The following is a 107,957-nucleotide window of genomic DNA, read 5'->3' as shown; positions in this document are numbered from 1 at the left end:
AAGCCCGGTAACGGGTGGAGGTGACTGGTACTAATAGGCCGAGGGCTTGTCCTCAGTTGCTCGCGTCCACTGTGTTGGTTCTGAAACCACGAACAGTTGTGTCGGCTGAACAGCGTCACTACTTAATTGAAGAGTGTGCTTGTTCGCTGCCCTGTTTGAGATCCGGCGATTTCGTTGGATATTTCATAGGGTTTCGGTGGTCATAGCGTGAGGGAAACGCCCGGTTACATTCCGAACCCGGAAGCTAAGCCTCAAAGCGCCGATGGTACTGCAGGGGGGACCCTGTGGGAGAGTAGGACGCCGCCGAACAATCTTTGGAGGACCCCTGGTCCCAGCGTCCACGCTGGGACCAGGGGTCCTTTTTGTTTTTGTCGAAGCGCGCCGGCCTCCCGGCTGCGCGAGAATGACTGCGGTACCGAAGACTAGGAGTCACCGATGTCCACCAACTCTCCCGACGAGCGACCGGAGCGCGAGCAGCGCCGCCGGGACGGTGGCGACCGGGGCGGATACCGCGGTGGGGCGCCCCGTCGGGACAACGACCGTGGCGACCGCAGCGGAGGGCGTCCCCCGTTCCGCCGCGACGACCGTCCCACCTCCGGCGGACCGCGCCGCGATGACCGTGACAACCGTGGCGGACCGCGTCGCGACAACGATCGCGGTGGTGACCGTGGTGGCCTCCGTCGTGACGACAGCCGTGGTGGCGACCGTCCCGGGTTCCGTCGCGATGACCGCCGTGACGACCGGCGTGATGACCGCGGTGGTGACCGTGGCGGCTTCCGTCGCGACGACAACCGTGGCGGTGGCGGCGGCTACCGCGGGCGGGACGACCGTGATGGCGCAGGACGTCCCCCGTTCCGTCGCGATGACCGCTCGACCTCTGGTTTCCCGCGTCGTGACGACCGCCGTGACGGGGATCGCCCCGCCTTCCGTCGTGACGACCGCTCGACCTCCGGCTCCCCCCGTCGTGACGACAGCCGTGGTGGCGACCGTCCCGGGTTCCGTCGCGATGACCGCCGTGACGACCGGCGTGATGACCGCGGTGGTGACCGTGGCGGCTTCCGTCGCGACGACAGCCGCGGCGGTGACCGTCCTGGCTTCCGCCGTGATGGGGATCGCCCCGCCTTCCGTCGTGATGACCGCAGGGATGACCGGCGTGACGATCGCGGTGGCGACCGTCCGGGCTTCCGCCGCGACGACCGGCGGGATGATCGGCGTGATGACCGCGGTGGTGACCGTGGCGGCTTCCGTCGTGATGACCGGCGTGACGACCGACGCGATGACCGGCCCCGTGGTGGCGGCGACCGTCCGGGCTTCCGCCGTGACGACCGGCGTGATGACCGCGGTGGCGATCGTGGTGGCTTCCGTCGTGATGACAGCCGTGGTGGCGACCGTCCCGGGTTCCGTCGTGATGACCGCAGGGATGACCGGCGTGACGATCGCGGTGGTGACCGTGGCGGCTTCCGGCGCGACGATCGTCGGGATGACCGGCGTGATGACCGCGGTGGTGACCGTGGCGGCTTCCGTCGTGATGACAGCCGTGGCGGTGGCGGTGGCTACCGTGGCCGGGACGACCGTGGGCCGCGTCGTGACGACAGCCGTGGCGGACGGCCCGGCGGGTTCCGTGGGCGTGATGACCGGCGCGACGGCGACCGTGGTGGCTACCGCGGGCGTGACGACCGGGACCGTGACCGCGAGCCGATCAAGCGGCTGCCGATCCCGGACGACGTCACGGGGCACGAGATCGACAAGGACGTACAGCAGGAACTGCAGAGCCTTCCCAAGGGGCTCGCTGAGGACGTCGCCAAGAACCTGGTGATGGTCGCCAACCTGCTCGACGAGGATCCCGAGCAGGCCTACGCCTACTCGCGGATCGCGCTGCGGTTGGCTTCGCGTGTCGCCGCTGTCCGCGAGGCGGCGGGCTTCGCCGCGTACGCGACGGAGAAGTACAGCGAGGCCCTCGCCGAGTTCCGCGCCGCCCGGCGGATGACCGGCAGCGTCGAGCTGTGGCCCGTCATGGCGGACTGCGAGCGTGGTCTCGGCCGGCCCGAGAAGGCGCTTGACATGGCCGGTGGGCCGGAAGTGGCGAAGCTGGACAAGGCGGGGCAGGTCGAGATGCGGCTTGTGGCCGCCGGTGCCCGGCGCGACATGGGGCAGATCGATGCCTCCATCGTCACCCTGCAGAGCCCCGAGCTGGCGTCGAACTCCGTGCAGCCGTGGACCGCGCGGCTGCGGTACGCGTACGCCGACGCGCTGCTCGCGGCGGGGCGTGAGGACGAGGCGCGCGAGTGGTTCGCGAAGGCCGTCGAGTCCGACAAGGACGGCAGCACCGACGCGTCGGACCGGCTCGCCGAGCTGGACGGTGTCGAGTTCGTCGACGCTCTTGATGAACACGACGCCGATGGTGGCGTGGTCGTAGTGGAGGCGTCGGTCCCGGAGTCCTCGGACGAGAGTGATGTCGTCGTCCAGAACGATGACGTGGACGACGAGGGCGATGAGGATGATGACGATGACGCGGACGGTGCCGGAGACGGCAAGGTCTGAGTGCTGACGTAGTTGCGACAACGGGCGGGATCCCAGCAGGGGTCCCGCCCGTTGTCGTATTCGCGTGCTGCGGGAGGTTCAGGCGTCGAGGCTGCGCAGGACCAGGCCCGTCGCGGGCTTGGGGCCGAAGGATGTCGACTTGCGGGGCATCGTGACCCCTTGGCGGGCCAGGTCGCGGACGACCTCTTCGCGGACCGGGTGCATCAGGATCGCCGTGCCGCCGTCGCGTTCCGCCTTCTCCACGGTCGCTTCGGTGTCGTGGATGTAGGCGATGTGCTCTGGGGCGTCGGGGATCTGCCAGATGTGGTCGAGGAGCGTGGAGTGCAGGACCGTCGCGTCGAGGGTGCGCCAGGCCTCGGGGCGGTCGGCGCGGATCGTACGCGAGAGGAGGTCGGGGGACGGGCGGTCGACGAGGTGGTAGCGGCCGTCGCCGGCGAGGAGGAAGGCGTTGCCTTCGGTGGCGGCCTCGGCCAGGGCGTCGAGCGCGCGGGGCAGGGCGCCTTCGACGGTGCGGACGCGGAAGGTGTCCGCGAGGGCCGCCAGGGCGTCCGCGACCGGGAGTTGGTGGAGGTAGCGGTGGATGGCGCGGACCCGGAGGGGGTAGCGCGCGGTGTCCACCAGGAGGACCAGGCCGTAGTCCCACGGGCTGGGGGACGGGTGCTCGGAGCGCAGCCGCAGGTTGGTCGCCCAGCGGTGGTGTCCGTCCGCGATCAGGGCCTGGTGGCGGGCGAGATCTGTCTGGATCTCTGCGAGCTCGGCGGGGTCGGTGACCGCCCAGAGGCGGTGGCTGAAGCCGTCCTCCGTGGTCGTCGACAAGAGAGGCTTGTTCAGTACGGTGCGTTCGATGACCGCCAGCGCGCCTGTGGCGTTGCCGTCGGAGCGGTAAGTCAGGAGCAGTGGTTCGAGGTTGGCGCTCGTCGCGCGCATCAGGGCTGCGCGGTCCTCCACGACGTGGGGCATGACGCCCTCGTGGGGCAGGACGATGCCGTCCGCCGCCTCCGAGAGGCGCAGGGCGCCGATGACGCCGCGCTGCAGCATGTCGCCGTCGCGCTGCTCGTAGACGTAGAGGCTGGGCTCCGGGTCGGGCGCGAGGATGCCCTGGGCGAGCCAGGACCGCAGGGTGTCCGCGGCCTGGTCGTTGCGGGCGGCGGGCGTGGTGGCCTGCGGCAGGATCAGCCGGACGATGTTGTGCGGGTCGGCGGACTCCAGGTGGAGCAGGCCGTCGGGCCGTACGACCACGTCGTACGGAGGGGACGTCACGGCGGCCAGGCTGCCGACCCGTTCGGGGACGTACCGCACGCCTCGGAACGGGATCAGGTCGAGGCCGTGGTCGTCCGTGTCACCCGCTGTGTTCATTGCAGCATCGTATGTGTGTCAGTGGCATAAGCGATGATCGGGGGGATGGGATCGACCGAGGAGCGATGTGTAATGAGCCAGACCGTCAGGACGCGGCCCGAGGGCAGCCGGAATGTGCTGAGCGAGGCGTACGACACGGCGCTGCTCGACCTGGACGGGGTGGTGTACGCGGGAGGGCAGGCGATCGTGCATGCCGTCGAGTCGCTGGGGACGGCGCGGGCGGGCGGGATGCATCTCGCGTACGTGACGAACAACGCGCTGCGCACGCCGGACGCGGTAGCCGGGCATCTGACGGAGCTGGGCATCCCGACGGGGGCGTCGGATGTGATCACGTCGGCGCAGGCGGCCGCGCGGCTCGTGAGCGAGCAGGTCCCGGCGGGGGCGCGGGTGTTGGTGATCGGCGGGGAAGGGCTGCGGGTCGCGCTGTGGGAGCGGGGGCTCGAGCCGGTGGAGTCGGCCGACGATGAGCCGGTGGCGGTCGTGCAGGGGTACGGCGGGCCGGACCTGGCGTGGGGGCGGTTCGCCGAGGCCTGCTACGCGATCGCGCGCGGGGTGCCGTGGTTCGCGTCCAACACGGACCTGACGATTCCGAGTGCGCGGGGCATCGCGCCCGGCAATGGCGCGGCAGTCGAGGTGGTGCGCATCGCGACGGGCGCCGAGCCGCAGGTGGCGGGCAAGCCGCTGCCTCCGATGCACCGCGAGACGATTCTGCGGACGGGGGCCGAGCGGCCGTTGGTCGTGGGGGACCGGCTCGACACGGACATCGAGGGAGCGTTCAACGGCGGGGTGGACTCGTTGCTGGTCCTGACCGGAGTGACGGACGGCGCCCGCTTGCTCGCGGCCCCACCCGAGCACCGGCCGACGTACGTGGACGCGGATCTGCGCGGCATGCTGACCGGGCAGCCCGAAGTGACCTCGACGGAAGGCGGATTCAGCTGCGGCGGGTGGACCGCTTCGGTGCGGGGGCCCCAGCTGATCCTTGACGGCGAGGGTGAGGTACTCGATGGGCTGCGGGCGCTGTGCGCTGCGGCGTGGACGGATGCGGGGGACGGGGTGTGCGCGCTGGACGGGGGGAAGGCGTTGTCTCGGTTGGGGGTGTAGGCGGGGCTGGGGCTGGAGGCCGGGGCGGGGGGATTTGGTGCCTGGCGGTTGGCTGGGCAGGTGGGTTGATGGGGCCGTGCCTTGGCCAGGAGGAGGCGGCAACCGATGGTTGGCCGGCCTGGTGGGCCGAAGGGGCCGTGCTCTTGTCTGGGGGGGATGCGGGCCCGGCCTCGGGTTGCTTGGTGGGTTGAAGGGGTCATGATGCCGCCGGGGTGGATGCGGCATTGGTCTCGGGTTGCTTGGTGGGTTGAAGGGGTCATGATGCCGCCGGGGTGGATGCGGCATTGGTCTCGGGTTGCCTGGTGAGTTGGAGGGGCCGTGCCTCTGCCCGGCCGGTGTGGCCCCCGTGCTCGGCTCCCCTCGTGGGCCGAGGGCTCCGCCGCTGCCCCCGTATCAATGGACCGAAGGCCCCCGCCCCTGCCGGCAGGGCAGGGGCGGGGGCCTTCGGCGGATGGGGGGGCTCAGGCCGTTTCGTTGCGGTCTATTAGTTCGTCGGTCGTCGTGCCTCTGCGCCAGTAGCCCGAGAACGACACCCGCTTGCGGTCGAAGGCGCGGTCGGTGACCAGGTGGCGGCGGGTGGCCTTGACCGTGGCGGACTCGCCTGTGACCCAGGCGTACGGGGTGCCCGACGGGAGTTCCGCAGCGCGGATCGCCGACGGTGTCGCGCCCGTTTCCGTGAGCCAGGTGATCTCGGCGTCGGCCTTGGTGGACAGATCCTGGCGGTCCGCCGGGTCGTGGACCTCGATCCAGACGCGCGTCGGAGTGCCGGGCGGCAGCGTTTCCAGGATGCTCGCCACCGCCGGGAGCGCCGATTCGTCGGCCGTCAGGAGGATCCAGTCGGTGTCCTGCGGCGGCCTGAAGTCGTACGCGCCGTTCTCCTCCTCGATCGGGGCGAGCACGCCGATCCGGGCGCCGGGGGCCGCCTTCCGTGCCCAGCTGGTGGCCGGTCCGTCCGAGGGTGAGGGAGCCGGGCCGTGGACCGCGAAGTCGACGATCAACTCATCGGGGTCGCGGCGCAGTTCACGTGTGGTGTACGTGCGCATGATGCCGCGTACGTCGGGGTCGAGGGCGCACCAGTCGGCGTACCAGGTGGCCGCGTCCCCGCCGGACGTGTCCGGCATGACCGGGGCGTCCTGCCCCGGATGCGGCAGGAACACCTTGATGCGCTGGTCGCGGCCGGCCGAGGCCATCCGCGCCAGGCCGTCGCCGCCGAGCGCCACGCGGATCATGGCGGGCGTGACGTACTCGGTGCGCAGCACGTGCATGTCGAAGAAGTGGTACGGGGAGTCGGTCATCGGTTGAGCCTCTTCGAGTTCTCGATGGCGGCGGCGAGCTGTTCGAGCACGGGGGCGAAGCCGGCGTAGCTGTAGCGCTCCTCCATCGACCAGGGCGTGGTCTGGCCGGCCTTGACGGCGGGGAGCAGCTCCCAGGTGGGCTTCTTCGCAAGCTCCTTGGGCGGCAGTGCGCTGGAGCGGTTGTCCATCATGATGAGATCGGCGTGGTATTTGTCGGCGTTCTCCCAGCTGAGGAACTCCCAGAAGCCCCACTCGTCGCTCTTCTTGCCCTCGACGAACTCGACGCCGAGGTCCTTGAAGTAGTTCAGGTCGCAGTAGGAGTCAGGCACGGCGACGTAGAACTGCTCGGCGTCACCGGTCATCGCGAGGACCTTCAGGCCGGGCTTGGCCTTCGCCGCCTTGCGCAGTCGGCTTTCGGCCTTGTCGAAGCGGGCCTTGGCGGCCCGTACCTTCTCCGTCCCGAGGTCGGCGCCGAGCGACTCGGCGAGCTCGGTGTAGCGCTTGAGCGGTTCGAGCAGGGAGACGCGGGCGCCCTTGATGCCGACGGTGGGCGCGAGCGCCTCGATCTTCTTGGTGCTGTCCTCGGGTACGAACCAGAGGGCGGGCGGCGGGAACATGTTGCTGATCAGGACGTCGGGCTCGAGGCCCGCGTACTTCTCGATGTTGAACTGGTTGAAGGCCTCGCCGAGGCTCGTCAGTTTGTCGACATCGAGATCGCCCGCCTGCGGGTTGGGCTTGCCGTCCACCGGCTTGGACGGGCCGAAGATGCCGGTGCACTCGATGCCGTAGTCGTACAGCGCGGCCGCCGTGCTGACGTAGGCGACGATGTTCTTCGGGGTGTGGTTCACCTCGGCGGTTCTGCCGCGGTCGTCCTTGAAGCTCCAGGCCTTGGAGCCGGAGTCTTTCTCGGGCTTCTTCTCGCTCCCGCAGGCCGTGAGCAGGGCGCTGAGGCCGACGGCGCCGCCGGCGGTGAGTAGGCCGCGGCGGGAGAGGGTGCGGTGGGTGTTCATCAGACGGCCTTCTTCGACTGGTCGACGGCTGCCGCGAGCTGCTCGATGAGCGGTGCGTAGCCGGCGTGACTGAACTGGGCCTCGTTGGACCACGAGACGACCTGGTCCGCTTTGACGGCGGGGAGTTTCGCCCAGGTCGGTTTGGACTTCTTGAGCTCGTCGGCCTTGAGGTTGCCGGTCCGTTTGTCGACGAGGATCAGATCGGCTTCGTACGTGTCGGCGTTCTCCCAGCCGAGCTCCTGGAAGAAGCCGCCCTTGGTCGTCTGGTCCGGGGTGACGAACTCGATGCCCAGGTCGGCGTAGTGGCGCAGATCGGTGAAGTCGGCGGGGTTGCCCACGTAGAGCAGGTCCGCCTGTGCCGAGATCGCCATGACCTTGATGCCGCCGCGCGCCTTCGCTGCCCGGGCGGACTTGCGGAGGGTCTCCGACGCCGCCTCGAAACGCTTCTTGGCGGCGGTGACCTTCTCCGCCTTCAGGTCGGCGCCCAGGGATTCGGCGAGTGCGGCGAAGCGGCCGATCGCCTTCGTCAGCGAGGTCTTGCCGGTGAGGATGCCGACGGTCGGGGCGAGCGAGGTGATCTTCTTGGCGGATTCCTCGGGGACGTACCAGAGCGTCGGTGCCACGTTCATGGTGCTCACGAGCAGCTCAGGCCGGAGGCCGGCGTACTTCTCGATGCTGAACTCGCCCCAGGCGTTGCCGAGGATCGTCACTTTGTCGACATCGATGTCGGCGGCCTGCACATCGGGTTCGCCGTTCTTCAGCTTTGTCGGGCCGAAGACGCCGGTGCACTCGATGCCGAAGTCGTGCAGCGCGGCGGCCGCGCCGATGTAGGCGACGATCCGGCGCGGGGTCTTGCCTGCTTTCGCGGTCGTGCCGCGGTCGTCCTTGAAGCTCCAGCCGTCGCCCGATGTTTTCGCGCCATCGTCCGAACTGCCGCCGCATGCCGAAAGAAGTCCGCCGAGGCCGAGGGCTCCGACCCCGCCGAGTACACCACGGCGGGTCAGAGCAGGAGGTATCGGGCGGCGAGCATGCATGAGTGGTGCTTCTCCCGTCGAAGGCGAGTGCGAGGGTAGGCTAACCTAACCTGGTGTTGGTCGACAGTCCCCCCGAAGCCAGCGCGGAGACCGCTCCCGCGCCACCCAACCGCCGCGCGATGCGCAGCGCCGGGCTCCTCGTCTCGGTCGGTGTGCTCGTGCTCGTCGCCGTGGCGAGCATCGCGGTCGGTGCCAAGTCGATGCCCCTGGAGCACGTCTGGCACGGTCTCTTCCAGGACACCGGGACGTACGACGATGTCGTCGTCGCGGAGCGGCTTTCGCGCACGCTGCTCGGACTGCTCGTCGGCGTGGCCCTCGGCCTCTCCGGAGCCGTCCTGCAGGCGCTCACCCGCAATCCGCTGGCCGATCCCGGACTGCTCGGCATCAACCTCGGCGCATCGGCCGCCGTCGTCACCGCCATCAGCTTCTTCGGCGTCACCTCGCTGAGCGGCTATGTGTGGTTCGCGTTCTTCGGCGCGGCCGCGGTAGGCGCCCTCGTCTACGCGCTCGGCGGCACCCGCAACGCGACGCCGGTGCAACTGGCCCTCGCGGGAACCGCGCTGAGCGCCGCCCTCTACGGTTATCTGCAAGCCGTAATGATCATGGACGACGCGGCGCTCAACAAGATGCGCTTCTGGACGGTCGGTTCCCTGGCATCGGCCAAGAACGAGACCATCCTGCAGGTCCTCGCCTTCTTCGTGATCGGCAGCGTGCTCGCGCTCGGCCTCGCCCGGCCGCTGAACGCCATGGCCATGGGCGACGACACCGCCCGCGCGCTCGGCGCCCATCTGGGCCGCACCCGCGCCCTGTCGATGGCCGCCGCGACCTTGCTGTGCGGGGCGGCGACCGCGGCCTGCGGGCCCATCATGTTCGTCGGCCTGATGGTGCCGCACATCGTGCGCTCCTTCACCGGGCCCGACATGCGCTGGATCCTGCCGTACGCGGCGATCCTCTCCCCGGTCCTGCTGCTCGGCGCCGACGTCGTCGGACGCATCGTCGCGCGGCCCGCTGAGCTGCAGGTCGGCATCATCACCGCGTTGATCGGCGCCCCGGTCTTCATCATTCTCGTACGACGGCGGAGGCTGGCTCAGCTGTGAAGGCGATACGCACCCGGGGCGGGCTCAGCTTCCGTCTCGACGTCCGCACGGCCGTGGTCGTCGCCCTGCTCATCGTGGCCGCGCTCGCCGCGAGCGTCGTCCTGATCGGCACCGGCGACTTCGACATCCCCATCGCCGACGTCATCCGCACCCTGCTCGGCAACGGCGACGCCGGGCAGGAGTTCATCATCAACGACCTGCGCCTTCCACGGGTCCTCGTCGGCCTCCTGGTGGGCGCCGCGCTCGGGCTCGGCGGCGCGATCTTCCAGTCCATCTCGCGCAATCCGCTGGGCAGTCCGGACATCCTCGGCCTCGGACAGGGGTCCACCGCCGGGGCGCTCATCATGATCGTCCTCTTCCAGGGCAGCGCGGTGCAGGTCGCGGGCGGTGCGCTCGTCGGCGGTCTGGTGACGGGCACGGCGATCTATCTCCTGGCCTGGAAGCGGGGCGTGCACGGCTTCCGGTTCGTCCTCGTCGGCATCGGCGTCTCCGCCTTCGTCACCGCCATCAACGGCTATCTGCTCACCAAGGCGGACCTCGTCGACGCCGCGCGCGCCGTCGTCTGGATGACCGGCTCCCTCAACGGCCGGGACTGGGAGCAGGTCTGGCCGCTGCTGGTGCTGTGCGCGATCCTGGTGCCGCTCGTCATGACGTACGCGCGTCCGCTGCGGATGCTGGAGATGGGCGACGACGTCGGATACGCGCTCGGCGTGCCCGTCGAGCGCACCCGCCTCGTCCTGATGGGCTCGGCCGTGCTGCTCACCGCCGCGGCGACCGCCGCCGCGGGACCCGTCAGCTTCGTGGCGCTCACCGCGCCGCAGCTGGCCAGGCGGCTCACCCGCTCGCCGGGACCGAACCTCATCCCGGCCATGTGCATGGGCGCCACCCTGCTGATCGTCGCGGACTGGGCCTCGCAGCGGGCGTTCGGCGCCGATCAGCTGCCCGTGGGCGTGGTCACCGGTGTGCTCGGCGGCGTCTATCTGCTCTGGCTGCTCGTCATCGAGCGCAAGGCGGGGCGGATATGAACGGCGGGACGCATATCAGCACCGGGCAGACCACGAACTCTGAAAGCTCTGAAAGCACCGACAGGCAGGAGCGTGCCGCAGTGAACCGGCTCATCGCGGACGACGTGACCCTTGGCTACGACCAGCGCGTCATCGCGGAGAAGTTGTCCGTCGAGATACCCGACAACTCCTTCACGGTGATCGTCGGCCCGAACGCCTGCGGCAAGTCGACCCTGCTGCGCGCCCTGTCGCGGATGCTCAAGCCATCGGCGGGCCGCGTCCTGCTCGACGGGAACGTCATCCAGTCGATGCCCGCGAAGAAGGTGGCGCGCACCCTGGGCCTGCTGCCGCAGTCGTCCATCGCGCCCGACGGGATCACAGTCGGCGACCTGGTGGCCCGCGGCCGCTATCCGCACCAGGGCCTGCTTCGGCAGTGGTCGGCGGACGACGAGCGGATCGTGGGCGAGTCGATGGCCTCTACCGGCGTCGCCGAACTGGCCGATCGCTATGTCGACGAGCTGTCCGGCGGGCAGCGCCAGCGGGTCTGGATCGCCATGGCGCTCGCCCAGCAGACCCCGCTGCTGCTGCTCGACGAGCCGACGACGTACCTCGACATCCAGCACCAGATCGACGTCCTCGACCTGTGCGCCGAGCTCCACGAGGAGCAGGGGCGCACCCTCGTCGCCGTCCTGCACGACCTCAACCACGCGGCCCGGTACGCCACTCACCTCATCGCCCTGCGCGACGGCGAGGTCGTCGCCGAGGGCACGCCGTCCGACATCGTCACGGCGGATCTTGTGCGGGACACCTTCGGGATGGACTGCCAGATCATCGACGACCCGGAGTCGGGGACGCCGCTGGTGGTGCCGGCCGCGCGGCGAGGCCGCAAGAAGCCCGTGAAGACGGCGGGCGTCGGGGCTGACGTCGGGGCTGACGTCGGGGCTAAAGCAACGTCCTGAGGCGGAGCAGATCGCGCAGTCCTGCCTCCAGCTTGACCCGGCCGGAGGCCCAGGCCTTCGCGAAGTTCAGCCGGCCGTCCACCATCGCCACCAGATCGTCGCCGGACATGGCGAGGCGGATCTCCGCCTTCTCCCTGGGGCCGCCGGGGTACGTGTCGAGCACCGTGATCCGGCCGTTCTCGAGACGGCCCGTGAACGAGGCGTCGAGGTCGGTGATGCGGCAGCTCAGCGAGCGGTTGAGCGCCGCGGCACTGCGCACGCCGCCTTCCGCGCCCGCCAGGTTGTCCGAGAGTTTGTCGAGCGCCGCGCGGCACTCTTCGATCGTCGCCATCGTGATCGACGGTACCCCAGCGCTTCGCGGTAGCGTCGTGGCATGAACGACTCGTTGCCGGGCCCCGGGCCCGAGGCCGCGGAGCCCGAGACCGGACCTGTGGGGCCCGAGGCCGAGCCTGAGCTTGTGGAGGCGGAGGCGTACGACCCGGCGGGCCCCGCCCCGCTCGGCGTGGAGCGCGCACCGACCGGTGACGCGGAGGTGGACGCCCTGCTCCAGCGTCTCGGCGATGCCGACCACCTCGCCACGGACGGCCACATCGAGGTGTACGAGGATGTGCACCGGGGACTGCGTGACGCGCTGACCGCGCTCGACGCACGCCCCGGGCCGCCGGCGCCCTCGCCTTCGTCCCCGCACACACCGTCGTACACACCCTCGTACAACAGGAGCTGAACAGAACGTGGCAGGAGTGGCACGCCGCCGCCTCGACGCCGAGTTGGTCCGTCGCAAGCTGGCGCGCTCGCGCGAGCACGCAAGCCAGCTGATCGCCGCGGGGCGGGTGACCGTCGACAAGAACACCGCGACGAAGCCCGCGACGCAGGTGGAGACCGCCGCGGCCATCGTGGTCGCGGCCGACGACAGCGATCCCGACTACGTCTCGCGCGGCGGCCACAAGCTGGCGGGCGCGCTCGCCGCGTTCGTGCCGCAGGGGCTTGTCGTCGAGGGGCGGCGCGCGCTGGACGCGGGCGCTTCCACCGGCGGTTTCACCGATGTGCTGCTGCGCGCCGGTGCCTCCGGTGTCGTCGCCGTCGACGTCGGATACGGACAGCTCGCCTGGTCGCTGCAGAGCGACGACCGGGTCACCGTCAAGGACCGTACGAACGTACGTGAGTTGACGCTGGACCTCATCGACGGCGTCCCTGTCGACCTGGTCGTCGGCGACCTCTCCTTCATCCCGCTCGGGCTCGTGCTGCCCGCGCTCGTGCGGTGCGCCGCACCCGATGCCGACCTGGTCCTCATGGTCAAGCCGCAGTTCGAGGTCGGCAAGGAGCGCCTGGGCAGCGGCGGTGTGGTGCGCAGCGCGGAACTGCGGGCCGACGCCGTGCGCACCGTGGCGCGGCAGGCATGGGGGCTCGGCCTCGGCGTGCGTGGCGTGACTGCGAGCCCCCTGCCCGGCCCTTCCGGAAATGTCGAGTACTTTCTGTGGCTGCGTGCCGGGGCGCCCGAACTCGACCCGGCGGACGTTGACCGTGCCGTGGCGGAGGGGCCCCGTTGACTCAGACCCGAGTGACCCAGACCCGAGCTCGTACTGTTTTCCTGCTCGCGCACACCGGGCGGCCCGCGGCCATCCGCAGTGCCGAACTCGTCGTCCAGGGGCTGCTGCGCAGCGGCCTCGGCGTGCGGGTGCTCGAGGCGGAGGCGGCCGATCTGCCGCTGCCGCCCGATGTCGAGACGGTCAAGGAGGCCACGGCCGAGTGCATCGACGACTGTGAGCTGATCGTCGTGCTCGGCGGTGACGGAACGCTGCTGCGCGGCGCCGAGTTCGCGCGTGCCTCCGGGGTGCCGATGCTCGGCGTGAACCTGGGCCGTGTCGGCTTCCTCGCCGAGGCCGAGCGCGACGACCTCGACAAGGTGGTCGACCGGGTCGTCACCAAGGCGTACGAGGTCGAGGAGCGGATGACCATCGACGTCGTCGTGCACAGCAACGGCGATGTCGTGCACCGCGACTGGGCGCTCAACGAGGCCGCCGTGCAGAAGATGTCGGCCGAGCGGATGCTGGAGGTCGTGCTCGAGATCGACGGGCGTCCGGTCACCGGCTTCGGCTGCGACGGCATCGTGTGTGCGACTCCGACCGGCTCCACGGCGTACGCCTTCTCGGCGGGCGGGCCCGTGGTGTGGCCGGAGGTGGAGGCGCTCCTCATGGTGCCGATCAGCGCGCACGCCCTGTTCGCCAAGCCCCTTGTGACCTCGCCGGACTCGGTGCTCGCCGTCGAGGTCCAGCAGCACACGCCGCACGGGGTGCTGTGGTGCGACGGGCGCCGGACCGTGGAACTGCCTGCGGGGGCGCGGGTCGAGGTGCGCAGGGGCGGGGTGCCGGTGCGGCTTGCGCGGCTGCACCATGCGTCCTTTACGGACCGGCTCGTGGCGAAGTTCGCGCTGCCGGTTTCGGGGTGGCGCGGGGCTCCTCACTAGCGCTCCGACGGGGGTGCGGTTCGTTTGGCTGCGGGTCGGTGGGGGCTTGTCGCGCCCACGCGGCGGAGCCGCATATGTCCCAGTCCCGCGCCCCTTAAGGGGCGCGGTTACGCCGAGCCGACCACGGATATGGCCCGCCTCCGCATCACCGCACGCACCGGAAGGCCCGTCGCAAGCAGCGTCAGGAGCAGGGTGCCCGCCGCTATCCCCGTCGGCACGCCCCATGGCAGGTAGGGCATCGACGAGCCGAAGGCCGTGCTCAGGATGGGGGCCAGCGTGCCCAGGGCGATGGCGGCGCCGAGCAGCAGCGCGGTGCCCGCCACGACCACGGCCTCCCAGGCCGCCATGGCCCGCACCTGGGCCCGCTGGCTGCCGACCACCCGCAGCAGCGCGACATCGCGGCGGCGCTCGAAGGAGATCATGGCGAGGGTGTTCGCCGCGGCGATCGCGGCGAAGCCCGCGTACAGACCCGTGCCCACATAGTCGAGCCAGACCTCGCCCGTGCTGCCCGCCGAGCCCGTGTGGTGCTGGGCCGTGGTGTGCATGCCGATCTTGGTGAGGCCGAAGCCCACGACCAGGACGAGCGGCACCACCGCGGCGGAGAAACGGCGGGGCTGCGAGCGGACGTTGAGCATGGCGAGGCGCGCGCTCGGGCCGAACCGGCCGACCAGCGCCGAGACCAGCCAGGCCGCGGGCCCGATGATGCGCGGGCCGAGCAGTCCGGCGCCGACGCAGAAGAGGATCAGGACGAGGAAGGCACCCTCGCTCGCCTCGTCCGCGGGCTGCCGTGAGAGGAGCACCGCGACGACGCACGCCCCCGCGACCGCGAGCACGCCGAGCGGCGCCCGCAGCATGCCGAGGCCGCGCCGCCCGGTCGCCGCCTCGCTCAGGGCGCGGGCCGGGCGAAGCAGCGAGAACCGCAGCGCCGAGAGGAGCGCGGCGAGCGTCGTCGTCACCACGGCCACGCCGAGGCACACCGGCAGGGCGACCCAGCTGAAGCGGAAGACCGCCTCTGCGGGGAGCAGCCCGTGCTCGACCATCCCCGCATGCCACCAGCGGGCGCCGAGGCCGCCGAGGACGAAGCCGGCGAGCGCCGCCGGTATCGACGCGGCGAGGGCCTGGCCGGCCACCGCGCGGCGGACCTGCCGGGGCCTGGCGCCGATGGAGCGCACCATGGCCAGCTCCCAGTGCTGCTGCGCGACGGCCGTGCCCATCGTCGACGCGACCACGAATATCGACATGTAGATCGAACCGATCAGGAGCACGACGGCCATGTCGCCCACGCCGTTCTCTGCGATCTGATCGCGCGCCCGCGCGGAGAGCCCCTCCGTGCCCGTCGCGCCGAGCATCATCGTCGATGCGCTCACCACGGTCGCCGCGAAGAGCGCGGCCACCGCCGTGCCCACGAAGGCCGGGCGGTGCGCGCGCAGCGCCGCCTGTGCAAGTCCCGTTCTCATACAGATCATGGTGGGGTGCTGGGGCCACCGGGCACCATGAGGCAAGCAGGAAGATCACGGTGGGGTAATCCCCACCCCCAAATCCCCACCCCCTGCGGGTGACAGCGTCCGTTCGGTCCGCCTTTGCCACCTGCGCCTTCGCGGAAGGTGGCCAGGGGCCGTCGCACACCCGGGCTCTGACCTCGTAAGGTCGTGTCCGTGTTGGAGGAGATGCGGATACGGTCGCTCGGAGTCATCGACGACGCGGTCGTCGAGCTGTCACCGGGTTTCACCGCCGTGACCGGTGAGACCGGTGCGGGCAAGACGATGGTGGTCACCAGCCTCGGCCTGTTGCTCGGCGGGCGCGCGGATCCCGCCTTGGTGCGGATCGGCGCCAAGGCGGCGGTCGTCGAGGGGCGGATCTCCGTGCCCGACGGCGCGTCGGCGGCCGTGCGCGCGGAGGAGGCGGGAGCCGAACTCGACGAGGGCGCACTGCTGATCAGCCGTACGGTCTCGGCGGAGGGTCGCTCACGGGCGCACCTCGGCGGGCGGTCGGTGCCGGTCGGTCTGCTGTCCGAACTGGCCGACGACCTCGTCGCGGTGCACGGACAGACGGATCAGCAGGGGCTGCTCAAACCGGCCCGGCAGCGTGGCGCGCTCGACCGGTACGCGGGCGACGCGGTCACCGTGCCGCTGGCCAAGTACACGGCGGCCTACCGCAGGCTGCGGGCCGTGACGACCGAGGTCGACGAGATCACCACGCGCGCGCGGGAACGCGCCCAGGAGGCGGATCTGCTGCGCTTCGGCCTCGATGAGGTCGCGGGCGTCGAGCCGCGGGCGGGCGAGGACGTCGAACTGGCCGCCGAGGCCGAGCGGCTCGGCCACGCCGAGGCGCTCGCGTCCGCCGCCACGGCCGCCCACGCCGCGCTGGCGGGCAACCCCGAGGACCCCGAGGGCGTCGACGCCACGACGCTGGTGGCGGGCGCGCACCGGGCCCTGGAGGCGGTGCGGTCCCACGACGCCGCCCTCGCCGCGCTGGCCGAGCGGATCGGCGAGATCGGGATTCTGCTGGGCGATGTGGCGGGCGAACTGGCCGGTTACGCCGATGACCTCGACGCCGATCCGCTGCGGCTCGCGGCGGTGGAGGAGCGGCGTGCCGCGCTGACCCAGCTGACCCGGAAGTACGGCGCCGACATCGACGCCGTACTCGCGTGGGCCGAGGAGGGTGCCGCGCGGCTCACCGAACTCGAGGGCGACGACGACAGGCTCGAGGAGCTGACGGCCGAGCGGGACGCCCTGCGGGGTGAACTCGCGGGGCTCGCACAGGCGTTGACCTCCGCGCGCGAGGAAGCGGCGTCGCGGTTCGCCGCGGCCGTCACGGAGGAGCTGGCCTCACTGGCGATGCCGCACGCGCGCGTGACGATCGACATCAGCAGTACGGAGGTGCCGGAGGGGGCCGACGGAGTCGTCGTCGGCGAGCGCACCGTCGCGTACGGGCCGTCCGGGGTCGACGAGGTCGAGCTGCTGCTCGCCCCGCATCCGGGGGCGCCGCCACGGCCGATCGCCAAGGGGGCCTCCGGCGGTGAGCTGTCGCGCGTGATGCTGGCCGTCGAGGTCGTCTTCGCGGGCACGGATCCCGTTCCGACGTATCTCTTCGACGAGGTCGACGCGGGCGTCGGCGGCAAGGCCGCGGTCGAGATCGGGCGGCGGCTCGCCCGGCTCGCCAAGTCGGCGCAGGTCGTGGTGGTCACGCATCTGCCGCAGGTGGCGGCGTTCGCCGACCGGCAACTGCTGGTCGAGAAGACGAATGACGGGAGCGTCACTCGGTCCGGGGTGCTTGTCCTTGAGGGTGAGGACCGGGTGCGGGAGCTGTCCCGAATGCTGGCGGGGCAGGAGGACTCGGAGACTGCGCGGGCCCATGCGGAGGAGTTGCTGGCTACGGCTCGGGGGGACGGGTAGCTGGCCGGGGGCCTTGGGGCGGCCGCTGCGTACCGCGTCGATCACCGGCTTCGCCGAGTTCGTCCTCAAACTCCCCCAAGCTCTTGAAGAGCAGGGGGGACCCCCTCGACGGGCTGAGATTCGTGCTGAGGACGGCCGTCGGACAGGGCCGAGAATCCCCGGCGTACGCTGAAACGCGTGATCGCCCACCGCCTCACCGCCCTCCTCTCCGCCGCCGCCGTCACCCGCGCCGCGACCGCCGCGTTGCGGTCCCGCGCCCCCGGCGGCCCCGACCGCTGGGAGCGGAAGAACTACGCGGGGCGGGCAGTGGAGTTGTACGCCGGGCCCGCTGCCGCGCTGGGGGCCGCGGCCGGGGATGCCGTGCTGGCGGGCCGGCCTCGCGCCGCCACCGCACTGGCCGTGCTCACCGCGGGTGCCTGTGGGGTGTACGACGACATGGCGGGGGCGGGTGATCCGCGCCGAGGATTCCGCGCGCACCTGTCGGCATTGCGCGGTGGTGAAGTCACCAGCGGGGCCGTGAAGTTGTTCGGGATCTCCGCGGCCGGTCTCGCCGCAGGCGCGCTGCTCAAGGAGCGGCCGGTGGACAAGCTGCTCGCGGGCGTCGTCATCGCGGGCACCGCCCACTTCGTCAACCTCGTGGACGTACGCCCCGGACGGGCCGCCGGAGCGGTGCTCGCCCTGGGGGCGCCGGGGCTCCTGCGCAAGGGCACCGCCGGGGTCCTCGCCGCCGCCTCCATGGGGGCCGCCGCGGCCGTTCTCCCGGACGACCTGGGGGAGCGCGCCATGATCGGCGACGCGGGAGCGCACGCCCTGGGCGCGGCCCTCGGCGCCGCCATCGTCGCGGGCAACGGCCGCGCGGGCCTGGCGGCGCACGCCGCGGGCCTCGTCGCCGCGACGGCGTACGGAGAGAAGGTCAGCGCGGCCGCCGGGGCGTAGCGCCCGCCTCCCTCGACGGGCGAGCTACGCCGAGCCACGCCGAGCCACCCGAAAGCCTTCCGCCCGTCGAGGCCCCGCTGCGAAGATGCCTGGGGCCGCAGGCCATCCGCGGCGCTGAAACCCCGTTGTCCTCACCCATGTGGGTGATCCGCTTCAGGGAGTTGCCTGCCCCCGTGCGGAAGAGACCTTTCGGCGGTGCCGGAACGTCCGTACGGACTGGCATCCTTGGCGCAGCCCCCCGACGCCGACTCAGGAGCCCCGGCTACGTGAGCCACGTGAGCAGCCACTCACCGCACGGTCAGACGCCGCTGCACACCGTGCAAGTGCTGGGCGGCGGAAGCGCGGGCAGCAGTGCCCACGTCAGGTCGCTCGCCGCTGGCCTCGCCGCGCGGGGCGTGCGGGTCACGGTGTGCGCCCCTTCCGAGGCGGCCACCGCGTACGACCTGACGGGCACCGGCGCCCGGCACGTCCATGTGCCCCGCCGCAGCGACCCGGCGTCCGTCGCCTCCCTCCGCGTGGCCTGCACCGACGCCGACCTCGTGCACGCGCACGGAATGCACGCCGCCCTGCGCGCCGCGCTCGCGCTCACCGGCCGCCGTATCCCGCTGGTCGTCACCTGGCACACCCGCGCGCACGCGGAGGGCGCGCGTGCCCACGTCCTTCGCGCCCTGGAGCGGCGTGTCGCCAAGGCCGCGGCCGTGGTCCTCGGCACCTCCTCCGACCTCGTCGACCGCGCCCGCCGCAGGGGCGCGCGGGACGCCCGGCTCGCCCCCGTCACGCTCCCCACGCCGCGCTCGGTCGTCCGTGACGACGAGGAGCCCGACGGGTTGCACCACAAGGCACGCGCCGAACTCGGCGCCGTGGACCGGCCGTTGATCGTGGCGGTCGGCACGCTGGAACGCCACCGCGGCTACGACGTGCTGCTCGACGCCTCGCGCGCGTGGCGGCACCTCGACCCGCTGCCGCTGCTCGTCATCGCCGGTGAAGGGCCCGAGCGGGCTGAGCTGAAGCGCCGTATCGAGAGCGAGGGTCTGCCGGCCCGGCTCGTGGGGCGGCGCGATGACGTGCCCGAGCTGCTCGCGGCCGCCGATCTGGTGGTGCTGCCCAGCAGTTGGGAGTCCCGCTCCGTGCTGGCCCAGGAAGCCCTCCACGCGCGCGTGCCGCTGGTCGCGACCGCGGTGGGCGGCGTGCCCGAACTCGTCGGCGACGCCGCCGAACTCGTCCCCTACGGTGACGCGGCGGCCCTCGCCACCGCCGTCGCGCGCCTCCTCGCGGACCCCGAGCACCGGGAGCGGCTCAAGGAGAAGGGCACAGCCCAGGCGGCAACCTGGCCGACCGAGGACGAGACGGTCACCCAAGTCCTCAGCGTCTACGACGAGTTGACGCAGCCGCGGGCCATGTAAGCCCGCCCCCGGCGGCCCGCCGCGCCCGCTACGCCACATGCCGCCGAGCCCGCAGCGCCAGGCTCGGTGCGAGGACCGTCTGTGGGTCGGTCCAGGTCGGTGCCGTGGGTTCGCTGGTCCGGGTGAGGCGGTCGTGCAGGGTGTGGTGGTTGAGGTGTGCTTCGCGCGCGGTGTCCGTCGTGTAGTGGCGCCCGCCGCGCCCGCTACGCCACATGCCGCCGAGCCCGCCGCGCCCGCTACGCCACATGCCGCCGCGCCCGCAGCGCCAGGCTCAGTGCGAGGACCGTCTGTGGGTCGTCCAGGTCCGTGCCCAGGAGTTCGCTGATCCTGGCGAGGCGGTTGTACAGCGTCTGCCGGTTCAGGTGCAGTTCGCGCGCCGTCTCCGCCTTGCGCCCCGCATGCGCCAGGTACGTCTGCAGGGTCGGCAGCAGCGGCGGCTTCGAGCGCTGGTCGTGGGTGCGCAGTGGGCCGATCGCGCGGTCCACGAAGGCGGCCAGGGCCGAGTCGTCGTAGTTGTGCAGGCGCCACAGGAGGAGGTCGATGTCCAGGCGGCGCGCGTCGTACCAGGGGCGGTCCGACAGGCCCTGGGCCGCCGTCGCCGTCTCCGCCGCGTGCCGCAGGCCCGCCGACGCCGCCGCCCAGCCGCCCGCGACTCCGACCACCACGACCGGCGGCTGCGCGCCCGCCCGCTGCATCCCCGCCCGCTCGACGCCGGCCCGCAGCGCCGCTGCGACCCGGTCGGCCACCGCGGTGCGCTCGGACTCCGAGCGGAGTCCGAGGAGCAGGGGGACGCGGCCCTCTACCGGGCGCACGCCGAGCAGCACCGGCACGCCCACCGCCGCCAGCTCCTCCGCGACCGCACGCGCGAGCACGGCCCAGCCGCCGCCCGGCGGCAGCCCGTCCGCGAGCCGCATCACGACCGGGAGCAGCGGGCTCTCACCGGGCTTGAAGCCGAGCACCCGTGCCTGGGCGGGCGCGTCATCGGCCGTGATGCGCCCCTCCGCGAGATCGGTCAGGAAGTCGCCGCGACCGCGTGCCGCGAGCTCCTCCTCCTGCCTGGCCTGCATCAGAACCACCGCGAGCGAGCCCGCCGCCCGCTCCGCCGCGATCCGGTGCACCGGAAGCAGCACCGACTCCACGGCGAGCAGTACGAGCCTGGCGCGCACCGAGCCCGTGCCGGGTCCGCCGCCCGGCACATCGACGAGCACCGCGCCCGCGGGCGGCCCGTCCCGGTCGACGGTCCGGCCCCGCAGGCCCTCCCACACCTGGAGCGGATCGGCGCACTCGGTGCCCGCACCCGCGGCGTACAGGAGCTGTCCGTCCGCCGTCTCCAGGAACACCGGATTGCCGCTGAAGTCCGCGAGGACGCTGAGGACTTGAGGCACACCGCCGCCGCCGAGCAGCGCCTCCGTGCAGCGCCGGTGGACCTCCTCGGCGCGCTGGAGCAGTGCGTAGTGGCCGTTGACGATCTCCGTGTGCACCTCTTCGGTGACCGTCACGAAGGGCACCTCGCGGTGCAGCTGCACCAGGGGAAGACCGGCCGTGCGCGCCGTCTCCACGATCGCCGCGGGCAGCCTGGTGAAGCGCGGGCCCAGCTCGACGACGAGCGCCGCGATGCCGCGCTCGGCGAGCTTGCGTACGAAGGCGCGCTGCTCGGCGGGGCGTGCGCCGAGGCCGAGGCCGGTGGTCAGGAGCAGTTCGCCGCCCTTGAGCAGCGAGGCGATGTTCGGCACCTCGCCGGCGTGCACCCACCGCACGGTCCGCTGCAGCCGCTCCCCTCCCGCGACCACTTCCGGCAGCCCGCCGCGCAGCCCCGGAAGCTCCAGGGCCCGCTGCACGGTGATTCCGCCCTGAGTGCCCTGCGTGCCCTGACTCTCCATGGGGCGGACGCTACCTGCGCACACGTTCCGGGAACATCTCCGGCCGGTTACGGGAATGGCCGAAAGCGCCCCGGGCCCGACAACTCGTCGCCCCCGCACGCCAATTGCGCGACCCCCTGTCGCTTGTGGCGTACGTCACTCCACGGCAAGGTGCCCGCCATGCCAGAGCAGATGCGAGCGAAACCCAGCACACCCGAGGTCCACCGCCTCAAGGCGAACTCCGTCGGTATCGTCGGCGTCGTCTTCATGGCCGTCGCCACCGCGGCGCCCATCACGGCGATGACCGGAAACCTGCCCATCGCCGTCGGCGCGGGCAACGGCACCGGCGCGCCCGCGGGCTATCTCTTCGCGACGCTCGTCCTGACGGTGTTCTCCGTCGGATACGTCGCCATGGCCAAGCGGATCACCGCGGCCGGCGCCTTCTACGGCTACATCTCGCACGGCCTCGGCCGGATCGCGGGCATGGCGTCCGGGATGCTCGCCGTCCTCGCGTACGTCGTCTTCGAGGCGTCGATCGTCGGCGTCTTCGCCTACTTCGCCAAGACCACCGTCCATGATCAGCTCGGCGCCGATCTGCCGTGGATCCTGTACGCGGCCGCGATGCTCGCCGTCACCGCCGTCCTGTCGTACTTCGACATCAACCTCACCGCGAAGGCGCTCGGCGTGATGCTGATCGCCGAGATCGCGGTCCTCTTCGCCGTGGCCACCGCCGTACTGATCCACGGCGGCGGCCCCGACGGCATCCCCGTCGAGCCGATCAACCCGAAGAACGCCTTCACCGGCACATCCGCCGGGCTCGGCCTCTTCTTCGCCTTCTGGTCCTGGGTCGGCTTCGAGTCCACCGCCATGTACGGAGAGGAGTCCCGTAATCCCAAGAAGGTCATCCCGCGCGCGACTCTCATCTCGGTCGTCGGCGTCGGGCTCTTCTACATCTACGTCTCCTGGATGACGATCGCGGGCAACGGCCTGAGCGGATCGGTGAAGGTCTCGCAGTCCACAAGCCCGCTCGACCTCTTCTTCGACCCGGCCCACTCGTTCATCGGGGCCTGGGCCGTCGACACCTTCCAATGGCTCCTGATCACCGGCTCGTTCGCCTGCGGCATGGCCTTCCACCAGTGCGCGTCGCGCTATCTGTACGCGGTCGGGCGCGAGGGGTTCCTGCACCGCGGCCTCGGCCGTACGCACCCCACGCACGGCTCCCCGTACATCGCCTCCTACGTCCAGTCGGCGATCGCCGTCGCCCTGGTCGCCGCCTTCTGGCTCACCGGCCAGGACCCGTACATCCACCTGTACACGCTGCTCGCGATCCTCGGCACGATGGCGATCCTCATCGTGCAGACCCTCTGCTCGTTCGCCGTCATCGGCTACTTCCGCAGAAACCACCCCGAGGACCGGCACTGGTTCAAGACCTTCCTGGCCCCGCTGCTCGGCGGCATCGGCATGATCGCCGTCGTCGTCCTCCTGGTGATCAACATGGACACCGCGGCGGGCACGGCCGCCGGCTCCCTCTTCTTCAAGGCCATCCCCTGGACCGTCGGCCTCGTCTTCCTCGGGGGCCTGGGGCTCGGCCTGTATCTGCGGGCGAAGCAGCCCGCCCGTTACGAGATCATCGGCCGGATCGTCCTGGAGGACGCGGCCGAGCGCACGAACGACACCGAGACAACGACGTCCGCCACCGTCTGAGGAGATCTCCCGTGTCCCGTACGAATACCATGCACGCGTTGAAGCGACTGGCAGCAGAGCACGGAGCGGCCCGGCGCCTCGGGGTCCCCGTCGCCGAAGCCCGCGGCGGTGCCGCGTCGACCGACCGAAGAACGGTCCTCAAAGGCGCCGCGGGTCTCGCGGTCGGGGGTGCTGCCCTCGCGTCCGCTCCCCGCGCCAGGGCCGCGACCGGCAAGGGCGCGCCCCGCACAGCCGTCGTGGGCGCGGGGATCTCGGGCCTCACCGCGGCCCTCACCCTCCACGACGCGGGCCTGAACTGCACGCTCTACGAGGCGAACCCGGACCGGGTCGGCGGCCGCATGTACACCCAACGCGGCCACTGGGCATACGGCCAGACCTCCGAGATCGGCGGCGAGCTGATCGACACCAGCCACAAGAAGATCCTGGAGCTCTGCCGCCGCTTCGACCTCCCCGTCGAGGACTTCCTCGGCGGCGGCCCGAGCGGGGCGGAGGAGATCCTCTGGTTCAACGGCGCCTACTACCCGCGCGCCCAGGCCGACGAGGACTTCAAGGAGGTCTATCAACTCCTGCGCCGCGACCTGTCGGAGGCGGGCGAGGTCTTCTGGAACCAGACCACGCCGACCGGCACCGCCCTCGACAACATGTCGATCCACGAATGGATCGAATCGCGGGTGCCGGGCGGGCACGGCTCCCCGCTCGGCCGCTGGTTCGACGTCGCCTACAACGTCGAGTACGGCGCCGACACCACCGACCAGTCCGCGCTCGCGCTGGTCCTCCTCATGGGCTACCAGACCAATCCGGGGCACTTCAACATCTGGGGCCTGTCCAACGAGCGCTACCACATCACCGGCGGCAATGACCAACTCCCGCGCGCCATCGCCGACTTCCTGCCGGACGGCACCCTGCGCCCCGGCTGCTCCCTGACCGCCGTACGCGCCAACGCCGACGGCACCCAGACCCTCACGTACACAGAAGCGGGCGCCGTCCGCACCGCCACCGCCGACCACACGATCCTGTGCCTCCCGCTGCCGGTGCTCCAACAACTCGACCTGACCAAGGCCGGGTTGGACACCCGCATGACAAACCTGCTGCGGGACGCCCGGATGGGCCACTGCACCAAGCTCAACATGCAGTTCTCCGGCCGCCCCTGGCGCGGCACCGGAGCCTGGCCCGGCGTCAGCGCGGGCGACTGCTTCACCGACGCCGACTTCCAGCAGACCTGGGACACCACCAAGATCCAGCCGGGCACCGGCGGCATCCTCATCCAGTACGGCGGCGGCACCCTCGCCAAGTCCCTGTCACCGGCGGGCCCGTTCAGCACCGAGACGGACCCCTACGTACGCGACCTGTCCACCCGCTACCTCGGCCAGATCGACCAAGTCTTCCCCGGCGCCAAGGCCGCCTGGACCGGCAAGGCCCAGCTCTCCGCCTGGCACAAGAACCCCTACGCGCTCGGCGCCTACTCGTACTGGCCCGTCGGCTATCTGCACCGCTACGCCGGCTACGAAGGCACCCCGCAGGGCAACCTCCACATCGGCGGCGAGCACTGCAGCTACGACTTCCAGGGCTTTATGGAGGGCGGCGCGACCGAAGGGGAGCGCGCCGCCCGGGAGGTCATCGGGAAACTCGCCTAGGGCCTAGCCGCCGTACGCCCCGGAGGCCGTCAGCCGCAGTGCCGTGTCGATCAGCGGCACGTGGCTGAAGGCCTGCGGGAAGTTGCCGACCTGGCGCTGCAGCCGCGGATCCCACTCCTCGGCGAGCAGCCCCAGGTCGTTCCGGAGCGCGAGCAGCTTCTCGAAGAGGTTGCGGGCCTCGTCGACCCGGCCGATCATCGCCAGGTCGTCCGCCAGCCAGAACGAGCAGGCCAGGAAGGCGCCTTCGTCACCCTCAAGGCCGTCCACGCCCGCGTCGTCGCCCGAGGTCGGGTAGCGCAGGATGAAGCCGTCCGACGTCGAGAGCTCCCGCTGGATGGCCTCGATGGTGCCGATGACGCGCTTGTCGTCGGGCGGCAGGAAGCCCATCTGCGGGATGAGCAGCAGCGAGGCGTCCAGCTCCTTGGAGCCGTACGACTGCGTGAACGTGTTCCGCTCCTTGTCGTAGCCCTTCTCGCAGACGTCACGGTGGATGTCGTCGCGCAGCTCGCGCCACTTCTCCAGCGGGCCGTCCGCGTCGCCGGACTCGATGAGCTTGATCGTGCGGTCGACGGCGACCCAGCACATCACCTTGGAGTGCACGAAGTGGCGGCGCGGTCCGCGCACCTCCCAGATGCCCTCGTCGGGCTGGTCCCAGTGCGTCTCCAGGTAGCGGATCAGCTTGAGCTGGAGCAGCGAGGCGTAGTCGTTGCGGGCCAGGCCCGTCATGTGCGCCAGGTGCAGGGCCTCGGTGACCTCGCCGTACACATCGAGCTGGAGCTGGTGCGCGGCGCCGTTACCGGCCCGGACCGGCGTCGAGCCCTCGTATCCGGGAAGCCAGTCCAGCTCGGCCTCGCCCAGCTCGCGCTCGCCCGCGATGCCGTACATGATCTGCAGGTTCTCGGGGTCGCCCGCCACCGCGCGAAGCAGCCACTCGCGCCAGGCGCGGGCCTCCTCGCGGTAGCCGGTGCGCAGGAGCGAGGAGAGCGTGATCGCCGCGTCGCGCAGCCACGTGTAGCGGTAGTCCCAGTTGCGGGAGCCCCCGATGTCCTCGGGCAGCGAGGCGGTCGGCGCCGCGACGATGCCGCCCGTCGGCGCGTACGTCAGCGCCTTCAGCGTGATCAGCGAGCGGACCACGGCCTCGCGGTACGGCCCGTGGTACGTGCAGTGCTCGACCCACTCGCGCCAGAAGTCCTCGGTCGCCGTGAGGGCGCCCTCGGGGTCGGGCAGCGCGGGCGGTTGCTTGTGCGAGGGCTGCCACGAGATGGTGAACGCGATCCGGTCACCCGGTGCGACCGTGAAGTCCGAGTACGTCGTGAGGTCCTTGCCGAAGGTCTCGGCCGGGGTGTCGAGCCACACCGAGTCGGGCCCGGCGACGGCCACCGTGCGCCCGTCGACCTTGTGCACCCAGGGCACCACACGCCCGTAACTGAAACGCATGCGCAGCGCGGAGCGCATCGGCACGCGGCCGCTGACGCCCTCGACGATGCGCACCAGCTGCGGGGCGTCGGTGTCGCGCGGCGGCATGAAATCGGTCACGCGGACCGTGCCGCGCGGGGTGTCCCACTCGGACTCCAGCACCAGCGAGTCGCCGCGGTAGGTGCGCCGCGCCGCCGTCGGCGGTGGGGCGTCCGGGCTGTGCGCGGGTCCAAGGCGCCAGAATCCGTGCTCCTCCGTGCCCAGCAGGCCGGCGAAGACGGCGTGTGAGTCGAAGCGGGGCAGGCACAGCCAGTCGACCGTGCCGTCCCGGCAGACCAGTGCGGCGGTCTGCATGTCTCCGATGAGTGCGTAGTCCTCGATGCGCCCGGCCACGTGCATCTCCAGTCAAACGGCCACGTCGCCCTCGCGGGGCGCTCGCTCTACGGTCAGAGTTCGCTGTAAAACGAACTGCGCGAGCCTCTTGTTCCTGGAGAACGGTCGGGGGTGATGCCGTTGGTCGGACGGCTCGGCAGCAAGTGTCCGAGCAGGATACGTCGCACCCCGGTGATCTGCGCGCCGCTCCGGACAACGCGGGTGCGCCGAACGGGTGAGCGCCAGGTGAGGCGGCTGTGAAGAGAGTGTCGGAGCGTGGCCGGAAGCAGCCTCGTCCCGTCGCTGATACCCTGGTAGCCCGTGAGCCGGTGGTCATAGAACCCCCGAACCGCAGCGACGGCACCTCCCCCGAATCCCGGTGAGAGCGCCGGTACGCACCCTCCAGACCGCGACCACGGGAGCCCCCCTTTGGCTATGCAGCCCAAATCCACGACGACCAAGCACATCTTCGTCACCGGGGGTGTCGCCTCTTCCCTCGGCAAGGGTCTGACTGCCTCCAGCCTGGGTGCGCTCCTCAAGGCTCGTGGTCTGCGCGTCACCATGCAGAAGCTCGACCCGTACCTGAACGTCGACCCGGGCACGATGAACCCCTTCCAGCACGGCGAGGTGTTCGTCACCAACGACGGCGCCGAGACCGACCTGGACATCGGCCACTACGAGCGTTTCCTCGACGTCGACCTCGACGGCTCGGCCAACGTCACTACCGGCCAGGTCTACTCGCAGGTCATCGCCAAGGAGCGGCGCGGCGAGTACCTGGGCGACACCGTGCAGGTCATCCCGCACATCACCAACGAGATCAAGCACCGCATCCGCCGCATGGCCACGGACGACGTGGACGTCGTCATCACCGAGGTCGGCGGCACGGTCGGCGACATCGAGTCCCTGCCGTTCCTGGAGACGGTCCGCCAGGTCCGCCACGAGGTCGGCCGCGACAACGTCTTCGTCGTGCACATCTCGCTGCTGCCCTACATCGGCCCTTCCGGCGAGCTGAAGACCAAGCCGACCCAGCACTCCGTCGCCGCCCTGCGCAACATCGGCATCCAGCCGGACGCCATCGTGCTGCGCGCCGACCGCGAGGTGCCGCTGTCCATCAAGCGCAAGATCTCGCTGATGTGCGACGTCGACGAGGACGCGGTGGTCGCCGCCATCGACGCCAAGTCGATCTACGACATTCCGAAGGTCCTGCACACCGAGGGCCTTGACGCCTACGTGGTCCGCAAGCTGGACCTCCCGTTCCGCGACGTGAACTGGACCCAGTGGGAGGACCTCCTGGACCGGGTGCACAACCCGAACCACGAGGTCACCGTCGCGCTGGTCGGCAAGTACATCGACCTGCCCGACGCCTACCTCTCCATCACCGAGGCCATGCGCGCCGGCGGCTTCGCCAACAAGGCCCGCGTCAAGGTCAAGTGGGTCACCTCGGACGACTGCAAGACCCCGGCGGGCGCCAAGAAGCAGCTCGCCGACTGCGACGCGGTCCTGATCCCCGGCGGCTTCGGCGACCGCGGTGTCGCCGGCAAGGTCGGCGCGATCCAGTACGCCCGCGAGAACAAGGTGCCGCTGCTCGGCATCTGCCTCGGCCTGCAGTGCATCGTGATCGAGGCCGCCCGCAACCTCGCGGACATCCCGGACGCCAACTCCACCGAGTTCGACGCCGCCACCGCGCACCCCGTCATCTCCACCATGGCCGAGCAGCTCGACATCGTCGCCGGTGAGGGCGACATGGGCGGCACGATGCGCCTGGGCATGTACCCGGCGAAGCTCGCCGAGGGATCGATCGCGCGTGAGGTGTACGACGGCAAGGAGTACGTCGAGGAGCGCCACCGTCACCGCTACGAGGTGAACAACGCCTACCGCGCCGAGCTGGAGAAGAAGGCCGGTCTGCAGTTCTCCGGCACTTCCCCGGACGGCAAGCTCGTCGAGTACGTCGAGTACCCGCGCGAGGTCCACCCCTACCTGGTGGCCACCCAGGCCCACCCGGAGCTGCGCTCCCGCCCGACTCGCCCGCACCCGCTCTTCGCCGGTCTGGTGAAGGCGGCCGTGGAGCGCCAGACGGCGGCCAAGACGGGCAAGTAACACAAGGGTTGTACGGTTGCCGGGGTACGCGTCTTTCGAGGTGCGTGCCCCGGTTTCTGTTTGTGTGCGTGGGAGGAACAGGTCTGCATGACTGACATGACGACGATCAAGGACACCGCCGAGGAGTGGCAGGTCACGGCGACCGCGACCCCGTTCCAGGGCAACAAGACGAGTGTCCGCACCGACGACGTGGTCATGCCCGACGGGACCGTCGTCCGCCGCGACTACCAGGTGCACCCCGGCTCGGTCGCCGTCCTCGCGCTCGACGACCGCGGCCGCGTCCTGATCCTGCGCCAGTACCGTCACCCGGTCCGCCAGAAGCTCTGGGAGATCCCGGCAGGACTGCTCGACATCCCCGGCGAGAACCCGCTGCACGCCGCCCAGCGCGAGCTCTACGAAGAGGCGCACGTCAAGGCCGAGGACTGGCGCGTCCTCACCGACGTCTACACCACGCCCGGCGGCTGCGACGAGGCCGTGCGCATCTTCCTCGCCCGCGACCTCTCCGAGGCCGAGGGCGAGCGCTTCGAAGTCTCCGAGGAGGAGGCGGACATGGAGCTGGCGCGCGTACCGCTCGAAGAGCTCGTACGCGGTGTGCTCGCAGGCGAGCTGCACAACAACTGCCTTGTCGTGGGCGCCCTTTCGCTCACCGCCGCGCTGAACGGCGACGGCGTCGACGCGCTGCGCCCGGCCGACGCGCCCTGGCCCGCGCGTCCCTTCGAGGCCTGAGCACATACCAGTGGGGGTCGCCTCAGGCTCCGGTGTGACGATCTGCTGATCCGATCGGGCGACTTGTGCGCGCCGCGTGACGGGGGACGCGGCAGGGCCTGAACTAGGCTCTGGAAGCGTCCCGACCGGAGTCCCGGCGGGTTCGCGCGCAGGCGGACGGAGCATGGCCCGTGACGGATCAGGTGATCGACACGGACGGTTCGGCGGCGGGCGGCGCGGTGCCGCGGCCCGCCTCGGCCCGGAATTCCGGCGGAGGCCAATTCACCGGTCGGCGCCGGGAGTTGAAGGAACTCCGCGCCGACATCGACCGCGCGGGCCTCGACACCATCTCGGGCCGCAAGGCGCCACGCGCGCGCGTACTGCTCATCGCGGGACGGCCTGGCTCCGGCCGCACATCCCTCGCGGAGGAACTCGCCCGGCAGGTCGCCGACGCCTACCCGGACGGGGTGCTCCGCGCCCACCTCACGGAACCCGACGGCACGCGCGTGCCCACGGAACGCACGGCGCGGGAACTCCTCGACTCCCTGGAGGTCCCCGCACCGCCGGGCGCCGACGAGGACGAGCTGACCGAGGTGCTCCGCGAGGCCCTGGCCGACCGCCGGTGCCTGCTGCTGCTCGACGGCGCGGCCGACGCCGAGCAGGTCGACCCGCTGCTCCCGGACGCGCCGGACTGCCTGGCCGTCGCCGTCTCCGAGGGCCCGCTCACCGGAATCCCCGACGTGCGGCCCTGCACGCTCGGCGGCCTGGACACCGCCGCCGGCGTCGAGCTGCTCTCCCGCGCCGCGGGCCCGGTGCGCGTCACCGTCGACCCGCGCTCCGCGGAGAGCCTGGTCGAGGCGTGCGCCGCGCACCCCGCGGCCCTCGTCCTGGCCGGCGGCTGGCTCTCCGTGCGGCCCAAGGCGGCCCTCGCCGACCTCGCCAAGCAGGTGCACGAACGGCCCGACGAGGGGTCGGCCCTTGCTCGCGTCTTCCAGCACTCGTACGCCTCGCTGCCGGGCCCCACCGCGCGGATACTGCGCTTCCTCTCCCTCGCCCCCGCGGGCCACGTCGACCCGCACACCGCGTCCGCCCTGGCCGGCTGCTCGGTCTCCGCCGCCCGCACCACCCTGGACGACTTCGTGAAGCTCGGCCTGGTCAGGGCCGTGGAGTCGCCGCTGCCGCAGTACGAGGTGCCCGGCTGCCTGATGCCGCTGCTTCGCAGCCTCACCGAGAGCCGGGACCGCCCCGCCGAGGTGCAGCTCGCGCGGGCCAGGATGCTGGAGCGGACCGTACGGCTCCTGCAGTCCTGCCGGGCGATCACCGAACCGGACGGCTCCGCGGCCCGCAAGAAGCTCGCAGGCCTGCCGCGCGCCCTGCGCTTCCCCCATCGGGCGGCCGCCGCCGAGTGGCTGCGCATCCGGCAGCCCGCGCTGCTCGCCGCCGCCCGCCTCGCGGTCGCCGACGGGGAGCTCGACACCCTCGCCCGGCGTCTGATGGCGGCCCTGACGCGGGCCCTGGTCGCGCACCGCGGCACGGAGGACGCGGCTCCCGAGCTGTACGGCATCCATCAGCTGGTCCTGGATGTCGCCGAGCGCAGGGATCTGCCCCGCGAGAAGGCGGCCGCCCTGCTCAATCTCGCGGATCTGGACGCGCGCACGGGACGTACACACGAGGCACTGGTGCGATATCGGGCAGCTTTGGACGCCGGGCGCAGAGCAAATGACCCGTACGCGACCGGACGCGCAATGGAATCCGTAGGTGGCGCGTACCAGGAACTGGGGGACTGGTCGCGGGCATCGGACTGGTTCGGCCGGGCCCTCGCCCAGCGCCTCGGCCGGGACGAGCGCGCCGACGCGGCCCGGCTCTACGGCCGTATCGGCACGGCGCACACCTATGCGGGGCGCTACGGAGAGGCGCTGCGCAACTGGAGCTCGGCCGTCACCGGGTACCGCAAGTGCGGCGATGTGGCGGGCCAGGCAAGGGCGTTGAGCGAGCTGGCGCGGGTGCAGGAGTACGCGGGGCGGCCCGAGGAGTCGCTCCGTACCTGCCAGGAGGCGGTCGAGTGGGCGCGGCAGGCCGACGACGTACGTCTCCAGGCGGCGCTGCAGCTCAGGCTTGCCGACACCCTGGAGCGTCTCGGCGACCCGGCGGCCGCCCGGCTGCACCGCGCCGCCGCCAAGCGCATGCTGGGAACGGAGATCGAGGAGGTCACAGGGCTTGCATCGAAGGACGGACGGGAGGGTTCCGCCTACGAAATCCGTAGCGCTTCCGCAGAAGATTGATGCTTTGAAAGGCTAGACAGCGAGAAGTCCTTCATTAGACTGGCTCCGCCGCGTACTTCCGTGGTGTCTTCCGATGCGCCCTCTTGTGTATCGGTATGTAGTTCATCGCCCGAAAAATCCCTGAGCCAAGAGGACCGTGATCGACGTGAAGGTCGGCATCCCCCGCGAGGTCAAGAACAACGAGTTCCGGGTGGCCATCACCCCCGCCGGTGTGCACGAGCTGGTGCGCCACGGCCACCAGGTCGTCATCGAGCGGAACGCCGGTGTCGGCTCCTCCATCACGGACGACGAGTTCGTCTCGGCCGGTGCCCGGATCCTGGACACCGCCGACGAGGTCTGGGCCACCGCCGACCTTCTGCTGAAGGTCAAGGAGCCCATCGCCGAGGAGTACCACCGCCTCCGCAAGGACCAGACGCTCTTCACCTACCTGCACCTGGCCGCCTCCAAGGAGTGCACGGACGCGCTCCTGGAGTCCGGCACGACCGCCATCGCGTACGAGACCGTGGAGACCGCGAACCGCGCGCTCCCGCTGCTCGCCCCGATGTCCGAGGTCGCGGGTCGCCTGGCCCCGCAGGTCGGCGCGTACCACCTGATGGCCGCCCAGGGCGGCCGCGGTGTCCTGCCCGGCGGTGTCCCGGGCGTGGCGGCCGGCAAGGCCGTCGTCATCGGCGGTGGCGTCTCCGGCTGGAACGCCGCGCAGATCGCCATCGGCATGGGCTTCCACGTGACCCTGCTCGACAAGGACATCAACAAGCTCAAGGAGGCGGACAAGATCTTCGGCACGAAGATCCAGACCGTCGTCTCCAACGCCTTCGAGCTCGAGAAGGCCTGCCTCGACGCCGACCTCGTCATCGGCGCCGTCCTCATCCCGGGTGCCAAGGCCCCGAAGCTCGTCACCAACGAGCTCGTCTCGCGGATGAAGCCGGGAAGTGTCCTTGTCGACATCGCGATCGACCAGGGCGGCTGCTTCGAGGACTCGCACGCGACCACGCACGCCGAGCCGACCTTCCCGGTCCACAACTCGGTGTTCTACTGCGTCGCCAACATGCCCGGCGCGGTGCCCAACACCTCGACGTACGCGCTGACCAACGCCACGCTGCCGTACATCGTCGAGCTCGCGAACCGCGGCTGGGTCGAGGCCCTGCGCCGTGACCACGCGCTCGCCCTGGGTCTCAACACCCATGACGGCAAGGTGGTTTACAAGGAGGTCGCCGAGTCGCACGGCCTCGAGCACGTCGAGCTGGAGACGCTCCTCGGCTGATCCTGACCACTTTCGTCAACGAGAGTCGTCAATCTCACGCCTGCGGCCGGACCTTGAGAGGGGTCCGGCCGTATGCGTATGTCCATGGACATGGTCAACTCGCCGTTAACGTAACCCTTTAACCGATTCGCCCACCCCGGAAATGTCGCGATGGCGGACCGCACACCCTTGACATGGGGGCGTTCGATTGCCGACACATCGGGCCGGGTCCGGCGGATTGTGTTGCTGCGGACCGGTGACACGCCATAGAGTCGCCAACCGTCGGCATGGTGTCACGCTGACCTATCGAGAAATTTCCTGGTCACCAAGGAGGTAAGACGACTTGTGAATGAGTCGACATTTGCTCCCGGGGGTGGTCAACCAGGAATGTCTGCGCGGGGCCAAGGACCCGTGGGGCTCGAGGCTGTCGGCTCCGTCGCTGTCCGCACCTTCGAAGCCCGCCAGAAACCGCAGCCGACGCAAGCGACCCAGTCGACATCGTCTGCACCCCAGAGCATGGATGGCCATCACGTGAACGCCATGGCCGGCGACCGGAGTGGCGAGAACACCACCCACACCCAACTCGCCGACTACGAGGAACTGCCCCAGGGGCACTTCTACGACCCTGACGCCGAGTACGAGCCCGATCCCGAGTACGCGGCCACGCTGGCCCCGGACGCGGCCCGTCAGCGCCGTGAGCGCATCGGTCCCACGGGGCGCCCGCTGCCGTACTTCCCGATCCCGGGCCCGCTGACCGATCACGGTCCCGCGAAGATCATCGCGATGTGCAACCAGAAGGGCGGCGTGGGCAAGACGACGTCGACCATCAACCTGGGTGCCGCGCTCGCGGAGTACGGACGCCGGGTCCTGCTCGTCGACTTCGACCCGCAGGGCGCCCTCTCGGTGGGCCTCGGGGTCAACCCGATGGAGCTGGACCTGACGGTCTACAACCTGCTCATGGAGCGGGGCATGTCGGCCGACGAGGTGCTGCTGAAGACGGCGGTCCCGAACATGGACCTGCTGCCCAGCAACATCGACTTGTCGGCCGCCGAAGTGCAGTTGGTCAGCGAGGTCGCCCGAGAGTCCACGCTTCAGCGGGCGTTGAAGCCGCTGATGCAGGACTACGACTACATCGTGATCGACTGTCAGCCCTCGCTCGGCCTGCTCACCGTGAACGCCCTGACGGCGGCTCACAAGGTGATCGTGCCGCTCGAGTGCGAGTTCTTCGCGCTGCGCGGTGTGGCCCTTCTGACGGAGACCATCGAGAAGGTCCAGGAGCGGCTCAACCCCGACCTGGAGCTCGACGGCATCCTCGCCACCATGTACGACTCGCGCACGGTGCACAGCCGTGAGGTGCTCGCGCGGGTGGTCGAGGCCTTCGACGATCACGTCTACCACACGGTCATCGGGCGCACGGTCCGCTTCCCGGAGACCACGGTCGCCGGTGAGCCGATCACGACGTACGCCTCGAACTCCGTCGGCGCCGCCGCCTACCGTCAGCTCGCCAGGGAGGTGCTCGCCCGGTGTCACGCCGAGTGAGTCTGCCGGGGGCCGACGAACTGTTCCGTACGACCGGGGGGATGGCGCTTCAGTCGTCGTCGCCGCGACGCCAGGCGAACGGCGAGCCGCGGGTGCCCGCACCCGCGGGGGAGAGTGACGAGACCGCCGCCGGTGACTCCCACGGGGGCACGGGCGCCCCAGACGGCGCGGACGGCGGTGAGGCCGCCGAACACGGCGCCGCCGACGCGGAGTCGGGGGCCGGGGAATCCCATAGCCGCACGGCTCCTGCGGAGGGCGAGAAGTCGCAGGGTGGTACCCGCCCGGCGAGCTCCTCCACCGCGCAGGCGCGGCGGCGTGCGCGGGCGGCCAATCGGCGGCCGAGCGGGCGTGAGCGGCACGACGAGAAGATCACCGTGTACGTGTCCGCCGAGGAGCTGATGGACCTCGAGCATGCTCGGCTCGTCCTCAGGGGTGAGCATGGGCTCGCGGTCGACCGCGGGCGGATCGTCCGCGAGGCGGTCGCCGTTGTCCTCGCCGACCTTGAGTCCCGTGGGGACGCGAGCATTCTCGTACGACGGTTGCGTGGGCGGTAGGGGTAGCCTTCCCGCCGATGCCCGTGAACGACGAACCCGCACCGCCGCTTGCTACTCGACGCCGTGCCTTGGGGCGGGGGCCCGGGGCGGCTCCCGCTGAGGAGTCGTCTGCGGACCGTGGGGCGTTGTGCCCACCCGTTCCGCCCTGCGGAACGCCTGCCCACAACGCGGGCGGCGACTCCGATGAGGCCCCCGCCGAACCCGACGACGGGCGGTTCAAGGTTCGGCTTGCGAACTTTGAAGGGCCCTTCGATCTGCTGCTTCAGCTCATCTCGAAGCACAAGCTCGATGTCACCGAAGTCGCGCTGTCCAAGGTGACCGATGAGTTCATGGCGCACATCCGTGCCATGGGGCCCGACTGGGATCTTGATCAGACCACCGAGTTCCTCGTGGTCGCCGCCACGCTGCTCGACCTCAAGGCGGCCAGGCTGCTGCCCGCCGCCGAGGTCGAGGACGAGGCGGATCTCGCGCTGCTCGAAGCGCGGGACCTGCTCTTCGCGCGGCTGCTGCAGTACCGCGCGTACAAGCAGATCGCGGACATCTTCAGCGGGCGGCTCGACGACGAGGCGCGGCGCTATCCGCGGACCGTGGGGCTCGAGCCGCACCATGCCGAGCTGCTGCCCGAGGTCGTCATCAGCATCGGCGCGGAGGGGTTCGCCAGGATCGCCGTGAAGGCGATGCAGCCGCGGGCGAAGCCTCAGGTGTACGTCGACCACATCCATGCCCCGCTGGTCTCCGTACAGGAGCAGGCGGGGGTGGTCGTGGCCCGGCTGCGCGAGCGGGGCGAGGTCAGCTTCCAGGTGCTCGTGGAGGACGCGGGGGACACCCTCACCGTCGTCGCCCGTTTCCTGGCACTCCTTGAGCTGTACCGCGAGAAGGCCGTGGCCCTGGACCAGGAGGATGCCCTGGGCGAGCTCATGGTGCGGTGGACCGGCGGTGAGGGCGACGGGCAGCCGACGGTGACCGACGAGTTCGACCGCGTCCCCGAGACGACGAGTGAGGAGACGGCCACATGAGCCCCGAGAAAACGGCGAGTCCCGCGGGAGACCTGGCCGGAGCCGTCGCCGATCTGGAGCTGCGGCCCGCCCTGGAGGCCGTCCTCATGGTCGTCGACGAACCGGCCACCGAGGAGCACCTCGCCAAGGTCCTCGACCGGCCCCGGCGGCAGGTGGCCGACGCCCTGCGCGAGCTCGCCGACGAGTACACCGTGCAGAAGCGGGGCTTCGAGCTGCGCCTGGTGGCGGGCGGCTGGCGTTTCTACACGCGGCCCGAGTACGCGGCGGCGGTCGAGCGCTTCGTGCTCGACGGGCAGCAGGCCCGGCTCACCCAGGCGGCTCTGGAGACCCTCGCGGTCGTCGCGTACCGCCAGCCGGTCAGCCGATCGCGGGTCTCCGCCGTGCGCGGAGTGAACTGTGACGGCGTGATGCGCACCCTTCTCCAGAGAGGTCTGGTGGACGAGGCGGGCGCGGAACCCGAAACAGGTGCGATCCTGTACAGGACGACGAACTACTTTCTGGAGCGGATGGGCCTGCGTGGCCTTGACGAGCTCCCGGAGCTCGCGCCCTTCCTCCCCGAGGCGGACGCGATCGAGGCCGAGACGCAGGAAGGTGTTCCGTCGTTCGACCCGGACGCGCCTGATGCGCCGGGTTACGAGGACGCAGACGACTAACGGAAATTTGATGCGAAGCAGCAGCGGCAGGAACAGCAGCGGAAACAACGGCGGGAGCCGTGGTGGCAACAGCGGCGGCCGAGGCAGCAGCGGTGGCCGCGGCAATTACCGGGGTGCCGGTAACAGCCGCGACGACAAGCAGGGCGGCAGCGGCCGTCCGAAGAAGCCGCGTCCGGAGGAGCGGCGTTACGACGTAGGCTCCGGCGGCACGCAGGACGGTCCGAAGACGGGCCGTGGTGCCTCGGCGCGCGGTGGCGCCAAGGGCGGCCCCAAGCAGGGCCAGGGCAGCGCGCGGGGGCGGTGGGCTCCGGCCACCTCCCGTGAGTACGACGCGCGGGCCGAGGAGCGCAACCGCGAGCGGTACGCGGGCAAGCAGAAGGCCAACCTGCCCAAGACCTTCCCGGGCGCCGAGCAGGAGGGCGAGCGGCTGCAGAAGATCCTCGCCCGCGCGGGCTACGGCTCGCGCCGTGCCTGCGAGGAACTGGTCGAGCAGGCCCGCGTGGAGGTCAACGGCGAGATCGTGCTCGAGCAGGGCATGCGGGTCGACCCGGAGAAGGACGAGATCAAGGTCGACGGCCTGACGGTGGCGACCCAGTCGTACCAGTTCTTCGCCCTGAACAAGCCTGCCGGTGTCGTCTCCACCATGGAGGACAGCGAAGGCCGCCAGTGCCTCGGTGACTACACGAACAACCGCGAGACGCGGCTGTTCCACGTGGGCCGGCTCGACACCGAGACCGAGGGCGTCATCCTGCTCACCAACCACGGTGAGCTGGCACACCGCCTCACGCACCCGAAGTACGGCGTGAAGAAGGTCTACCTCGCGCACATCGTCGGCCCGATCCCGCGTGACCTGGGCAAGCGGCTCAAGGACGGCATCGAGCTGGAGGACGGGTACGCGCGTGCGGACCACTTCCGCGTCGTCGAGCAGACCGGCAAGAACTACCTGGTCGAGGTGACCCTGCACGAGGGCCGCAAGCACATCGTGCGGCGCATGCTGGCCGAGGCCGGGTTCCCGGTCGACAAGCTGGTGCGGGTGGCCTTCGGGCCGATCACCCTCGGCGACCAGAAGTCGGGGTGGCTGCGCAGGCTCTCCAACACCGAGGTCGGCATGCTGATGCAGGAAGTGGACCTGTAGACACCTCCCAGGGGTTGTGACTGCCCGTCCATTCTCTTTATAGTCTTCATGACTATTAAGGGGGTGGGCGGGCATGTCTGTGTCCGGGGCCTACGACAAGTACGCCTTCGAGCCGTTCGCCGTCACCGTCGACCTCGCCGTCTTCACCGTCCGCGCCGGCCGGCTGCACGTGCTGCTCGTCGTGCGGGGCCAGGAGCCGTACGCGGGACGCTGGGCGCTGCCCGGCGGATTCGTGCTCCCCGAGGAGTCGGCCGAGACCGCGGCGGGCCGTGAGCTCGCCGAGGAGACCGGCCTCACGGATGCCGCCGGGCTTCACCTGGAGCAGCTGCGCACCTACAGCGAACCGGACCGCGACCCGCGGATGCGGGTCGTCTCCGTGGCGTTCGCGGCGCTCGTACCCGATCCTCCCGAGGTACGCGGCGGCAGCGACGCGGCCCGCGCCGCCTGGCTGCCGTACGGCTCCGCGTACGGGCCGCTCGCCTTCGACCACGAGCGGATCCTCGCCGACGCCCATGACCGCGTCCGCGCCAAGCTCGAGTACACCGGCCTCGCCACGGCCTTCTGCCCGCCCGAGTTCACCCTCGGCGAGCTGCGGCAGGTCTACGAGACGGTGTGGGGCGTCGAGCTCGACCCGGCCAACTTCCGGCGCAAGGTGCTCGGCACGCCCGGCTTCGTCGCGGCGATCCCCGGGGCCGCGCGCCTGACGGGCGGGCGCGGAAAGCCCGCCGCTCTCTACCGGGCGGGCGGCGCCACCGAGCTGCACCCGCCCCTTCTCCGCCCCTCGACCGTTCCATCGGATCCCTCGGAAGGAAAGACCTCATGAAGCGTGCCGCGACCGGATCCCTGATCGGGCTCGCCCTCGGGGACGCGCTCGGCTTCCCGACCGAGTTCAACGACGTACCCTCGATCCTCGCCAAGTGCGGGCCCTGGCGGGAGATGGAGCTGCCGAAGCCCGCGTTCGTCACGGACGACACGCAGATGACACTCGCGCTCGGCCGTGCGCTCAAGGCCGCGTCCGCGCGGGGGCTCTGCGGGCCCGAGCGGTTCGCGCACCTCACCCGCCGGGAGTTCGTCGCCTGGAATTTCTCGCCGGACAACAACCGCGCCCCAGGCAACACCTGCATCACCGCCTGCGAACTGCTCGCCGACGAGCAGCGGCCCTGGCGGGACGCAAGCCAGCTGCACTCCAAGGGCTGCGGCGCCAATATGCGGGTCGCACCGCTCGGGCTCATGCCGTGGCTGAGCGAGGAGATGCGGGCCGGTGCCGCACAGACCCAGTCCGCGCTCACCCACGGACACCCCACGGCACTGGCGGCCAGCGATCTCACGGCGTACGCGGTGAAGCTGCTCGCCGAGGGCACGGAACCGATGGGCCTGGTCGGCCTGCTCCGGTCGTACGCCATCGACAACCGCACCCGGTACCGCGAGGACTGGCTCGGCGATCTGTGGAACCGCTCCCAGGACCCGAACCCCGAGCACTTCATCGCGCGCGGCTGGGACGAGTGCCTCGCGATACTCGAGCGGCTCGCGGCGGCTGTCCGTGACGCCAACCCGGAGACCGACCCCTGCCTGGCCACCGGCGCGGGCTGGATCGCCGAAGAGGCGCTCGCCACCGGCCTGTTGTGCTTCCTGATGTTCCCCGACGAGCCCCTCACCGCCCTCCGCAGGGCCGCCTGCACCTCGGGCGACTCCGACTCCATCGCCTGCCTGGCCGGCGCGTTCGCGGGCGCCCACCTGGGCGCGGACGCCTGGCCCGCCGAGTGGGCCGAGCGGATCGAGTACCGGGAGGAGCTGCTTGAGCTCGGGGCGCTCTGGGACGGGGAGGCCTAAGCCGAAGCTGCCGCCGACGCTCGGCGCACCCGGAACAGGAAGTCCTCGACCCGGCGGCGGTCCGGCTCCGGCGGGAGCGGCGTGCGGGCGGCGGCCGCGTCGGCCTCCGCCGCCAGCCGGTTCATCCACGCCTCGACGTCCGTCCACGCGACCTCGCCGCGCTTGACCGCGAGGAGCGGCTCGCGCTGTTCGCCGACGTCGACGACCAGCTCGCCGGTCAGCAGCAGGTCGCGGCTGCTCATCAGGAGGCGCAAAAGGTGCATCGCGTGCTTCCAGCGGGGCGCGCCGTGCAGGCGTACGTCCGCGTCGAGCTTCTTGCGCTGGCCGAGCGCGTAGCCCGCGAAGCTTGCGTGGACGTGGCGGGACAGGAACGCCCCGCGCAGTGCGAGGAGTTCGCGGCCGGTGTCCGTGAGGTGCTCGACGAGCGGAGAGTGCAGGCACTCCAGGATGTTCGGGTTGGCGCGCAGCGCGAGCTCGCAGAAGCGCTCAAGCTCCCAGCTGAACTGCTCATCGGCTGGTCCATCGGCATGCGTCGGCGGCTTCTCGAAGTGCCAGAAGAGCGGCGTGGGCGCCAGGAAGACGCCCCTGCGGTCGGTGTCGCTGCCGTCCGTGGCCAGGCCGAAGGCACGCGAACCCATCACGCACGAGTAGACGGTGTGGTCGCGTACGAGGTCCAGGTCGCTCAGGCGGTGCATGCGGTGAGCGTACGGGCCACCGTCAGCCGAGCGTGATCGATTTTCCGGTGACCGTGATCTTCTGAGCGGGGAGCGGGCGTGGCGCGGGCCCGTCCGCCACCGAGGCGTCCGCCACGCGGTACTTGCTGCCGTGGCACGCGCAGTTGATCGTGCCGCCCGTGACCTCGCTGACCGTGCAGCCCGAGTGGGTGCAGACCGCGGAGAAGCCCTTGAAGTCGCCCTTCTCGGGCTGTGTCACGACGACCTTCTCGTCCTTGAAGATCTTGCCGCCGCCGACCGGGATGTCCGACGTCTTCGCCAACTCGTCGGCCGCGGGCGGCTTCTGGGACTTTCCGCCGCCCGAGGAGGACGGTGCGGCGGAAGACTCGGACCCGGGCGGCGACTCCGGATCCGCGCCCTCGTCGCCGTACTTGCTGCATCCGGCGGCCAGCGCGACCGCGCCGCCGGTGGCGAGGACCGTGCGCCGGGTGGGGGGCGTACCGCTCATGTCGTCACTCCGAACGTACGGAAGAACCACAGCGCCGACGTCAGCCAGATCACCGTGAGGACCGTGAAGACCAGGCCTCCGATCACCGGAAGCAGCCAGCCGGGCAGCTTCTCCGAGCGGAGCAGCAGCATCTTGGCACTGAACGCGCCGAAGAAGAAGCAACCGAGCAGCGAGTGCCACATCACCCGTGTCGAGTACGTCTGATAGCCGAGCGCGTAGAGGCAGTGCACCGCCACGGGCACCGACACCAGGAACGCGATCCGGCCCGACCAGCGGTGCAGCGCCGCCGACCAGGACGGGCCCGGAAGACGGCCGTACACCATGAACGCCGAGCCGACCTGGACGAGCGCGAAGGCGAACGCCGTCGTGCCGAGCCAGGCCTTGACCGCGCTGGTGCTGCTGAACCCGGCGAGGTTGAAGGCCGTGCCCTCCGGGTCGTGCGTCTTGCCGTACACGCCGAGGCCGACGGCGACCGCGGCGGCGACCAGGGCAGGTACGAGGTAGCGGGCGGGGTGCGGGCGGCGGTGGTCGCCGGCCGCCGGGGGCGGGCCGAAGCCGCCCTGGGTCGCGGCGTTCGGATCGACGCTCATGGTGGCTCCCTGGTCGGGGCGGAGCGGGGTCAGGGCACGACGGGGCGGGCGGTGAGGGTGCCGCCGTCGAACGGGACGGCGCCGGTCTCCGGGTCGAGGCGCGGGGCCTTCTGCGGCTTGCCGTCCTCCTTGAGGATCCCGACCTGCTGCCCGTCGGGCAGGACGATCCAGCCGCCGTCGATCTCGGCGCCGCGCACCTCGGTGGTCGCGCGGTACAGGCCGGATGGCTTCTTCGCCCTGTCGGCGGTGAAGTCCCAGGTCTTCTTGTCGATGTCGACCGTGCCGCGGACCTTGTCGTCGTCGCGGAGGGTGCCGTCCAGCTTCGCGCCGTGTTTGCCGGTCAGCCGCATGGAACCGTCGTCCTCGACATCGCCCTTCAGCCAGGACTCCGTGTTCCGTCCGTCGCAGAAGTACGCGATGGCCTTGCCGTCACGGATCGAGATGGAGACGGCGGAGGTGTCGTCGTCCGTGCGGCCCGCGTACTCGGCCTTGGCAGGCGGCTTCTTCGTCGGCTCCTTCGAGGGCTCTTTCGACGGCTTCCCGGACGGCTCCGTGGAGGCGCTCCCGGAGGGTTCCGCCGTCGAGGTGGGCGTCGGCGACGCGCCGCCGGACGAGCCCTCTTCGTACGACGAATTGCCCGTCCCCGTCGTCGCGTTGAGCGACAGCATGAACAGGGCGAGCAGCAGCCCCCCGAGAAGCGTGTACAGCGGTCCCGAGCGCTTCATACGGGCCTCCCCCGAGGCGTGGGCCGTGCCGGCTCCTCCATGCAAGCGGACCCGCGCCCCCTGCGTCCAGGGCTGAACCGTCACGGATCGTTCCAAGTGGCGACAGAAGGCGATCAGCGCGACATTGGCAGGGTCCGAGGTCCCGCCTCAGGCGGCTCCTCCGGCGGCGGAGGCAACCTCCTGGCCGCGCCGGACTCGCCGACCAGGCCCAGTCCTGGGTAGGCACCGGCGCGAACCAGCAGGTGACCGGAGCCCAGCTGCAGGAGGCGCTGCCCGCGACGGCACCCTCCAAAAGGTCGCCGCGGAGGACATCATCAGGCAGCAGCGGCTCTGAGCACCCCAGATCCCCCGAGGGGCACGCGGCGTCCGTCTCGGCAGGCGGGCGTCGCGCACTCGTCCCTGGGGCCCTGACTACCCTTGTGACCACAGCAAGTCGTAGATACGCGAGCGAGGAGCAGCACTGTGGCGGTACGAGCGGTCCGGGGCGCCGTCCAACTGGAGCGGGACGCGGCCGACCACATGGACGAGCAGGTCAGCGAGCTGCTCACCGCCATCCTCGAGCGGAACGGACTGAACCAGGACGACCTGATCAGCATCTGGTTCACGGCGACGCCCGATCTGCACTCCGACTTCCCGGCCGCCGCCGCGCGCAAGCTGGGCATCGTGGACGTCCCGCTGATCTGCGCGCAGGAGCTGGAGATCAACGGCGCGATGCGCCGCGTCGTCCGGGTCCTCGCGCACATCGAGACCGACAAGCCCCGCTCCGAGATCACGCACGTCTACCTCGGCGCCGCTGCCACCCTTCGCAAGGACATCGCCCAGTGAGAACCGCCCTCGTCATCGGCACCGGCCTGATCGGCACCTCCGCCGCGCTCGCGCTCGTCTCGCGCGGTGTGACCGTGCACCTCGCCGACCACGACCCCGGGCAGGCCCGTACGGCGGCGGCGCTCGGCGCCGGCACCGACGAGGAGCCCGAGGGCCGCGTCGACCTGTGTGTCGTCGCCGTGCCGCCGGCGCATGTCGCCGCGACCATGGCCGACGTCATGGGGCGCGGGGCGGCGCGCGGCTACCTCGACGTGGCCAGCGTCAAGGGCGGGCCGCGCCGTGAGCTGGAGGCGCTCGGCCTCGACCTCACCCCGTACATCGGTACGCATCCCATGTCGGGCCGCGAGCGCAGCGGCCCCCTCGCCGCCACCGCCGACCTCTTCGAGGGGCGGCCGTGGGTGCTGACCCCGACCCGGGACACCGACACCGAGGTCCTCAACCTCGCCCTCGAGCTGGTCGCGCTCTGCCGTGCGGTGCCGGTCGTCATGGACGCCGAGGCGCACGACCGTGCGGTCGCGCTCGTCTCGCACATGCCGCACCTCGTGTCCAGCATGGTCGCCGCCCGCCTGGAGGACGCCGAGGAGACGGCGGTGCGCCTGTGCGGGCAGGGCATCCGTGACGTCACGCGCATCGCCGCGTCCGACCCGGGGATGTGGATCGACATCCTGTCCGCGAATCCCGGTCCGGTGGCCGACCTCCTGGCGGCGGTCGCCACGGACCTGGACGAGACGGTGACCGCGCTGCGCGCGCTGCAGTCGGCGGACGAGTCCAAGCGGCGGGACGGCGCGGCCGGCGTCGAGAGCATGCTGCGGCGTGGCAACGCCGGGCAGGTGCGGGTGCCCGGCAAACACGGGGCGGCGCCGGCCACGTACGAGATCGTCGCCGTGCTCATCAACGACCAGCCCGGCCAGCTGGCCCGGATCTTCGCCGACGCGGACCGTGCCGGGGTCAACATCGAGGACGTACGCATCGAGCACGCGACCGGGCAGCAGGCGGGCCTGGTCCAGCTGATGGTGGAGCCGAAGGCGGTGCCGGTGCTGAGCGCGGCGCTGCGGGAGCGGGGCTGGGCCATCCGGCAGTAAGAGGCGCTCGCGGGAGCCAGTAACCTTGTGCGGGGCGCGTCTGCGCCCCGCCTCCTTGCCCCGCGTCCTGAGAAAGGTGTCCGCAGCCCCGTGGAAGCCGCAGAAACCGCCGAAACCGCCGCCCAGGCAACCGTCGTCGTCGCCATCGACGGACCCTCCGGCACGGGCAAGTCGAGCACCTCGAAGGCCGTCGCCGCCCAGCTCGGCCTCAGCTACCTGGACACCGGCGCCCAGTACCGTGCGATCACCTGGTGGATGGTGAGCAACGGCATCGAGCTGACGGACCCGAGCGCCATCGCAGCGGCCGCCCAGAAGCCCGAGATCATCTCCGGCACCGACCCGGCCGCCCCGACCATCACGGTCGACGGCACGGACGTCGCGGGCCCGATCCGCACGGCCGAGGTCACCTCCAAGGTCAGCGCCGTCAGCGCCGTCCCCGAAGTCCGCGCCCGGATCACGGACCTGCAGCGCTCCATCGCCGCGTCCGCCGAGAAGGGCATCGTCGTCGAGGGCCGTGACATCGGTACGACCGTCCTGCCCGACGCCGACCTCAAGATCTTCCTGACGGCCTCGCCCGAGGCCCGCGCCGCCCGCCGCTCCGGCGAGCTCAAGGGCGCCGACGTCAAGACGACCCAGGAAGCCCTCATCAAGCGGGACGCGGCCGACTCCAGCCGCAAGACGTCCCCGCTGGCGAAGGCCGGCGACGCCGTCGAGGTCGACACCACCGAGCTCACGCTCCAGCAGGTCATCGAGTGCGTCGTCACCCTCGTCGAGGAGAAGCGGGCCTCGAAGTGATGGAGGTTCCATCGGAACGCGGTGCGGAGGTCGGCCGCCGGATCGGCGTCGGCCTCATGTACGGGCTGTGGAAGCCCCGCGTCCTCGGCGCCTGGAAGGTCCCCGCGACCGGCCCGGCGATCCTGGCCGTGAACCACTCGCACAACGTCGACGGTCCGATGGTGATGGGGACGGCCCCGCGGCCCACGCACTTCCTCATCAAGAAGGAAGCGTTCATCGGACCCCTGGACCCCTTCCTGCGCGGCATCGGGCAGCTGAAGGTGGACCGTGAGATCGCCGACCGCACGGCGATCACCCGGGCCCTCGGCGTCCTGGAGCAGGGCGGCGTCCTCGGGATCTTCCCCGAGGGCACGCGCGGCGAGGGCGACTTCGCCTCGCTGCGTGCGGGCCTCGCGTACTTCGCCGTACGCAGCGGAGCGCCGATCGTGCCGGTCGCGGTCCTGGGAAGCACGGAGAGGCGCGGACGGTTGATAAAGGGGCTGCCCCCGCTGCGCAGCCGGGTCGACGTCGTCTTCGGGGACCCCTTCGAAGCGGGCGACGGCAGCGGACGGCGTACGCGCAAGGCGCTGGACGAGGCGACCGTGCGCATCCAGGAGCGGCTCACCGCCCACCTGGACAACGCCAGGCGCCTGACCGGGCGCTGAGTGAGACTTATCAAGTAGTGGCCCGTCGCCAGACGAGAGACGGTCCACCGATCACCACGATGAACAACGAGGTACGGACTTCATGAACGACCAGATCCAGCCCGAGGGCTCGGAGCACGAGCACGGGGCGCTTGGCGATGCCGAGTACGCGGAGTTCATGGAGCTCGCCGCGGAAGAGGGCTTCGACGTCGAGGACGTCGAGGGCGCGATCGAGGCGGCGGGCCACGGCCCGCTGCCCGTCCTCGCCGTCATCGGCCGCCCCAATGTCGGCAAGTCGACCCTCGTCAACCGCATCATCGGCCGCCGCGAGGCGGTCGTCGAGGACCGCCCCGGCGTGACCCGCGACCGCGTGACGTACGAGGCGGAGTGGGCGGGCCGCCGCTTCAAGCTCGTCGACACCGGCGGCTGGGAGCAGGACGTGCTCGGCATCGACGCGTCCGTCGCAGCCCAGGCCGAGTACGCGATCGAGGCGGCCGACGCGGTCGTCTTCGTCGTGGACGCCACCGTCGGCGCCACCGACACGGACGAGGCCGTCGTGCGGCTGCTCCGCAAGGCGGGCAAGCCGGTCGTCCTGTGCGCCAACAAGGTCGACGGGCCGTCCGGCGAGGCCGACGCCACCGCCCTGTGGTCCCTCGGCCTCGGCGAGCCGCACCCCGTCTCCGCGCTGCACGGCCGCGGCACCGGCGACATGCTGGACGCCGTCCTCGACGCGCTGCCCGAGGCGCCCGAGCAGACCTTCGGCGCCGCCATCGGCGGCCCGCGCCGCATCGCGCTCATCGGCCGCCCGAACGTCGGCAAGTCCTCGCTGCTCAACAAGGTGGCGAACGAGGACCGCGTGGTCGTCAACGAGCTCGCGGGCACCACCCGTGACCCGGTCGACGAACTCATCGAACTCGGCGGGATCGTCTGGAAGTTCGTCGACACGGCGGGCATCCGCAAGCGCGTCCACCTGCAGCAGGGCGCCGACTACTACGCCTCCCTGCGCACCGCCGCCGCCGTCGAGAAGGCGGAGGTCGCGGTCATCCTGATCGACGCCAGCGAGTCGATCAGCATCCAGGACCAGCGCATCGTGACGATGGCCGTCGAGGCAGGCCGCGCCATTGTCCTCGCGTACAACAAGTGGGACACCCTCGACGAGGAGCGCCGCTACTACCTGGAGCGGGAGATCGAGACCGAGTTCCAGCAGGTCGCGTGGGCGCCCCGGGTCAATGTGTCGGCGACGACCGGCCGGCACATGGACAAGCTGGTCCCCGCGATCGAGACGGCCCTCGACGGCTGGGAGACGCGCGTCCCGACGGGCCGTCTGAACGCCTTCCTCGGCGAGCTGGTGGCCTCCCACCCGCACCCGGTGCGCGGCGGCAAGCAGCCCCGCATCCTCTTCGGCACACAGGCGGGCACGAAGCCGCCGCGCTTCGTCCTCTTCTCCTCCGGCTTCATCGAGCACGGCTACCGGCGCTTCGTGGAGCGCAGGCTGCGCGAGGAGTTCGGCTTCGAGGGCACGCCGATCCACATCTCGGTGCGGGTGCGCGAGAAGCGCGGCCGCAAGAAGTAGCAGCCACGCGGGGAACGAACGGGTGAGGCCCCGCCTTCTTCGAATTCTTTGAGGAATCCGAAGAAGGCGGGGCCTCACTCGTGTGCGGTGCCTCAGTTCCCCCTGCGCGGTCCCGGTGGCAGCGCCGCGGGGAACTGCTGGTGGCCCGTGCCGTGCTGCTCCTGGCCGTAGCGGGTCACGTGCAGCTGGCTGAGCGTGTTGTGCCGGGGGCTCTGCCGGTCGCCCGCCCGGTGCATGCCGTACGGCATGGCGCCGAAGGCCGTGAAGCCCAGATCCTCCTCGCCGCTCCGGTCACCCGGCAGGGCCTTGAACGATCTGCGGTACTCCGAGTACAGCGCGTCGTAGATCGGCGTGGCCGAGCGGGTGCCCCCGGTGTCCTGCGACGAGCGCATGGACGGGATGGGGTTCTGGTACGCGGGCCGGTGGCGAGTGGGGTCGTATGTGTGCACGTATGTGCCAACGACACCATTCGCGTACGGATGCGGGGGCCGCGCCGCTTTCGCGTGGCGCCGGGGGTGTGACCGGCGCATTCGCGGCTCGCGGCGCGGCCCCGGCGCGGTCGGCTCAGGTGCCCGCGAGCGGCATCGCGGCCGCCACAAGCCGCCCGTGCGCCGCCGCGTTGTCCAGGGCGCCGCGCAGCAGGTCCTCGCGGGGCTGGCGGCCGATGGAGCCGACCGGCGCCGCGAAGAGGAGCACCGTCTGCAGCTTGTTGGCCGCGGCCCGCCAGGCGTCGGTGACCTGGAGCGGGTGGTGCGCCTGCCACCAGGCGACGGGGGAGCTGCCGTTGGCGCCGGGCTGGAGCACGGCGTGCAGCCGGCCCATGGCGAGCAGCACCGACCAGCCGTGCAGCACGTCGGGCACGGTGTCCAGCGAGGTCACCGGCATGAAGCCCTGCTCGATCAGGAGCGGCAGGAAGTCGTCGCCGCCGCCCGGAGCGGCGCCGGGGCGTGCGATGGCGCCGGTCGGCTCGACGACGAGCGCGGGGTGCAGCTCGCCATCGATGAGGACGAGACCGCTGGTCACGCCGAGGACGGCCTGGTCGGGCGCTCCTCCGGCGGGCCCGGTGCCGTCGTCGCCGGTGATCGAGCGTACGGCGCCCTGGAGCTGCTCCTCGGAGACCTGGACGATCTGGGAGGGCAGGCAGGTGGCGTGGGCGAAGGCGAGTACGGCGGTCTCGTCGCCGATGAACAGGACCGTGCTGGTGCGTTCCTGCTCCGAGTCGCCCGGGGTGCGGCAGGACGTGCAGTCGTAACTGCCAGGGGCGTTCTCTCCGGCGAGCAGCCGGTCGGCTTCTTCGTCGCCGATCTCGGCGCGTACGTCGTCGCCGACTTCGAGCATGCGCGGCACGGGTGGCTCCTCGGAATCGATGCTTGGGAGCCGGCGGTGTCCGGCTCATAAGGAGACAACGGGCGATCAGTGGTGCAAGTCACGCGCGAAGGCGAACGGAATCGAACCATCCGCAGCGGAGGGTGAGTTTCCCGGCGGAATCCATCACTCCACGCCAACGCCTGCTGAGTACAGGGAAGTTGGAGCGGTGAGGTGAGTCACAGATCACCTCATCGACGGGTTGATAAATACTGAAATCGGTGAATTAAGTGGATGGCCGAAAATCGCCGATACTGCCGGTAACATCCAACTGGCCTGGAATGACAAGGAGTTGGTTGATATCGGGGCGAGCAGGCTCCTAGATTCCACCCTCGTGTGCAGCGAGCACCGCTCAGGTACGTCCGTCGGGTGCACCAGCCAGCTCAAGCACCGCGGCACGAGAGTGCCGACTCCGGCGGACGGGGTGGAGTGGACCTCCGGCGTCGGATGCGCGAGGAGGACCACAGCATCAGGGGGAGCCTGGGTCCTTCGAGAGGGAAATACATGTCCGCACATCCCAAGCGCGTTCGCAGGACGGCAGTGATCGGCGGAGCGGCGTTGCTCGCCCCGCTGGGACTGCTCACCGCCACCGGCCAGGCCGGAGCGGCGGACAGCGGAGTGTGGGATCGCATCGCTCAGTGCGAGAGCGGCGGAAACTGGAACATCAACACCGGCAACGGCTACTACGGAGGACTGCAGTTCTCCGCCGGTACCTGGCGCGCGTACGGCGGAGGGGCCTACGCGGTGACCGCCGACAAGGCGTCCAAGGCGCAGCAGATCGCTGTCGCCACCAAGGTGCAGCGCGCTCAGGGTTGGGGCGCGTGGCCCACGTGCTCGGCACGGGCGGGAGCGTCCGGCAGTGCGCCGGGGGCGGCGGCTCCTGCCGCACCCGCGGCCCCGGCGGCTCCCAAGGCCGTCAAGGAACGGCCCGCGAAGGAGCGGGACCGTACGCCGAGCCACACCGACCGGGGTTCCGGCCGCGGTGACTACACCGTTCAGCGAGGGGACACCCTCAGCCGGATCGCGGCGGAGCACGGCGTCGGCTGGCGGCAGGTCTACGACGCCAACAAGGCGGTCATCGGCGACGATCCGAACCTGATCGTGCCGGGGCAGCGGCTCGACCTCTGAGCCGGTCGGCCCAGGGCGTGGCCCCACCCGGTCGTCCGACCGGGTGGGGCCGTGTCCGTGGCGGGCGCGGCACGCCTTTGCGGCGCTGTCGCCCTGCCTAGCGTGGCCGGATGTACCCGATGCAGATGATTCCGATGTCGATCGAGCGGCTCCGGTCGCTGTGGCCCGCCGCGCTGCTCGCCACCGCGGTGTCCCTGCCGGCGACGGTCGTGCCGGCGGCCGCGTCGCCCGCTCCTCCGCCGCCGCTGCCCGGTCCGCCTGCCGCCGCCGCGGCGTACGACTGTTCCCGTACCGAAGGGCCGTGGACCTGCCTCGCCCAGTGCGAGAGCAGCGGACGGTGGAACGTGAACACCGGGAACGGCTTCTACGGAGGGCTGCAGTTCTGGCAGCCCACCTGGGAGAAGCACGGCGGGCTCAAGTACGCGCCGCGTGCGGATCTCGCCACCAAGGCGGAGCAGATCAAGGTCGCCGAGAAGGTCCTTCGGAAACAGGGGTGGAACGCCTGGCCCGCGTGCTCGAAGAAGATCCCGAAGGAGATCCGGGACGGGATCGCCAGGGTGCATGTGGTCAAGAAGGGCGAGACGTTGAGCTCGATCGCCCTGCGCTACAAGGTCAAGGGCGGCTGGCAGGCCCTGCACAAGGCCAACCGGAAGATGGTCGGGAGCCGTCCCGATGCGCTGAACGTCGGCGCGGAGCTGATCATCCCTCGCGGGGCGGCTCGTTCCTGAGTCATCCTTCCGGGGGCGGGCTGTCTCTCAGTTCCGCCGCCTCGCCGCTGAACACGAGCTCGCCCCTGCGTAGTTCGTGCACCACCACTGCCGTCCGGCTCGCGCGTTCGCGTACGCCGGGCGGCAGTCGCTGTTCGGCGGTGATCACGCAGGCGTCCAGGGCCATGAGGAGCTCGTACGTCCGTGCTGCCACCGGTGGTGACATGCCCTGGGTGGGCTCGTCCACGAGGATCACCCGGGCCGGGGCCAGCAGGGCGCGGGAGAGGGCCAGCATGCGTTGCTCGCCGCCGGAGAGGGTGCCTGCGCGGCGGGGGAGGAGGGGGCGCAGCTCGGGGTACGCGTCCAGGGCGGGGGCGAAGTCGCCCTCGGGGGCCGACAGGTCGAGGTTCTCGCGGACCGTGAGGGTGCCGTAGATCGCCTGTCTGTCCGGTACGAAGCAGAGGCCTCGCCGCGCGCGTTCGTGCGGGGTGAGCCGGGTGACGTCCCTGCCGTCCCAGGTGACGGTGCCCGCCGAGAGGGGGGCCGTGCCGGCCAGGGCGCGCAGGGTCGTGGTGCGGCCGGAACCGTTGCGGCCGAGGAGGACGGTGAGGCCGTGGGGGCGGGCGGCGAGGGTCACGCCGTGCAGGGCTTCGAGGGGGCCGTAGCGGACGTGGGCGTGCTGGAGCGCGATGCCGGTGCTCATGGCGCTGCCCTTCTCATGGTGCTGCCCTGTGGAGCACTTCCGTCGGCGGGCCCGATGTGATGATGCGGCCCGCCGACATGACGTGCACGGTGTCGGCCAGGTTCGCCACCAGGTCCAGGTCGTGCTCCACCACGAGCAATGCCATGCCGTCCGCCGCCAGGGCGCGCAGGAGGCGGGTGAGGGCCGCCGCCTCGGCGGTGTCCAGGCCCGCTGCGGGCTCGTCCAGGAGGAGGGTGTGCGGGGTGCCCGCCAGGGCTCGGGCCAGTTCCACGCGTCGGAGGGTGCCGGTGGGGAGGTCTGCTGCGGGGTGGTGTCGGGTGGGGCCGTCGAGGGAGAGGAGGCGGAGGGCGTGGGTGGTGGCCTCCGGGACGTCTGCTCGGCTCTGGTCCGCGGCGACTTGGACGTTCTCGGTGATGGTCAGGGACGGGAAGACCGACAACTGCTGGAAGGTGCGGGCCACGCCGAGGTGGGTGCGGGTGTGGGCGGGGAGGCGGGTGATGTCGCGGTCGTCGAGGGTGATGCGGCCGGAGTCGGGGCGGAGGGTTCCGGCCAGGCAGTGGAACAGGGTGCTCTTGCCTGCGCCGTTCGGGCCCACTACGGCGGTGATGCGGCCGGGGGGCACGGCCAGGCTTACGCGGTCGAGGGCGGTGAAGCCGTTGTAGGTGAGGGTGATGCCGTGGGCGGCGAGGGTTACCGGAGCGGGGGCGGGGGCCGGGGGAACGGAGACGGGGGTTGACTGTGCCGATCCGTCGCGCCCTTGGTCCGGTCGGGGGCCGGGGCCGCGCCGGTATGTCCGTCCCCGCCATCTCGCTCCGAACGCCTTGCCGCTTCGGCTGACGAGCCCCGCGAACGACGCTCCGCGCGGAAACCCCGACACACCCCCTCCCACCTCACCGCCGCCTACGGCTCGCACCAACTTCCGCCCCGACCCAGGACCGTGGCTTGTGTTGGGCTGGTCGTCTGTGGGGCCGTTGCCTGTGCTGAGCCCGTCGCCTGCGCCGAGTTCGTCTCCAGCTCCGAGCCCGTCGCCAGCGGCGGGGCCGGACTCAGCTCCGGGGCCAGCGCTTGTGCCGGGCCTGTTGCCCGGCCCGAGCCCGTCTCCCGGGCCGGGTGGGCGCAGCCCCAGTTGCCGGGTACCGGGCAAAGTGGCGGCAAGTACAGCCTCGCGGGCCCTCGCGCCCAAGGGGGTCAGGGAAGGGTGCCGGGTCAGGCGGGCGGTGGCTGAGCGCAGAGCCTCGTACGGGCCCCCGGGGAAGCGGCCGATCAGGACGGCCAAGATGCCGATCAATGCCGCTGCCACACCGCCCCGCGCCCCCGCGTCCAGGCCCACCAGAAGCGCCGCCGCAACCATCGCGCCCAGGAGGCTGTCCGCGCCCAGGACCAGTACCGCCGCGAACCAGAGGAGGCCGCGTACGGGGTCGTACGCGGCGGGGTCGAAGGCCCGCAGGCCCATGCCCAGCATTCCGCCGCCGAGAGCGGCAAGCGCCGCGCCCGCGACGAAGGCGGTGAGTTTCAGGGTGCGTACGGGGACGCCCGACGCCGCCGCCCCCGCCTCGTGATCCCGCATCGCGGCCAGGGCGCGACCCATGCGGCCTCGGCGCAGTGTCGTGGCGAAGAGCAGAGCCGCGGCGAGGAGGAGAAGTTCCAGTACGTAGTACGCGCGATCCCCGGCGAAGCCCGCGGGGCGGTCCAGGTTCAGGCCCGCCGTCGCGTACGGCTGCGCGAAGACGAAGCGGCTGACCCCGACGCCCACCGCGAACGTCGCGAGGGCGAGCGCAAGGCCGTGGCGGCTGATCGCGGGCCAGCCGGTGAGGAGGCCGAGCGGCGCCACGAGGAGGACGGCCACGGCCAGGGCGGGGAGATGGGGGAGTTCCGGCAGGCCGGGGAAGCGACCTGCCGTGAGGAGAGCCGTGAACAGCGCGCCCAGGCCCGCGTACGCCGCCTGGCCCAGGGAGATCTGGCCTCCCCTGCCCGTGACGATCACCAGGGACAGAAGGATCACCGCAAGGGCAGGGACCTGGACCGATGTCGTCAGGTCCGAGCCCGCGAAGCCCAGCGGGATGAGGAAGAGGACCACGATCACTATCCACGCGCCGGGCGGGGTCGGTACGCGTGCCGTCGCCGTGCGGGGGAGCGTGGTCTGCGCGCCGATGCCGGGCAGCACCAAGGCCGCGACGAGCAGCGCCACCACGAAGAGGTTCGCGCCGAGCGCCTGGACCAACGGCTCCGCCCAGCCCGAGGGATGAAGCCGGGTCAGCTGGCTCTGGGCAACGCCGAGGCCCAGAGCCACCACGACCGCGATCGTCAGGCTCCGCATCCGCGCCGCCACCGCGACGGCCACCACCTCCATGACCAGGAGTGGCATGCCGTAGGGGTCGAGGCGTACGAAGGGGGCGAGCAGCGCTCCGGTGAGGCCCGCCGTGAACGCGCCGAACGCCCAGCCCGCCGCCGCCACCCGGTCCGCGTCGATACCGCCGAGCACGGCCAGGGACCGGTTGTCGACCACGGCCCGCAGCTCGCCGCCGAAGCGGGTCCAGCGGGTGACCGCCCAGACGGCCGCCGCGAGCGCCACGGTCACCGCCAGTTGGGCCCAGGGGTCCGATGAGACGAGCACGGGCGCGTCCGCCTTCGCCCCGGGGCCCCACAGCAGCGCGGCGCCCCCCACGAGGAGTACGAAGACACCGATGGATGCCACCAGGGTCTGGGCCGGGTCGCTGCCGAGGACCGAAAGGGGGCGGAAGACCGCTCGCTCCAGGAGGAGGCCGATGGCCGGGGCGATGAGGAGGAGGGTGACCGTTGTCGCCAGCCACAGCGGCCAGTTCCACTCGACCGTGAGCTGGCGCAGGACGTACGCGCAGACCATCGCGATCGCGCCGTGCGCGAAGTTGAGTACCCCCGTCGCGCGGTACGTGACGATCAGGCCGATGCCGGTGAAGGCGGCCGCGCTGCCGACCGCGAGCCCGGCAAGCGTCAGGTCGTAGGTCAGGGACGCCACCGGGTCAGTGCTCCGGGGACGGGGCGGCGGGGGCCTGTGGTTCGCAGATGGGGCAGGGGTCCAGGTCGCCGGTGGCCAGGATGCGGGCGTCCGCGGGGACGGCCTCCGGCTTGCCCGCGACCAAGGGGCAGTCGGCCCGGTGCCAGAGCGTGCCGCCGGGGATCATCAGGAGGTCGCCGCTGGTCGCGACGGGGGCCGGCTGCTCGGTGACCGAGGGAGGCGTTCCCGCCGACACGAGGAGGCCGTACAGCTCCTCCACGCGGGCCGCGGCCAGCGCGCTCCTGCCATGGGCGAAGAGCACCGCCCCGGCGATGATCAGTGCCGCGCCCGGCACCGTGCAGGACGCCAGATACGGCAGCTGCCGCTCGGCGAAGCGCTCGCCCGACATGCCGTACCAGCCAATCACGCTGAGCACCGCGCCGGCGGCGAGGGAGGCGAACGCCGCCCAGATCACCGGGCGGACGGCGCGAAGGCGCACCGCACGAGCTGTCTGAGCCGGTTGAGCCGCCCGCATTCAGACCCCCTGAGACACGCCAGTCACGTCGATGGGCTGTCCATGTCAGTCGATGGCTTGCACTATGCCTTCTGGAAGCTGACCCTGAAAGAACCGGGCCCTGATGGCTCGGACCGACACCCGGTGGTGAGCCAGATGGTTCTCTGGACCAGCCCCAGGCGGGGGATCGATCGCGAGCGGGGAAGGGCGCGGAGCGCGGCTTTGGCGGCTGCCGCGGTCCTGCTGATCGTTCCGGCCGCCGTGGCGTGCGGCGACGACAGCGGCGGGGGCGGCGAGAGCACCCCGCCGAAACCGTCGGCCGAGAAGTCGACCGAAGCGCCCGCGGACGACGCGACCGCGCCCGCGGATCCCGCGGCGGCCGAGAAGCAGGTCAAGGAGAACTGGGAGAAGTTCTTCGACCCTGCCGTCTCCCTGAAGGAGAAGGAGGCCGTCCTGGAGAACGGCCCGAAGATGCGCGCCGTCCTGGAGAGCTTCAGCGGTGACGAGCGTGGCAAACAGGTCAGCGCCAAGGTGAGCAAGGTGAAGTTCACCTCCGCGACCGAGGCGGACGTGACGTACGCGCTGACGTTGAAGGGCGCCACCGCACTGCCCGACGCCTCGGGGACCTCGGTCAACCAGGACGACACCTGGAAGGTGTCCGTCAAGACCCTGTGCGCGCTGGTGAAGCTGAGCGGCAATGAGTCGCCCGGTCCGGGCTGTTGAGGTCCTTGCCGTATCCGCGCTGCTCGTCGTGGTGGCCGGGTGCGGCAGCAGGCTGCCCGAGAGCGACTTCGATGACCGGGCCACGGCCCCCGCCCCGTCGGGGGATGGGGGTGCGCCGATCCCCGTCGGCATCATCACCAGCGCCACGAGCCCGGTCGGCGGCTCCGCGTTCACCGGGCCGCGGGACGGGGCGAAGGCGTACTTCGAGCGGTTGAACGCGCGCGGCGGTATCGACGGGCGCAAGGTCGAGGTGCACACCTGCGACGACGGCGGCAGCGGTGTCGGCAACAACGAGTGCGTGCACAAGCTCGTCGACGAGGAGAAGGTCGTCGCCCTGGTCGCCACCAGTTCGATGGAGTACGCCGGGGCCGCACGTGTCTCCCGCGCGCGCGTGCCCGACATCGGGGGGCAGCCGATCGGGTCCGCGTACGACACGTATCCGCATCTGTACGGGATCTACGGCAGCCTCGCGCCGCGCGAAGGGAAGCCGGGCTGGGGCGGAAAGCTGTACGGCGGCACGGAGGTCTACCGCTACTTCAAGCGGGAGCAGGGGGCACGGACCGCCGCCGTCGTCTCCTACAACCAGTCCGCGTCGGCCGCCTATGCCCGGCTCGTCGAGCGCGGCCTGGAGGCCGAGGGCTACAAGGTGGTCACCGAGCAGGTCGATTTCGCGCTGCCCAACTTCCGCGCCGCCGCGGCCGACCTGAAGGAGCAGGGCGCCGATCTGGTCTTCGACGCGATGGACACGCACGGCAACGCCCAGCTGTGCGAGGCGATGGACGACGTAGGCGCGAAGGTCACCGCCAAGGTGACCAACGTGCAGAACTGGACATCTTCCGTCGCCGACGACTACAAGGACGCACCGCGCTGCCGCAACGCCCTGTGGGCCACCGGAGCGAGCCGCAACTACGAGGACGAGGACCAGCCGGAGGTACGCGCGTTCCGTGCCGCCCTGAAGGGAAAGCCGCTCTCCCAGTGGCACCTGGAGGGCTGGGCAGCGGCGATGTGGTTCACGGACGCGGCGAAGTCCTGCCGGGGCGACGTCACGCGCGCGTGCGTCGACCGCTTCATGAACCGCGGTGAGCCGTACACCGCGCGCGGGCTGCTGCTCCCGGTGACCTACGAGCAGCGGGCCGATCCGCCGAAGACCCGCAGGACGTGTGTGTCCGTGGCCCGCTGGAAGGACAGTGAGGGCTGGGTCACACAAGGCGAGATGAACAAGAACTGCTTCGAGGTGCCCCAGCTCTCCTACCAGCCATGATGCGTGCGCCCGCCAAGAAGTTCCCGAAGGCGACTATCGATGGCGCAACGCTTGGGGAACAAGACGATGATGAAACCCAACCCTCTGTCCGGATTCCCCGTCTAACCCTGCGGTAGGCGGACGAGACGGACTGTCCGCGGGGAAGCGTGGGATACGGGGACGCATGCATATCTCTTTCCTGATTCACAACGCGTACGGAATCGGCGGGACGATCCGGACGACGTACAACTTGGCGAACACTCTCGCCGAGCAGCACGACGTCGAGATCGTTTCCGTCTTCCGGCACCGGGACGAACCCGTCTTCACCCCGGACCCGCGCGTCGCGCTCAGCCACCTCGTGGACGTGCGCAAGGAGAGCCCCGGCTTCGAAGGGCAGGACCCCGACGCCCTGTTGCCCGCCCGTACGTTCCCCGCCGCGGAAGGGCGTTACGACCAGTACAGCGCCCTCACCGACCGGCGCATCGCCGAGCATCTGGCATCGGTGAGCGCCGATGTGGTGGTCGGGACGCGGCCCGGGCTCAATGTGCACATCGCGCGTGAGACCGCGCGCGGACCGCTGCGCGTCGGCCAGGAGCACCTCACGCTCGACAGCCACTCCAAGGAACTGCGCCGCCAGTTGCGCAGCGTCTACCCCCGCCTCGACGTCCTGACCACGACGACCGAGGCCGACGCCCGCGCCTACCGCCGCAAGATGCGGCTGCCCGGCGTCCATGTCCAGGCCGTGCCCAACCCCGTGCCCGCGCCCGGCATCGAGCCCGCCGACGGCTCCCACAAGTGGGTCGTCGCGGCCGGGCGGCTCGCCCCCGTCAAGCGGTACGACCTGCTCATCAGGGCCTTCGACAAGGTGCGGCGCGAGCGCCCCGACTGGCGGCTTCGGATCTACGGCGGCGGCAAGCAGAAGGAGAAGCTGCGCGCCCTGATCGATGAACTCGGCCTCTACAACCACGTGTTCCTGATGGGTCCCGCCCACCCCATCGAGCCCGAGTGGGCCAAGGGCTCCATCGCGGCCGTCACCTCGAGCCTGGAGTCCTTCGGCATGACGATCGTGGAGGCGATGCGCTGCGGCCTGCCCGTCGTCGCCACCGACTGCCCGCACGGGCCCGGCGAGATCATCGAGAACGGTGTCGACGGACGCCTCGTCGAGGTCGGCAACACCGACGCCATCGCGGGCGGGCTGCTCGAACTGATCAACAACGAACCGCTGCGGCAGCGGATGGCGGGCGCGGCGCTCCAGGACTCCGAGCGCTTCGACCCGGCCCGCATAGCCGAGCGCTACGACGCGATGTTCAGCGGGATGCTCGCCCGCGGCAGCTCGTTCGGCGGCCGGATGCGCGGATCGCTGCACCGTACGCGCGGCGCGCTGCTCGGCGGTGTGTACGCCGTGCGGGACATCGGACACGGCATACAGACGAAGGGATCCCCCGCATGACGGCCCTGGCCACATCGGACGCCTCGACGCCCTGCGACGCCGGGAGCGGGCAGGACGTGGCCGCGGCACCGCGCGCCGACTGCATAGCCGACTCGGCGGGCGGTCTGACCTTCGACGTCACCGACCCGGGCGGGACGGGCGTGGCCCATCTGCTGCTTCGCCGCCGCGAGGCCGCGTCCTGTGACGAGGACGTGCGGCTTCCGCTGTCCCCGGGCGCCGACGGCAGGCTGCGGGCCGCGCTGCCCAGCAGCGTCGAGCTGGCCGAGGGCCGCTGGAACGCCTACGCGCAGGTCGAGGGCGCCGCACCGCGCCGCCTTGCGCCCGGCGTCAACGACCTGCGCTCGCTGGTCGACCGCGCGCCGAGCGGCGCCCGCGGCCACATCGCCGTACGCATCCCGTACGCCACCAAGCAGGGCAACCTCTCCGTACGCAGTTGGCTGCGTGCCCCGCACGCGGAGATCGGCGAGCTCGAGATCGCCGGCGCCGCGGTGACCGTGCGCGGGCGGGTGTACGGCACCGCGGTGACGGGCGCCGCCTACGCCGAGGCGTCCCGCCGCGCCGAGCCCGACCGCGTGGAGAGCTGTGAACTGACCGCTGACGGGCCGGAGTTCAGCTTCGGCCTGCGCTGCGACAGGCTCGCCGAGAGCGGCCCGGGGCCGTGGGACCTGTGGCTGCGCCCGCTGGGCGAGAGCGGGCCGCGGATCCGCCTGGCCCGGCTCCTGGACGACGTACCGGACAAGAAGCCGATCTTCACGTACCCGGCGGCGCGGATCGAGACGGCGGCGCACGGGCCGCTGGAGGCGGGCCCGTACTACACGAACGACAACGACCTTTCGGTACGGATCCGCGAGGCGAGCGTGATCGAGGACTGACCTCTTCGCGGACGGCATTCGCGGACAGCCGCTGTCCGCGACGCCGGGCACAATCACCCCCATGTTGGAGACCTCCGCACGACTGCTCCGCCTGCTCTCGCTGCCGAGCCGGTCGAGGAGCGGCGGCTACCAACTGGGCGCCCGCACCCGACGACGATGAGGCGGTGGCGGTGGGTCTGCGCATCGCCGCGGGGCAGGGGATCGAGGGCATCGGTGAGACCTCCGTCCCCGCTGCACCCCGCGCACCCCGCCCGCCGACGACCTCGCCGAGTACGTCTTCAAGGGCGTCTCCACCCGCGCGTACGCCGCACAGGCGGTGATCCGGCTGCTCGTGCCCCTGGAGACGGCGGCCGAGCGGATCACCCCGCGGACGGCACCCTGGAGGCCGAGAGCGAGCGGAGCTGCCTGCTGCGCACGGGAGCCATGAGCCTGGACGTCATGGTGATCCATGTGCTCCTGATGGGCTTCGAGTTCGAGGTCGTCGAGCCGGCGGACCTCACCGAACGGCTCAGCTCGGCGCGGGACCTGCTGGGTCGGGCCCTGGACCGGGGGGCTCGGTCCGCGGAGCCGGGGGCCGGGCGTCCGGCGCCTTGAGCGCCGCGTACTCGGGGTGGTGCAGATCGAACGCCGGGGACTCCGAGCGGATCCGGGGCAGTGTGACGAAGTTGTGGCGCGGCGCCGGGCAGGAGGTCGCCCACTCCAGGGAGCGGCCGTAGCCCCAGGGGTCGTCGACCTCGACCTTCGCGCCGTACTTGGCGGTCTTCCAGATGTTGTAGAGGAACGGCAGCGTGGACATGCCGAGCAGGAACGCGCCGATCGACGAGATGGTGTTGAGGGCGGTGAAGCCGTCCGCCGCCAGGTAGTCCGCGTATCGGCGCGGCATGCCCTCCGCGCCCAGCCAGTGCTGCACCAGGAACGTCGTGTGGAAGCCGACGAAGAGCGTCCAGAAGTGAATCTTGCCGAGCCGTTCGTCGAGCAGCTTCCCGGTGAGCTTGGGCCACCAGAAGTAGAAGCCGCCGAAGGTCGCGAAGGCGACGGTGCCGAAGACGACGTAGTGGAAGTGCGCCACCACGAAGTACGAGTCGGTGACGTGGAAGTCCAGGGGCGGCGAGGCCAGGATGACGCCCGTCAGGCCGCCGAAGAGGAAGCTCACCAGGAAGCCGACCGCCCACAGCATCGGGGTCTCGAAGGACAGCGATCCCTTGAGCATCGTCCCCGTCCAGTTGAAGAACTTCACCCCGGTGGGCACCGCGATCAGGAAGGACATGAAGGAGAAGAAGGGCAGCAGGACCGCGCCCGTCGCGAACATGTGGTGCGCCCACACGACCACCGAGAGGCCGGTGATGGCCATCGTCGCGCCGACCAGCGGTACATAGCCGAAGATCGGCTTCCGGCTGAAGACCGGGATGATCTCCGTGATGATGCCGAAGAACGGCAGCGCGATGATGTAGACCTCGGGATGCCCGAAGAACCAGAAGAGGTGCTGCCACAGCAGCGCACCGCCGTTCTCCGCGGAGAACACCGTGGAGTGGAAGCGCCGGTCCGCCTCCAGGACGAGCAGCGCGGCCGCGAGCACGGGGAACGCCATCAGGACCAGGATCGACGTGAAGAGCACATTCCAGGTGAAGATGGGCATCCGGAACATCGTCATGCCGGGCGCCCGCATCCCGATGATGGTCGTCAGGAAGTTCACCGCGCCGAGGATGGTGCCGAATCCGGCGAGCGCGAGCCCCATGATCCACAGGTCGGCGCCGATGCCGGGTGAGCGTTCCAGGCTGTTGAGCGGGGCGTAGGCGAACCAGCCGAAGTTGGCGGGGCCGCTGGGCACGAGGAGCGAGCCGAGCACCATCAGGCCGCCGAACAGGAACAGCCAGTACGAGAGCATGTTCAGGCGCGGGAAGGCGACGTCGGGCGCGCCGATCTGGAGCGGCATGATCTCGTTGGCGAAGCCCGCGAACGTCGGGGTCGCGAAGAGCAGCAGCATGATCGTGCCGTGCATGGTGAACATCTGGTTGAACTCGTTGTTCGACATCAGCTGCAGCCCGGGGCGGGCGAGTTCGGCCCGCATCATGAGCGCCATCAGGCCGGCGATCAGGAAGAACACGAACGATGTGATCAGGTACAGATGACCGATCTTCTTGTGGTCGGTGGTGGTCAGCCAGTCGATCAGAACCCGGCCGGGCCGCCTCTGCCCGACCGGTTGTGTCGCCGCCTGCGCGGTCTCAGTCCCCATCGCCTGCCCCTTCGCCGTCGCGCCCTGGGCCTGACCGAAGCACCCGCCATGATGCTCGCGTCACACCCGACTCCGACAGAGGGCGTACCGGCCCGCTGTGCCGGAATCCTGAATTCCCTATGCGGTGTCCCATCCTGCCGAGCGCCCAGGATTCGTAAATGCGGAGGGTGTGTAAAGGCGCCTCGCCGACCTTTTCGCCGCCCCATTCAAGCCGTATCGGAAGTGTCCCGGGGAGCCCGTGGGAAATCCATGAATCACTTCCGGACGCGTACGGAACCGCCCGTACGTGTGACGGAGTTCGGCTGAAACGGGCGTCGTGATGCTGTGACAAAAGCGTGACAGGGGTGGGATAGGTGACGCATGGTGTCCGGCCCCGGCCTTCCCCGGCGGGGCCGCGCCGCCTAACGTGGCGGCCATGGCACCTATTCCGACCCCTCCCGCCGAACCCCAGGACACTCCGGACGCCTACGTCGGCCTCGCCGCCGATGGCGCCGAGCGGCAGGCCCGCGAGCGCGGCTGGTCCACGGTCAGGTCGCTGCCGCCGGGCGCGATCATCACCATGGAGTACCGCGTGGGGCGGCTCAACTTCGAGGTCAAGGAAGGCGTCGTGATCCGCTGCTGGAAGGGCTGAAAGCCACTCCCGGCCGACCGCGCGCACGGCGAAGGCCCCGGCTCCTGTGAGGGAACCGGGGCCTTCGCCGTGCGGGGGTGTGGTTTGTGCGTACCGTCCCCGCTGCTAGGAGGTCGGACCGCCCGCCATCGGGCGGGCCGACGATGCGGGGCGCGAGCCCCGCTCGGAGTGCGGCGGGCGGCGGCTGCCCGCCGGGGTGACCGGGCTGCGCTCGGAGCGCGGTGTGTGCGGGCCCGGCGCGAGGTAGGCCGGGGCGCGGGCGGGGCGCGATGCGCCGACCGGCTCGCGGACCGGCGGCTCGTCGGCAGGACCACCGGGCTGCGGCACCGGAACGGGCAGCGGGGCGGCCGGGGCCTGTGTGGCGGCGCGGCGCTCGCGCCAGCTCTCCCGCAGGCCGAAGATCCAGCCCTCGATCCGGGCGATCAGCGGCTCCACCCAGGGCAGGGCGAGCAGGATGAGCAGACCGGCGGCCCAGCCGAGCAGGACATCGCTCAGCCAGTGCGTACCGAGGTAGACGGTGGTCAGACCCACGCTGAGGGAGACCACGGCGGAGAGCGCCGACAGATAGCGGCGGGTGACCGGGGTGGAGGCCAGGTAAGCCAGGATTCCCCAGGTCACGACCGCATTGGCGGTGTGGCCGCTGGGGAATATATCGCCGCCGAGCCCCATCTCGTGGGCGCCGATCGTGGTGGCGTAGTGCGGGCCGAGGCGGCCCATGCCGATCTTGGCGGCACCGACGGTGACGTTGAGCAGCAGCAGGGAGGCGCCGAACATCAGGAGCGGGCGGATGGTGTGCTGCCGCCAGGAGCGCCAGCCGAGCCAGGCCGCGACCATCACGGCGGTCGGGCCGCGCTGGCCGAGGACCACCCAGTAGTCGAGGAACGCGTGGATCTCGGGCCACTGCTGATAGGGCCGGAAGAACATGACCTGCCAGTCGAACCGCACCAGCCACGAAGTGGTCAGCACGGCGACCACGATGGCGAGGTAGAAGGCCAGGGTCGCGCTGAAGAGCACGATCCGGTGCCTGCTCATCCTCGGTACATCGAGGCCGGCCGGTCGTTCCGGCTCACGGTCCAGCCGGGCGAAGACCCGGTCCAGACGGGTGAGGTTTCGTTCGGTACGCACTCAATCGACGTTACAGCGAGTGAGTGCGGAACTAGGCCGAATCAGTGGCTTTGTGATGACGATGTGATGTGGCATAGATCTCAGACGGGGACTTATTCCCCGCCTTTCTCTATTCCGCGACGATCTCCTTACCCAATTCTTTGATCATTATCGCAGCAGTTTTATGGCGCTTATTTATTCGTTCACCGGGACCTGGTCCTGAATTTTCCCCTCGATCACCGGAGATGCCGGTTGATGATCATGGAGGCCCTGAGCCGTTGAGCCACAACGCCCCGTACACCGCGCTCACCACGGCCACGCCCCCGAGCACCAGCGCCGACCTGGACGTACGCAGCCGCGCGAGGGCCACCGCGACCGGCAGGAGCAACGGGAACGCGGGCAGCAGGAGCCGCGGCTTCGAGCCGAAGTAGCCCGCCGCGCACAAGGCCAGCGCGACGACGATGCCCGTGTGGACGAGCAGCGGCAGCGGCTGCTTCCTGCGTACGCCGACGACGTACAGCCAGATCAGCAGGGCGACCCCGATGATCAGGCCGACGCCCGCCAGGGCCGCGGGGAAGCCGGTGAACTTGTCGCCGATGAAGCGGGCGAAGGCGTAACCGAAGTCGAAGCCGTTGCCCCAGCCGGCCTGGACGTCGAGATAGCCGAAGAGACCGTCGCCGGTGCGGTGGCCGACCCAGAGCACATATCCCGCCGCGCCGAGCGGTGCCAGGAGCACCCCGAGGATCATCCGCGCGTCGGCCCGTCGCTCCCGGTGGACTTCGGCGGCTGCCGTCACCCAGATCGCGGCGACCACCGCGGCGCCCACCGGGCGGGTAAGACCCGCGAAGGACGCGAGGACGCCCGCCCACACCCAGCGGCCCGTGAGCACCGCGTACAGCGACCAGGCCGCGAGCGCGGTGAACAGTGACTCGCTGTACGCCATCGACTGCACGATGCCGACCGGCAGCACCGCCCACAGCACGACCGCGCAGATCCCGGCCCGGCACCCGTAAAGGTGATCCGCGATCGCGAAGATTCCCCCGGCGGCGCAGAGCGAGGCGAGCCAGCTCACCACCAGGCCCGCATCGGCGTACGACAAGGGGCTGACCGCCGAGACAAGGCGCTCCAGCCAGGGAAGGAGAGGGAAGAACGCCAGGTTGGAGTGGACGCTGCCGTCCGGAAGCCGCACCTCCCAGCCGTAGCCGAACTCGGCGACGCGGGTGTACCAGAGCGAGTCCCAGCGGGCGGTGAGCAGCGTGTGCGGGCTCTTGCCCGCCGCCGCGCTCCACACCGCGAGCACCGCCACGCCCAGGGCGCGCACCCCGGCGTAGGCGAGGAGTGCGGGCGCGGCACGGCGCAGCGCGGTCCCCGCGCGGGCGCCGTACGAGGGCCGCGGCAGGCGTTGGTCGAGGTCTGTCACGGGCTCGATTATCGGCGCACACAGGAACCGCGCGACGGCCCGGGTGCGTGGTCCATGCGTGGGCGGCGTGGCGTATGCCACACGGTCTCCGCACAACCATGAGAGGTCCGCCACGCGCCACAGCCGTGAACTCGCGTACGCTGACGGCTCACTCGCCTTTCGCCGCCGCCAGCTGGGAGATCACGTCCCGCGGGCCGCCGATGCGAGGGATCACTGGGAGGTATCGCACATGTCGGGGACAACCACGGCCACTGCTCCTTCTGGCCGTCGGCTGCCCAGGTCTCAGGACGGCGCCAACCGCTGGCTGGTTCTCGTCGTCCTCTGCGTCAGCCTGCTGCTCGTCGCCGTCGACGCCACGGTGCTGCACGTCGCGGTGCCCGCCGTCACGGAGGACCTGAAGCCCGGTGGCATCGAGCTGCTGTGGATCGTCGACGTCTATCCGCTGGTCTGCGCCTCGCTGCTCATCCTCTTCGGCACCCTCGGTGACCGGGTGGGCCGCCGGAGGGTGCTGCTGCTCGGATATGCGCTCTTCGGTGTGGCATCGGCCGTGGCGGCCACGGCGGACAACGCGCAGGTCCTGATAGCGGCCCGCGCCCTGCTCGGTGTCGGCGGCGCGATGATCATGCCCGCGACCCTCTCGATCCTCCGGCAGGTCTTCCCCGACCGGCGCGAGCGCGCCCTCGCCATCGGCGTGTGGAGTGCGGTGGCCGGCATCGGCGCCGCGGGCGGACCGCTGCTCGGCGGCTTCCTGCTCGAGCACTTCTGGTGGGGCTCGGTCTTCCTCATAAACATCCCGCTGATGCTGGTCAGCCTGCCCATCGGGCGCTGGCTGCTCCCCGAGTCGACGGGCGACCGCAACGGACCGTGGGACGTCGTCGGCGCGCTGATGGCGGCGGGCGGCCTCTTCGGGCTCGTCTTCGCGGTGAAGCGCGCGGGCGGCGGTGAGTCGCCGTTCGGCATGACGACCCTCCTCGCGTTCGCCGTGGGCGCGGCCCTCCTGGTCGGCTTCGTCCGCAGGCAGCGGCGGCGCAAGCACCCGCTCATCGACCTGTCGATGTTCGCGCGGCCCGCGTTCTCCACCTCGCTCGGCTGCATCGTGCTCGCGATGCTCGCCCTGGTGGGCCTCGAGCTGGTCGCCGCGCAGTATCTGCAGCTGGTGCTCGGCCTCTCCCCGCTGGAGACCGGCATGCGGCTCGTGCCGCTCACCGTCGCCGCGATGGCCGCGGGCCTCGCCGGATCGAAACTCCTTCACCGCTTCGGGCCGCGCACGATGGTCGCCTCCGGCTTCACCCTCACCGCGGTGGCCGTGGTGGTGCTCACCGGGATGGGCGACCAGGCCAACGACCCGCTGCTCCTGACCAGCTTCGTCCTGCTCGGCCTCGGCCTGCAGACCACGCTTTTCGGCTCGTACGAGTCGATGCTCAGCGAGGCGCCCCAGTCGCAGGCGGGCGGCGCCGCCGCCATCGGCGAGACCTCGTACCAGCTGGGCGCGGGCATCGGCATCGCGCTCCTCGGCAGCGTCATGAACGCGGCGTACGCGCCGGGTCTCTCCTCCGTGCCCGGCGTCCCCGCCAAGGAGAGCGGCGCTGCGGGGCACTCGCTCGGCGAGGCGTACGAGGTCGCGTCGCGGCTCGGCGGCAACGCGGGGGCCGCGCTGCGCAACGCCGCGCGCGAGTCCTTCGTGCACGGGCTGCATGTGACCCTGCTGGTCAGCGCGGGGCTGCTGCTGCTCGGCGCGCTGATGGCGCTGCGCCTTCCGCGGACCATGGAGTGCGGGGCTCCTGCGGAGCTGCCTGAGCAGGGGATACCGGCACCCCGGGATGCGGCGGGGGTAGCCGCGGAGTCCGTCCGCTGACGTGATTTCCGGCCTTCGGCCGGAGGCTTCGCCACCCACCCGCCCTTGTTCCTGCGTGACCCCGCACCGTAACGTCGCAGCCAGCCGTCAGTAACTACCACTGCTAGTTTGCGCGCCGCCGGAGGCCCGAGATGTCCGCACGCAGCCGTACGCCCCTGCCGCCCTTCGACCCCACCGACCCGCTCGGCATCGACGACCTCCTCGACCCGGAGGACCTCGCGATCCGCGAGACCGTCCGCACCTGGGCGGCCGACCGCGTGCTGCCGTACATCGCCGACTGGTACGAGAAGGGCGAGCTGCCCGGCATCCGCGATCTGGCCCGCGAGCTCGGCTCGATCGGCGCGCTCGGCATGTCCCTGGAGGGCTACGGCTGCGCGGGTGCCGGCGCCGTGCAGTACGGGCTCGCCTGTCTTGAGCTGGAGGCCGCCGACTCCGGCATCCGCTCGCTCGTCTCCGTGCAGGGCTCCCTCGCCATGTACGCCATCCACCGCTTCGGCTCCGAGGAGCAGAAGCAGCGGTGGCTGCCGGGGATGGCCGCGGGCGAGATCATCGGTTGCTTCGGCCTGACCGAGCCCGATCACGGCTCCGACCCGGCGTCCATGCGCACCTTCGCGAAGAAGGACGGCACCGACTGGGTGCTCACCGGACGCAAGATGTGGATCACGAACGGATCGGTCGCGGGCGTCGCCGTCGTCTGGGCGCACACCGACGACGGCATCCGGGGCTTCGTCGTCCCCACCGACACCCCCGGCTTCTCGGCGCCCGAGATCAAGCACAAGTGGTCGCTGCGCGCGAGCGTCACCAGCGAGCTGGTGATGGACGAGGTGCGGCTGCCGGCCGACGCGGTGCTGCCCGAGGTCACCGGCCTCAAGGGCCCGCTGAGCTGCCTCTCCCACGCCCGCTACGGCATCGTCTGGGGAGCCATGGGCGCAGCCCGCTCCTCGTTCGAGGCGGCCGTCGCCTACTCCAAGACCCGCGAGCAGTTCGGCCGGCCCATCGGCGGCTTCCAGCTCACCCAGGCCAAGCTCGCCGACATGGCGGTCGAGCTGCACAAGGGCATCCTGCTCGCGCACCACCTCGGCCGGCGCATGGACGCGGGCCGGCTCCGACCCGAGCAGGTCAGCTTCGGCAAGCTCAACAACGTACGAGAAGCGATCGAGATCTGCCGTACGTCACGGACGATCCTCGGTGCCAACGGGATCTCGCTCGAATACCCCGTGATGCGGCACGCGACGAACCTCGAGTCGGTCCTCACCTACGAGGGCACCGTCGAGATGCACCAGCTCGTCCTGGGCAAGGCGCTCACCGGCATCGACGCCTTCCGGTGAGCGGCCTCGCCTGCTAGCTCTGGTTGAAGAAACCGTCGGCGGGGCGGCTCGCGGCCTCCCCGTTGACGATCTGCGTGTCGGCGGGGGTGAGCAGGAAGACCCGCGTCGCCACGCGCTCGATGGAGCCGCGCAGACCGAAGGTCAGGCCCGCCGCGAAGTCCACGACGCGCTTGGCGTCGCCGGGCTCCATCGACGTGAGGTTCACGATGACCGGGACGCCGTCCCGGAACATCTCGCCGATGCCGCGCGCGTCCCGGAAGCTGTCCGGGGTCACGGTCCCGATCCGGCGGCCCTGCTCCTCGGCCGTCTCGGTCGCCACCCGCACGCGCGGGTCGGTGACCCAGGCATCGCCGGGTCCCTCGGCACCGTCATCGTCGTAGCCGTCGTAGTAACGCTCGTCATTGTTGTCGTCGACGAGGCCAAGCCAGGCACTCGCCTTGCGCACCGATCCCATGGACGCCTCCTCTCACAGCGGGCTTTCTGCGTTCCGCATCCCCATGTTCGTCCATGATGCGGATGGTGCGCCAAGTGGATAGTCGCCGCGCGGGGTTTTCGTGACGGTACTGGTGCAGAGTCAACTGCCCGAAGCACGTGATTCCTCAAGGGTCTTGCCGTATACGGTTGCTGACAGTGAGTGAAATATGATTTTCCCGGCGTTTGGGTGACGGCCGGTGCGTCCGGGTGAACGGAACCCTGGATACGATGCCGGAGTTGATCGTTTGCCGGGCTTCTCGGGGGAGTCGTCTTGTTCGGAATCGTCAGGCCATGCAGCCATCGCCTCGGTGAGGGTCTGAAGACACAGTGGATGGCGCATCTGTGCGGGCTCTGCCTCGCGCTGCGGGGCGACCACGGGCAGTTCGCCCGCGTCGTGACCAACTACGACGGCCTCATCATCTCGGTTCTGACGGAGGCTCAGGCCGAGAAGTCGACCGGCTGGCGGCGCACCGCGGGGCCCTGTCCGCTGCGCGGCATGCGGACCGCTTCCGTCGCGCAGGGCGAGGGTGCGCGGCTCGCCGCCGCCGTCTCGCTGGTGCTCGCGTCGGCCAAGGTGCGCGACCACGTCGTCGACGGGGACGGCCTCTTGGCGCGCAGGCCGGTGGCGGCCGCCGCGCGGAAGGTCGCGCGGAGCTGGGACCGGGCGGGCGCGCGGACCGGCGCCGATGTGGGCTTCGACACTGCGGTCCTGGTCGACGCCGTCGAACGGCAGGTCGGCATCGAGGGCTTGGCGGGCCCCGGCACCTCGCTTCTGACGGTCACCGAACCCACCGAGACCGCGACGGCGGCCGCCTTCGCGCACACCGCCGTCATAGCGGGCAGGCCCGGCAATGCCGAGCCGCTCGCCGAGGCCGGACGGCTCTTCGGCAGGCTCGCGCATCTCCTGGATGCCGTGGAGGACAAGGAAGCTGACGCCGCGTCGGGTGCGTGGAACCCGCTGGCGGCCACGGGTACGGGCCTCGCCGAGGCCCGGCGGCTCGCCGATGACGCCGTGCACGGCATCCGGCTCGCGCTGCGGGATGCCGAGTTCACGGACGGCAAGCTGGCGCATGTGCTGCTCGCGCATGAGCTGTCGCGGTCGGTGGACCGCGCATTCGGGACTGAGTCGTGCGGGCACTCCCATGAGGTGACGGCCCATCAGGGCGGGTCCTTCGGGCCGCCGCAGGGCGGCCCGCCTCAGCAGGGCGGGCCGTACGGCCAGCAGGGCGGACCGTATGGACCTCCCTCCGGCGGTCCGTACGGCCCGCAGTCCCCGTACGGAGGTGGCAATCCGTACGGAGGCGGGGCGCCGGGCGGTCCCGGCGGGCCGGGCGGCTTCGGTGGCGGGCCCGCGTTCGAGCCGCAGCCGCCGAAGCCGGGTAAGCGGGGCTTCTGGGCGGGGTGCGCGGTGGCCATCGGGCTCTGCTGCACCTGCAAGCTGTGCTGTGCGGAGTCCTATGAAGGGCCGTGGTCCCGCAAGAAGCGGGAGGGTTGCTGCAACAACTGTGGTGACGGTGGATGCTGCTCGTGCTGCGAGTGCTGCTCTTGTTGTGACTGCGGGCTTTAGGTACTCGGCGGTCTTTGCTTGTCACAGCCCCGCGCCCCTTCGGGGCGCCACACCTGACGGCGGTTCAGTCCTTGATCTCCGGGGGTGAGATCCGGGACTCGGCGATTGCCGAGCCCTGGGTGTCCCACTTCTTCAGGATGCGGTCGTACGTGCCGTCCTCGATCAGCTGATTCACCGCTGCCTGGAATGCGGGCGCGAGCCTCGTGCCCTTCTTGAAGGCGAAGCCGACGTCCAGGCGGTGGTACTCGCCCAGGAATTTCAGGCCCTCCTGGTGGGCGACGCCGTAGCGCAGTCCGTTGATGGTGGACATCACCACATCGCTGCGGCCCTGCTGGAGCGAGCCCCAGATCGCGCTCTGCTCGGCGTACGTCTTCACGCTGTACGGCTTCTTGCCTGCGTCTTCGCAGACGTGCTTGTTGTCCTCCAGGGTCACCTCGAAGGTGGTGCCCGCGCCGGTCGCCACGTTCAGGCCGCACAGCTGCTCGAAGTCGGTGACCTTCTTCAGCTTGCTGTCGTCACGGACGGCGAAGCCCTGGCCGTCGTTGATGTACGTGACGAAGTCGATGGTCTTGCGCCGTTCCTCGGTCACGCCGAAGTTGCCGGTGCCCAGGTCGTACTTGCCGCTGTCGAGGGCGGGCAGGATCGCCTCGAAGCTCGCGGCCTCCCGCTTCAGCTTCAGGCCGAGCGTCTTGGCGACCGCCTCCGCGAAGTCGGCGTCCTGGCCGACGATCGTCTTCCCGTCCTCCAGGTACGTGTTGCCCGGTGGGCTGCCGCCGACGGCGGTCGCGAGACTGACGGTGCCCCGCTCGCGCACGTCCGACGGGAGGAGCTCCGCCGCCGCCTCGTTCTTCTTGACCGAGGAGACCACGTCCGTGGTGGGGATCTTGTCGCTGCTGCCCGCGGGTGCCGCGCCACCCGTGGTGTCGGCGGAGCCGCCCGAACCGCAGGCGGTGAGCGTGAGCGTGGCGGCGGTGATCAGGGCGAAGGCCGCCGGGATGCGGCGGGAGTGCGGGAAGCGCGAAGGCGCGGACTTGCTCATGGCGTGACGTTCTCCATCAGGCGGCCAGGCAGGGCAGGGCGAAGCGGACGTACGAGGGGAGGGGGGCCGCTGCTCAGGACGGTGCAGCAGTGGCGTACGCGTGTGAAGGCGAGGTCAACGGCGCGCGGGCGCACGGGAGATGCAAGGCGGGAGAGACCCGGGAACAGCGAAGGGGCTCAGCGCGCAGGGGGTCGGCTCAGAGAGTCGTCGAACACGACGCGGACCACACTCGACCGAAGTCGATGTGGGAGCGCGTGACCAGCCACTGCTGCGGATGCATGGGGCAAGTGGAGCAGGCATCCGTTTCCGCGTCAACTGGCGTGAGACGTAACGCTCATATCCTGGACAGCCTTGACAGCGGGCCGAAAGGTCCCCGTACTCTCAAGGCGGATCGTGCTGAGGGGCTCGGTCCGTGTGAAGGCATCACCTCCCGTATCCACGGAGCCTTTGCCATGTCTTCCGACACGCTCGCCAAAGCCGCGACCGCCCCTCCTCAAGATCCCCCGCCCGATCTCCCGCGCATCGTGCCGCAGCGCCGCGCGGGACAGTGGGCGGCCGCCGCCGTGGTCCTGGTGCTGCTCGGCCTCGCCGTCAACTCCGTCGTACGCAATGACGCGTTCCAGTGGGACGTGGTCGGCGACCACTTCACCTCCGCGTCCGTGCTGCGCGGCCTGTGGCTGACGCTCTGGCTGACCGCCGTCGTCATGGTGCTCGGCTTCGCGCTCGGCGCGTTGCTCGCGGCGGGGCGTCTGTCGGCCAATCCCGTGCTGCGGAGCGTCAGTTGGGGCTATGTCTGGCTCTTCAGGTCGATGCCGATCCTGGTGCAGCTGCTGTTCTGGTTCAACATCGGGGCGCTGTACCCGTACCTCTTCGGCGTGAAGACGGTGAACCTCCTCGGGCCGATCAGCATCGCCGTCATCGGGCTCACCCTGCACGAGGCCGCGTACGCCGCCGAGGTGGTGCGCGGCGGCATCCTCTCCGTCGACCGCGGGCAGATCGAGGCCGCGCAGGCGCTCGGGCTCGGCCGGTGGCGCAGATGGCGGCGGATCGTCCTGCCGCAGGCCATGCGTTCCATCGTGCCGCCGGCCGGGAACATGCTGATCGGCGCGCTCAAGGGCACCTCGATCGTCAGCGTGATCGCGGTGCAGGACCTGCTGTACTCCGTGCAGTTGGTCTACCACCGCACCTACCAGGTGATCCCGCTGCTCCTGGTCGCCACCATCTGGTACGTCGTGGTCACCTCGCTGCTCAGCGTCGGCCAGTACTACGTGGAGCGGCACTACGCGCGCGGTTCGGAGCGGACCCGATGAGCGTGACGGAGCGCAGGCCGTCCGCCGATGACCTCACCGAAGAGGATTTCGGTGCGCTGAAGGTCGTCCCGGTCACCCTCTAGCTCACCTTCTACGGCACGGCTCTCGGCTTCGCGCTCGGCATCCCGTTCGGGCCCGGCTTCTTCTCCTTCGACACGATGGGGCTCGTCGGCGCGATGAGCGCGGCCGTCCTCGGGCTCGCGCTGCACCAGGCCGCCAGCACTACGTCGAACGTCACTTCTCGAAGGGGGCATCGCGATGAGCGCGATGGTCGAACTCCGTTCCGTACACAAGTCCTTCGGGGCACTGGAAGTCCTGCGAGGCCTCGATCTGGAGGTGCAGACGGGCGAGGTCACCGTCGTCCTCGGGCCCTCCGGATCCGGCAAGTCCACGCTCCTGCGCGCCATCAACCACCTGGAGAAGGTCGACAAGGGCTGGATCAGCGTCGACGGTGCGCTCGTCGGCTACCGGCGCTCCGGCGACAAGCTGTACGAGCTGCGCGAACGCGAGGTGCTCAAGCAGCGTACGCAGATCGGCTTCGTCTTCCAGAACTTCCATCTCTTCCCGCATCTGACCGTCCTGGAGAACATCGTCGAGGCGCCGGTCTCGGCACTGAAGCGGCCTCGCAAGGAAGCCGTCGCGGACGCCGAGGCGCTGCTCGCCCGGGTCGGGCTCGCCGACAAGGCGGACGCCTACCCCAAGCAGCTCTCCGGCGGACAGCAGCAGCGCGTCGCCATCGCCCGCGCGCTCGCCCTGGAGCCGAAACTGCTGCTCTTCGACGAGCCGACGTCTGCGCTCGACCCCGAGCTGGTGGGTGAAGTCCTCGACGTCATCAAGGACTTGGCGAGCCAGGGCACCACGATGATCGTCGTCACCCACGAGATCGGCTTCGCGCGCGAGGTCGCCGACACGGTCGTCTTCATGGACGAAGGACTCATCGTCGAACAGGGCGCCCCCGGTGACGTACTCGACCGGCCGCGGCACGAACGTACCCAAGCGTTCCTTTCCAAGGTCCTTTAGTTGCCCGGCGTCACCTTCGTCCTGGGCGATACCGCGCGCCGAGATCCGGCGCCGGCAGGTCTCCCCGCAGAACGCGATCCTCGCCCTGGAGCAGGTCTGGGGCGGGCACGACGCTGCGCTCGCACCTCGGGCTGCGCGAGCCCATATGGAAGGGTTGATCACCATGAGCACCGAAACGAGCACCGGAACGAGCACCGGGAACAACGGCGCCGTACAGGACTGGAAGCGCTGGCACGAGCAGCGGACGGAAACCGTCTCCGCGCCCTACGGCCCGCTCTCCCTCACCGGCACGCACTGGCTCGCGGACTATCCGGAGGGTCAACTTCCGGACATTCCCGGGCGCTGGACCGATGCGGGCGACGAGCTCCTCCTGACCGCGGGTCCTGACGACGGCCTCGCCCTCGACGGAAAGTCGTTCAGCGGAGAGGCTCGGCTTGCCGCCGACCCCGGCCCTGTCGGCGCGGCCCGCGTCGCGCTCGGCGAGCGGCGCTTCGTCGTACTGCGCCGCGAAGGGCTCTGGGCGGTCCGCGACTTCGACCCGGCGTCCGCAACGCGCCGCGCCTTCCAGGGCATCGAGGCCACCGCGTACGACGAGCGCTGGGCGGTGCCGGGGCGCTTCACCCCCTACGACGCCGAAAGCACCGTCGACGGCGTTCGCACCGTTCGCGTGGGCAACGCCGACGGTGTGGAGCGCGGGCTCGGCCTCGGCGGTGAACTGGCCTTCAGCCTGGCCGGAAAGGACCACACGCTGCAGGTGACCGTGGAGGGCGACGGCTCCTTGTGGGCGGTGTTCGCCGACGCCAGCAGCGGGGTCTCCAGCTACCGATTCCGCTTCCTGCGGCCCGCCGCGCCCGACGCGGAAGGGCGCACGACGGTCGACTTCAACCGCGCGCTGCTTCCGCCGTGCGCCTTCGCCGACCACTTCATTTGCCCCTTCCCGCCGCCCGGCAACACCCTCACCGCCGAGATCGCCGCCGGAGAACGGAACCTTCTCGGTCGGTGACACGTCTGACGGGGAGCCGATGACCCAGAGCCCCGGTGGCGTACGACAGGTACGACAGCCACCGGGGCCGGTCGACGTGTATCCGGCTGACGGCCGAAAGGCGCCCTTGTGCGGGCACGCCTCGGCCCGAATACTCCCGAGCAGCGCTTGTCAGGAGCACGGCGTATCCGGAATCCGGTCCGCCCCTTGCTTCTTGGCTGCGCCTCACGGGCTCCCAACCCACGGGCCCACTGACTTCCCCTCGGGAGGAACAACAAGTGAGGATCAAGCGCACCACCCCCCGCAGTGGCATTGCGAGACGCACTCGTCTGCTCGCGATCGCCACCGGACTCGTGGCCGCCGGCGCGCTCGCCGTGCCCGCCGCGAACGCGAACGACGTCACCACCTTCAGCTCGGCGCAGCTCACCGAGGCGGGCGACGCGGTGCTCGACGCCGATGTCGCGGGCACCGCGTGGAGCGTCGACAAGGCGACCAACCGCCTTGTCGTCACTGCCGACAGCACCGTCTCCCGTGCCGAGATCGCCGAGATCAAGAAGGCGGCGGGCAGCAACGCGGGCGCCCTCAAGATCGAGCGCACTCCCGGCAAGTTCAACAAGCTGATCTCCGGCGGCGACGCCATCTACGCGTCAAGCTGGCGCTGCTCGCTCGGCTTCAACGTCCGCAGCGGCACCACCTACTACTTCCTGACCGCCGGACACTGCACCGACGGTGCGGGCACCTGGTGGTCCAACTCCGGGCACACCACGACGCTCGGCTCCACGACGGGCTCCAGCTTCCCGACCAACGACTACGGCATCGTCAAGTACACCAACACCTCGATCAGCCACCCCGGCACGGTCGGCAGCCAGGACATCACCAGCGCGGGCGACCCCACCGTGGGCCAGGCCGTCAAGCGGCGCGGCTCCACGACCGGTACCCACAGCGGCTCGGTCACCGGTCTCAACGCGACCGTCAACTACGGCGGCGGCGACATCGTCTACGGCATGATCAAGACCAACGTCTGCGCCGAGCCGGGCGACAGCGGCGGTCCGCTGTACGCGGGCACGAAGGCGCTCGGCCTCACATCGGGCGGCAGCGGGAACTGCTCCTCGGGCGGCACGACCTTCTTCCAGCCGGTCACCGAGGCGCTGAGCCGGTACGGCGTGAGCGTCTACTGACCCACTGATCCACGGGCCTATGGGTCTACGTACGACAAGACTGCAGCCAGCAGCAGGTGAACCCCCGCCCGGGCGTCGGGCGGGGGTTCACCCTTGTCTCCCGTCTCCCTTTGTGCGCCGTGCGGGGTTACCTTCGAAGTACACGCCCAACACGCCCAATTCGGACCCTGGGGGGCCGGCATGGTCGAGGAGCTGGTGACGGCGGGAGTGGCCGTCGGGTCTGTCGGAGTGGTCTATCTGATGGCGGCGGCGCGTGTCGTCAAACAGTACGAGCGGGGTGTGGTGCTCCGGCTCGGGCGGTTGCAGCGTTCGGTGCGCGGGCCGGGGTTCACGATGATCGTCCCCGGGGTCGACCGGCTCCGTAAGGTGAACATGCAGATCGTGACGATGCCGGTGCCGGCGCAGGACGGCATCACGCGGGACAACGTGACGGTGCGGGTGGACGCCGTCATCTACTTCAAGGTCGTCGACGCGGCCGAGGCGGTCGTGCAGGTCGAGGACTATCGTTTCGCGGTCTCGCAGATGGCCCAGACGTCCCTGCGTTCGATCATCGGCAAGAGCGACCTGGACGATCTGCTCTCCAACCGGGAGAAGTTGAACCAGGGCCTTGAGTTGATGATCGATTCGCCCGCCATCGGGTGGGGTGTGCAGATCGACCGGGTCGAGATCAAGGACGTATCCCTTCCCGAGACGATGAAGCGGTCGATGGCGCGGCAGGCCGAGGCGGACCGTGAGCGGCGCGCCCGCGTGATCAACGCGGATGCCGAGCTGCAGGCCTCCAAGAAGCTCGCCGAGGCCGCCCATGAGATGGCGGAGGAGCCCGCGGCCCTCCAGCTGAGGCTGCTTCAGACCGTCGTCGCGGTCGCCGCCGAGAAGAATTCGACCCTCGTCCTGCCCTTCCCCGTCGAGCTCCTGCGCTTCCTCGAACGGGCCCAGCAGGCACAGCCGGCGGCCAGGGAGACGCAGCAACCGCCGGCCCCCGCACTCTCGGAATCCGGTGCGGAGGATTCGGAAGCCGGAGATCCAACGGCGCGCGGAGAGTCGAAAACAGGACTGGACTAGTCCTCACCCGCTGCCGAAGGGCCGATCGCACGGGGTGTTTGCAACGGGAACCGACGTGGCGAGACCGGGGTCGGTGAAGGGGCGGGGGGCGCACGGTGATTGTCGCGTGCGCGTCCTGAAGTAGACCTTGTGTGCTACCGGACGGTCTCGGAATAGTGGGCCGAGCCCTTTGGCATGGACGCGGCTTTCTCAGCGTGTGCGACTCCGTGCCGGTACGCCTTCCGGCCCTCAGGTCCCCACACCGAACGGGCCGACCCCCCACAGGAGGACGTGAGTTGAAGCACCGACGCATACCCAAGGGACGCGCTGCCGCAGCAGGTGCGGGCGTTGTCGCGCTGATCGCGGCCGGAGTCACCTTCCAGACCGCGAACGCGAGTGAGAGTGCCCCGACCCCCACGCCGGACACCCTCACGGTCGCAAAGGCCGGAAAGCTCGCCTCGTCCATCGCCAAGGACCTCGGCGTGGACGCCGCGGGCACCTACTACGACGCCAAGGGCAAGAACCTCGTCGTGAACGTCCTCGACGAGACGGCGGCGGAGACCGCGGAGGCGGCCGGCGCCAAGGCCAGAATCGTCGAGAACTCCCTGGCCGAGCTGAAGAGCGCCCGCTCGACGCTGAGCGACAAGGCGTCCATCCCCGGCACCTCGTGGGCGGTCGACCCGGCCACCAACAAGGTTGTCGTGACGGCGGACCGCACGGTCAAGGGCGCCGAGATGGACAAGCTCACCGCCGTGGTGAAGAAGCTCGGCTCGAAGGCCGAACTCCAGCACAGCAAGGGGGAGTTCAAGCCCTTCATCGCAGGTGGCGACGCCATTTGGGGCGACGGCAGCCGCTGCTCGCTCGGCTTCAACGTGGTCAAGGACGGCGCACCGCACTTCCTGACCGCGGGCCACTGCACGGAGGCGGTCACCAGCTGGTCCGCGGAGCAGGGCGGCCCGGCCATCGGTGAGAACACCGACTCCAGCTTCCCCGACAACGACTACGGCCTGGTCAAGTACACGGGCGACACCCCGCACCCGAGTGAGGTGAACCTCTACAACGGCTCCACCCAGGCCATCGCCAAGGCGGGCGACGCGACCGTCGGCCAGGAGGTGCAGCGCAGCGGCTCGACCACGCAGCTGCACGACGGCAAGGTCACCGGCCTGGACGCCACCGTGAACTACGGCAACGGAGACGTCGTCAACGGACTCATCCAGACCGATGTCTGCGCCGAGCCCGGCGACAGCGGCGGCGCGCTCTTCGCGGGCGACACCGCGCTCGGCCTGACCTCGGGCGGCAGCGGTGACTGCAGCGCCGGCGGGGAGACCTTCTTCCAGCCGGTGCCGGAGGCGCTGGACGCCCTTGGCGCGGAGATCGGCTGACCCCTGCGGGTAGCTTCGCGGATTTTGTCCCACCCCTGCATCTGTGGGGGTGGGACTTTTTCGGTGCGGGGACGGGGGTGGGTGCTTGATGTGGTTTGCCGGCTGCGGGATGGGTGTGGCTGGTCGCTCCCCCAAGTTCTCGGCTTCGCTCGAACAGGGGGGACCCCCTTCGCGGCGGAGCCGCATGTGTCACAGCCCCGCGCCCCTTACGGGGCGCGGCTCGCATACGGCGCGCGGCTCACCCGATGGGTTTGCCCGCGAGGTCGAGCGAGCTGGCGTCCGCCCTGTGCCGGGCTGACATCGCCAGGGTGACGATGACTCCCACGACCGCCCAGGCGGCGAGCACCAGCAGCGGTCCGGTGACCGCGTTGCCCTCGAAGTACGCGATGGAGCGCGCCACCCAGGTGCCGGCGCCCGGCGGCAGCCAGGGGCCGATCGCCTCCCAGAAGGGCGGCAGCATCGGCAGCGGGAAGGCGCCGCCCGCGCTCGGGTTGCCCGCGATGACGACGATCAGGACGGCGAGGCCGATGCCCACGATGCCGGTGAGCGCCTGCAGGGCGAGCGTGATCATGCCGACCCCGAAGACGACCAGCGCGCCCAGGCCCCACAGGGCCAGGGCGCTGCCGGGCAGGGCGCCCAGGATCGGCCCGATGATGACCGCGCCGCCGATTCCGCCCGCGATCGAGTAGAGCGCCATGACGCCGGTCCTGATCAGCGCGCGCGAGAGGTTGGCGGCCCGGGAGCCCGCGCTGATCGCCAGGATCGAGGCGCAGAGATAGCCGCCGACGCACCAGCCGACGACCAGGTAGAAGGACGAGAGCCCGTCGAAGTCCTTGGGGGACGCGGGTGCCACGTCCACGGTCCTGACCGTCCGGTTCTCCGCCGCTTCGAGCTGGGTGGCGATCTTCTCCAGCGCGGTGGCGAGGACGGTGCCGCCGCCGGAGCCGACGAGGAGCGTGTCGGTGGTGGCCCGGGGGTTGATGATCAGGGCGCCGTCGATGTCACGGTTCATGATCTGCTTCCGTGCCGTGGCCTCGTCCTCGATCACGCGGGGGTCGAGCGGCTCACCGGGGAGCTTCCCGAGCCGGGCCGACGCCTGCTCGGCGGCGGGCCCCGGAGCGACAACCCCGAAGGGCACGTCCCTCGGCTTCGGATCGTGCAGCGCCCCCACGTAGGAGGCGATGAACAGCAGCTGCAGGGCGAGTACGCCGATGACCAGCAGGGCTGCTCGCGGGGTGACGGCGCTCTTCAACTCATCGGTGAAGCTCATGCCCCCACGCTCGGGGGCCCCTGCCGTTCCCGCAGGTGGGCGGGGCCGAATGAGCGACGGCGATGGGCGCGTCGCACACGTGTCGTACGTACGTTCGAAACTTGGTCTATGGTGGAGGTGGGGGCTGTGAGGTCGGATCTGTTCAGGTTTTCGGGAGGTGCGTGTGCCAGGGTTCACGCATCTGCGCACCGTCTCCGGTTTCTCCCTGCGGTACGGGGCCTCGCACCCGGAGCGGTTGGCCGAGCGCGCCGCCGAGCGGGGCATGGATGCCCTCGCGCTCACCGACCGGGACACCCTCGCGGGGGCGGTCCGGTTCGCCAAGGCCTGCGCGAAGGCGGGGGTGCGGCCGCTGTTCGGCACCGAGCTCGCGGTGGGCGAGCCCGTCCCGGCGCGGGGCGGGCGGCGGCGGACCCCGGTGCGCGGTGGTGCCTTCGTCGACGAGTCGACCCCGCGTGTGACCTTCCTCGCCCGCGACGGCGCCACCGGCTGGGCCACGCTCTGCCGCCTGGTCACCGCCGCGCACCGGAGCGGTGAGGGGCAGCCCGTCCTTCCGTGGGAGGAGAACCACGGCGACGGCCTGACCGTGCTGCTCGGCCCCGCGTCCGACGTGGGGCGCGCGCTCGCCGCGGGGCGCCCCGACCGGGCCGCCCGCCTCCTAGCCCCCTGGCGCGAGCGCTACGGCGACGCGCTGCGTCTGGAGTCCGTCTGGCACGGCCGCGAAGGCACCGGGCCCGGCTCGCTGCGCCTGGCCGCCCGCACCGTCGGCTTCGCCGCCGAGCAGGGCATCCGCCCCGTCCTGAGCAACGCCGTGCGCTACGCCGACGCGGGGCTCGGCCCGGTCGCCGATGTGCTCGACGCGGCCCGCCGCCTCGTCCCCGTCGACCCGACCAAGGAACTCGACGGCGGCGAGCGGTGGTTGAAGGGCGCGGGCGACATGCTGCACATCGCCGAGCGCGTCGTCGAGGCCGCCGGGTTCCGCCGCGACACCGCCCACCGTCTCGTCGAGCAGACCCAGTCGGCCGCCGCCGAGTGCCTCGTCGACCCCGATGACGACATCGGCATCGGCTCCGTACGCTTCCCCGAACCGCACCTCGTCGGCGCGGGGCGCCGCACCGCGCAGCGCGTCCTCGCATCGCGGGCGGCGGCGGGCATGGTGCTGCGCGGCTACGACTCCCGGCGCGCGTACTGGGAGCGGATGCACCACGAGCTGGACATCATCGCGTACCACGGCTTCGCCTCCTACTTCCTCACCGTGGCCCAAGTGGTCGACGACGTACGCGACTTGGGGATCCGGGTCGCGGCGCGCGGCTCCGGCGCCGGATCCCTGGTCAACCACCTCATCGGCATCGCGCACGCCGACCCCGTCGAGCACGGCCTTCTCATGGAGCGGTTCCTGTCCACGCGGCGGGCCGTCCTGCCGGACATCGACATCGACGTGGAGTCGGCCCGCCGCCTCGAGGTCTACCGCACGATCATCGGCCGCTTCGGCACCGAACGGGTCGCGACCGTCGCCATGCCCGAGACCTACCGGGTGCGCCACGCCGTACGCGACGTGGGCGCCGCCCTGTCCATGGACCCGGCCGAGATCGACAGGATCGCCAAGTCCTTCCCGCACATCCGCGCCCGCGACGCCCGCTCGGCGATGGCGGAGCTGCCCGAACTCCGGGCGGTGGCGGGGGAGTTGGGTGACCGCGACCGGCTGTGGGACCTTGTCGAGGCGCTCGACGCGCTGCCCCGAGGCATCGCCATGCACCCGTGCGGGGTGCTGCTCTCCGACGCCTCGCTGCTCGCGCGTACGCCCGTCGTGCCCACAAGCGGCGAGGGCTTCCCCATGTCCCAGTTCGACAAGGAGGACGTGGAGGACCTCGGGCTGCTCAAGCTGGACGTGCTCGGCGTGCGGATGCAGTCGGCGATGGCGCACGCCCTGGGGGAGATCGAGCGGGCCACGGGCTCCCGTGTCGACGTGGACGCGGTGCCGCCGGGGGACCCGGCGACGTATCAACTCATCAGGTCCGCCGAGACGTTGGGCTGCTTCCAGATCGAGTCTCCGGGCCAGCGGGACCTGGTCGGACGCCTGCAGCCCGCGACCTTCCACGACCTGGTCGTCGACATCTCGCTGTTCCGTCCCGGTCCTGTCGCCGCCGACATGGTGCGGCCCTTCATCGAGGCCCGGCACGGCCGCGCGCCCGTCCGCTATCCGCACCCGGATCTCAAGGGGCCGCTGGAGGAGACGTACGGAGTCGTCGTCTTCCACGAGCAGATCATCGAGATCGTCGACATCATGACCGGCTGCGGGCGCGACGAGGCGGACCGGGTGCGGCGCGGGCTCTCCGATCCCGAGTCGCAGGGGCGGATCCGGTTCTGGTTCGCGCAGCAGGCCGCGGCGAAGGGGTACGACGCCGAGACGATCGGCCGGACGTGGGAGATCATCGAGGCCTTCGGGTCGTACGGCTTCTGCAAGGCGCACGCGGTGGCCTTCGCCGTGCCGACGTACCAGTCGGCGTGGCTGAAGGCCCATCACCCGGCCGCGTTCTACGCGGGGTTGCTCACGCACGACCCCGGGATGTACCCGAAGCGGCTGCTGCTCGCGGACGCGCGGCGGCGCGGGGTGCCGATCCTTCCGCTGGACGTGAACCGGTCCGCGGTCGCTCACCGTATCGAACTGGTGTCTGATAACCCTGGCGGCTCCCAGTGGGGGCTGCGGCTCGCGCTCTGTGACGTGCACGGCATCAGCGAGGCCGAGGCCGCCCGGATCGCCGACGCGCAGCCCTACGCCTCGCTCGTGGACTTCTGGGAGCGGGCCAGGCCGTCGAAGCCGGTCGCGCAGCGGCTCGCCCAGGTCGGTGCGCTCGACGCGTTCGGTGCCAACCGCCGCGATCTGCAGCTGCACCTGGCCGAGCTGCGGCGCGGCGCGCGCGGCTCGTCCGGAGCCTTCGGGGCCCAACTCCCCTTGTCCGGCGGGCGGAAGACGGCGTCCGCCGGTCTTCCCGACCTGGACGACGCGGAACGCCTCAGCGCGGAACTCGGTGTCCTCGGCATGGACTCGTCGCGCCATCTCATGGGCGACTACGCGGAGTTCCTCAGGGAGCTCGGCGTGCTGACGGCCCGTCGCCTCCGGGAGGCCGAACACGGGGCGACCGTGCTGGTCGCGGGCGCCAAGGCGGCCACCCAGACCCCGCCGATCCGCTCCGGGAAGCGCGTCATCTTCACGACCCTGGACGACGGCACCGGCCTGGTCGACCTGGCCTTCTTCGACGACGCCCACGAACGGTGCGCGCACACCGTCTTCCACTCCTGGCTGCTGCTCGTCCGCGGTGTGGTGCAGCGCCGCGGGCCGCGCAGCCTCAGCGTGGTCGGCGCGGCCGCCTGGAACCTGGCCGAACTGGTGGAGCTGCGCAAGGAAGGAGGCCTTGACGCGGTGGCGGAGCGCCTGACCGAGCAGCCGCCGGAGCCGGAGCCCGCAGAGGCCACGGCGGACGACGGCCGGCGCATCCGGATGTCCACGGGGTACGAGATGCACCCCTGGGCCGACCTGCAGCCACCCGGTGAACGGGCGGCCACGGGACGGAAGTTGTGGCACCAGAGCCCCGGGAGCGCGGGATGAGCACCCTCTGTGTACGTTTCCTGCTGCCGCCCATGTACGAGGCGGCCCTGCCCCGGCTGATCGCACTGGTCGGCGAGTTCAGCCCGGTCGTGGAGGCCCTGCCGCCCGACGGTGTGCTCGTCGACGTACGGGGAGCCATGCGCTACTTCGGGCGGGACGCCGTCGAACTCGCCGCGGTGATCCGGGTGCGGGCGCTCGCCCTGTACGGGGTGGACTGTGTGATCGGAGCGGGGCCCGGGCCGATGCTTGCGCGGATGGCCGTACGCGGCGCCGTGCCGGGAGTGACCCAAGTCGTGGGCCGGGAACCGGAAGCCGTCGCGGAGTTCCTCGGCCCGAAGCCGGTCGCCGAACTGCCGGGGGTCGGCCGCGCCACCGCCCGCACCCTGTGCGAGTACGGGCTCGACTCCGTCGGCAAGGTGGCCGCCGCGCCGCTGTCCACGCTGCAGCGGCTCATCGGCGCCCGCGCCGGCCGCGAGCTGCGGGAGAAGGCGCAGGGCGTCGACCGCGCACGGGTCGTACCGAACGCGGCCGCCCGCTCGCTCGCCGCCGAACGGCCCTTCCTCCGAGACGAGTTGGACCCCACCCGGCACCGGCGCGCACTGCTCTCGATCACCGAGGAGCTCGGCGTCAGGATGCGCGGCGATGACCAGGTGTGCCGCTCCCTGACCCTCACCGTGCGGTACGCGGACCACTCCACCACCACTCGCACCCGTACCCTGCCCGAGCCGACCGCCCACTCCAGCGCGCTGACCGAGACCGCGTACCGGATGTACGAGGCGCTCGGCCTGCAACGCGCCCGGGTGCGCGGCATCTCCCTGCGCGCCGAAGGGCTCGGCCCCGCCGAACAGGCCGCCCACCAGCTGATGTTCGACCCGGCGGACGACAGGGCGCGCCGCATCGAGGAGGTCGCCGACCGGGCACGGGCGAAGTTCGGCCCCGGCGCGATCGTGCCGGGGACGCTGGCGGCGTAGGGCCGTCCACCCGGGCTCGCAGCCGGTGGCCCACGGGCGTACGACCGTGGGCCAATACCCCTGCGCGGGATGGGCACATACGATCGGCGCATGGACATCGAGGCAGGTCAGGCGGCGCCCGAGCAGGGACGGGGCCCGCGTGTTGCCGGGCGGCTGTGGCCGCCCGTGCGCACCGGCCTGGCCTGGAGCGGGGCGGTTGTCTACCCCTGCGTCACCTACATCACGTTCGACCACGGGCAGCAGGGCTTCGACGTCCTGATGGTCCTCGCGTCGATCGCGCTCACGGCCGTGGTCGCCTCGCTGCTCAGGCGGCGGCCACTGCCCGCCCTGGCGCTCCTGCTCCTGGGCACCGTGACGGCGACGATGGAGATGCGGAGGGCGGAGGTCGGCTATCTGCAGACCCTGGCCGGGGTCTGTGCCGTCGGCTATCTCGCGGCCGCTCGTTCGCGCCGCACCTCTGTCACCGCCGGCCTCATGGCGTTCACGGCGCAGGTGCTCACCCTCTTCGGCTTTCCGCCCGACGGCGGCTGTGTGCCCGCCGAGGCCGGGGTGAACGTTCCCCGCGAGGGCTGGGCGAACGGCTGCCAGACCTCCGGGTGGGTGAGCAACGACGGTGAGACCGTCGCGTTCATCGCCGTCGCCCTGATCGCCGCCTGGATGGTGGGCAGTTCGTCCCGCGAGCGCCGGGCGCACGCCGAGGCGCTGCGGAGCCAGGCCACGGCCCGCGCCATCAACGCCGAACGCCTGCGCATCGCCCGCGAGTTGCACGACATGATCGCGCACAGCATCGGCGTCATCGCCATCCAGGCGGGCGTGGGCAGCCGGGTCATCGAGACCCAGCCGGCCGAGGCCCGCAACGCGCTCACCACCATCGAGGCCACCAGCAGGGAGACCCTCGCGGGCCTGCGCCGGACGCTGGTCGCCCTGCGCAAGCCGGATACGGAGGAGGGGGCGGTGGCCGAACAGACCACCGGCCACGAGGAGTTGGCGCCTCGCGAGCCGACCCCGGGCCTCGCCGACATCGACCGCCTCGTCACGTCCGCGCTGGACGCCGGGGTCCGGGTGGAGGTGCGGTGGCCGGGCGAGCGCGGGCCACTGCCCGCCGACATCGACCTGGCCGCGTTCCGCATCCTGCAGGAGGCGCTCACCAATGTCGTACGGCACGCGGGAACGGACACCTGCCGGGTGAGTGTCGAGCGGCGGGCGGACGGGCTGTCCATCGAGGTCGAGGACGGCGGGCGCGGCGGGCTGCCCGCGGGCACCGGCTTCGGCCTTGCCGGCATGCGGGAGCGAGTCGCCCTGCTGCACGGCCGGTTCACCGCGGGACCGCGCCCCGAGGGCGGCTTCCGGGTGGCGGCGCTGCTGCCCGTACCGGAGGAGGGACGGTGACGGACCACGTGGTGCGCGTCGTACTGGCCGACGACCAGCCCCTCGTCCGCGCGGGCCTGCGCGTCCTGATGGCGGACAGTCCCGATCTCGACGTCGTGGGCGAGGCGGGGACGGGCGCCGATGCCGTCCGCCTCGCCAGGGACGTACGCCCCGACGTCGTCGTGATGGACATCCGCATGCCCGGCATGGACGGCATCGAGGCCACCCGGCTGATCACGGCGGAGACCGACGCGACCCGCGTCCTGGTCCTGACGACGTTCGACGACGACGATTACGTGTACGGGGCCCTCCGCGCAGGCGCGAGCGGGTTCCTCGTCAAGGACATGGCGCTCGACGACATCCTCGCGGCGATCCAGGTGGTGGCCGCGGGGGACGGCCTGATCGCGCCGAGCGTCACCCGCCGTCTCATCGAGGAGTTCGCGGCGCGGCCTGTGCCTGCGGCGCGGGAACGGCGGTCGGTCGAGGGCGTCACGGAACGGGAGTGTGAGGTGTTGACGCTCGTTGGGCGCGGCCTTTCCAACGCGGAGATCGCCTCCGAGCTGTTCATCACTGTGGCCACGGTGAAGGCGCATGTAGCGCGGCTGTTTACGAAGCTGGGGTCCAGGGATCGGGTGCAACTGGTCATTATTGCTTACGAGTTGGGGTTGGTTTCGCCGCCGCGATAGGCACGGGGCGCAGTGCGCGTCTGCGGGTGCGTCTCGGTTGCTCGCGCAGTTCCCCGCGCCCCTTCGGGGCCCGGAAGTTTTACCGACGCGTAACTTCACACTTTTACTACTGGCCCGTAATTTGGCGTGTGCACGGCATCCTCGTGATCCGGATCACAGGGCTCACTCACCTCCACTTCCTTGAGCAACTCCCTTGAGCCGCAAGGAGATCACCCGATGCTGCCCTGGAGACGAGCGCTCAGAGCGCTTGCCGCCGCCCTGCTCATGACGGGCGCGCTCACCCTGACCCCCGCCGCCACGGCGTCCGCGGCCCCTGCCGCTGCTTCTGCCGCCTCCTCGTCGAGTGGCTGGAACGACTACAACTGCAAGCCGTCCGCCGCCCACCCGCGCCCGGTCGTCCTCGTGCACGGCACCTTCGGCAACTCCGTGGACAACTGGCTCGTCCTGGCGCCCTACTTGGTGAGGCGCGGCTACTGCGTCTACTCCCTCGACTACGGCCAGCTGCCCGGAGTGCCGTTCTTCAACGGGCTCGGCCCGATCGACAAGTCGGCCGAGCAGCTGGACACCTTCGTAGACAAGGTGCTCGCCTCGACGGGCGCCCCGAAGGCGGACCTCGTCGGCCACTCGCAGGGCGGCATGATGCCCCGCCACTACCTGAAGTTCCTCGGCGGCGCGGAGAAGGTGAACGCCCTGATCGGCCTCGCGCCCGACAACCACGGCACCACCCTGCTCGGCCTGACCAAGCTGCTGCCCTACTTCCCGGGCATCGAGGACCTGCTCACCACCAAGACGCCGAGCCTCGCCGACCAGGTGGCCGGATCGCCGTTCCTCACCAAGCTCAACGAGGGCGGCGACACCGTTCCAGGCGTGCGCTACACGGTCATCGCCACCAAGTACGACGAGGTGGTCACCCCGTACCGCTCGCAGTTCCTCGAAGGACCCGGCGTACGCAATGTGACCGTCCAGGACCTGTGCCCCGTCGACCTCTCCGAGCATGTGGCGATCGGGATCCTCGACCGGGTCGCCCATCACGAGGTCGCCAACGCGCTCGATCCGGAGCACGCGACTCCGACCACATGCCTGTCCTGACGGGCCACGAACAGCGGGCCGCCGCCTCGACTCGGCAGCGGCCCGCTGTGTGTTCGGGGGCTCGGTATGACTCAGCGGCCGTGGCGGGCCGTCCGGCGGCGGGCCGTGGCGAACATGGCCGCCGCGCCCAGGGCGAGGGCGGCGGCGCCACCGATCGCGATGTACGGGGTGGTGCTGTCGCCGCCGGTCTCGGCGAGGTTCTCGTCGGTGGCCGCGGGCTTCTCGGCGGCGCCGTTCACCTCGGGCTGGTTGTCGGAGGCGCCTTCGGCGGGAGCCGGGGCCGCCTCGGAGGCCTCGGCGCCCGTCTTGGCGTCGCTGTCGCCGTGGCCGTGGTGCTCGACGGTCGACTTCTCGGAGCCGGCCTCGATGTCGTTCTCGGAGGGCGCGGATGCGGTCGGGGCGGGGGCCGTGCCGCCGCTGCTGTCCTTGCCGAAGACGACGTCGGAGCAGGTGTAGAAGGCCTCGGGGGAGTCCGAGCGCTGCCAGATCGAGTAGATCAGGTGGCGGCCCGACTTGGCCGGGACCTTGCCGTCGAAGACGTAGTCACCGTTCTCCATCTTCGGGTCGGTGACCTTGACGAACGGCTTCTCCTCCAGGTCCGACCACTTCAGCGGCTTGGTCGGGTCGTACGAGTCCTTCGTGACGTACAGCTCGAAGGAACCCTTGTGCGGGGCGGTGCCCTTGTAGCGGAACGTGTGGTTGCCGGCGGCGAGCTTGCTGGACGGCCAGTCGGCGCGCGGCAGGTCGAGGCCCTTGTACTTGTCGTTGCCCGCGCTGCACAGCTTGCCGTCGGGGATGATCTCCTTCGACTTGCCGGCGGCGTTGGCGATGTTCACGCCGTTCCAGTCGTAGAAGGCCTGCGCCCCACTGGCCGCGACGGCCGCCTTGCAGGCAGCCGACTTCGGGGCCTCAGGACCCTCCTGGAAGCAGGCGGACACCCGGCTCACCGGGTCCGTCATCGAACCGTGCGCGGCGGCGGGCGCGGCGGACAGGACGGTCAGGGCGGTGCCTGCGGCGGCGAGGGCGGCGACTGTGCAGCGGCGTGCGGTCATGGGGTTCTCCTCAGCGGCGGGGGTAGGGGACCTGAGGCGGCGGCGAACGGCCCGCGCCGCCCCCCGATTCGGTACGGCACCGGTCGTTCGTCACCGCCTTGGCGCCGAGAAAGCTAGCCGCTGAAATCCCCGAATTCTCCTGCGGAGGGCTGGGGGTGGTGATCTTTATGGTGGGCTTAAGGGAGGGCTAATCAGGGGCTCAGGATGGGCCGGTGAAAGGGATATTTCTGCAGGTGCGTGAGGGCTGGGCGCGCAGTTCCCCGCGCCCCTTTGGGGCGCCCCCCGGCACGGTTCACCTCACCCACCGGTACCGCCGCTCCGGCCGCCCCGTCCCCCCGTACCGCAGCGTCACCTCGGCCCTCCCCGTGTCCGCGAAGAACTCCAGGTACCGTCGCGCGCTGACCCGGGAGAGTGCTCCCTCCTGGGCGCACTCCGTCGCCGAGAGGCCGTCCGGGTGGCGGCGCAGGGTCTGTTCGACCAGGTCGGCGGTGTGTGCCGCCAGGCCCTTCGGCAGTTCGCGGGAGCCGGGCGGGCGGGTCCCGAAGAGCTGGTCGACGTCCTCCTGGCGGGCCTCGTCAAGGCCGTCGAGGCGGGCCCGCAACGCCGCCACGTGCAGCAACTGCTCCCGCAGAGCGGCCTGGTTGAACGGCTTGATGAGGTAGTGCAGTGCTCCCGCCCGCAGCGCCGCCCGCACGATCTCCGCGTCCCGCGCGGCGGTGATGAAGAGCGCGTCCACCGGCTGCCGGTCCCGGTCGCGTTCCTCGACCGCCCGCAACTCCCGCAGTACCGCGATGCCGTCCATATCGGGCAGATAGACGTCAAGGAGTACGAGATCGGGGCGAAGTCGTTCCACCGCATCCAGTGCCTGCGCACCGCTGTGCGCCACTCCCACCACCGTGAATCCGTCCACCGCGGACACATAACGGCTGTGCAGTTTGGCGACCATGAAGTCGTCGTCCACGACCAGCACCCTTGTCATCGCCGCAGGCTATGGGCGCGACCACAACGACCACAACGTCCGTTGATTCCGGAAGAGAGACAGCTTCTTAACGCGCAGGCAACATGTGGGCCACCTCACAGGAATCCCCGTCCCCGCGGATGGCGGCCGGGTTCCCGCCCCCCACCGGGAACCCGGCCCCACCAACTCCTACGTACCGACAGGTGGTGGCACACGTGCGTCTGCGCACACCCCTTGCCCTGCTCGGGGCCGCGCTGCTCGTGCTCGCAGGGCCGCCGCTGCTCACGACGGGCAGCGGCGCCGAGACCGGCACACAGATCCCCGGCCTGCGCCTCATGGTCCCCAACACGCCGGGCGGCGGCTACGACATCACCGCCCGCACCGCGGCGAAGAACGCCGAGGACGCCGAGCTCACCCACAACATCGAGGTGTTCAACCTGCCCGGCGCCGGCGGCACCGTGGGCCTGAGCCGCCTCGTCGGCGAGCACGGCAACGGCAAGCTCGCGATGTCCATGGGGCTCGGAGTCGTGGGCGCCGCACGCTCCAACCACGCGCCCAAGACCCTCGCCGACACCACCCCGATCGCCCGCCTCACCGAAGAGCCGGACGTCGTGGTGGTCGCCAAGGACTCGCCGTACAAGGACATCAAGCAGCTGATCACCGCCTGGAAGAAGAACCCGGGCAAGCTCCCCGTCGGCGGCGGCTCGTCCCCCGGCGGCCCCGACCACCTCGCCCCGATGCTGATGGCGCGCGCCGCCGGTATCGCCCCGAAGAAGGTCAACTACGTCCCCTTCGACGGCGGCGGCGAACTCCTCGCCTCGATCCTCGGCAAGAAGGTCGCCTTCGGCGTCTCCGGAGTCGGCGAGTACCTCGACCAGATCAAGTCGGGCGAGCTGCGGCTGCTCGCGGTCACCGGACCCGAGCGCGTCGAAGGCCTTGAGGGCCCCACCCTCAAGGAGTCCGGCTACGACGTGGACTTCACCAACTGGCGCGGCATCGTCGCCCCGCCCGGCCTCTCCGAAGCCGAGCGCGACAAGCTCACCGGCCTCGTCAGGAAGCTCCACGACTCCCCTCAGTGGCGCAAGTCCCTCAAGACGAACGGCTGGGACGACGCCTTCCTCACCGGTGACAAGTTCGGCGACTTCCTGGACGCCCAGGACAAGCGCGTGGTGTCCGTCCTGAAGGAGCTCGGCCTGTGACGACGACAACCACCGAAAACCCGCCGACCCCGCCCGAGGAGTCCGGGAACAGCCGCCGCTCCTGGCTGCGCGAGCACTCCGAACTCGGCGTGTGCGTCATGCTGTTGGCCCTCGGCGTGCTCGTCCTCACCGACGCGCTCACCATGGACGTCGACATCGCCCAGCGCGGCCCGATCGGCCCCAAGACGGTCCCGATCGTCGTGGGCATCGGCCTCCTGGCGGTCGCCGTCGCCCTCGCGGTCGACGTCCTGCGCGGCGGCCGCGGCGAGGCAGAGGGCGGCGAGGACATCGACCTGTCCGAACCCGCCGACTGGCGCACCGTCCTGCTGCTCGCCGGGGTCTTCCTCGGCGCCGCCGTCCTCATCGAACCGCTCGGCTTCCCCATCGCGGGCGCCCTGCTCTTCTGGGGCGCCGCGTACGCGCTCGGCAGCCGCCACCTGGACCGCGACCCGCTCATAGCGGCAGGGCTCTCCCTTCTCACGTACGTCGTCTTCAACAACCTGCTCGGAGTCCCGCTCCCCGGCGGCCCGCTGATGGGAGTGCTCTGACATGAACGCCCTCAACTCCCTGCTGGACGGCTTCGGCACGGCCCTCACCCCGCTGAACCTGCTCTGGGCCGCCGTCGGCGTGCTCCTCGGCACCGCGATCGGCGTGCTGCCCGGCATCGGCCCCGCGATGGCGGTGGCGCTGCTGCTGCCCGTGACGTACGGCCTGGAACCGACCGGCGCGTTCATCATGTTCGCCGGCATCTACTACGGAGCGATGTTCGGCGGCTCCACGACCTCGATCCTCCTCAACACACCGGGGGAGAGCGCCGCGGTCGTGGCCGCCATGGAAGGCAACCCGATGGCCAAGGCGGGGCGCGGCGCACAGGCGCTCGCGGCCGCCGCCATCGGCCACTTCGCGGGCGGCATGATCGGCACCATCCTCCTTGTGGCGCTCGCGCCGACGGTCGCCGACCTCGCCGTCGACATCGGGGCGCCCGACTACTTCGCCATCATGGTCCTGGCGTTCATCGCCGTGACGTCGGTCCTCGGCTCGTCCCGCATCCGGGGCCTCGCGTCCCTCCTGATCGGTCTCACCATCGGCCTGGTCGGCCTCGACCAGATGACCGGGCAGCAGCGGCTGACGTTCGGCTCGCTCCAACTCGCCGACGGCGTCGACGTGGTGATCGTCGCGGTGGGCCTCTTCGCGATCGGCGAGGCGCTGTGGGTCGCGGCCCATCTGCGCCGCACCAGCGGCGAGGCGATCCCGGTCGGCCGCCCCTGGCTCGGCAAGTCCGATGTGAAGCGCACCTGGAAGTCCTGGCTGCGCGGCCCGCTCATCGGCTTCCCGTTCGGCGCGATCCCGGCCGGCGGCGCGGAGATCCCCACCTTCCTCTCGTACGTCACCGAGAAGCGCCTGTCCAAGCACAAGGACGAGTGGGGCAAGGGCGCCATCGAGGGAGTGGCGGGCCCCGAGTCGGCGTCGTCGGCGTCGGCGGCGGGCACGCTGGTCTCGATGCTGACGCTCGGCCTGCCCACGACGGCGGTGGCGGCCGTGATGCTCGCCGCCTTCCAGCAGTACGGGATCCAGCCGGGCCCCCTGCTCTTCGAGCGCGAACCGGACCTGGTCTGGGGCCTGATCGCGTCCCTCTTCGTGGGAATGGTGCTCCTTCTCGCCCTGAACCTGCCGCTGGCCCCGGTCTGGGCGAAGCTGCTCCGCATCCCGAGGCCCTACCTCTACGCGGGCATCCTCTTCTTCGCGGCGGTGGGCGCGTACGCGGTCGGCGGCGAGTCGCTCGACCTGGTGATCCTCCTGGTCATCGGCCTGATCGGCTTCGGCATGCGGCGCTACGGACTGCCGGTCCTGCCCGCGGTGATCGGCGTCATCCTCGGCCCGAACGCCGAGCAACAGCTGCGCCGCGCCCTGCAGATCAGCGACGGCAGCGTCAGCGGCCTGTTCGACACACCTTTCTCCATCACGGTGTACGTCGTCATCGCGCTGATCGTGCTCTGGCCGCTCCTGAAGAAGGCGGTGGTGCGCGGGCGTGCCCGTGGCGTAGACGTAGACGCATGACAGCCGACATCCGCCCCGCCACCACCGCCGACGTGCCCGCCGTGAAGGCGGTGACGGACGCCGCGTACCACCACTACATCGAGCGCATCGGTGTAGTGCCCGCCCCCATGGAGGCGGACCACGCGGCGGAGGTGGCGGCGGGGCGGGTGTATGTCACCGGGGATCCGGTCGTGGGCGTCCTGGTCCTCGTCCCGCACGAGGACCATCTCTTCCTGGACAGCATCGCGGTCCACCCCGAGGCGGCGGGCCGGGGCGTGGGCGGCCGCCTTCTTGCGTTCGTGGACGCACGCGCGCGTGCCCTCGGGCTCCCCGAGGTCCGTCTCTACACGAACGCGATGATGTGGGAGAACCGGAAGATCTATCCGCGGTACGGATACGAGCTGGTGGAACGCAGGGTGGACGGCCCCTACGACCGCTTCCACTACCGCAAGAGCCTCTAGACCTTCTGGACCTTCTGGCCGCGGCCGGGCGGTCTCATCCGTCCGGCCACCAGGTCCGCTGGACGTCCTTGCGGACCTCGGGTCGTTCACGGGGCCTGTCCTCGGCCTCGTACTTGTCGCGGATCTGTCGGGTGGTGGGCTTACCGACGGTCTTGTGCACGGTCACACGGCGCATGGCTGCCTCCCTGTACCTACCGATGTCCAAGGCGGTACGGCTGTAGACCTCTGCGGGGAGGGTTTCTCATCAAAGGCCGATTGTCAGTGGCGGGTGTCACGATCGGGGCATGACGATCGACTGGGACGCGGAAGCGGCCACCTTCGACGACGAGCCGGACCATGGGCTGCGGGACGTGGTGGTGCGGGAGGCCTGGGCAGGGCGGCTGCGGGACTGGTTGCCGGAGACAGCGGGGGACGTGCTCGACCTGGGGTGCGGCACGGGCAGCCTGTCACTGATCGCTGCCGAGTCGGGACACCGCGTGACGGCGGTGGACCTGTCGCCGAGGATGACGGAGCGAGCACGCGAGAAGCTGGCAGGGCACGGGGCGGAGGTCCTGCTCGGAGACGCGGCGTCGCCGCCGGTCGGCGGGCGGCGCTTCGACGTGGTCCTGGCCCGCCACGTCCTGTGGATGCTCCCTGACCCCGAGGCGACGCTGCGGCACTGGTGCTCACTCCTGCGCCCCGGCGGCCGTCTCATCCTGATCGAGGGCGTATGGGGGACGACAAGCCCCTCCGGCATCCCCGCCCCCCCGCCTGATCGAGGCACTGACACCCCTGGTGGGCCGCCTGCACTCGGAGCGCCTCTCGGGCGACGCACGCCTCTGGGGCAGAGAGGTGGCGGACGAGCGGTACGCGATCGTCGGCGCCCTCCCGGCGCCCCCGCCCCGCCACAAGGAGGTGGTCGACGTCCACCTCGTCCTCCGCCGTGGCGACGAGGCGTGATCCGCGAGGCCCGCGAGGAGATCGGCCTCACCCTCACCCCGGAAGACGTCCGAGCCACCGTCGTCCGCCAACACCGAGGCCCCGGCGGCAATCCCCGCATCGGCTGGTTCTTCGAGGCGAACCACGGCAGGGGCATGGCGGTCGGGGGAGCGGTTGCTGCTGCACTGGCAGGAGGACGGCGACGCGGTGGGGCATGACGCGGGTGGGGTGGGGCGCGCGGTTTCGCTTGCGCCTGCGGGGGGGGGTGTGCACCATGTGGAGCTCTGGGTGCCGCGGTTCGCTCCTGCGGAGGAGTCCTGGCGGCACAGGACATGACCGGCGGCGCCCCGGACTGAACCACCTGGCGTTTCATGTGGAGAGCCGGGAAGAGCTCGACCGGCTTCCGGGTACGAAGTGGAGCTAGTGGTCGGAGGGTGGGCGGGGTCAGGGGATCACGCGGTAATGGGTCGTCAGGCGGTTGGTGTCGTCCAGGATGTGGAAGGCGAGGGCGGGGGGTTGGGTGCGGTCGGCGGGGGACTCGCCCTCCCAGGGGAGGCGGAGGGTCCAGGTGATCGCCGGGCCGACGATCAGGGGGCGGTCGGCGAAGGTTGAGGCTGCGGCTGTGTGGGCGTGACCGGTGATGACGGCTGTGACCTGGGGGTAGTTGGCCAGGAGTGCGGCCAGCTGCTCCGGGTGCTCGAGGCTGTGGGCGTCCGGGAGCGGGTGGTGGAGCTCCACCGGTGGCTGGTGGAAGGCGATCAGGGCCGGGGTGCCGGCGGGCAGGGCGGCGAGGGTCTCGGTGAGCCAGTCGTAGGTCTCGGCGTCCAGGCGGCCCTCGTCCCTGCCGGGGATCGTCGAGTCGCACATGAGGATCGCCGCCCTGCCGACGCGGTGCACCCGGTTGATGGGGCCTTCGGTCGGCGCCTCGCCGAGCAGGGCCTTGCGGTAGGCCGTTCGTACGTCGTGATTTCCGGGGCAGGTGAGCACGGGGAACGGGGCGGCGAGGATGGCGGCGGCCTCCTCGTACTCGGCGGGATCGCCGTGGTCGGCGATGTCGCCGGTGACGAGGACCGCGTCGACCGGCTGCGGAAGCGCCCTGAGGTAGTTCATGACGCGCGTGGCGCGTTCCGTGGACCGCTCGCTGCCGTCCAAGTGCAGATCGCTGATCTGGGCCAGCAGGATCGTCATCGTCGAGTCCCTCCCCTAATGGAAAACGGTGTTGATTCCGTTAGGGACTGTAGGGTGTGGTCGTCGGCATGATCAAGAGGGAAGGGGGAACTCGTGGTGCGGCACCTGGCGTTGGAGCTGGCGAGCACGATCAGGCACGACGGGGAGGGCGGCGTCGCCGATGACCTGGAGTCCGTGGAAGGGGTGACCCGTTGGATCCGGGCGCAGGCCGAGCTCCTGCCCGACGACGGCATCCTGGAGTTCCGCGCCGACGACGAACTCCGGGCTGAGGTGGTCGCCCTGCGGCAGGCGGTTCGCGCGCTGTTCGCCCAGGCGGTGAGCCCCGCTCCCGCGAGCTCCGCGGACGCGCACTGTCTGATCGCCACGGACCAGGCCCTGGCACGGCTCAACGCCGCCGCCGCTGCGGAGCCGGTCACCCCTCAACTGGCCTGGCCGCACGGCGAGATCCCCGCGGCCTCGCTGCGGCCCGCCGCGCAGCGCGAGCCCCGCGTGCGGCTCACCGCCGCACTGGCCCGCGCCGCCATCGACTTCCTGGCGGGACCGGAGCGCGAGCGCCTACGCTCCTGCGCCGCGCCCCGGTGCGTGCGGTACTTCGTCAAGCGGCACGGCAGGCAGGAGTGGTGCAAGCCGTCCTGCGGCAACCGGGCCAGGGTCGCCCGCCACTACCGGCGTCAGCGCGAATCGCCCGCGGAATCCTCGTAGCGGGGCAGCGACCCCGCACGCGCCAGGTCCTCCAGGACGTCCAAGGCCCAGACCGCCGCGGCCGCCGCCTCCGGGTCGTGCTCGGCCAGGCCGCTCTCCGCGAACTCGTCCTCGTCGAGCCGGACGATCGTCGCGCCGTCCGCCGAACACCACAGGTCGAGATCCAGGTCCTCGACCACCAGCGCGGCACCGTCCCGCACCGCGGGCCGCGTCACGTCGCAGTACCAGCCCTTCAGCACCCCCTCCGATGTACGGACCTCCTTCACGGAGTACCACCGGTCACGCCAGTAGTGCTCGGTGAAGACATCACCCGGCTCGAAGCGTACGAAGCCGAAGTCCCGTACGCCGTCCGCCGCCCACGGTGCGCGGACCGTCACCTGGGTGCCGTCGTCCGCCACGACCTCCGCCGGGTAGCGGATCTTGACGCGACCCGCCTTCACCAGGGTCACCTCCACGGTCGCCAGGCTCTCAGGAGAGCTCGCGGACATGCCGTACCTCCGTCGCACAGATCTCGTAGCCGAACCACTTGTTGATGGCCAGCATCGGTTCGTTGCCGGCGTCGTTGCCGGTGAACGCCTCCGTGAAGCCCGCGGCGCGCGCCCGGTGCAGGGAGTCGTTCTTGGCCAGCTTCGCAAGGCCCCGGCCGCGGAAGGCGCGCCCGGTGCCGGTCATGCCGCTCGCGTAACGGGACGCGTCGTCCGTGCGGGCCAGGCTGAAGGCCGCCGGGCGGCCGTCCACCACGGCCACGGAGGTCAGTTCGCGATTGACCAGGGGGTGGTTCCAGGTCTCGGCGAGCCAGTGCTCGTAGTCCGTGAACTCCGCCGCCACATCGCTCGGTTCGTCCGCCACCGTCTCCGCGTCGAGCTCGAAGAGCGCGCGCGGGTCGTCCCCGAACTCCGCTCCCGTACGCAACTCCACGCCGGCGGGCGGCTCCTGGCGGGGCGGAAGGCCCGCGGCCAGATCGAGACGGAGGAAGTGGGCCGAGCGGCTCGCGCGGTAGCCGCGCTTGGCGGCGAAGGCGCGGTTCGCGGGCTCGTCGAGCACCCAGGAGAAGAAGGTCGTGGCGCCGTTGTCCGCCAGGTGCTCCTCCGCCGTCCGCAGGATCAGCGAACCGGCGCCGAGGCCGCGCCGCTCGGGCAGTACGTAGACGTTGGCGAAGCCCTGGCCGGGATCGGGGCTGTCATAGGCGATACCCACCTGGGCCGTGCCGATGATCTCCCCGTCGATCTCGGCGACCAACTGCCGGTACAGGGCGTCCGGATGGGCGTGCGTCAGGTCGAACACGACCGAATCGGCGGTGGCGAGCATCGCCGGGACACAGGCCCGCCGGACGGCGGCGAAGGCTGCGGCGTCCGGTGTGTTGCCGGGGCGCAGAGCGCGTACCAGGAGAGTCATGGAGTCGCACGTTACGCGCGGGGCGCGTCGGGGTGCCTCCCATTTTCGCCGCGTGCGGGACAATCGCCGTGTGACGTTGAAGATCGAGATCGAGACCGATGGAGGCGCGGGCGACGCGCCGCCCTATGAGCAGGTGCGGGCCCAGATCGCCGAGCAGGCTCGGGGCGGGGTGCTGCCGGTGGGGTACAAACTGCCCACCGTGCGGGGGCTCGCCCAGGACCTTGGGCTCGCCGCGAACACCGTCGCCAAGGCGTATCGGGCGCTTGAGGCGGACGGGGTGATTGAGACGCGGGGGCGGCATGGGACGTTCGTGGCGGCCGCGGGGGATGCTGCGGAGAGGGAGGCATCGGCCGCCGCCCAGGCCTTTGCCGAACGGGTTCAGCGGCTGGGCCTCTCCGAGAGGGCTGCGTTGGATGCTGCGCGGGATGCGTTGCGGGCGGCTTATGGGGACTCGGGGTGAGCGTTGGCGCTCCGCTGGGCGTGCGGTGGTTTCCTGCGGGCCGGTGGGGGCTTGTCGCGCAGTTCCCCGCGCCCCTTACGGGGCGCAGCCCCTACAGATACAGCCCCGAGTCCGCCCCCTCCCGGGGATCCGGGACCGACGTAGGGGAAGTCCCGCGACGCAAGGCGTAGAGCTCGGCCAGGGTCGCGCCCTCGCGGGAGACCCCCTCGGAGGTGCCGAGCCACGACACCGCTTCGGGGAGGGTCAGCGAACCCACCTCGATCCGGGCGAGGCACCGCCCCGGCCGGACGACCGCAGGGTGCAACCTCTCCAGGTCCTCGTTGGTCGTCACCCCCACAAGGACATTGCGACCCTGTCCGAGCAGTCCGTCCGTCAGGTTCAGCAACCGCGACAACGCCTGCCCCGCCGTGTGCTTCGCCTCGCCCCGGATCAGCTCGTCGCAGTCCTCCAGAAGCAGCAGCCGCCAGCGGCCCTTCGCCGTGCCGTCGTCCTCGCCGATCGCGATGTCCATCAAGTAGCCGACGTCGCTGAACAGCCGCTCCGGGTCAAGGACGCAGTCCACCTGGCACCAGTCGCGCCAGGACCGCGCGAGCGTCCGCAGGGCCGACGTCTTGCCCGTGCCGGGCGGGCCGTGCAGCAGCAGGAGGCGGCCCGAGATGTCCTCGGGGCCCGTCTTCATCAGGGAGTCCATGGCCTCGGCGACCGGTGCCGTGTAGTTCTCCCGCACCTCCTCCCACGTACCGGCGGAGATCTGCCGCGTGGTGCGGTGCGGGCCGCGCCTCGGCGATACGTACCAGAACCCCATGGTCACGTTGTCCGGCTGCGGTTCCGGCTCGTCCTGCGCGCCGTCCGTCGCCTGCTTCAGGACCTTCTCCGCGAGATCGGCGCTGGTCGCCGTCACGGTGACATCCGCACCCCGGTTCCAGCGCGAGACGAGCACCGTCCAGCCGTCGCCCTCGGCGAGCGTCGCGCTGCGGTCGTCGTCGCGGGCGGCCCGCAGGACGGACGCGCCCGGCGGAAGCAGCGTGGAACCCGACTTGACGCGGTCGATGTTGGCGCTGTGCGAGAACGGCTGCTCGCCGGTGGCGAAGCGGCCGAGGAAGAGGGCGTCCACGACATCCGACGGGGAGTCGCTGTCGTCGACGTTGAGCCGGATCGGCAGGGCGTCCTGAGGGTTCGCAGACATGCCGCCATGATCCGGCACGCATACGCCCTTGTGCATCCCGGTTTACGTACTCCGTTCATGTGACGTCACGTGGCGTGCCCGTTACGGAGCTGTGGTACGGAACCTGTCCTACCGCCAACTCGCGCCGATAGTCTTGCCCCTGATGGGACGTCATGGGTGGAATTCGGGGGCACGGCGGTGGCGGCTCACCGCGCTGCTCGGCGTTGGTCTGGCCGCACTGGCCCTGGTCCTGACCGTCATCACCACGCTCCCCGATGACGGCTCGGGCACCAAGGGCACCACGCGCGACGGGGACAAGGTGCACGGCACCCCCGCCGTACCGCCCGACCAGGCGAAGCCGGACGTGGGCTGGGGGTTCACGCACACGCAGTACAGCGCGGACGAGGGCGAGGACGCCTCGGTGGAGCGCGCCGAGGAGCTGCTCGCGGGGAAGCCGAATCCGCTGCCGCAGATCCAGCACATCATGGGCTGGGGAGCGGGCAACCCCGAGCCGGTCAAGGGCCGTTACGACTTCAGCGAGATGGACCGGCGGATGGACTTCATCCGTGCCACCGACGGCACGCCGGTGGTCACCCTGTGCTGCTCACCGGACTGGATGAAGGGCGGCAAGTCCGGTGCGGACAACACCAATTGGAGCCAGGCCGCCCTGGAGACCGCCCCGGACCGCGCCCACTACAAGGACTTCGCCAAGCTCGCCGCGACCGTCGCCAAGCGCTATCCGGACGTACGCCACTTCATCGTCTGGAACGAGTTCAAGGGCTTCTGGAACAACGAGCAGGCCCGCTGGGACTACGAGGGCTACACCGAGCTCTACAACCTGGTCTACAAGGAGCTCAAGAAGGTCAACAAGGACATCATGGTCGGCGGTCCCTACCTGGTCATGGACAGCGTCGACCCCCGCCAGACCGAGAACGCGTCGAGAGAGGTCAAGGGCGCCTGGGGCCGCATGGACCAGCGGGTCCTCGACGCCTTCGACTACTGGAACAAGAACAAGACGGGCGCGGACTTCGTCGTCGTCGACGGCTCCAGCTACACCACCGACGACGAGATGCTCCCCGACGAGTTCAAGGCCACGCAGAAGCTGACCGCGGTCAGCAAGTGGGTGCGCGAGCGCACCGGTGACCTGCCGCTGTGGTGGGCCGAGTACTACGTGGAGCCCGGCGACAGCAACGACGACCGCGACGACTGGTCCGAGGCGCACCGCGTCGCCGTCCAGGCCACCGGCCTGACGGCGATGGCGCGCGGCGGCGCGAGCAGCGGCTTCTACTGGAACCCGCAGAACAAGGGCGCCGGTTGCGCGGGCTGCCTGTGGCGCTCCACCCGGCTCGGCGACGGCGGCACGGAACTGCCGATGCTGAAGATGCTCGCCCGGTTCAATGACGCGTTCCCGCCCGGCACGGAGTACGAGAAGGTCGACGTCGCCGCCGACGACGTACCGAATGTGACGGTGCTCGCCGACGCCAAGACCGTGCTCGTCGTGAACACCCTGGACCGGACGATCAGCGCGAAGGTCGACGGGAAGCGCTTCGAGATGAAGGGGTACGAGGTGAAGTGGCTGAAGCGGTAGCCCACTTCACCTCGGACCCGGCCTCGGCCCCGCCTCACGCCATCGTCAGGAACCGCTGGATCAGCGAGGCGAGCAGCACCGCGAGCAGCGGCAGCGAGAACCAGAAGCTGCTCTGCAGCCACCGCAGTTGCCGCACGCCCGGCGCCACCGCCACCCGGACGACCTCACGGGTGGCGAGCAGCAGGACCAGTGCCACGGCCGCCAGTGCGCCGATCACCGACCAGGGCGTCCATGTCACCTGCGGCCCGATCGGACCCGGCGCGGCCTTCTCGACCTTCCCCTCGGGCTGCTTGCGCAGCGTGTAGAGCGTCGCGTCGTCGTTGGTGAGGACCTTCTTCAACTCCTGGCGGTTGTCGAGGTTCTGGATCAGGCGGGTGTCCCAGGTCTTCGAGTAGCCGACGTCCATCTGGAGATAGACCGTCTGACTCTTGTTGATCATCAGATACGAGTTGGGTCCCGCGTCCTTGAGTGCCTTGACCAGGCTGGAGACAAGCACCGGGTCGGCGGGCGCCAGAGTGGGGACGTACTGGACCTTCTCCATGTCGCGGGTGCCCCACGGCATCGCGGGCGTCACGTTGCTGACCGTGTCGTCGCTCATCCACAGCAGCCGCACCGTCGGGTCGTCGTGCTCGTACACATAGTCCATCGCGGCGATCTCGCCGGCCCGGGTCCGCTCGAACGGCTCATTGCCCCAGCGCGCCACCAGGAATCCGCCCATCAGGACGAGACCCGCCAGCAGCGCGGCCAGCGGTGCCAGGCTCACCCGGTCGCGGTCCCGCTCCTTCGCGGTGATGCCCGCGCGCGGGAACAGCGCGAGACCGGCCAGGAGCGCGGCGCCCGGCAGCGCGAACATGAAGACGCGCAGGGCCATTTCGCCGCCGTACGACTGCATGCCGAAGCCCAGGAACGGCACGAAGGTCAGCACGAGCAGCGAGCGTTCCGTGTACTTGTGGTCGCGCCGCCGCCACCAGCCCCAGCAGGCGAAGGCCATGACGCCGCCCGCGAGCGCGACCCGCGCGTACAGGACGAGTTGATGGGTCGAACTGCCGCCCTCGATGCGCCCGGACACCGACGAGGACACATTGCCGCCGACGCCGCCGATCCCGCCGAACAGCTCGTCGAAGTGCCCCGACCAGTACGGCTCGGCGAGGAAGCCGATCCAGACGACGACCATGACGGCGAAGAGGATCGGCAGGCCGCGCAGCTCCGAGCGGCCCACCAGGACCAGCACGGCAAGGACGCCGAGCATCACGAACGGCGTGAGCTGGTGCGCAGGCACCGTCGCCGCGAACAGCGCGACCAGGACAAGGAGCAGCACCGCGCGCTGCCGCCGGTCGGCGGGCTCGACCTCGAGCTCTCCGGGCCGCCGCTTGGCCCACAGCACGCGCGGCGCGCGGAACCAGACGAGGAGCACTGCCACGAACACCAGATAGAGCAGATAGGTGAAGCCCTGCGGGGAGAAGTAGTCCTGACCGACCCAGCCGCTCAGGGCGAAGATCCACAGTCCCGCCCAGCGGGCCCGCCACGCGGCCCGCATGGAGCGGGTGAGCAGGAACATCGGTGCCAGATAGAGCAGTTGCATGGCCAGCGGCCACCAGCGGATCACCTCGGTCATGGCGGTGATGTCGGAGACGCCGCAGGCCTTCGCCACGAACGTGGCCGCCGCGAAGAAGCCCGGCCAGCTCCAGCGCGCGTCCAGGTCCGGCACCGCGGACCCGGTCCTGTCGATGTACTCCATGAAGCCCAGGTGCTGCCAGGCCGTCGCGAACCTCGGCTCGTCCTCCAGGACGGCCGGCAACGCGTGCAGGCACACGACCGTGGCGACCAGGGTCACCAGGAGCAGCACCCGGTGCGGGCGGTCCATCCAGAGCAGCGAGGCGAAGACGACGACGAGCAGTGTGGCCCCGAGCAGCGTCGGCGCGGGCAGGATCGAGATGAGCCCGAGCCCGCCCATGTCGTCGAGGCCCGCCTCGCCGATGCCCGTGAGAGGCAGCCAGTAGAGGCCGAGCGCGAGGGTCAGGAGCAGCGCGAGCACGGCGACGCGCAGGCGCGGGAACGGCTCGGGCGCGTCGACGGGTTCGGGCGGTGCTTCTGGCGGTGCTTTTGGCGGTGCTTCGGGAGGCGCTTCGGGCATGTCCGGGACGCGTACGCCGGTGTCCCGCTCCTCGGCCTCCGACGTGCCGGGGGAGGCCGAGGAGGGGACCGGGGGAGCCATGGTGGATTCGGGGGATGCCGTCGGTGGTTGTGGGGAAGCGCTCGGCGGTTCCGGCGACTTCAGGGGTGATCTCAGCGCCCAGGTCGGCCGGTGATCCATCTCGTCCCCCTTGTCCCGCTTGTCGGCACCGGCCGTCCGGTCCTTCGCCGCCCGTGTCCCGGCAGCGGGCGTCCCGGGCCCCGGCCGCACGTCGGGCCTGCGCTCCTGATGATCGAAGTCGAGCTGCACGGAGAGGTGCAGCGTGTCCGAGTCGAGCGTCTCGCGCAGCGCCCAGGCGGGCCCCCGCCGCTCCTTTTGCCGCCCCGTGTCCTCCACCGCCGGCGACGGCGGCGCTTCGGGCGTCCCCAGGTCCGCGAGGTCGCCGTCCGGTGCCGCGCTTTCGTCCTGCGCGGACGAGGGAGCCGCCCGCGCCACGCGATACAGCTTCGGCGCCGCGATCGCCACGATCACCGCGAGGCTGCAGATCTCCGCGACGCCCGCGCCCGTGAGCCCCATCCGCGGCAGCAGAAGCAGCGTAAGACCGAGCACGAGGACGCACAGCAGGCCCTGCAGCCAGGCGATCCCCGACGTGCGGCTCTGCGCGCGCTGCACCGCGAAGTACGTCTCCATGACGACCCGCAGCGCCGCGCCCACCGTGAACCAGCGCAACAGCGGCGTCGCCGCGTCCGCGTACCCCTGGCCGAAGACGCTCAGGACGAACGGTGCGCCGATGAAGAGCAGGCCGCACACCGGCAGCATGATCCGCGCCATCCGGCGCAGCGCGGCCCGGGTGTTCGCGGCGAGCCGCGCCGGGTCGTGCGCGCCCTCGACGGTCAGCGACGCACCCATGTTGATGGCGAGCAGATTGACCGTGCCGCCGATCGTGGTGGTGATGTAGAAGTACGCGTTGTCGACCGAGCTGACCTGCGAGGCGACGATCACCGGTACGAGATAGACCACGGCGAGCGAGAAGAGCGAGCCCGTGTAGTCGCCGGCCAGGAAACGGCCGATCTCGCGCAGCGTCGGCGGCTGCGCCTTGTCCTGCGTCGCCTTCACGTGCCGTGGCACGAGTCGCCGGAACACCAGCCAGCCGAGCGGGATCACCGAAAGGGCGATCGCGGCGACCCACGACACGAACACGCCCGCCGTCGGGATCGCCGCGGCCACCGCGATGAGCAGCCCCAGCTTGACGACCGAGAAGATCGTGTTGCCGACCGGCACCCACAGCGCGCTGCGCAGCCCCGTGAGCACCCCGTCCTGCAGGGTGAGCAGCGACCAGGCCACGACCGCGGCGATGAAGCCGATGCCGGTCAGCGGGCCGTGCAGGAATCGGTACGAGGGCCCCCACAGATCGAGGGTGAACAGGAAGATCAGCGCGGCGAACGCGACGACCACCGAACTGCCCGCATACGTACGGAAAATGAGCTTGCCCGTGGCGCGCCCCGCGACGGGTATGAAGCGGGCGAGGGCCCCCGTCAGGGTGAGGGCGGTGAGCCCCGCGAGGAGCTTCATGGCGGCGATCGCCGCCGAGCCCTGGCCGACCGCCGACTCGGAGTAGTACCGAGCGGCGGCCAGCCAGAAGCCGACGCCGAGCACGCCGGAGATGCCGGTGTTGAGCATCAGCGCGTAAGCGTTGCGGAACAAGGGACTCCCGCCGCCGGAGCCGCCCCTGCCGGGCAGGCGCATTCTGCGCGGCCTGCCCGACTTTCCGGACGGCGGCTGCTGTTCGGTACCGGGAGTCCCAGATATGCCTGCCTGGGCGGTCGTCGTGTCAGACACGGGTACGGATTGCCTTCCGGCGGGCCTGTCGGGCTCTGCGGACCACGGCGTACCCCTTGGTGAGGGCACAGTCCTTTGCGAAGTTGCGGGCGATCGCACGGCCCTCGACGAGCCGCTCGAACTCCTCGATGCCGGTGGAACGGCGCACGGTCACCCGCTTCAGGGCGTACGGCCCCTGGGCGCGTCGCGCGAGGCCGTTGTTGACCGCGAGCGACTGGGCGAATCCGGCGCCGCGCACCGTGCGGCGCACCCGGCGGCTGGAGTAGCCGTAGGGGTAGGCGAAGGAGGCCGGGCGGGTGCCGAGTTCGTCGGCGATGATTTCCTTGCAGCGAAGCAGTTCGAACCAGAGGTCGTCGTCGTCCAGCTGGTCGAGCTCCGGGTGCGTGTGGCTGTGCCCGCCGATCTCCGTGCCCGCCGCGGCCAGTTCGCGCACCTGGTCCCAGTCGAGCATCAGGTCGAGACCGCCCCCGGTGTCGTGCGCCCCGCGCAGCCAGCCCGTGGAGACGAAGAGCGTCGAGGCGAAGCCGTGCTTGGCGAGCACGGGCAGCGCGTGCCGGTGCACACCCTCATAGCCGTCGTCGAAGGTGATCAGGACGGGCCTGGCCGGAAGGGCCCGGCCGGGAGTACGCCAGATCGCGGCGAGCCCGGCCGTGCTGAGCGGCGTGAACCCCCGCTCGCCGAGCAGCTCGAGCTGCTCGGCGAACGCGCCGGGCGACACGGACAACTCCCGTGTCGCCTCGGTCGGTTCATGGGCGATCGAGTGGTACATGAGGATCGGGACAGCGGCGCTCATCTCGGTCCCCCCTGCGCGATCCGCGTGCCTGCCGTGCCGGCGCGCACGGTTCCCCTGCTCATGCGGCAGCCCCCTCACCGTCTCGACCGTCTGCGGACCGCTCGATCTCCACGACCGAGAAGGTGGCGCCGGCCCTGCGCGCGCGAACGCTCCCGACTACGTACCCCCCGGCCGCCGTGACCACTCCCGCCACGATGGCGCCCGCCCGGCCCGCGCCACCGGGACGGGCGAGCAGCGCGTCGCGCAGACCGCGGCCCACACCGGCGGGCAGCACACGCGTGGTGTACCTGCGCTCCGACTCAAGTCCCTTCTCGGTGCCGACACTTCGGGCCACCAGCGCCTTGGAGAGCCCTTCCGCGTACGTCCGCGTACGGAAGTAGTGGAAGCGCTCCCGTGCGGCCGGGACGCGGTGGTGGATCACCGCCCGGTCGTCGATCAGGAGCACCGCGTCGGGTCTGGCCCGCACGAGCCGGATGCACAGCTCCGTCTCCTCGCAGCCCAGCGGACGCTTGTCGCCGTCACGCCCGATGCCGGTGGCGAAGCCGCCCGCCGCGTCGAAGGCGCTGCGCCGGAAAGAGGCGTTGCCGCCGAGCACGTTGCGCACCCGCACCCGCCCCTCGGGCAGCCCCTTGTACGTACAGCCGACGACCCAGTCGAACTCCTCGGGGAACCAGGCCGGCCTGCGCCGGGACTCCCAGATGGGCATGGTGCGTCCGCCCACCGCGAAGACCTTCGGGTCGGCGTACCCCTCGGCGAAGCGCAGCAGCCAGTCCCGCTCGGCGACGGCGTCGTCGTCGAGGAACGCGATGATCTCGCCGCCGGATGCGGCGATCCCGGTGTTGCGGCCCGCGGAGAGGCCGCGGGGGCCCGCGTTCGCGAGCACCCGCACCCCTTCGGTCTCCTTGTACTCCTTGGCGAGCCGGTCCAGGAGCGAGGCGTTGTGGTCCACCACGAGAAGCGTCTCCAGGGCCGTCAGGGACTGCGCCCGCACCGAGGCGACCGCCGCGAGGATGTCCTCCCAGCGGTCCTCGGTGTAGACGCAGATGACGACCGAGAAGTCGGCGAGGCCCGCGACCGTGCTTCCCCCGTGGCGTCCTGAAACGCTCAAGTCACCTCTCCCTGACGCGAGCGGAAGGGAACACTCCGGGTGCGGCGGCGCTGCTGCCCCCGGCGGTTCGAGCGCTCCGTGAAGATCACCTTCAGGACCCGCAGACCGTCGCGCACGGCGCTGAGATTGCTGACGCCGTGGATGCGCAGATACTCGTGGCTGGGGATCTCCTGCACCTTGAGCCCGGCCTTGGCCACCCGGATGTTCATCAGGGTCTCCACCTCGAAGCCCGTGCAGTCGAGGTCGATCTTGTCGAGGCAGTGCTTCCAGAAGGCGTTGTAGCCGTAGCACAGGTCGGTGTAGCGGGCGCCGAACTTGGCGTTCACGACGGAGCACAGGACGTGGTTGCCGAGCTTGCGGATCGGCGTCATGTCGTCCGTGCCGCCGCCGTTGGCGAACCGGGAGCCCTTGGCGAAGTCGGCGCCCGAGACGAGGGCGGAGACATAGCTGACGATCTCGTGCCCGTCGGCCGAGCCGTCCGCGTCGACCATCACGATGATGTCGCCGGTGCACGCCTCGAATCCGGTGATCAGGGCGTCGCCCTTGCCCTTGCCGAGCTGCCGGACGACCTTGACGTCCGGCCACAGCTCCCGTGCCACGGACACCGTGTCGTCGGTGGAATTGCCGTCCACGAGCACTACTTCGTGGATCCAGTCGGGCAGCGTCTTGAAGACGTAGGGAAGATTCTCCGCTTCGTTCATCGCGGGAATCACGACACTCACCGGCGGTGTGATCGCCAAGTGCGTGGATATCGGCCGGTAGTTACCCGACGGCTTCGGCTTGTCTAACGGATCTTGGCCCGGCTCGGCCGGGCGCACAAAAGAACTCATGAGTCTGATCCCTCTCGTCCGGTGGACCGCCCACCCCCGGGCGGTCCGGCTATGTATCCGGTTCGAAAGGGGGGTTCTCACTTGCGCATGACGAAATAGATCTCCGAGCATGCCGAGTGAGCTGGCATCGCGCGGGACGTGACCCGGCACAGATTCGGTCGCCGAGCACGGCACCCCCCTACCGCGCCCCGCGCCGGAACCACCGCGATCTTGAGCCCTCCCCTAGATCGCATTGCGTGATGGTCCGATGCGGGTGGATGTACGACGGTATTGATGATTGAGACCTTATGGCAAGACCTGGAACGTGGTCTCACGCTTTTGATGATTTGGCCTGTCTTGGCGGGCACAAATGGAGTGCCCTGTTCCTGCCTGAAGGCCTTTACTCCTTCTTTCTTGATCGGAATTTCCCCAGCTGTTTCAGCAGCTTGTCGGCCGGTTCAAAGAATTCCGGCCTCGACAAGACGGTGTTGCGCAGCGCCCTGACCGGAGCGCGCCGCGCCCGGTGGCCGATCGCTGCCGGATGGCGCAGAGCCACCCACCCCTCGGACACGGTGAGTTCGCGCGTCTTGAGGGAGTCCTTGTACTGCTTCTGGCCCCGCCCGAGATCGAGATATGCGATGCCGTCGGCGGCGGCCGCCTCGGCCATGCGCAGATGCAGGATCAGGCCGGGCGAGTACTTGGCGTACGCCGGGTCGTAGGCCGGGAACCACTGGGCGAAGACCCGCTCGGAGCGCAGCCCGAAGTGCGCGGCGACCGGCGCCTCGTCGACGTAGAGGACGGAGAGCTGGCCGGCGAACTGATCGGACCTGGTGTGGAAGAGCTGCCGCACGAGCTGGCTGATCCAGGCCTGCGCGAAGCGGTCGCTGCGGCCGGTCCTGCGGTACTGGGCCGACTTCCACTCCATCAGGGTGTGCAGGACCGCCGGGTCGCGCTCGTCGTGTTCGTAGCGCACGGTGCGGTGGTCGCGTCCCAGCTTGCGGTCCTTGGCGAGCGTCGTGCGGGTGAACTTCGGCGACTTCGCCCTGAGTCGGGCGAGATATGCCTCGTAGCCCTGGTCGATGTCCATGACGGGGGATGCGAAGGAGCCGGAGGCGCTCGCCTCGAACGGCCCCTGCCCGCCGACCAGATGATCGAACTCGTACATCGCGAGCCCGCAGGCCCGCAACAGTTCCCGGGCGTCCCAGGTGAAGCCGGGCCGGTGCACCAGGCCCTGGCAGTCGGAGACGCCGAGGCCGATGGCCCGGCCGACGCCGGTGATGGATCTCTGGAACGGGAAGAACGCCGCGGGCTCACCGGCTTCACGGACGACCGCGATCCGCACCCCGCGCCGCCAGTGGCCCACCGCGAGGGTGAACTCCGGGGAGAGGAACGGATTGGCCAGCTCGGGCGAGCCGTTGAGGTGGGCCTTGGACTGCAGTGCCGTCCAGGCCACCCGGTCGGCGGCGGTGAGTTCTCCGGGGCGGTGCACGGTGATGTCCACGTCAGGAGGTCCGCCTTCTCGGGGTACGGCCGCGCAGGCGTCGTACCAGTGCCAGCAGGAAGATGAGCGAGCCGATCACGGTGACGGCCGCGACCCCGCCGCGCACCGACCACATGTGCAGGGCCAGCATGGCCTGGGCCACCAACAGGTTGACCGCGACGGCCCCGGAAACGGAAGCCACGATCCGGCCCCATGGTTCAAGTCCGCGCAGCGCGGCGCCGATTGCTCCCCCCGGTGCCGCGAGCAGGAAGAAGAGCGTGAAGGGTCCGCGCAGCGGTGAGTCGATGTCCGTGAGCGCGAGCATCGCGCCGACGGCGCCGACCGCCACAGCCATGCCCCCGAGCAACGCAAGCAGGTCCCCGTGACGGCTCGGGCGCTGCTGTGCGCCCGGCCCGG

95 protein-coding genes, 1 rRNA gene and 3 pseudogenes are annotated in these 107,957 nt (G+C 70.8%); 62 read left to right on the top strand and 37 right to left on the bottom strand.

Annotated elements, in window-relative coordinates; genetic code table 11:
• Positions 1–192: 192 nt before the first annotated feature.
• The 3 genes and pseudogenes from rrf to AB0O76_RS32880 all read left to right on the top strand — a co-directional run bounded on the left by rrf (position 193) and on the right by AB0O76_RS32880 (position 2,541).
• Positions 193–309, top strand: a 5S ribosomal RNA gene (gene rrf / locus AB0O76_RS32890).
• Positions 310–435: 126 nt separating this feature from the next.
• A pseudogene (locus AB0O76_RS32885) lies at positions 436–1,332 on the top strand (tetratricopeptide repeat protein); the annotation flags it as partial.
• Positions 1,333–1,707: 375 nt separating this feature from the next.
• On the top strand, positions 1,708–2,541 hold the full coding sequence (locus tag AB0O76_RS32880) for a hypothetical protein (protein WP_365498767.1): 834 nt from the start codon (positions 1,708–1,710) through the stop codon (positions 2,539–2,541).
• Between the two features lie 78 nt (positions 2,542–2,619).
• On the opposite strand, the gene AB0O76_RS32875 is transcribed toward AB0O76_RS32880, so the two are convergent.
• Positions 2,620–3,897: a DUF1015 domain-containing protein gene (locus AB0O76_RS32875; protein ID WP_365498739.1), complete on the bottom strand. Its 1,278-nt coding sequence runs from the start codon at positions 3,895–3,897 to the stop codon at positions 2,620–2,622.
• A 72-nt stretch (positions 3,898–3,969) separates the two neighbouring features.
• On the opposite strand from AB0O76_RS32875, the gene AB0O76_RS32870 reads away from it, so the two are divergent.
• The gene (locus AB0O76_RS32870) at positions 3,970–4,998 is read left to right on the top strand and encodes an HAD hydrolase-like protein (protein ID WP_365498737.1); all 1,029 of its coding nucleotides are present in this window, start codon (positions 3,970–3,972) and stop codon (positions 4,996–4,998) included.
• Positions 4,999–5,459: 461 nt separating this feature from the next.
• Here AB0O76_RS32870 and AB0O76_RS32865 read toward each other — a convergent pair whose 3' ends face one another.
• The 3 genes from AB0O76_RS32865 to AB0O76_RS32855 are packed head-to-tail and all read right to left on the bottom strand — an operon-like array spanning position 5,460 to position 8,337.
• On the bottom strand, positions 5,460–6,293 hold the full coding sequence (locus tag AB0O76_RS32865; protein WP_365498734.1) for a siderophore-interacting protein: 834 nt from the start codon (positions 6,291–6,293) through the stop codon (positions 5,460–5,462).
• Positions 6,290–7,303, bottom strand: a complete 1,014-nt coding sequence (locus tag AB0O76_RS32860) for an ABC transporter substrate-binding protein (protein WP_365498731.1) — start codon at positions 7,301–7,303, stop codon at positions 6,290–6,292. Before AB0O76_RS32860 ends, AB0O76_RS32865 begins: the two co-directional genes overlap by 4 nt.
• Positions 7,303–8,337 (bottom strand): ABC transporter substrate-binding protein, encoded by a 1,035-nt coding sequence (locus AB0O76_RS32855; RefSeq protein WP_365498728.1) that lies wholly within the window; start codon positions 8,335–8,337, stop codon positions 7,303–7,305. The genes AB0O76_RS32860 and AB0O76_RS32855 overlap by 1 nt, the downstream gene beginning before the upstream one ends.
• A 53-nt stretch (positions 8,338–8,390) precedes the next feature.
• Here AB0O76_RS32855 and AB0O76_RS32850 point away from each other — a divergent pair, with 53 nt between their 5' ends.
• From AB0O76_RS32850 to AB0O76_RS32840, 3 genes are all read left to right on the top strand, one after another.
• Complete coding sequence (locus AB0O76_RS32850) at positions 8,391–9,434, top strand: iron chelate uptake ABC transporter family permease subunit (RefSeq protein WP_365498725.1); 1,044 nt, start codon at positions 8,391–8,393, stop codon at positions 9,432–9,434.
• A complete protein-coding gene (locus AB0O76_RS32845) occupies positions 9,431–10,459 on the top strand; it encodes an iron chelate uptake ABC transporter family permease subunit (RefSeq protein ID WP_365498722.1) in 1,029 nt (342 codons plus the stop codon). The genes AB0O76_RS32850 and AB0O76_RS32845 overlap by 4 nt, the downstream gene beginning before the upstream one ends.
• An 80-nt stretch (positions 10,460–10,539) precedes the next feature.
• Positions 10,540–11,397 (top strand): ABC transporter ATP-binding protein, encoded by an 858-nt coding sequence (locus AB0O76_RS32840; protein WP_365498719.1) that lies wholly within the window; start codon positions 10,540–10,542, stop codon positions 11,395–11,397.
• On the opposite strand, the gene AB0O76_RS32835 is transcribed toward AB0O76_RS32840, so the two are convergent.
• The gene (locus AB0O76_RS32835) at positions 11,381–11,728 is read right to left on the bottom strand and encodes an SCP2 sterol-binding domain-containing protein (RefSeq protein ID WP_365498716.1); all 348 of its coding nucleotides are present in this window, start codon (positions 11,726–11,728) and stop codon (positions 11,381–11,383) included. The two genes, AB0O76_RS32840 and AB0O76_RS32835, sit on opposite strands and share 17 nt — an antisense overlap.
• A 42-nt stretch (positions 11,729–11,770) precedes the next feature.
• Here AB0O76_RS32835 and AB0O76_RS32830 point away from each other — a divergent pair, with 42 nt between their 5' ends.
• From AB0O76_RS32830 to AB0O76_RS32820, 3 genes are read left to right on the top strand one after another with little or no spacing between them, the layout of a single operon-like run.
• Positions 11,771–12,121: a hypothetical protein gene (locus AB0O76_RS32830; protein WP_365498713.1), complete on the top strand. Its 351-nt coding sequence runs from the start codon at positions 11,771–11,773 to the stop codon at positions 12,119–12,121.
• Positions 12,122–12,128: 7 nt separating this feature from the next.
• Positions 12,129–12,944 (top strand): TlyA family RNA methyltransferase, encoded by an 816-nt coding sequence (locus AB0O76_RS32825; protein WP_365498711.1) that lies wholly within the window; start codon positions 12,129–12,131, stop codon positions 12,942–12,944.
• 11 nt (positions 12,945–12,955) lie between these two features.
• Positions 12,956–13,861: an NAD kinase gene (locus AB0O76_RS32820; protein WP_361816508.1), complete on the top strand. Its 906-nt coding sequence runs from the start codon at positions 12,956–12,958 to the stop codon at positions 13,859–13,861.
• A gap of 107 nt (positions 13,862–13,968) precedes the next feature.
• Here AB0O76_RS32820 and AB0O76_RS32815 read toward each other — a convergent pair whose 3' ends face one another.
• Positions 13,969–15,318, bottom strand: coding sequence for an FtsX-like permease family protein (locus AB0O76_RS32815; RefSeq protein ID WP_365498708.1), 1,350 nt, complete (start codon positions 15,316–15,318; stop codon positions 13,969–13,971).
• A gap of 210 nt (positions 15,319–15,528) precedes the next feature.
• On the opposite strand from AB0O76_RS32815, the gene recN reads away from it, so the two are divergent.
• The 3 genes from recN (at position 15,529) to AB0O76_RS32800 (ending at position 19,595) form a co-directional block, all read left to right on the top strand.
• Positions 15,529–17,256 (top strand): DNA repair protein RecN, encoded by a 1,728-nt coding sequence (recN, locus tag AB0O76_RS32810; protein ID WP_365498764.1) that lies wholly within the window; start codon positions 15,529–15,531, stop codon positions 17,254–17,256.
• Positions 17,257–17,433: 177 nt separating this feature from the next.
• Entirely contained in the window at positions 17,434–18,192 is a 759-nt protein-coding gene (locus tag AB0O76_RS32805; RefSeq protein ID WP_365498705.1) for a hypothetical protein, read from the top strand.
• A 266-nt stretch (positions 18,193–18,458) separates the two neighbouring features.
• The gene (locus AB0O76_RS32800) at positions 18,459–19,595 is read left to right on the top strand and encodes a glycosyltransferase family 4 protein (protein WP_365498702.1); all 1,137 of its coding nucleotides are present in this window, start codon (positions 18,459–18,461) and stop codon (positions 19,593–19,595) included.
• Positions 19,596–19,623: 28 nt separating this feature from the next.
• Here the strand turns inward: AB0O76_RS32800 and AB0O76_RS32795 are convergent, their stop codons facing one another.
• Both AB0O76_RS32795 and AB0O76_RS32790 read right to left on the bottom strand, forming a co-directional pair.
• Entirely contained in the window at positions 19,624–19,842 is a 219-nt protein-coding gene (locus tag AB0O76_RS32795) for a hypothetical protein (protein WP_365498699.1), read from the bottom strand.
• Positions 19,832–21,475 carry a PucR family transcriptional regulator gene (locus AB0O76_RS32790; protein ID WP_365498696.1) on the bottom strand — a complete coding sequence of 548 codons (1,644 nt, stop codon included), beginning with the start codon at positions 21,473–21,475 and terminating at the stop codon, positions 19,832–19,834. The genes AB0O76_RS32795 and AB0O76_RS32790 overlap by 11 nt, the downstream gene beginning before the upstream one ends.
• A 159-nt stretch (positions 21,476–21,634) precedes the next feature.
• Here AB0O76_RS32790 and AB0O76_RS32785 point away from each other — a divergent pair, with 159 nt between their 5' ends.
• A complete protein-coding gene (locus tag AB0O76_RS32785) occupies positions 21,635–23,158 on the top strand; it encodes an APC family permease (RefSeq protein WP_365498693.1) in 1,524 nt (507 codons plus the stop codon).
• An 11-nt stretch (positions 23,159–23,169) separates the two neighbouring features.
• Positions 23,170–24,792: an NAD(P)/FAD-dependent oxidoreductase gene (locus AB0O76_RS32780; RefSeq protein WP_365498690.1), complete on the top strand. Its 1,623-nt coding sequence runs from the start codon at positions 23,170–23,172 to the stop codon at positions 24,790–24,792.
• A gap of 3 nt (positions 24,793–24,795) precedes the next feature.
• On the opposite strand, the gene AB0O76_RS32775 is transcribed toward AB0O76_RS32780, so the two are convergent.
• Positions 24,796–26,607 carry a glycoside hydrolase family 15 protein gene (locus tag AB0O76_RS32775; RefSeq protein WP_365498687.1) on the bottom strand — a complete coding sequence of 604 codons (1,812 nt, stop codon included), beginning with the start codon at positions 26,605–26,607 and terminating at the stop codon, positions 24,796–24,798.
• A 408-nt stretch (positions 26,608–27,015) separates the two neighbouring features.
• On the opposite strand from AB0O76_RS32775, the gene AB0O76_RS32770 reads away from it, so the two are divergent.
• The 11 genes from AB0O76_RS32770 to AB0O76_RS32720 all read left to right on the top strand — a co-directional run bounded on the left by AB0O76_RS32770 (position 27,016) and on the right by AB0O76_RS32720 (position 39,631).
• Positions 27,016–28,677 (top strand): CTP synthase, encoded by a 1,662-nt coding sequence (locus AB0O76_RS32770; protein ID WP_365498684.1) that lies wholly within the window; start codon positions 27,016–27,018, stop codon positions 28,675–28,677.
• A 96-nt stretch (positions 28,678–28,773) separates the two neighbouring features.
• Positions 28,774–29,403 (top strand): NUDIX hydrolase, encoded by a 630-nt coding sequence (locus AB0O76_RS32765; protein ID WP_365498761.1) that lies wholly within the window; start codon positions 28,774–28,776, stop codon positions 29,401–29,403.
• A gap of 218 nt (positions 29,404–29,621) precedes the next feature.
• Entirely contained in the window at positions 29,622–31,664 is a 2,043-nt protein-coding gene (locus AB0O76_RS32760) for a tetratricopeptide repeat protein (protein WP_365498758.1), read from the top strand.
• 145 nt (positions 31,665–31,809) lie between these two features.
• Positions 31,810–32,925 (top strand): alanine dehydrogenase, encoded by a 1,116-nt coding sequence (gene ald / locus AB0O76_RS32755; RefSeq protein WP_360777832.1) that lies wholly within the window; start codon positions 31,810–31,812, stop codon positions 32,923–32,925.
• Positions 32,926–33,291: 366 nt separating this feature from the next.
• Positions 33,292–34,443 (top strand): ParA family protein, encoded by a 1,152-nt coding sequence (locus AB0O76_RS32750; RefSeq protein ID WP_365498681.1) that lies wholly within the window; start codon positions 33,292–33,294, stop codon positions 34,441–34,443.
• Positions 34,428–34,997, top strand: coding sequence for a hypothetical protein (locus AB0O76_RS32745; RefSeq protein ID WP_365498678.1), 570 nt, complete (start codon positions 34,428–34,430; stop codon positions 34,995–34,997). The genes AB0O76_RS32750 and AB0O76_RS32745 overlap by 16 nt, the downstream gene beginning before the upstream one ends.
• 17 nt (positions 34,998–35,014) lie before the next feature.
• Positions 35,015–36,013: a segregation/condensation protein A gene (locus AB0O76_RS32740; RefSeq protein WP_365498675.1), complete on the top strand. Its 999-nt coding sequence runs from the start codon at positions 35,015–35,017 to the stop codon at positions 36,011–36,013.
• The gene (scpB, locus tag AB0O76_RS32735) at positions 36,010–36,666 is read left to right on the top strand and encodes an SMC-Scp complex subunit ScpB (RefSeq protein ID WP_365498672.1); all 657 of its coding nucleotides are present in this window, start codon (positions 36,010–36,012) and stop codon (positions 36,664–36,666) included. Before AB0O76_RS32740 ends, scpB begins: the two co-directional genes overlap by 4 nt.
• Positions 36,667–36,676: 10 nt before the next feature.
• Positions 36,677–37,801 (top strand): pseudouridine synthase, encoded by a 1,125-nt coding sequence (locus AB0O76_RS32730; protein WP_365498669.1) that lies wholly within the window; start codon positions 36,677–36,679, stop codon positions 37,799–37,801.
• A 73-nt stretch (positions 37,802–37,874) separates the two neighbouring features.
• Positions 37,875–38,624: an NUDIX domain-containing protein gene (locus AB0O76_RS32725; protein ID WP_365498666.1), complete on the top strand. Its 750-nt coding sequence runs from the start codon at positions 37,875–37,877 to the stop codon at positions 38,622–38,624.
• Positions 38,621–39,631 carry an ADP-ribosylglycohydrolase family protein gene (locus AB0O76_RS32720; protein WP_365498663.1) on the top strand — a complete coding sequence of 337 codons (1,011 nt, stop codon included), beginning with the start codon at positions 38,621–38,623 and terminating at the stop codon, positions 39,629–39,631. The genes AB0O76_RS32725 and AB0O76_RS32720 overlap by 4 nt, the downstream gene beginning before the upstream one ends.
• On the opposite strand, the gene AB0O76_RS32715 is transcribed toward AB0O76_RS32720, so the two are convergent.
• Genes AB0O76_RS32715 through AB0O76_RS32700 form a run of 4 tightly spaced genes read right to left on the bottom strand, consistent with a single transcriptional unit; the run spans position 39,628 to position 42,128 of the window.
• Entirely contained in the window at positions 39,628–40,326 is a 699-nt protein-coding gene (locus AB0O76_RS32715; protein WP_365498660.1) for a nucleotidyltransferase domain-containing protein, read from the bottom strand. The genes AB0O76_RS32720 and AB0O76_RS32715 overlap by 4 nt on opposite strands.
• 22 nt (positions 40,327–40,348) lie before the next feature.
• Positions 40,349–40,813 (bottom strand): Rieske (2Fe-2S) protein, encoded by a 465-nt coding sequence (locus AB0O76_RS32710; RefSeq protein WP_365498657.1) that lies wholly within the window; start codon positions 40,811–40,813, stop codon positions 40,349–40,351.
• Positions 40,810–41,403 (bottom strand): DUF6529 family protein, encoded by a 594-nt coding sequence (locus AB0O76_RS32705; RefSeq protein WP_365498654.1) that lies wholly within the window; start codon positions 41,401–41,403, stop codon positions 40,810–40,812. Before AB0O76_RS32705 ends, AB0O76_RS32710 begins: the two co-directional genes overlap by 4 nt.
• Positions 41,404–41,432: 29 nt before the next feature.
• Complete coding sequence (locus AB0O76_RS32700) at positions 41,433–42,128, bottom strand: hypothetical protein (protein WP_365498651.1); 696 nt, start codon at positions 42,126–42,128, stop codon at positions 41,433–41,435.
• A gap of 462 nt (positions 42,129–42,590) precedes the next feature.
• Here AB0O76_RS32700 and aroH point away from each other — a divergent pair, with 462 nt between their 5' ends.
• The 5 genes from aroH (at position 42,591) to der (ending at position 47,026) form a co-directional block, all read left to right on the top strand.
• A complete protein-coding gene (gene aroH / locus AB0O76_RS32695) occupies positions 42,591–42,953 on the top strand; it encodes a chorismate mutase (RefSeq protein WP_365498648.1) in 363 nt (120 codons plus the stop codon).
• Entirely contained in the window at positions 42,950–44,035 is a 1,086-nt protein-coding gene (locus AB0O76_RS32690; protein ID WP_365498645.1) for a prephenate dehydrogenase, read from the top strand. The genes aroH and AB0O76_RS32690 overlap by 4 nt, the downstream gene beginning before the upstream one ends.
• 90 nt (positions 44,036–44,125) lie before the next feature.
• Positions 44,126–44,830 (top strand): (d)CMP kinase, encoded by a 705-nt coding sequence (gene cmk / locus AB0O76_RS32685; RefSeq protein WP_365498642.1) that lies wholly within the window; start codon positions 44,126–44,128, stop codon positions 44,828–44,830.
• Positions 44,830–45,474, top strand: coding sequence for a lysophospholipid acyltransferase family protein (locus tag AB0O76_RS32680; protein ID WP_365498639.1), 645 nt, complete (start codon positions 44,830–44,832; stop codon positions 45,472–45,474). Before cmk ends, AB0O76_RS32680 begins: the two co-directional genes overlap by 1 nt.
• Positions 45,475–45,556: 82 nt before the next feature.
• Positions 45,557–47,026, top strand: a complete 1,470-nt coding sequence (der, locus tag AB0O76_RS32675; protein WP_365498636.1) for a ribosome biogenesis GTPase Der — start codon at positions 45,557–45,559, stop codon at positions 47,024–47,026.
• A gap of 92 nt (positions 47,027–47,118) precedes the next feature.
• Here the strand turns inward: der and AB0O76_RS32670 are convergent, their stop codons facing one another.
• The gene (locus AB0O76_RS32670; protein ID WP_365498633.1) at positions 47,119–47,475 is read right to left on the bottom strand and encodes a hypothetical protein; all 357 of its coding nucleotides are present in this window, start codon (positions 47,473–47,475) and stop codon (positions 47,119–47,121) included.
• A gap of 115 nt (positions 47,476–47,590) precedes the next feature.
• Positions 47,591–48,373, bottom strand: a complete 783-nt coding sequence (locus AB0O76_RS32665) for a hypothetical protein (RefSeq protein ID WP_365498630.1) — start codon at positions 48,371–48,373, stop codon at positions 47,591–47,593.
• 522 nt (positions 48,374–48,895) lie between these two features.
• On the opposite strand from AB0O76_RS32665, the gene AB0O76_RS32660 reads away from it, so the two are divergent.
• Complete coding sequence (locus tag AB0O76_RS32660) at positions 48,896–49,519, top strand: transglycosylase family protein (protein WP_365498627.1); 624 nt, start codon at positions 48,896–48,898, stop codon at positions 49,517–49,519.
• Positions 49,520–49,629: 110 nt separating this feature from the next.
• Positions 49,630–50,247: a transglycosylase family protein gene (locus tag AB0O76_RS32655; RefSeq protein ID WP_365498624.1), complete on the top strand. Its 618-nt coding sequence runs from the start codon at positions 49,630–49,632 to the stop codon at positions 50,245–50,247.
• A 1-nt stretch (position 50,248) separates the two neighbouring features.
• Here AB0O76_RS32655 and AB0O76_RS32650 read toward each other — a convergent pair whose 3' ends face one another.
• The 3 genes from AB0O76_RS32650 to AB0O76_RS32640 are packed head-to-tail and all read right to left on the bottom strand — an operon-like array spanning position 50,249 to position 54,438.
• Complete coding sequence (locus tag AB0O76_RS32650) at positions 50,249–50,929, bottom strand: ATP-binding cassette domain-containing protein (protein WP_365498621.1); 681 nt, start codon at positions 50,927–50,929, stop codon at positions 50,249–50,251.
• Between the two features lie 13 nt (positions 50,930–50,942).
• Positions 50,943–53,924: a branched-chain amino acid ABC transporter permease/ATP-binding protein gene (locus tag AB0O76_RS32645; protein WP_365498618.1), complete on the bottom strand. Its 2,982-nt coding sequence runs from the start codon at positions 53,922–53,924 to the stop codon at positions 50,943–50,945.
• Positions 53,925–53,928: 4 nt separating this feature from the next.
• On the bottom strand, positions 53,929–54,438 hold the full coding sequence (locus AB0O76_RS32640; RefSeq protein WP_365498615.1) for a hypothetical protein: 510 nt from the start codon (positions 54,436–54,438) through the stop codon (positions 53,929–53,931).
• Between the two features lie 135 nt (positions 54,439–54,573).
• On the opposite strand from AB0O76_RS32640, the gene AB0O76_RS32635 reads away from it, so the two are divergent.
• The 5 genes and pseudogenes from AB0O76_RS32635 to AB0O76_RS32615 form a co-directional block, all read left to right on the top strand.
• Positions 54,574–55,140: a hypothetical protein gene (locus AB0O76_RS32635; RefSeq protein ID WP_365498612.1), complete on the top strand. Its 567-nt coding sequence runs from the start codon at positions 54,574–54,576 to the stop codon at positions 55,138–55,140.
• Positions 55,115–56,401: an ABC transporter substrate-binding protein gene (locus tag AB0O76_RS32630; RefSeq protein WP_365498609.1), complete on the top strand. Its 1,287-nt coding sequence runs from the start codon at positions 55,115–55,117 to the stop codon at positions 56,399–56,401. Before AB0O76_RS32635 ends, AB0O76_RS32630 begins: the two co-directional genes overlap by 26 nt.
• A 163-nt stretch (positions 56,402–56,564) precedes the next feature.
• On the top strand, positions 56,565–57,830 hold the full coding sequence (locus AB0O76_RS32625) for a glycosyltransferase family 4 protein (protein WP_365498606.1): 1,266 nt from the start codon (positions 56,565–56,567) through the stop codon (positions 57,828–57,830).
• The gene (locus AB0O76_RS32620; RefSeq protein ID WP_365498603.1) at positions 57,827–58,702 is read left to right on the top strand and encodes a hypothetical protein; all 876 of its coding nucleotides are present in this window, start codon (positions 57,827–57,829) and stop codon (positions 58,700–58,702) included. Before AB0O76_RS32625 ends, AB0O76_RS32620 begins: the two co-directional genes overlap by 4 nt.
• Positions 58,703–58,906: 204 nt before the next feature.
• A pseudogene (locus tag AB0O76_RS32615) lies at positions 58,907–59,296 on the top strand (WYL domain-containing protein); the annotation flags it as partial.
• Here AB0O76_RS32615 and ctaD read toward each other — a convergent pair.
• Positions 59,211–60,935, bottom strand: coding sequence for a cytochrome c oxidase subunit I (gene ctaD / locus AB0O76_RS32610; RefSeq protein WP_365498600.1), 1,725 nt, complete (start codon positions 60,933–60,935; stop codon positions 59,211–59,213). The pseudogene AB0O76_RS32615 and the gene ctaD sit on opposite strands and share 86 nt — an antisense overlap.
• Before the next feature lie 415 nt (positions 60,936–61,350).
• On the opposite strand from ctaD, the gene AB0O76_RS32605 reads away from it, so the two are divergent.
• Positions 61,351–61,566: an I78 family peptidase inhibitor gene (locus tag AB0O76_RS32605; protein ID WP_365498597.1), complete on the top strand. Its 216-nt coding sequence runs from the start codon at positions 61,351–61,353 to the stop codon at positions 61,564–61,566.
• A gap of 105 nt (positions 61,567–61,671) precedes the next feature.
• On the opposite strand, the gene AB0O76_RS32600 is transcribed toward AB0O76_RS32605, so the two are convergent.
• A complete protein-coding gene (locus tag AB0O76_RS32600) occupies positions 61,672–62,691 on the bottom strand; it encodes a phosphatase PAP2 family protein (protein ID WP_365498594.1) in 1,020 nt (339 codons plus the stop codon).
• Between the two features lie 238 nt (positions 62,692–62,929).
• Positions 62,930–64,090 carry a glycosyltransferase family 39 protein gene (locus AB0O76_RS32595; protein ID WP_365498591.1) on the bottom strand — a complete coding sequence of 387 codons (1,161 nt, stop codon included), beginning with the start codon at positions 64,088–64,090 and terminating at the stop codon, positions 62,930–62,932.
• Positions 64,091–64,319: 229 nt separating this feature from the next.
• Between AB0O76_RS32595 and AB0O76_RS32590 the strand changes: the two genes are divergently transcribed.
• Both AB0O76_RS32590 and AB0O76_RS32585 read left to right on the top strand, forming a co-directional pair.
• Complete coding sequence (locus AB0O76_RS32590; RefSeq protein ID WP_365498588.1) at positions 64,320–65,945, top strand: MFS transporter; 1,626 nt, start codon at positions 64,320–64,322, stop codon at positions 65,943–65,945.
• A gap of 131 nt (positions 65,946–66,076) precedes the next feature.
• The gene (locus tag AB0O76_RS32585) at positions 66,077–67,273 is read left to right on the top strand and encodes an acyl-CoA dehydrogenase family protein (protein ID WP_365498584.1); all 1,197 of its coding nucleotides are present in this window, start codon (positions 66,077–66,079) and stop codon (positions 67,271–67,273) included.
• Between the two features lie 13 nt (positions 67,274–67,286).
• Here the strand turns inward: AB0O76_RS32585 and AB0O76_RS32580 are convergent, their stop codons facing one another.
• Positions 67,287–67,727: a cell division protein SepF gene (locus tag AB0O76_RS32580; RefSeq protein WP_365498581.1), complete on the bottom strand. Its 441-nt coding sequence runs from the start codon at positions 67,725–67,727 to the stop codon at positions 67,287–67,289.
• Positions 67,728–68,018: 291 nt separating this feature from the next.
• On the opposite strand from AB0O76_RS32580, the gene AB0O76_RS32575 reads away from it, so the two are divergent.
• A complete protein-coding gene (locus tag AB0O76_RS32575) occupies positions 68,019–69,314 on the top strand; it encodes a DUF5685 family protein (protein ID WP_365498578.1) in 1,296 nt (431 codons plus the stop codon).
• Positions 69,315–69,378: 64 nt separating this feature from the next.
• Here AB0O76_RS32575 and AB0O76_RS32570 read toward each other — a convergent pair whose 3' ends face one another.
• Positions 69,379–70,353, bottom strand: a complete 975-nt coding sequence (locus tag AB0O76_RS32570) for an ABC transporter substrate-binding protein (protein ID WP_365498575.1) — start codon at positions 70,351–70,353, stop codon at positions 69,379–69,381.
• A 452-nt stretch (positions 70,354–70,805) separates the two neighbouring features.
• On the opposite strand from AB0O76_RS32570, the gene AB0O76_RS32565 reads away from it, so the two are divergent.
• The 7 genes and pseudogenes from AB0O76_RS32565 to AB0O76_RS32535 all read left to right on the top strand — a co-directional run bounded on the left by AB0O76_RS32565 (position 70,806) and on the right by AB0O76_RS32535 (position 77,266).
• Entirely contained in the window at positions 70,806–71,663 is an 858-nt protein-coding gene (locus AB0O76_RS32565) for an amino acid ABC transporter permease (RefSeq protein WP_365498572.1), read from the top strand.
• A 56-nt stretch (positions 71,664–71,719) separates the two neighbouring features.
• Positions 71,720–71,881 (top strand): annotated as a pseudogene (locus tag AB0O76_RS32560) (amino acid ABC transporter permease); the annotation flags it as partial.
• Between the two features lie 40 nt (positions 71,882–71,921).
• Positions 71,922–72,683, top strand: a complete 762-nt coding sequence (locus AB0O76_RS32555; protein WP_365498569.1) for an amino acid ABC transporter ATP-binding protein — start codon at positions 71,922–71,924, stop codon at positions 72,681–72,683.
• A 163-nt stretch (positions 72,684–72,846) separates the two neighbouring features.
• A complete protein-coding gene (locus AB0O76_RS32550; protein WP_365498566.1) occupies positions 72,847–73,686 on the top strand; it encodes a DUF1684 domain-containing protein in 840 nt (279 codons plus the stop codon).
• 257 nt (positions 73,687–73,943) lie between these two features.
• A complete protein-coding gene (locus AB0O76_RS32545; RefSeq protein ID WP_365498563.1) occupies positions 73,944–74,843 on the top strand; it encodes a S1 family peptidase in 900 nt (299 codons plus the stop codon).
• 180 nt (positions 74,844–75,023) lie between these two features.
• Positions 75,024–75,905: a slipin family protein gene (locus tag AB0O76_RS32540; protein WP_365498560.1), complete on the top strand. Its 882-nt coding sequence runs from the start codon at positions 75,024–75,026 to the stop codon at positions 75,903–75,905.
• Positions 75,906–76,180: 275 nt separating this feature from the next.
• Complete coding sequence (locus AB0O76_RS32535) at positions 76,181–77,266, top strand: S1 family peptidase (RefSeq protein ID WP_365498557.1); 1,086 nt, start codon at positions 76,181–76,183, stop codon at positions 77,264–77,266.
• A 238-nt stretch (positions 77,267–77,504) separates the two neighbouring features.
• Here AB0O76_RS32535 and AB0O76_RS32530 read toward each other — a convergent pair whose 3' ends face one another.
• Positions 77,505–78,536: a DUF3533 domain-containing protein gene (locus AB0O76_RS32530; RefSeq protein WP_365498554.1), complete on the bottom strand. Its 1,032-nt coding sequence runs from the start codon at positions 78,534–78,536 to the stop codon at positions 77,505–77,507.
• 163 nt (positions 78,537–78,699) lie between these two features.
• On the opposite strand from AB0O76_RS32530, the gene AB0O76_RS32525 reads away from it, so the two are divergent.
• The 5 genes from AB0O76_RS32525 to AB0O76_RS32505 all read left to right on the top strand — a co-directional run bounded on the left by AB0O76_RS32525 (position 78,700) and on the right by AB0O76_RS32505 (position 86,254).
• The gene (locus tag AB0O76_RS32525; protein ID WP_365498551.1) at positions 78,700–82,140 is read left to right on the top strand and encodes a DNA polymerase III subunit alpha; all 3,441 of its coding nucleotides are present in this window, start codon (positions 78,700–78,702) and stop codon (positions 82,138–82,140) included.
• On the top strand, positions 82,137–83,111 hold the full coding sequence (locus tag AB0O76_RS32520) for a hypothetical protein (protein ID WP_365498548.1): 975 nt from the start codon (positions 82,137–82,139) through the stop codon (positions 83,109–83,111). Before AB0O76_RS32525 ends, AB0O76_RS32520 begins: the two co-directional genes overlap by 4 nt.
• A 90-nt stretch (positions 83,112–83,201) precedes the next feature.
• Positions 83,202–84,500, top strand: a complete 1,299-nt coding sequence (locus tag AB0O76_RS32515; protein WP_365498545.1) for a sensor histidine kinase — start codon at positions 83,202–83,204, stop codon at positions 84,498–84,500.
• Positions 84,497–85,165 (top strand): response regulator transcription factor, encoded by a 669-nt coding sequence (locus tag AB0O76_RS32510; protein WP_365498542.1) that lies wholly within the window; start codon positions 84,497–84,499, stop codon positions 85,163–85,165. Before AB0O76_RS32515 ends, AB0O76_RS32510 begins: the two co-directional genes overlap by 4 nt.
• A 216-nt stretch (positions 85,166–85,381) precedes the next feature.
• A complete protein-coding gene (locus AB0O76_RS32505; RefSeq protein WP_365498539.1) occupies positions 85,382–86,254 on the top strand; it encodes an alpha/beta fold hydrolase in 873 nt (290 codons plus the stop codon).
• 71 nt (positions 86,255–86,325) lie between these two features.
• Here the strand turns inward: AB0O76_RS32505 and AB0O76_RS32500 are convergent, their stop codons facing one another.
• Together AB0O76_RS32500 and AB0O76_RS32495 are read right to left on the bottom strand one after the other, a co-directional pair.
• On the bottom strand, positions 86,326–87,306 hold the full coding sequence (locus tag AB0O76_RS32500; RefSeq protein ID WP_365498537.1) for a lytic polysaccharide monooxygenase: 981 nt from the start codon (positions 87,304–87,306) through the stop codon (positions 86,326–86,328).
• 292 nt (positions 87,307–87,598) lie between these two features.
• Positions 87,599–88,285, bottom strand: a complete 687-nt coding sequence (locus AB0O76_RS32495; protein ID WP_365498534.1) for a response regulator — start codon at positions 88,283–88,285, stop codon at positions 87,599–87,601.
• Between the two features lie 194 nt (positions 88,286–88,479).
• Here AB0O76_RS32495 and AB0O76_RS32490 point away from each other — a divergent pair, with 194 nt between their 5' ends.
• Genes AB0O76_RS32490 through AB0O76_RS32475 form a run of 4 tightly spaced genes read left to right on the top strand, consistent with a single transcriptional unit; the run spans position 88,480 to position 91,961 of the window.
• Positions 88,480–89,463: a tripartite tricarboxylate transporter substrate binding protein gene (locus AB0O76_RS32490; RefSeq protein ID WP_365498754.1), complete on the top strand. Its 984-nt coding sequence runs from the start codon at positions 88,480–88,482 to the stop codon at positions 89,461–89,463.
• A complete protein-coding gene (locus AB0O76_RS32485) occupies positions 89,460–90,011 on the top strand; it encodes a tripartite tricarboxylate transporter TctB family protein (protein WP_365498531.1) in 552 nt (183 codons plus the stop codon). Before AB0O76_RS32490 ends, AB0O76_RS32485 begins: the two co-directional genes overlap by 4 nt.
• Before the next feature lies 1 nt (position 90,012).
• Complete coding sequence (locus AB0O76_RS32480) at positions 90,013–91,521, top strand: tripartite tricarboxylate transporter permease (protein ID WP_365498529.1); 1,509 nt, start codon at positions 90,013–90,015, stop codon at positions 91,519–91,521.
• Positions 91,518–91,961: a GNAT family N-acetyltransferase gene (locus AB0O76_RS32475; RefSeq protein ID WP_365498526.1), complete on the top strand. Its 444-nt coding sequence runs from the start codon at positions 91,518–91,520 to the stop codon at positions 91,959–91,961. Before AB0O76_RS32480 ends, AB0O76_RS32475 begins: the two co-directional genes overlap by 4 nt.
• Before the next feature lie 34 nt (positions 91,962–91,995).
• Here AB0O76_RS32475 and AB0O76_RS32470 read toward each other — a convergent pair whose 3' ends face one another.
• Positions 91,996–92,136 (bottom strand): hypothetical protein, encoded by a 141-nt coding sequence (locus AB0O76_RS32470; RefSeq protein ID WP_365498523.1) that lies wholly within the window; start codon positions 92,134–92,136, stop codon positions 91,996–91,998.
• Positions 92,137–92,245: 109 nt separating this feature from the next.
• On the opposite strand from AB0O76_RS32470, the gene AB0O76_RS32465 reads away from it, so the two are divergent.
• Positions 92,246–93,097, top strand: a complete 852-nt coding sequence (locus AB0O76_RS32465; protein WP_365498520.1) for a methyltransferase domain-containing protein — start codon at positions 92,246–92,248, stop codon at positions 93,095–93,097.
• Positions 93,098–93,323: 226 nt separating this feature from the next.
• On the opposite strand, the gene AB0O76_RS32460 is transcribed toward AB0O76_RS32465, so the two are convergent.
• Positions 93,324–94,067 (bottom strand): metallophosphoesterase, encoded by a 744-nt coding sequence (locus tag AB0O76_RS32460; RefSeq protein WP_365498517.1) that lies wholly within the window; start codon positions 94,065–94,067, stop codon positions 93,324–93,326.
• A 93-nt stretch (positions 94,068–94,160) separates the two neighbouring features.
• On the opposite strand from AB0O76_RS32460, the gene AB0O76_RS32455 reads away from it, so the two are divergent.
• Positions 94,161–94,769 carry an ABATE domain-containing protein gene (locus AB0O76_RS32455; RefSeq protein WP_365498515.1) on the top strand — a complete coding sequence of 203 codons (609 nt, stop codon included), beginning with the start codon at positions 94,161–94,163 and terminating at the stop codon, positions 94,767–94,769.
• Here the strand turns inward: AB0O76_RS32455 and AB0O76_RS32450 are convergent.
• The gene (locus AB0O76_RS32450) at positions 94,739–95,257 is read right to left on the bottom strand and encodes a DUF402 domain-containing protein (RefSeq protein WP_365498512.1); all 519 of its coding nucleotides are present in this window, start codon (positions 95,255–95,257) and stop codon (positions 94,739–94,741) included. The two genes, AB0O76_RS32455 and AB0O76_RS32450, sit on opposite strands and share 31 nt — an antisense overlap.
• Positions 95,238–96,164: a GNAT family N-acetyltransferase gene (locus tag AB0O76_RS32445; RefSeq protein WP_365498509.1), complete on the bottom strand. Its 927-nt coding sequence runs from the start codon at positions 96,162–96,164 to the stop codon at positions 95,238–95,240. Before AB0O76_RS32445 ends, AB0O76_RS32450 begins: the two co-directional genes overlap by 20 nt.
• Positions 96,165–96,234: 70 nt before the next feature.
• Between AB0O76_RS32445 and AB0O76_RS32440 the strand changes: the two genes are divergently transcribed.
• Positions 96,235–96,624, top strand: a complete 390-nt coding sequence (locus AB0O76_RS32440; RefSeq protein WP_365498506.1) for a GntR family transcriptional regulator — start codon at positions 96,235–96,237, stop codon at positions 96,622–96,624.
• Between the two features lie 91 nt (positions 96,625–96,715).
• Here the strand turns inward: AB0O76_RS32440 and AB0O76_RS32435 are convergent, their stop codons facing one another.
• A complete protein-coding gene (locus tag AB0O76_RS32435) occupies positions 96,716–97,810 on the bottom strand; it encodes a DUF5925 domain-containing protein (protein ID WP_365498503.1) in 1,095 nt (364 codons plus the stop codon).
• Positions 97,811–97,952: 142 nt separating this feature from the next.
• Here AB0O76_RS32435 and AB0O76_RS32430 point away from each other — a divergent pair, with 142 nt between their 5' ends.
• On the top strand, positions 97,953–99,377 hold the full coding sequence (locus AB0O76_RS32430) for a xylan 1,4-beta-xylosidase (RefSeq protein ID WP_365498500.1): 1,425 nt from the start codon (positions 97,953–97,955) through the stop codon (positions 99,375–99,377).
• A gap of 34 nt (positions 99,378–99,411) precedes the next feature.
• Here the strand turns inward: AB0O76_RS32430 and AB0O76_RS32425 are convergent, their stop codons facing one another.
• The 6 genes from AB0O76_RS32425 to AB0O76_RS32400 all read right to left on the bottom strand — a co-directional run bounded on the left by AB0O76_RS32425 (position 99,412) and on the right by AB0O76_RS32400 (position 107,895).
• Positions 99,412–103,257 carry a lipopolysaccharide biosynthesis protein gene (locus AB0O76_RS32425; protein WP_365498751.1) on the bottom strand — a complete coding sequence of 1,282 codons (3,846 nt, stop codon included), beginning with the start codon at positions 103,255–103,257 and terminating at the stop codon, positions 99,412–99,414.
• Between the two features lie 85 nt (positions 103,258–103,342).
• Positions 103,343–104,143 carry a polysaccharide deacetylase family protein gene (locus AB0O76_RS32420; RefSeq protein WP_365498497.1) on the bottom strand — a complete coding sequence of 267 codons (801 nt, stop codon included), beginning with the start codon at positions 104,141–104,143 and terminating at the stop codon, positions 103,343–103,345.
• Positions 104,144–104,201: 58 nt separating this feature from the next.
• Positions 104,202–105,251 carry a glycosyltransferase family 2 protein gene (locus tag AB0O76_RS32415; protein ID WP_365498494.1) on the bottom strand — a complete coding sequence of 350 codons (1,050 nt, stop codon included), beginning with the start codon at positions 105,249–105,251 and terminating at the stop codon, positions 104,202–104,204.
• On the bottom strand, positions 105,248–106,081 hold the full coding sequence (locus AB0O76_RS32410) for a glycosyltransferase family 2 protein (protein ID WP_365498491.1): 834 nt from the start codon (positions 106,079–106,081) through the stop codon (positions 105,248–105,250). Before AB0O76_RS32410 ends, AB0O76_RS32415 begins: the two co-directional genes overlap by 4 nt.
• A 379-nt stretch (positions 106,082–106,460) precedes the next feature.
• The gene (locus tag AB0O76_RS32405) at positions 106,461–107,561 is read right to left on the bottom strand and encodes a GNAT family N-acetyltransferase (RefSeq protein ID WP_365498488.1); all 1,101 of its coding nucleotides are present in this window, start codon (positions 107,559–107,561) and stop codon (positions 106,461–106,463) included.
• A gap of 1 nt (position 107,562) precedes the next feature.
• The gene (locus AB0O76_RS32400) at positions 107,563–107,895 is read right to left on the bottom strand and encodes a hypothetical protein (protein ID WP_365498485.1); all 333 of its coding nucleotides are present in this window, start codon (positions 107,893–107,895) and stop codon (positions 107,563–107,565) included.
• Between the last annotated feature and the right edge of the window lie 62 nt (positions 107,896–107,957).

The organism is Streptomyces sp. NPDC086554 (genome assembly GCF_040686095.1).
Classification (GTDB): Bacteria; Actinomycetota; Actinomycetes; order Streptomycetales; family Streptomycetaceae; genus Streptomyces.
This window is presented reverse-complemented; position numbering and strand designations above follow the sequence as displayed.

What these genes read in the sequence shown, in the direction of transcription:
- AB0O76_RS32875 (WP_365498739.1), bottom strand. Translation starts at nt 3,897, where the DNA reads ATGAACACAGCGGGTGACACGGACGACCACGGCCTCGACCTGATCCCG.
- AB0O76_RS32870 (WP_365498737.1), top strand. Translation starts at nt 3,970, where the DNA reads ATGAGCCAGACCGTCAGGACGCGGCCCGAGGGCAGCCGGAATGTGCTG.
- AB0O76_RS32865 (WP_365498734.1), bottom strand. Translation starts at nt 6,293, where the DNA reads ATGACCGACTCCCCGTACCACTTCTTCGACATGCACGTGCTGCGCACC.
- AB0O76_RS32860 (WP_365498731.1), bottom strand. Translation starts at nt 7,303, where the DNA reads ATGAACACCCACCGCACCCTCTCCCGCCGCGGCCTACTCACCGCCGGC.
- AB0O76_RS32855 (WP_365498728.1), bottom strand. Translation starts at nt 8,337, where the DNA reads ATGCATGCTCGCCGCCCGATACCTCCTGCTCTGACCCGCCGTGGTGTA.
- AB0O76_RS32835 (WP_365498716.1), bottom strand. Translation starts at nt 11,728, where the DNA reads ATGGCGACGATCGAAGAGTGCCGCGCGGCGCTCGACAAACTCTCGGAC.
- AB0O76_RS32830 (WP_365498713.1), top strand. Translation starts at nt 11,771, where the DNA reads ATGAACGACTCGTTGCCGGGCCCCGGGCCCGAGGCCGCGGAGCCCGAG.
- AB0O76_RS32815 (WP_365498708.1), bottom strand. Translation starts at nt 15,318, where the DNA reads ATGAGAACGGGACTTGCACAGGCGGCGCTGCGCGCGCACCGCCCGGCC.
- recN (WP_365498764.1), top strand. Translation starts at nt 15,529, where the DNA reads ATGCGGATACGGTCGCTCGGAGTCATCGACGACGCGGTCGTCGAGCTG.
- AB0O76_RS32795 (WP_365498699.1), bottom strand. Translation starts at nt 19,842, where the DNA reads ATGTGGCGTAGCGGGCGCGGCGGGCTCGGCGGCATGTGGCGTAGCGGG.
- AB0O76_RS32790 (WP_365498696.1), bottom strand. Translation starts at nt 21,475, where the DNA reads ATGGAGAGTCAGGGCACGCAGGGCACTCAGGGCGGAATCACCGTGCAG.
- AB0O76_RS32785 (WP_365498693.1), top strand. Translation starts at nt 21,635, where the DNA reads ATGCCAGAGCAGATGCGAGCGAAACCCAGCACACCCGAGGTCCACCGC.
- AB0O76_RS32775 (WP_365498687.1), bottom strand. Translation starts at nt 26,607, where the DNA reads ATGCACGTGGCCGGGCGCATCGAGGACTACGCACTCATCGGAGACATG.
- AB0O76_RS32770 (WP_365498684.1), top strand. Translation starts at nt 27,016, where the DNA reads ATGCAGCCCAAATCCACGACGACCAAGCACATCTTCGTCACCGGGGGT.
- AB0O76_RS32765 (WP_365498761.1), top strand. Translation starts at nt 28,774, where the DNA reads ATGACGACGATCAAGGACACCGCCGAGGAGTGGCAGGTCACGGCGACC.
- AB0O76_RS32750 (WP_365498681.1), top strand. Translation starts at nt 33,292, where the DNA reads ATGTCTGCGCGGGGCCAAGGACCCGTGGGGCTCGAGGCTGTCGGCTCC.
- AB0O76_RS32740 (WP_365498675.1), top strand. Translation starts at nt 35,015, where the DNA reads ATGCCCGTGAACGACGAACCCGCACCGCCGCTTGCTACTCGACGCCGT.
- scpB (WP_365498672.1), top strand. Translation starts at nt 36,010, where the DNA reads ATGAGCCCCGAGAAAACGGCGAGTCCCGCGGGAGACCTGGCCGGAGCC.
- AB0O76_RS32730 (WP_365498669.1), top strand. Translation starts at nt 36,677, where the DNA reads ATGCGAAGCAGCAGCGGCAGGAACAGCAGCGGAAACAACGGCGGGAGC.
- AB0O76_RS32725 (WP_365498666.1), top strand. Translation starts at nt 37,875, where the DNA reads ATGTCTGTGTCCGGGGCCTACGACAAGTACGCCTTCGAGCCGTTCGCC.
- AB0O76_RS32720 (WP_365498663.1), top strand. Translation starts at nt 38,621, where the DNA reads ATGAAGCGTGCCGCGACCGGATCCCTGATCGGGCTCGCCCTCGGGGAC.
- AB0O76_RS32715 (WP_365498660.1), bottom strand. Translation starts at nt 40,326, where the DNA reads ATGCACCGCCTGAGCGACCTGGACCTCGTACGCGACCACACCGTCTAC.
- AB0O76_RS32710 (WP_365498657.1), bottom strand. Translation starts at nt 40,813, where the DNA reads ATGAGCGGTACGCCCCCCACCCGGCGCACGGTCCTCGCCACCGGCGGC.
- AB0O76_RS32705 (WP_365498654.1), bottom strand. Translation starts at nt 41,403, where the DNA reads ATGAGCGTCGATCCGAACGCCGCGACCCAGGGCGGCTTCGGCCCGCCC.
- AB0O76_RS32700 (WP_365498651.1), bottom strand. Translation starts at nt 42,128, where the DNA reads ATGAAGCGCTCGGGACCGCTGTACACGCTTCTCGGGGGGCTGCTGCTC.
- AB0O76_RS32680 (WP_365498639.1), top strand. Translation starts at nt 44,830, where the DNA reads ATGGAGGTTCCATCGGAACGCGGTGCGGAGGTCGGCCGCCGGATCGGC.
- der (WP_365498636.1), top strand. Translation starts at nt 45,557, where the DNA reads ATGAACGACCAGATCCAGCCCGAGGGCTCGGAGCACGAGCACGGGGCG.
- AB0O76_RS32660 (WP_365498627.1), top strand. Translation starts at nt 48,896, where the DNA reads ATGTCCGCACATCCCAAGCGCGTTCGCAGGACGGCAGTGATCGGCGGA.
- AB0O76_RS32655 (WP_365498624.1), top strand. Translation starts at nt 49,630, where the DNA reads ATGTACCCGATGCAGATGATTCCGATGTCGATCGAGCGGCTCCGGTCG.
- AB0O76_RS32650 (WP_365498621.1), bottom strand. Translation starts at nt 50,929, where the DNA reads ATGAGCACCGGCATCGCGCTCCAGCACGCCCACGTCCGCTACGGCCCC.
- AB0O76_RS32640 (WP_365498615.1), bottom strand. Translation starts at nt 54,438, where the DNA reads ATGCGGGCGGCTCAACCGGCTCAGACAGCTCGTGCGGTGCGCCTTCGC.
- AB0O76_RS32635 (WP_365498612.1), top strand. Translation starts at nt 54,574, where the DNA reads ATGGTTCTCTGGACCAGCCCCAGGCGGGGGATCGATCGCGAGCGGGGA.
- AB0O76_RS32630 (WP_365498609.1), top strand. Translation starts at nt 55,115, where the DNA reads ATGAGTCGCCCGGTCCGGGCTGTTGAGGTCCTTGCCGTATCCGCGCTG.
- AB0O76_RS32625 (WP_365498606.1), top strand. Translation starts at nt 56,565, where the DNA reads ATGCATATCTCTTTCCTGATTCACAACGCGTACGGAATCGGCGGGACG.
- AB0O76_RS32620 (WP_365498603.1), top strand. Translation starts at nt 57,827, where the DNA reads ATGACGGCCCTGGCCACATCGGACGCCTCGACGCCCTGCGACGCCGGG.
- ctaD (WP_365498600.1), bottom strand. Translation starts at nt 60,935, where the DNA reads ATGGGGACTGAGACCGCGCAGGCGGCGACACAACCGGTCGGGCAGAGG.
- AB0O76_RS32605 (WP_365498597.1), top strand. Translation starts at nt 61,351, where the DNA reads ATGGCACCTATTCCGACCCCTCCCGCCGAACCCCAGGACACTCCGGAC.
- AB0O76_RS32590 (WP_365498588.1), top strand. Translation starts at nt 64,320, where the DNA reads ATGTCGGGGACAACCACGGCCACTGCTCCTTCTGGCCGTCGGCTGCCC.
- AB0O76_RS32585 (WP_365498584.1), top strand. Translation starts at nt 66,077, where the DNA reads ATGTCCGCACGCAGCCGTACGCCCCTGCCGCCCTTCGACCCCACCGAC.
- AB0O76_RS32580 (WP_365498581.1), bottom strand. Translation starts at nt 67,727, where the DNA reads ATGGGATCGGTGCGCAAGGCGAGTGCCTGGCTTGGCCTCGTCGACGAC.
- AB0O76_RS32570 (WP_365498575.1), bottom strand. Translation starts at nt 70,353, where the DNA reads ATGAGCAAGTCCGCGCCTTCGCGCTTCCCGCACTCCCGCCGCATCCCG.
- AB0O76_RS32565 (WP_365498572.1), top strand. Translation starts at nt 70,806, where the DNA reads ATGTCTTCCGACACGCTCGCCAAAGCCGCGACCGCCCCTCCTCAAGAT.
- AB0O76_RS32555 (WP_365498569.1), top strand. Translation starts at nt 71,922, where the DNA reads ATGAGCGCGATGGTCGAACTCCGTTCCGTACACAAGTCCTTCGGGGCA.
- AB0O76_RS32550 (WP_365498566.1), top strand. Translation starts at nt 72,847, where the DNA reads ATGAGCACCGAAACGAGCACCGGAACGAGCACCGGGAACAACGGCGCC.
- AB0O76_RS32540 (WP_365498560.1), top strand. Translation starts at nt 75,024, where the DNA reads ATGGTCGAGGAGCTGGTGACGGCGGGAGTGGCCGTCGGGTCTGTCGGA.
- AB0O76_RS32530 (WP_365498554.1), bottom strand. Translation starts at nt 78,536, where the DNA reads ATGAGCTTCACCGATGAGTTGAAGAGCGCCGTCACCCCGCGAGCAGCC.
- AB0O76_RS32520 (WP_365498548.1), top strand. Translation starts at nt 82,137, where the DNA reads ATGAGCACCCTCTGTGTACGTTTCCTGCTGCCGCCCATGTACGAGGCG.
- AB0O76_RS32515 (WP_365498545.1), top strand. Translation starts at nt 83,202, where the DNA reads ATGGACATCGAGGCAGGTCAGGCGGCGCCCGAGCAGGGACGGGGCCCG.
- AB0O76_RS32505 (WP_365498539.1), top strand. Translation starts at nt 85,382, where the DNA reads ATGCTGCCCTGGAGACGAGCGCTCAGAGCGCTTGCCGCCGCCCTGCTC.
- AB0O76_RS32500 (WP_365498537.1), bottom strand. Translation starts at nt 87,306, where the DNA reads ATGACCGCACGCCGCTGCACAGTCGCCGCCCTCGCCGCCGCAGGCACC.
- AB0O76_RS32495 (WP_365498534.1), bottom strand. Translation starts at nt 88,285, where the DNA reads ATGACAAGGGTGCTGGTCGTGGACGACGACTTCATGGTCGCCAAACTG.
- AB0O76_RS32480 (WP_365498529.1), top strand. Translation starts at nt 90,013, where the DNA reads ATGAACGCCCTCAACTCCCTGCTGGACGGCTTCGGCACGGCCCTCACC.
- AB0O76_RS32475 (WP_365498526.1), top strand. Translation starts at nt 91,518, where the DNA reads ATGACAGCCGACATCCGCCCCGCCACCACCGCCGACGTGCCCGCCGTG.
- AB0O76_RS32470 (WP_365498523.1), bottom strand. Translation starts at nt 92,136, where the DNA reads ATGCGCCGTGTGACCGTGCACAAGACCGTCGGTAAGCCCACCACCCGA.
- AB0O76_RS32465 (WP_365498520.1), top strand. Translation starts at nt 92,246, where the DNA reads ATGACGATCGACTGGGACGCGGAAGCGGCCACCTTCGACGACGAGCCG.
- AB0O76_RS32460 (WP_365498517.1), bottom strand. Translation starts at nt 94,067, where the DNA reads ATGACGATCCTGCTGGCCCAGATCAGCGATCTGCACTTGGACGGCAGC.
- AB0O76_RS32450 (WP_365498512.1), bottom strand. Translation starts at nt 95,257, where the DNA reads ATGTCCGCGAGCTCTCCTGAGAGCCTGGCGACCGTGGAGGTGACCCTG.
- AB0O76_RS32445 (WP_365498509.1), bottom strand. Translation starts at nt 96,164, where the DNA reads ATGACTCTCCTGGTACGCGCTCTGCGCCCCGGCAACACACCGGACGCC.
- AB0O76_RS32435 (WP_365498503.1), bottom strand. Translation starts at nt 97,810, where the DNA reads ATGTCTGCGAACCCTCAGGACGCCCTGCCGATCCGGCTCAACGTCGAC.
- AB0O76_RS32430 (WP_365498500.1), top strand. Translation starts at nt 97,953, where the DNA reads ATGGGACGTCATGGGTGGAATTCGGGGGCACGGCGGTGGCGGCTCACC.
- AB0O76_RS32425 (WP_365498751.1), bottom strand. Translation starts at nt 103,257, where the DNA reads ATGCGCCTGCCCGGCAGGGGCGGCTCCGGCGGCGGGAGTCCCTTGTTC.
- AB0O76_RS32420 (WP_365498497.1), bottom strand. Translation starts at nt 104,143, where the DNA reads ATGAGCGCCGCTGTCCCGATCCTCATGTACCACTCGATCGCCCATGAA.
- AB0O76_RS32410 (WP_365498491.1), bottom strand. Translation starts at nt 106,081, where the DNA reads ATGAGTTCTTTTGTGCGCCCGGCCGAGCCGGGCCAAGATCCGTTAGAC.
- AB0O76_RS32400 (WP_365498485.1), bottom strand. Translation starts at nt 107,895, where the DNA reads ATGGCTGTGGCGGTCGGCGCCGTCGGCGCGATGCTCGCGCTCACGGAC.